Here is a 114,799-nt window from a genome sequence, read left to right as displayed (position 1 = left end):
CCCGTCGACGACGTACCGGCTGGTCGACGGGGTGCTGCGCAAACGGCTGCCGGCCGACGACCCGACACTGTTCGCTGCGGGACCGACGAAGTCCGACGAGCTCGAGGAGGTGTTTTACGCCACCGCCGACCAGATGAGCGTGGTGGCCGTGGAGCGCTTCGCGCGGGCATTGGCGCGCTATCGGGCCACCGGCGCTACGGCCGCGGTGTCCAGCGAGGACGAGCAGAAGCGCACGCTGCTCGATGTCGTGGGTGTGCGGGATCCGCGCGAGCTGGATGTGGACCGGCTGTGGGCGCCGCGGCGTATCCAGGGCCGCGAGTGGATGCGTTTCCCGATCGGCCTGGACGACAACGGCCAGGTGGTGGAGCTGGACCTCAAAGAGGGCAGCCAGCAGGGCATGGGGATGCACTCGCTGTTCATCGGCACCACCGGGGCCGGCAAGTCGGAGGGCATCATCACCGAGGTGACCTCGCTGGCGCTCACCCATTCGCCCGAGGTCGTCAACGTGGTGTTCTCCGACTTCAAGCTGAAGTCGGCCGCCGGTGTACTCGAACGCTTCCCGCATGTGGTGGCCAGCGTGAGCAACCTGGCCGATGAGCGGCACCTGGTGGGCCGCATGTATGAGGCCCTCGACGGCGAGTTGGACCGCCGCGGGCAGCTGTGTGCGGCGCTGGACGGTGTGCCGGACCTCAACGCCTACAACCAGCGCCGGTTGACCGACCCGTCGCTGCCGCCGGTGCCCGCCCTGTTCATCATCTGCGACGAGTACCAGGAGATGCTCGGCGACAAGGACTGGGGCCCGCAGTTCCAGAAACTGTTTTGGCGCATCGTGCGACTCGGCCGGGCCTACCACATGTTCTTGCAGCTTGTGGGCCAGACGGTGGACACCCAGAAGCTGCGCGAGATCCGCAAGCTGCTGGGCTTCACGATCGCCGCCCGCACCGGGCGGGAAGAGGACTCACGCGAGGCGATCGGCACCGCGGTGGCCGCGCACCTGCCCGAGAAGGGCGCCGAGGGCACCGCGTATCTGCGGGTGGCCCAGCGGCAGCCCCGCGAATACCGCTTCTTCTTCTCCTCTGCGCCCTACGTGCCGCCCAGCGAGGTCGAGGAAACGGTGGGCCCGGTGCGGGCCGGCACCTGGTTCAACCCGCGGCCATTCACCGTGGTCGAGGCCACCGACCCCGACGGCCGGCTGGCCGCCCCGCAGCGGCCAGAACCGGCGCGGGCACCCGCGGCCCGCATCGACAACCTGATGCGCCACGCGGCCGGCACCGACGACGCCCCCAAGGTGGTGGACGCGGTGATCGAATCACTGCAGGCCACCGGGGTGGGCCCGCCCCGGCAGTTGTGGTTGCCGCCGCTGGGGGTGCCGCCGCCGGCCGACGACCTGGTGGGCCGGCTGCGGGGCAAACCGTGGGACGTCGACTACGGCGACAACCCCGGTTTGGTGTTCCCCATCGCGCTGGAGGACCGGCCCCGTGAGCACCGGCAGGACGTCTTCTGCCTGGACCTGCTGTCGGATAACGCGATGATCGTGGCGGCCCCCAAGCGCGGCGCCACCAATGCGGTGATGACGATGGTAGCCACGGGTGCGCTGATGTATCGCCCCGAGCGGGTGCAGTTCTACTGCGTGGCCGCCAGCGGCCCACAGCTGGCCGCGGTGGGCGACTTGCCGCACGTGGCCACCGTGGTGCCGGTGTTCGACACCGAGGGTGTGAACCGTCTGCTGGCGACGGTGCAGGGCATCATCGACGAGCGCGAACGAACCTTCGCGTCCCGCGGGCTGGACATGATGACGGTGCGCCAGGCCAAGTTCGGGCCTCACCCCAGCGACATCGGTGTGGCCGGTGGCGACGTGGTGGTGGTCATCGACGGCTGGGCGAATTTCGCCGAGGCGATGCCCAAGCATGTGGACACGGTGATGAGCCTGATGCGGGCCCGCAACTACGGGGTGCGGGTGGTGGTCACCCACACCAGCCACCTGTCCGGGATGCGCACCGGGATGCGCGCCGAGACCGCCCAGAAACTGGAGCTGCGGCTGACCGACCCGCGCGAATCAGAGGTCGAGCGGGTCGACGGCGTCAACCGGGCCCGCGAGGTGCCCGACACGCCCGGGCGCGGGCTGAGCCCGACCGGGCACCATTTGATGATCGGGGTGCCCGAGCTGGCCAATCAGCCCTCGGGACGCGTCGAGGTCCGCGGCCTGGGCGCGGTGGTGCGCGCAGTGGCCGGCGTGGAAAAGGTCAGCGAGGTGCTGCGGCTGCCGGAGTCGGTGCCGATGGCCGAGGTGGCCGCTCTCGTCGACCCGCGGGTGCCGCGCGAGCGGGTGCCGTTCGGGCTGTCGGAAACCACGCTGGGCCCGGCGTTTGTGGACTTCGCCGAGCATCCGCATGTGGTGGCGGTGGGGCGCGCCCAGTCGGGGCGCACCAACTTCCTGCGGGTGATGATGCGCTCCATCATGTCGCGCTACAGCTCCGAGGAGGCCACGATCGTGCTGTTCGATCCGCGCCGCAAACTGGTGGGGGTCGTGCCCGAGGAGTGGCTGTCGCGCTACAGCTATGCGGCCGGGGACATGCGCAAGGTGGTCGACAGCCTGTGCCAGCTGCTCGAAGAGCGCCAGCCGCCGCCAGGAACCAGCCAGCAGGAAATGCTGACCCGCCGGTTCTGGACGGGCAGGCGGATCTTCCTGGTCATCGACGACATCACGTCGTGGCAGACCGCCGATTCGCCGTTGGTCAGGCTGGCGCCCTACGTGGAGCAGGCCGATCAGCTGGGGCTGCACATCGTGGCGGCCGCGGACATCCGCAACTGGAGCTTCCAGTCGAGTGGGCCCTCCGTGCTGGGCAGGACAGTCGGCTCGTTGCCGCCGGTGCTGATCCTGGACGGCCGCCGCGACAACGGGCCCATCATCAGCGGGGTGTACGCGGAGCCGCAGCGGCCCGGCAAGGCCATCTATGTCACCCCGACCAGCACCGAAGGAGTGCTGATCGGCTGGTCACCGCCGCCGAACGTGGGGGCGCCGAGCGCACCCCGGTAGGCTGGCGCAGCCTGTGGGCAGCCGCCGAAATTCGTGCGGCGAGCCCTCACGAACCGTGCTTACACTATCCGCACAGTTCTTCAATATTCAGGGGAAGGCAACGCGATGACTTTACCGATCGGGGTGAACCCGGCTCTGCTGGGTTTGTCGGCAGGGATCGAAACCGCGGGCGCGGGCACCATGGCCGGGGCGCTGGGGGCCGCCGCACCGACGATCACCGCGGTGTTGCCGATGGGCGCCGACGGCGCCTCGGCGGCCGCCGCAGCCGGGCTCAACGCCCGGGGAGCCGAGACGATAGCCATGATGACCGAGTTGACCACGATGCGGTCGCTGTTCGCCGACACCGTTGGCGTGAACGGCGTCAGCTATGCCGCGGTGGATGGCATCAACCAGGCGTTCCTGTCGATTTGAGCACCCTCTAGCCGATGACACTTTACGGGGATTCCGCCGCCAACCCCCCGGAGGTGAACTACTACACGCTCACCGCCGGTGATCACGCGGTGAGCGCGGCCGCCGCGGCGGCGGGCCATCAGGCGCTGGCCGACATGCTGACCAGCGAGATGGCGATGATGGGTGTGAACGCGGCATCGACCGCGGCGGGCGGCTGGCAGGGCATCGGCGGGGCGGCGATGGTGATGTCGGCCGCCCAATTCGTCGAGGTGATGGGCCTGGCGGTGGCGTGGCTGCAGGAGGCATCCATGACCGCCGGCGAGATCGTGGAGGCCTATCAGGCGGCGTTCGAAGGGATGGTTCCCGGGCCGGTATCCGACACCAACCGGGCCACGCAGTTCGCCTTGGTGCAGACCAACTTCATCGGGCAGAACACGCCCGCGATCGTCGCCCTGGACGGCGACTACTACGGTCACCACTGGCCGACGAACGCCTCGTGGATGGCCTCTTTCGAGGCGGTGGTCAGCGCTGCCCTGCCCGTGCTGGCAACTCCGGCGCCGTTCCTGCCGACGGCGTCGAATCCGGCCGCTCCGGCCGCCGGGGTTGGTGCCGCGGCCGCGCAGGCCGGCGCCAGCGCGGGAATGCAGGCCAGCACCCAGGCCATGACCCAAAGCGCCACTGCTGTCGGGCCCGCCAGCGAAGCGGCGGGCACACCCGCTTCCTCGGCGACCGAGATGACATCATTTCTGGGCCAGGGGATGTCGATGATCGGTGAGCTGCCGCAGGCGGCCGGGCAGATCCCGCAGACGCTGGGCCAATTGCCGCAGCTGGCCGGCTCGCTGCCGCAGATGGCCAGCGGGCTGCTGGGCCCGCTGCAGACCATGGGCGCCGGGCTCGGCGCCCAGAATGTCGCCGAGCCGGCAGCCGCGCTGTCCAGTGAGGCCGCGCTGGCATCGGCGGGCGCGGGAACCGGCGCCGGTGCCGGCGGCGGCGGTGCGGGGTTCGGCGGCGCCTCGCTGGCGTCGACCTTCACCCGGCCGGTGAGCAGCTTTTCCACCCCCGCTCAACCCAAACTGCCCGGCGGTTGGACCGGTGGCCCCACCGCACCCGAGCCGGTGGCTGCGGGCGCACAACCGTCGGGGATGGGCGGCGGCGGCCTGTACGGGGCGCCGGCCGCGATGGGTCGCGAAGGCGGGGCCAGTTCGGAAAAACCACCAACCCGGACGATGCAGATCACCGCACGCCCGGCCGTGGACAGGGGGGACAGGCAGCGAAATTAGTGCAATGGGGGGCCTGCGGTGGCCCATAGAATCAACGAATCGACCAACCCGACAATGAGGGGAGCATTCCAACAATGCTGGTAGGACAGAACACACTTCTCCAGACCGCCAACAATCTGGAGGACCTGATGCACCAGGCGGTCGACGTGCTCAACCGCTACTACAACCACTCGACGGAACTGCAGAGCGGCGGCCTGGAAGGCGGCGCCGGTCAGACCAACGTGGTGACTGCCGAGGAGATCCAGCACGCCCAGATGAAGATCCAGACCCGCTGGGGCCACGTGATCGATCTGGTGCGCAGCAACACCCACAACTACGGCCAGCAGGACGAGCACAACGCCGCATCGATCGCCGCTGTGGCCAGCGACCTGCGCTGGACCTGACATTCCCACCGACTACACCGCATAGAAGGAGACCACCATGGAAGACGGCATGCTCAAGTACCACCCCGGCATGATCGGCGACTACACCCACAGCCTGATGACCTACAGCTCCGAGCTGGACAACATCGCCAGCCAGGCGCAAAACATCCTGGCCGGGCTGCACGAATACTTCGACACCCAGCACGGCTCGACCGCGTACACGCAGGTGCAGCAGATGATCAACGACGGCATCCAAGAAGGCCGGGATGTCATCCAGCGCCACGGCAACGCCGTGGACACCTCGCTCGCCAACTTCGTCTCGCAAGACCACTCGGCGGGCAACTCGTTCATGAGCATCTAGCAGGGTCTCGTTACCGAAAAAGGGGGCCCAGCGCCAGGTTGGGTCCCCTTTTGCTGCAAACCCGACCATTAGAGAGATCGGCGAAATGGCATTGACGACCACCGTCGGCGGCGTGTGGGTGCTGCAGGCCCTGCTCGGGGTGGAAACCATGCCGGCCTCGCTGCGGCTCAAACCGTTTGTGCCCTCGGTACATGAGTCGCTGATGGTGCAAACCACCGCGGGGCGGCTGCCGCTGTCCCAGACCGCCGAATACGCCAGCTTGATGCAGGCCGGGGTGATCGATTCCAGCGGGCGCGTCGATGACGTGGTGCGCGACTGGATGACGGTGCTGGGCCGCCCGGAGCGGGAGGTCATGCTGGTCATCCGCCGGCCCGCCGACGTCGACGCGGCCGATGCCGCGCCGACGGTGACCGAGCGGGTGCTGGTGGTGTGCCGGCATCGGCGCTGGATGGCGATGGCCGCACGCGACGGAGACGAGATGGTGATCGACGCGGTAGGCGAGGCCGAAGACCCGCACAAGCAGATCGAGCTGATCTGTCAAACGCTGCTGCCGGCGCTCGGGGAGGCCCCGCCCGCCGACATCGAGGGCGTGAACCTGCCCGCCGACCTGGTGCAGTCGACGCTCGAGCGCGCCGTGCCGTTGGGCCGCGACGCCGTGGCGGCCGCACTGGGCCGGCTCGGCTTGGCTCCCCAACAGGCGCAGGTGCTGACCGCGGCCGCCCGCCTGGACGAGTCGGCGATGGCGGTGGTGGCCGTCGTCGACCACGGCATCAAACGTCACGTGCACCAGCGGGTGCTGACCGTCGCCGACACCGAATACGGGCGCATCAGCATCACCACCACGCCGGCGGCCGACGGCTCGAAGTGGATGAGCATCTGGCCGGCCTCGATCGGCGGTCTGCACGACGATCTGGCCGACCTGCTGGCTGTCCCGCGCGCCGCCTGACCGGCGACGACACCGCTACGATGAGCCGATATCGGGCCCGGGAAATTACTGCGGATTTAGCGCCGTCGGCGCCGGTAAGGTTACCGCCATGGCCCTGAACCTGACATCGCGGCTGCAAGTGACGGCGCACTATTTCTGGAACCGCCGCAACGCCGCCGCGCTGAGCCATCACGGGGTGCGACTGGAGTATGACCCCGAGCAACGCCGCAGCGCAGCCCTGATCCTGGGGATCGCCTTCACGCTGCTGGCGGTCGCGCTGATGTTCGTGCTGTCGTGGTTCAAACCGGCCGGGCAGGTGGGTCGGTCCAACATCTTGGCCGAACGGGCCACCGGAGCGATCTACGTGCTGGTCGACGGCCGGCTGCACCCGGCTCTGAATCTGACCAGCGCCCGGCTGATCACCGGGCAGGCCGCCAATCCAACCTTCGTGAAGGCGGGCGAGCTGTCCAAATACCCGCAGGGCCCCACGGTGGGCATCGTGGGCGCACCGGCGGCGATGCCGATCCGGACCGCCGACGCGTCGCAGTGGGCGCTGTGCGACACGGCCCCGGCCGCCACGCCGACGACCTCCGCGGCCGCCAAGCCGGTGGTGACCGCGATCGCCGGGCCGGTCACGATCGGGCAGCGCTCCGCGCCGCTGCGCATGCCGAATGCGATCCTGGCCCGCTACCGGGACAAAACGTATGTCGTGTGGGAGGGGCACCGCTCCGAAATCGACTTGTCGAACAAGGCGGTGGCCCTGGCTTTGGGTGTCGATCCGGATGCGCCCGCGCCGATCCCGCTGTCCCAGGCCCTCTTCGATGCGCTGCCGGCGACCGAGCCGATGACCAGCCCGGCGATCCCGTCGGCCGGTGAGCCGTCCCCGTGGGACATCGCGCCGGGCGTCGTGATCGGCTCGGTGCTGGCGGTGCACGGCCTGCAGCAGCCAGGGGCCGACACCCTATATGTCGTATTACCTGATGGGGTGCAACGCATTTCGCCGTTCGTGGCGTCGCTGGTGCGGGCATCGAACTCGTTCGGCGGGCTGGCGCCGGTGGTGGTGGCGCCCGACCGGTTGGCGAAAGTGCCTGTGGTGCAAAGCCTGCCGGTGTCGTACTACCCGGAAACCCGGCTTCACCTGGTGGACACCAAGGTCAACGGCACCACGTGTGTGGCCTGGTCGAAGGGTGCCACCGACCGGGCCGCGGAGATCACCGTCTTGTCGGGGCAGGGCCTGCCGATACCGGTCGGCTCCGAGGCGCAGTTGGTGCATCTGGTCAAAGACGTGCGCGGTGGAGAGACGGTGGAGGCCGATCAGGCGTTCATCGGCAAGGCGGCGACCAACCTGGTGATGACCACCAGCGCCGCTCCCGCCGCCGATAGCCGCGAGTCGATGTGGTGGATCTCCGACCAGGGTGTGCGCTACGGCATCGAGCTCGAAGAGGATTCGCTGCGCGCGTTGGGAATCTCGACCGCCAATGCGCGCCAGGCACCGTGGCCGCTGATCCGGGTGTTCGCGCCCGGGCCGGCGCTGAGCAAGCAGGCCGCGATGACCCAGCACGATACGCTCGCTCCAGTCACCGGCGCGGAAGCGCTGCCGACCCAGAGCGGCCACTAGCCGGTAGAGCAAGAAATCAAGGGTAGGAAATTGTGTACGGATATAGAGAATCGGCGCCGTTAGGATCAGGATCGTGACCGACCGGGAAAGCACCGGTACCCCGGGCCTCGGCCCCGAGCAGGACGGCGGCGACGCAGCCAAGCCGTCCCCGCCGTCCCCGATACCGATGCTGCGGGAACGCCAGCAACCCTCCGCCGGCCCGGCCGCGGGCCCGCACCCGGGCCAGGGCGGCGAAGCCAACGCGCACGACGCAAGCCAGGGCGGCGGCTCCGGCGCGCACCGCGCGCGCACGACAGGAGAGCTCAACCTGGCCGACTGGGCGGCCAAAATCATCGACACGGACGCGCCGGCGCCGTCGGGCGACACCGGCGGCGGCGAGGCGCGCCCCGCGACCGCCGACAACGCCCGGGCGGTGGTCAGCGACGAGACCACCCAGATCGTGCTGCCGCCGGGACCGCCGAAACCGCCTGCGGATCCGGAGCGGACGACCCCAACCCGGTCGCCGGCTGCAGATCCCGAGCGGACCACCCCGACCCGCTCACCCTCCGGTGAGCGCCGCCCGCCCTCGCCCGGTGACGAACCGGGCCGCCCACCCGGCATGCGGGGCGGCCCCGAGCAGCGTCCCGCGCCGCGGCGCGAAGATCAGCCGCCGTGGCGCGCAGGCCCGATGCCGGCTGCGCCGCACGCCGACCCCAATGGGTGGGCCAACCGTGACCGCCCACAGCCGCCCTCACCGGCACCGCCGCACTGGCCCACCAACGCCGATGCGCCGGCAGGGCCGCCCGAGCAGGGCCGCTGGGCGGTGCGCCCGCACGAGGCCGAACCGCCGCCCTGGGAGCCCGCGTCGGCCAGCTACTCCTATGTGGACCGGATCCGGCAAAGCGAGCTGGTGCCTACCCGCAAGCACCCGCCGCGGCGGGGCTGGCGGCGCGCGGTGTATCTGGGCACGTTCGGGCTGATCAATCTCGGGCTGTCCCCGGATGAGCGCCGCCTGGCCGAGCTGGAAGCCAAGATCCGCACGCTGCTGCGCGGCCACTACAAGATCGGGGTGCTGGGTAAGGGCGGTGTCGGCAAAACCACCGTGGCGGCCTGTGTCGGTTCGATCTTCGCCGAGCTTCGCCAAGACGACCGTGTGGTGGCCATCGACGCCGACACCGCGTTCGGCAAGCTGGCCAGCCGCATTGATCCGCATGCGGCCGGGTCGTACTGGGAACTTGCCGCCGATCAGCATCTGCACACGTTCGCCGATATGCGGTCCCGGGTGGGCAACAACGCCTCCGGACTGTTCGTGCTGGCCGGGGAGTCGGCGACCGCGCGCCGGCGCGTACTCGACCCGGCGATCTACCGGGAGGCCACGTCGCGGCTGGACAACCATTTCACGATCTCGATCATCGACTGCGGCACCGCGATCGACAACCCGGTCACGCTGGAGGTGCTCACCGATCTTGACGCGCTGATCGTGGTGTCCTCGCCGTGGGTGGACGGGGCGTCGGCGGCCGCGCAGACGATGGAGTGGCTGGGCAACAACGGCTACACGGCGCTGCTGCACCGAACTGTGGTGGTGCTCAACGACTCCGACGGTCACTCCGACAAGCGGACCCGCTCGGTGCTGGTCGACCAGTTCAGCAGCCGGGGCCAGGCGGTGGTCGAGTTGCCGTTCGATCCGCATCTGCGTCCGGGCGGGGTGATCGACATCGATCATGAGATCGGCCGGACCACCCGCCGGCGGCTGATCGAAATCGCCGCGGCGATCGCCGAGCACTTCGCGGCCACCACCGACGAAGAGTGGGAGCGCCGATGACGACGGTGCGCCGGGAAAGCCCTCCGCCCTCACCCACCCCTCCGGAAGCCCCACTGGTCCCGTCGTCGTGCCGGGTGTCGATCCTGGCCGGGGAGTCGCATCAGGTGGATCTGGTGCTGCCTGCGGCGGTGCCGCTTTCGGCGCTCACCGACGCCACTCGTGATGCGATCAACCGGGAACTGCGAGCCCGCGGCGAGGACGAATTACCGCCCGGCGTCTACGAATTCGCGCGGGTGGCCGGGATGACCGCGCTCGCCGACGACATGTCGTTGTCGGCGCAGGGGGTCGCCGACGCGGATCTGTTGGCCCTGGTGCCCGTCGGCGCCGCGCAACGCTACGGGCCCAACATCGAGAACGTCTCCACGGCGCTGGCGCGCTACGCCCAGGAGCACTTCCCGATGGTGTCCGCGCGCGACGCGGTGACGGTGGCCGCGGCGCTGACCGGGGCGGCGCTGGCGGTGGCCGCGCTGATCGTGTGGCGGATCCGGTGGGGCGCCGAAGCGGTGTGGGCGGTCCCGGCGGTGTTCGCCGGCGGGGCCGTGGTCCTGATCGTGGCTGCGATGCTGTGCGCCCGGGCGGGCGCGCAGCGCGTCGTGGTCGACGGTGCCGCCTGGGCGGGTGTGGGCGCCGCGGTGCTGCTGGGCGCCACCGCACCCTACGGCGCGCATCCCGGTGCGCCGCACGCGTTTTTGGCGTCGCTGGTGGCGATCGTGGGGGCCCTGATGCTGGCGCGCTTGACGGGCCGGCAGTGGACGGCGGCCGCCGCCGTGATCACCGCCGCCTGCGCCGGATTCGCGGCGGGCGCGGTGCGGATGTTTTTCGCCGTGCCCGGCCAGCGGATCGCCATCGTGATGCTGATCGCGGTGCTGGTGGCCGCGCGCGCCGCACCCACGATGGGCTTGTGGATGGCGAAGGTGCCGCGGCAAAGCTTCGGCTCGATCACCGGGCGCGACCTGTTCACCCGCGCCCCCGGCCAACCCGAGGACACGGTGTCCCCGGTGGAATCGGCCCCGCACGACATCACGCTGCGCGGCGAGCAGGTGGCCGAGGTGGCCCATCGATCCAACCGGGTGCTGACCGGAACACTGTTCGGGGTGGGAGCGGTGTGCCTGGCGTCCTCGATCCTGGCGATCAACCCCGGCGCCGGCTCGCAGTGGCCACCGATCGTGGTGGTCGCGGTGGTGGCGCTGGTGCTGGTGTTGCGGGCGCGCGCATTCCGCGACCGCCGCCACGCAATCACCGTGGTCGGCGCGGCGTCGCTGTCGATGATCGCGATCCCGGCCCACTACGGGCTGAGCGCGGCGCCTGGCGCGACCGTGGCCGCGCTGGTATCGGCGGCCGGGGTGCTGGCGGTTGCCGTGTCCGGGCTGATCGTCGGCGCCACGGTGCCCTCGCACTTCTTCTCACCGCCGGTGCGCCAAGTCGTCGAGTACCTCGAATACGTGCTGGCCGCCCTGGTGATCCCGTTCGCCGCGTGGGCGGTCGGGCTGCTGCACTACGTCAGGTACCACTGATGCGGGCGCGTCCCGCGCTGGCCGCACTCGCGGCGGCGGTCCTGCTGGCAGCCGACGTGATGGGCGCCCCGGCGGCGCTGGCGATCGCCCCGCCGGTCATCGACCCCGGGGCGCTGCCACCGGATGGGCCGCCCGGCCCCAGCGAGGAGATGAAGCAAACCCAGGCCTGCACTCCCCCCGTGGTGATCGGCGATCCCGACGTCACCCAGCCCGCGCCCGGCAACGCGATGCTCAATCTGGCGCAGGCCTGGCAATACTCCACCGGGGCGGGGGTGAAGGTGGCGCTGATCGACACCGGTGTCACCCCCAACCCGCGGTTTCCGGCGCTGTTCCCCGGCGGCGACTACGTGATGGGCTCACCCAACGGCGGGCTCACCGACTGCGAAAGCCACGGCACCATCGTGGCGTCGATCATCGGGGCGGCACCGTCGAACCCCGCCGACCGCCCGCCGCCCCGCCCAGTCGGTGCGCCATCGGTGCAGCCGCCGCCACCGCCGCCGGCGAATCCGGCCCCGACCTCGCCACCGCCGGCCCCGCCGCCGCCGTCGACGGTGACGGTCACCAAGCCCGCACCGCCACCGCCTGCGCCGCCCGAGGACGCCCCCTCCGCCGGACCCGGGGACGCCGGCGGCAAGCAACCACTGGTGCCGGGCCCCCCGGTCGGCGCCCCGGACGGGATCGTCGGGGTGGCCCCGGATGCCGCGCTGATCTCGATCCGCCAGTCCTCGCGGGCATTCGGGCCCGCCCACCCCGACCCCAATGACGCCGAATTGCACCGCAAGGCCGGCGACATCATGACCCTGGCCCGCGCCATTCGCCATGCCGCCGACCTGGGTGTGAAGGTGATCAACGTGTCGGTGGCGTCCTGCATCAACGCCGCCACCCCGGTCAACCAGGATGCGCTGGGCGCCGCGGTGCGCTACGCCGCGGTCGACAAGGACGTGCTGATCGTGGCCGCCGCCGGCAACAAAGGCGAGCAGTCCGAATGCGGCCAGAACCCCGCGTTCAACCCGCTCAACCCCGACGATCCGCGGGACTGGGCCGGGGTGCGCACGATCGTCACCCCGGCGTGGTTCTCCGACTACGTGCTGACCGTCGGCGCGGTGACCCCCGACGGCCAGCCGCTGCCGGACAGCATCAACGGGCCCTGGGTGAGTGTGGCCGCCCCCGGGTGGCGGATCATGGGCCTGTCCAGCACCGACGGGGCCGCCGTCAACGCGCTGCCCGACCACGACCCGGGGATGGGCGACGGCTTCTGGGGCACCAGCTTCGCCTCCGCCTACACCGCGGGAGTGGCGGCCTTGGTGCGGGCGAAATACCCGGATCTGACTGCGCACCAGGTGATCCGGCGGATCACCGCGACCGCGCACAACCCGGCGCGCGGTGTCGACAACCAGGTGGGCTACGGGGTGGTCGACCCGGTCGCCGCGCTCACCTACGATGTGAGCCCCGGTGATCCCAAACCGGTGGAGCACATCAACACCGCGCTGCATGCGCCCCCGCCGCCGCCGGGCCCGGACCTGCGGCCCCGCAATACCGCCCTGATCGGCGCCGCGGCGGTGGTACTGCTGGCCGGGATCATCGCGGCCGTCGTCGGGATACGCCGGAGAATCCAATGAAAGCCCGCACCGTCGGTGTGCGGCCGGCGCTGGGTCCGGTGGTGGGCGCCGAGCTGATCGCGCTGTGTGCGTTCCTGCTGTTTCCGCTGCGCCACGGCCGCTGGTGGGTGGCGGCGGCCATCACAGGGGTCGCGGTGGTGCTGCTGGTGGTGACCGTGTACCGGCGCAACGCGCTGGTGTGGGCGGCGACCGCGGTGCGCTGGCGTTCCGAGCGCCGCGAACCACCCGCGGTGGCCGCGGCGATCGACGTACCGCACGGCGACCTGGTGTGCGGGGTGCGCGCCGACGAATACGAAGCGATCACCATGATTTCGGTTGCCGGGCAACAGTATGCGCCGACGTTTTTGCGCGGGTCGACGGTGTCGCGCACCACGAATGTGTTGCCGCTGCACGTGCTGGTCGGTCTGCTTGATCAACCCGGCGCGCTGCGGCTGGCCGGCATCGACGTGGTGTCGTCGGGCTATCGGGTGCGCCGCGGCACCGGATACCCCCCGCTATACAGCACGCTGTTGGCCGACCGGCCCGCCGCCGGCCAGCGCAGCACCCGGCTGATCGTGCGTCTCGACATCACCGAGTCGGTGCCGGGCCTGAGGTATCGCACCTCGATCGGTTCGGCAGCCGCGGCGGCCACCGAGCGCATCGTCAATGCTCTTCTGCAGGAAGGCATCCGGGCCACTGCGCTGAGCGCCGCCGAGCTCGACAGCGCATTACAGGAGCTGAGCGCAGGGCTGGCCACCGCGCCCAGTCCGCCCGACCCGGAAAGCGACGGCGACAGCGATGCCGGTAGTCGCACCCGGGAACCGGTGGCGGTCAAGGCGCTCGGACGCGCGGGCACCAACGGCAGTCGGCGCAGCCCGGATGTCGGGTGGCGCACGATCAGCGCCTACCCGGGCTACTTGACGACATACTACTTCTCGCCGGAAGACATCAACACCGCGGCGCTCAACCAGATGTGGGCGCTGCGCAGCGACGAGATCGCACAAACCACAAGCATTTTCAAGCACCGCAACACCGAGCCTGACGGCGGGGGGCCGGTGATGGTGTCGGCCATCGTGCGCACCAACGACCCGCAGCCGCCGCCGCAGCCACCGACGCTGTATCTCAACCCGCTGCCCGGCGACCAGTACGCCGCCACGTTGCGGGCCGCACCCACCGCACGCCCGCGCCTGAAGCTGCCGCCCCGCCACCTGGACGACCCGGACGAGTTGCAGATCCCGATCGGACCCACCGGGATACTGGTCGGGGCCGCGCTGCGCGACGACCTGACCGCTGACCCCGAAATCCACCGCGACGACATGGTGATGTGGGCGTTGACCGACCCGCAGCGCGCCACCCGGATCGCGATGGACACGTCCGAGTTTTACGTGCGCCAGCTGCTGATCCGCGCTGCCGCGGTGGGAGAGCGCATCGCGATCTACTCCAACCAGCCGCGGCGCTGGATCTCGCTGGCGCAGCCCAACATCGCGGTGGTGGAACGCCGGCGCGGGCCGGAGTTCGTGCCGACGATCATCGTCAACGACCGTCCGGCCGCGCCACCATCGGCGGGCTTGTCGTCGACGGTGATCGCCTTGGGCGCCGCGGGCCGGGGAGGTCCGGCCCCCGATATCCGGTTCGTACAGACTTCGCGGTCCACCGTGCAGATCACCACTGCCACACGGCAATTGGATGTGGCGATCGTGGCGTTCCGCCAGGAGCAGGCCTGGACCGGCTGACGTCCGCCCCTGTCGCTGTGTCGCTGTCCGCTTCTCGTGCGCTCAGCGCGGTGTCCTGAGAGGGCTGCGTCTCGCAGGTTCACCGAAAAAGCGCCGCAACTCAATGTAAAACGTCACGGACACTCCACGGGGCATCACCCGATGGCGCCGGGCACAAATTCCGTGCGTAGCCCTGCTCAGAGCACCAGTAAACTCAAGACGAGAGGATCCACGACAACCGTAACGTTCCATAGACGGCCCTGTCATGGCCTCAGAGCAAGCGAATATGGGCGCAAGGGTTGCATGGCCGAATTTCATAAAAGACTCGAATACTGCCGGCCAGCTGGGTTGTTCGCCCGCCCGGCTCGACTGCGGCGTGCAAGTGCGGCGCCGGCAACACACGCCGTAGCCGCTATGGGGGTGGTGACTGCCGCCGCGGCACTCGCTGTCGTCTCGGTGGCCGTTGCTGACGCCAACCCACGGCAACCCCCGCCTCAATTTCCGAATATCGACGCGTATCCGGCCGTCAATCTCAGTGCCTACGAACATCGCGGCACCCATCCCGGCAACTCTGGCTGGTTCTTCAAGGCGCCCAACGGCATAACTTGCGCTGTCAGCATGCTCGACGACATCGGCGCAACCTGTTGGGGCGCGGCGGTTGGACCCCCGCCCCAATCGGAAGTCAACGCATCGTCGTTGCAACCCGGTAAATACAGCGCCAGCGACCCGGACTGGAATCCCGACGCGACGCTGTTGTCGGTCGGGACACGGCTTGACAACACCAACGGGGTCGCCTGTGCGGTGATTTCCGATGACTCCATTGCATGCCGGGTCGCCCCCAACAAGGGAATCGACCTGAGTCGACCAGAGAACAGCCGCTACGGCGTGCATGGCTTCGTCATACAGCCCGCGGGCAACTGGACTTTCTGAATTCTTCGAACGGCCAGACGATGCCTCAGGTTACTGAGTTGCGCCGCATGACCGATGATTTCGCCAGACACCGGCCGGGCCGGGTCAATGGCCATGAACAGGTCGGCGGTGTGCCGGTGTCATTCCGACTGAAGGCTCGTCGTGTTGTCGTTGCAGTGCTTGCCCGCGATAGCTGAGGCGTACTGGCGCTCACGAGATCGCACCGGTAGGAAGTCCCTTCGACTCACCGAGGATCACTGCTGCCACTCTTCGTGAGCCGCTGTTGCGTTCTGCACCCAGGTGGCGAGGTCAGCGTTATGGGGTAAGCAACCCGGCGCAGGAGTGCACTCGTTCAATGACGTCGTCGAACGTTGGCGGATCGGAACCGTAATAGAGATCCCGCATTGCGATGTCATGTTGCCTGCGTAGTTCTTCCGCAAACTCACCGTCCGACTAGAACGCCTCCGATTGTCAACGGCGGCTGAAAATTGACCCCTTTTCGACGGTTGAAAATTGACCCCCTTGGTGTTCATTCGTCGGTGGTTGATCCCGGGACTCGCCCGAGGTCGAGGTCTTTGATGCGGTAGGAGTCGCCTTTGAGGGCGATGACTTCGGCGTGGTGGACGAGTCGGTCGATCATGGCGGCGGCTACGACGTCGTCGCCGAATACTTCGCCCCAGCGGCCGAAGGGTTTGTTGGAGGTGACGATCAGGCTGGCTCGCTCGTAGCGGGAGGAGACCAGCTGGAAGAACAGGTTGGCTAGCAATCATGCACGAAACATTCCTAGCCAGAACATGCCTGGGGAGAGTGCTGAACTCTCAAGGGACATGACCGTTTTGTGAAAACGCTTGAGTACGTGGAGTTCAGCTCGACGGTGCTACATCGGAATTCAGCATGATCGCGCCGCAGAGCATCCGTGTTGAGCCGCCCATCGCGCGAAAACCCATAGCATGACAAGTTGAATCGAGATGTGCCGGTGCGCCACAGTTTCGATCCTCATTGCCGTGGCTGATCGCCGAAGTGCTCATCACTGGCGGCCCTGCTGGCGATGACCGCGGTGTAGATGGAAACGGCGATAATCGGCGATAGAGCTGGTATGCGCGGGTATTCACCCCCAGGACGTTCAGGGCTACGGCCTTTCCTTCGGCGAAGGCGGTGTCGAGCAGCGTCTGGATGACCTGCCCGCCGATGCCCCGTCCCTGGTGGTCGGGTGTGATCTCGATGAGCCCGATGAACAGTTCGGCGTCGCGGTGCTCGACGCTGAGCCGTCCGATATCGACCTTGTCGGCAACGATGATCTGCGTTTCATCGACTACCAGCCTGCCTTTGAGATACTCACGCTGGTACTCGTCGTCCCAACCCCAGACCTGGTCGACGTATGGACCAAACGATTGTTTGTGCAAGTCGAAAATGAACTCAAAATCAGCGGTGGTTGCCGCTCTGAACCCGATCATGTGCATGCCCTACAGTCGCCGTAGGTCGAGTGCCGTTGCAGCGGCGCCGGCTATCTCCGGTCGGCGAGCCGGTGAAGAACCGCCTTTTCATCACCTATTACCTATTCCACGCATGCCGCCACCGTGCATGCCCCGCCCCGCCGGCTCTGCCGCCGCGGCAGACCGTCGAGTGTATCGAGGTCATTCGCCACATCGAGGACAACTTCCGCCTCGTCACAGTCACGAAATACCTCTGGCGGGTGACGTTTGGCGGCAAAGTCAACGACACCCGGGACATCAACAAGGCCACCTGGTTACCTCAACGACTTCCTGGAACACCCAAGGCGCGTCGGAAGGGACGAGCCGCCGACAGAAAGGTAGTTCATGCAAGGCTGGTTCATTTTCGCCATCGTTCTATGGGTAGCGGCGCTGCTGTGTGCGGGTGTCGGTGTCGTTCTTCCCGCTCAGGGCTCACAGCGCATATCGGCGCGCCGAGGTGCGCTGTCGGTAGCGTTCGCGCTGTTCCTGTTTGGTGCGCTGTCCACCGTCATCGCTTGCTATGACCGGGTAGACACCCGCAACGTCGGCATTGTCACTCAGTTCGGCCGGCCGGTGGGGACACGGAGCGCGGGTATTGCGTGGCACGCACCGTGGCAGAAGATCAGCGAGCTGTCCGAAGCCATCCAACTGCAAGCCTTTGACGGCAACAGCTACAGCGACCACGGCAGCATGATCCAGGTGCGCCTGGCCAACAACAGCTCAGCCTACGTTGCGGAGAACCTGAACTGGCGGCTGCGTGAGGGGGCAGCGCCGCAACTGTTCCAGGACTACGGCGGAAGCAACACCGACGTGTTCAACGTGATCAAGGAAAACCTGGTGGACCGCCAGGCGCAGGTAGCTCTGTCCAAGGTGTTTGCCACCTTCGACCCCACCTTGCAGGCCCAGGGAGCCGACTTACCCAAGATGGCAGCGCAGGTAAAAAAGGACTTGCAAGACGCCGTGGGTCATGACATCGAGATCTTGGACGTCCGCATTCCGCGCATCTTCTACGACGATCCCACCCAACAGCGCATTGATGCCCACAACCAGAAGGTGCAGGAGACCAAGAACGCCGAGCAGGATGTGAAGACGGCGCAGCAGCGCAAAGCGGCCAACGACATCATCGCGCAATCGGTCAACAACGATCCGTTGGTCGTCGTCGCTCAATGCATCAATGAGCAGATCACCCGCGGTAAAGACCCCGCCGGCTGCTGGCCCATTGGCGGCACACCGCTGCTCAACCTGCCCAAGCCATAAGCGACATCGTTTTTTCTCGACACCGAGACGCTGGGGTGCGGTGCGCGAGTACGTGGATAACGATGTGCCGACGGCGTCAGAATGTGCGGCTGCCACTTGGGTCCAGCACAAACCCGTGGTCTCCCAAAACGCAAGTCGTCGTCGTGGCGGTGGCTGCGCAGGTTCCCGAATCGGGATAGGTTAACTTGCTGCCGGCGGGGAGAGGCTTGTATGCGTCGGGGCTGATCGGCAGTGGCTTGGTGGGGTCCTCCCACCCGTTGTAGGTCTCCATTTTTGCCAGGTCGATGTTGTCGAACTGTGCCGGGTTGGCGCTCATGGATGTTGCCACCACAACGAGATTGAACGCCGTTGCTGGCAGTGCGCCCCAGCACTCCGCCGTTTTGAACGGCGGATTGGCTCGCCCGGTGTAGGTGATCCGGCACCGGTAGCCGCCCGGCGTGAGGAACTGCGCCCCGTTCGTCGTCGGATAGTTGTAATAGGTCGTGTAGTCCTTGGGTTCAACGCTGTGATAACCGCTCAAATCCGGTACCGGGCTCGGCGCGGCCATCGCGGCCGGTATGCCAACGGCGCTGAACGGCACCACCGCAAGCGCGGCCAACCGCTTCATCTGCAGAAGCTTACTGCAACCTAAGCCGGGACCGACGCACGAAATTTAAGCTTCACGTGAGGCTTTCGCGGTCCACTGGTGGGGAGTAGTGAGATCGTTGCCAGCCCCAATACAACGCTGCGGGCGGTCACGGCCGGAGCCGGCCCGGCGCAGACCCAGGCTGGATGCGAAGGCACAAGCGCCGTGTACGTACCGGGGTCGGGAGACGCGATTCGCATTGCAGGGCCGGCTTATTCGGGGCAGGTCGCCCTGAAAGTGAACTCGCTGAACTTGGTAAAGTCATGGAGCTGTTTGATCTCTCCGGTCACGGTGTAAGTGCCGCCGGCTCTCACTAGTACTGGGGTCGGGGCTCCGCCGGTTGAGGTCGGTTCCCAGAAGTATCCGACGCCATCGGCTGTGAAGTCGAGGGTTTCCAGCTTGTCGCCTGCGGCGTCGACGATGACCTTCTCATCGGACGGCGTTTTTGCGGTTACGAGTACAGCGCCACCTAAACTGCCGCATCGCACGTCGTGCAGCGGGAAAGCTTTGCCGCCCAGCACCAGTGAGTTGTTTTGCGTCGCCGCGGCACCAGTTGGCGCGGTGGTCGGACGGGCCGAAACAGCCGTATTCGGCGGGGACCGGTGCTCGCATGCTGTGGTCGTAGTGGTGATGGCAAGAATCAACATCACCAGGCCGGCGTGGCCAGTCGGCGAAGATTTGGACATCGCTGGGAGCCTTCCTCTCCAAAACTATTTATCCGCAGGTGAATTGTTCGCCCACGTGTTTGGGATGTGTTGGTAGCGTGACGCATCCGTAGGCCGTCAGGGTGGTGGACATGGCGAGTCCGGAGTGGTGGGAGCGGCTCAGGCAGTACATACCGCTGGGGTCCGAGCGACATTGGTAGTCGCCGAAGCTGATGGTGTCGCCGTAGGGCAACGGCTTCCCGGCGCCGTCGTTGAACGGGCCGGGGTCTCCGTGGAAGCTGCCGACGGTGATCGAGGCGCCGTCGAAGGTCACCCAGTTGCCGATCCATTCTCCGGGCCGATCGGGTCGTTTCGGCGGGTTCTTCAGTGGCGGGAGGCAGACCAGCTCGGGGCTTGACGCAAGTTGGGTGATGCAGCCGGCTACCGCGTCGGGGTTATGGGGACCGGGTGAGCGGAATGCGACATCGGCGGGGTCATCCAGTGTCTCGGCAGTGCCGTGCAGGGCGACGGTGTGGAAATCGGCTGCGTTCACGGGTGTTCCGGCCTGAATCCAGGCGGCTAGCGCGGCGGGAGATGCGCCGGGACCTGGCGGGGGTGGTTGTGCAGGCGCGGGCGGCTGCGCGGGGACGGTCGACGACGGGGTCCTGAGCGTCGACGACGCTGATTCGGGAGAGTTTGCCGCGGGGTGTGGGGTTCGTGCGCAGGCCGCGGCAAGCAGGGTGGCCATCATCGCGGCGAACATTCGCATCTCGGAAGGATAAGGACTATCCGGTGTGCTGCGGAGCAGGAGTTTCACGCTCCCTGGGTCTCGGTTGCGCGCTGTACGTGCCGGCAGCCCGTCGGCCCGGTTGCTAATGGGGTCGGACCGCGGCGATGAAGCTATCCGGTTCAGCGAGACTGATGTAGAGGGCGCCGACGGGGCTGGCGAGCCAGTCGCCCCCGCCGGGTACCTTCTTCGGCTTGATGCGGCTGCCGAATGTGAGCTCCACGATGCCATCCCGTGAACCCCTGATCAGCCAACCGTCTTTGAACTGATGCACTCCCCAACCGGAAGGCCGCTCGGGAAGTACGCGCGCGGACTTGATTTCCGAGAGCGGAACATCAATAGCAAAGACCCGGCCGTGCTTGACGTGCAGTGTGCCGTCGGCAACCCGGATTGTCGTCCGCTTGGGTCCGATGCCTAACACGGTTGCCAGGGGCCGATAACTGCGGTCATATCGCATGGCGAAGTCCACGCAACATACTTGCACGTCCCGGCGCGGCGGGATGTGTCTTGATAGATCAATGGCGAGATCTAGCGGGCCGGCATGACCGACGAGGAGACGAGAGGCGGCTTGCACCGCACGTGCACCGATCGCAGTACGCACCGGAAAGCTGGGCGCCGCTTTGCCTGCTTTGACGCGCTGCGTCTGGAAACCTCCACGCGGACTGTGCTTTTCACGTCCGGACGGGGCGGCCCGATGTGTCTGTAAGGGTGTTGGCCGCACTGTTTCGACGTGCGGGTAGCCACGTTTCGGTCACTCGACGAGGTCGTCATCTGGCGGGCGGATACCGTCGTTGCTGACGGCGGGCAGCAGATGCGTGAAGGCGGGCAGTAGCTCTGTCGGGTCTCCCTGCCAGGGCAGGGCCAGCAGTTGCCGGAGACTGCGTCGTCCGCCGAAGGCGCGTAGCGCCTCGAAATCAGAGATACTGAGGGCGATTTGGCCTTGGGCGGTGTGCGGGTCGCCGAGCTGTACGGATCCGAGTGTGGGTGTGGTCAGCCGGAACGCCGGCATCCTGGCATGCCGGATGAATTGATCGCCCATCGTTGTCAAGAATCCCAAGGCGACCTCGAAGACGAGATCGCCTGTGCGGGAGCCTGGTTCGCTCAGCGCACCCCGGATGTCGTGCTCATGGCTGATGGCATCGAAGACAAGCTGGCATGCGGATCCTTCGGAGCCCAGAGCCAGCGTCGTTGACACGTCGTCGATGATCCGCCCCCACAGGTCGAGTAACTCGTCGATGCTGTGCCCGGCGAGGCGATCGACCTGCGCCTGTGTCCAGGAGTCGCCGGCCTTTCCTTCCATGTTGGAAGAAACGATGTCCTGTGCGATCCCGGCCAGGTGAGCAACTGTCTGGCGTATGGTCCAGGCGGGACAGGCCGGCACTGTCAGTTCGGCGACTTGCGCGCGGTCCCGAATCAGCGCGTCGACACGTCGGTAGACGAGGTGGTATGCCGCCGCGGCATCGCAGACGGGCAACAATCGGGGCAGTCGGGCGTGCCGCGCGTGGAGGTCGCCAGTTACCTGCCCGGTCGGTCGATGGTCTTGGTCCTGAGACAGCGGCGACCGACTGATGTGGGACCGAGGCGATCCCTCCTGGAATTCAGTGTTGGTCATCTCGATGGACCCCCCGCCCGTGACATCTCGACGTTTGTCGAACCCATGACCAGCGACCGTACACCAAAATTAAGAAAATTAAGAGTATCGTAAGTTTACACTAAGATGTGTCGCTGGGCCGAAGGTGGCTCACCGGGGACGGGGCGTGTCGACCAGGAACGGCCGCGACATGCGCCAACGAGGCCATTCGGCCCCGGGCCTGTTGGGCGACCAGACTTCAGCCTGATGGGGCGAGTATTGCCCGATGCGCAAATCGCGGGCGAGCTGCTCGATACGCCGTTCCGAGGCGGACCAGCCGCGTACCCGCTCGGTGTGGACCTTCTCCCCGTCGCGGGTGACGACCACCGTCCACGGAACCCCGCACAGTTTGGCGAGGAACCAAAACGGCCACGCCAGCACGAACGGTAGCCACAGCAGCATGCAGGTGACCCCGATGACGAAGGAGATGATGTCGTCGCCGAGTGCCCCGTAGTCAGGAGGGACATCGATGCTCCACCACTGTCGGGCAACTGCCCACTGCACACCATGCGCATCACGAAACTGCGTCACCGGCGCATCATAGTTTGGCGCTCACCGAGTCGCGCGCCAGGCGGGCTCCGCACAGCGGCAACGTGATTCGTCGTCCTCTGCCGCTCACGTACGGCCTGTCGGCCGCCACGATCCGGCGGGCACGACCTCGATCAGAACCCTGTCACCCCCTTGCCGGCATAACAATTTTTGTGCACACCGCACGCTTCGAGCGAACTTAGGGTTGACGCGTGAGCGCCGACGGGTACCGAAAGCCCGTGACCCCCTTCGGTGGCTGGGTGGTCGACGGCGACCGGATGGTGCCCCTGGAGACGGCACCACATATCGGGGGTTTCGCCCCGCCCGGCACCGGCAAGACCCGTAAGTGGTTATCGCAAGCAGCGGTGCTGTGGCCGGGACCGGCGTTCGTGTCGTCGAGTAAAGACGACTTGATGCAGATGGTGGCCGCCCACCGCTACGGGCCGGCAGCGCTGCTGGATCTGCGACCGATGGCCGCCCCGTATTACCCCAGCGACTTCCGGTCGTACCGATTTGATCCGACCGCGCTGATAGCGAGCTTAGCCGATGCGCAGGCGGTGGCGGAAACACTGCTGAGCACGTCGTCGGTCGCATTGTCGGGCAACGCGTTTCGCATCGGCGCGGACTCGGGCCCGTGGGATCAGCTGGCATTCGCACCGCTGACGTGTCTGCTGTTTGCGGCCAGCCCGCAGTGCACCGCGCTGGGCATCGAATGGACCCTGACAGCGGCCGAAGACGTCGACAAACCGCGCGGGTCTGACTTACAAGTCAGCACAACACCGTCATGGGCTTCGGCGGCGGCCTGGTGCGCTGATCCGCTGTTCGAGGCGCGGGTGCGCGGTGTCCTCGACATGGAACCCAAACAGCGGGATTCGGTGAAAATCACTGTGACCAAAGTGCTTACAGCCTGGCTTCGTACGTCAGTGCGGGACCGCGAGTTGCCGGTGTTGGATCTGTCGTTTCTGGACGAACGCGATGCCACGGTGTATCTGCTCACCCCGGCTGATGGCACCGTGGCGCCGCAGGCGATCACGCTGATGGATCAGATCATCAACCGCCAGCGATGCAAGATGGCCCAGTGGGAGGAAATGACCCGTATCGGGATGTTCCTCGACGAGGTGACCAACACGCCGCTGCCCCGGCTACCGCAGTATCTGGCAGAATCCCGCGGGCTAGGGGTGTCGATATGCTTTGCCGCCCAGGCCAGTTCGCAGCTCGACGCCGTGTATGGCCCGCTGCAGGGCAGGGCTATCCGTGATGTGGTGCCGGCGACACTGATCATGTACGGCTCGCATGAGAAGGAGCTGATGCAGTCGGCGGCGTTTTGGGCGGGGAAAACGACCCGCAGTCACCAGTCCTACAACCACAACGGCGACGACTTGGTGACTGGTCGCAGTTTCGGTGATGCGCTGGAACCCGCGGAACTGATGCCGCTCAATGATGAGCAGGCGCGGCTGGTTGTCCGCGGAACCCCGGGCCGGATGGTGAATCTGATGGATTGGACCGATTTCGTCAGGTACCTGGAGGAGCTGCGGGCGGTGCGGCGCCTGTAGAGGTTATCGGTGGGCCTGTAACACTATTGGCCACATGGCGACACTGACCAGCAGGCAAGGCCTCGGGTCAGCGAATTGAGGACCTGCGCCATCCATGTTGCATTCGGAGCATTCCCATCGACCCATGTCCTCTGGTCTGGCCGGCCAAGCAAGCTGCAGGCAGCGCACAAGGTTGGGGTGCGTGGCGGCAACTCGGCCCCGGTTTTCACAGACATCGGCAGTTGTCATGCGAGACCGCGGGTGCAGTTCACAGAAATCTGCCGCGGACTGCTGACAACCCGGGGCTGTCTTTGCTATGAAAAGGAGGCCGTGGTCTGTTTTTCAGACTTCAGGGGCGGCCATCCATCACGGCCCCTGTGCGCTGCCTGATCGGGAGAGCGCGATGACCCCTGTGCTTGAGAGATTCCATTCAGTGGTTGCGTCAGGTGCTGGCCGGAGTTTGCCGTTCAGGGATCCGCACAGCATGCTGCGGGCCACGAGCGAGCGCTGCGGCGCGGCAGTGATCGTCCGCGTCGGCGGTGAGGTGGATGCCTGCAATGAAGATGCCTGGAGCAACTTGTTGATCAAGATGGCTGCGGCCGCGGTAGCACCCGGACCGTTCGTAGTCGACGTGGGCAACGTCGGTTTTATGGGATGCGCTGCGTTTGTCGTGCTGGCCCACGAGGCTCGGCGGTGCCGGCGTCGGGGCGTGAATATGTGCTTGGTCACCAACCAGCCGATCGTGGCCCGAGTGGTTGCCGCCGGTGGGCTGCGCCCGCTGCTGTCGGTGCATCCGACGGTTGAGGCGGCGCTGTCGGCGAGCAATGCGGAACAATTTGCTCGATGAAGCGTTCGCGGCGGGAAGTGGGAGCGCTGACCCGGCACCAGCAAGCCGAGTCGACCGACTTCTCGCCTTCGCCGAGGCGGTTTCAGCGACCAACCGTCCCTGAAACCAATAGCATGCTACGAACATTCGCAGGGGAGTACCGGGACACTCGACGTGCCCTGGTGTCCCTCTGAGATCTAGAGGATTACGCCATATGGCCGTGCAGCTGATGCCGCAGTTCGAGAATGTGCAGGCGCATTACGACCTCTCCGACGATTTCTTTCGGCTGTTTCTCGACCCCACCCAAACTTACAGCTGCGCCTACTTCGAGCGCGACGACATGACCCTGCAACAAGCCCAGCTGGCCAAGATCGACCTGGCGCTGGGAAAGTTGGGTCTGCAGCCGGGGATGACGCTGCTGGACATCGGTTGTGGCTGGGGCGCCGCCATGAAACGGGCGATCGAACACTACGACGTCAATGTTGTCGGTCTGACGTTGTCGAAGAACCAGGCCGCCCACGTGCAGACCATGTTCGACGAAATGGACACCGCCTGCAGCAAGCGGGTGCTGCTGACGGGGTGGGAAGAGTTCCGCGAGCCCGTTGACCGCATCGTATCGATCGGGGCGTTCGAGCACTTCGGTATCGAGCGCTACCCCGCCTTCTTCAAAATGGCGTATGAAGCGCTGCCCGCCGACGGGGTGATGCTGCTGCACACCATCGTCCGTCCCACGTTTAAGGCATTGCGGCAGCGGGGCCTGAGGTTGACCCATGAACTGGTCCACTTCTGCCAATTCATCCTGGCCGAGGTCTTCCCCGGTGGGTATCTCCCGCCGACTCCGATGGTCGAAGACCGCGCCACCGAAGCAGGCTTTACGGTCGCCCGTATCCAGTCACTGCAGCCCCACTACGCGCGGACACTGGACAGCTGGGCGGCCAACCTGCAAGCCAACATGCGCCAGGCCCTCTCGATCCAATCGCAAGGCGTCTACGACCGCTACATGACATATCTGACCGGCTGCGCTCAGCTGTTCCGCGACGGATATACCGACGTCTGCCAATTGACGCTGCAGAAGTAACGCACCCCGAGGCGACGAGCGGCACATTACGGTGTTGAATCAAATCTCCGGCGTGCCGCTCTTCCGAACGCCTGCCGGTCAAACACACGGGGCGCCAACAGATTCCAACAATTTTTGATCGGCGATTGTCGTCAGCCATTAATGTGCACACAGCACGGCTTGGGATCTTCAGCAGGTACACGTCGGAGCATGGAAAAGGCTCGCTCCGTAGGTCGATGGCATGACAATGACCGCATCTGCCTGTCGGGGCGACGCTGGAAAAATATGCCGCACTAGGGCATTGGGCCGTAGCATCGAGACATGACGAGCCAGAGGCGGCGGTTATCTCCGGATGAGCGGCGCTCGGAGTTGCTGGCGCTGGGGTCGCAGGCCTTTGCGGAGCGACCCTATGAGGATGTCCATGTCGAGGAGATCGCCGAACGCGCGGGCGTCTCGCGGGCCCTGATGTACCACTACTTCCCCGACAAGCGGGCCTTCTTCGCCGCCGTCGTCAAAAACGAGGCCGAGCAGCTTTACGCGGCCACCGAGAATCCGCCCGACCCCGGAGGCACGCTGTTCCAGCGGGTGCGCGCCGGGGTGCTGGCGTATGTGGACTACCACAAGAACCATCCCTATGCGGCCTGGGCGGTGTATGTGCGGGCCGGCCGCTATGACCCTGTTCTGGTCGAAATCGACGACGAGGCCAAGAGCCGCCAGATGCAGCGGATCATGGGCGCGGCCAGCGCGTTGGTGCCCGGAGGAATGAGCAACGGATTCGCCCCGGCGGTCGAGCGCGACCTGCGGGCGGCGGTGTTCGGCTGGTTGTCGTTCACCTTCGAGATGTGCCGGCAGCGCATCATGGACCCCACCATCGACGCGAACTATCTCGGCGACACCTGCGCGCATGCGCTGCTGGACGCGATCGGCCGGGTGCCCGACATTCCCACCGAACTGGCCGCAGCGGTCTCGCCGGAACGACGCTGACATCGGTACCGGACTTACCCTCGGATTACTTGCGCAATGTGGTGAAGCTTCGGCCATATGCCGCCGAGATCTAGTGCAGATCAATGGATCTCAGCTATCCGGAGCGTTATTACCCATAAGTATGCGGTCGCTCAATGGTCAGCTCCGATGCATCGAAAGGCAGAAGTTCCGGTCGTTCGCACTGACACCCAGAACCGGGCATTGGCAGCGTCTTAACCGCGCGCCGCGCACCCGACATCCGGTCGAAAAGTAAGCAGGAGCGGTTATCGGCTTATGTGGTGCATGAGTTGACGTAGGCCGTACACAGCGGGGCCACCATGTCCGCGAGCAGCTGGTCATCGTTGATCGTCGGCCAGTCGACGGCCGGCGGCGTCGTCGACCACATCGCCACCTCCACTACGGTGCTGTTGCGCAGATCTGAGACCAAGTATTCGTGGGCGACAAGCGGCGCGGCTCCATTCGCCGTGAGCACTGCGGTCAGCGACTGGCCGGGATGTCCGGGGACGTTCTGCTCGGTGATGCGGGAGACCGACACCCCGGGCGCGGTGAAGGAGCAGTTGGTGCGCAGCAGCGATGTGGCGGAATCCATGACGGCAGAGGCCCGCTGTCCCGCGACCCAGGTATCGCCGCGCCAGTGCAGGATCTGAACTTGCAGCTGCCACTGACCCGGCGGGTTGGGCAGGACGATTCGAGCAGCGAGTGCGCTGTCGCGTTCGTCATCGGCCGTCGGTGGGGCGGCGCACATTTCGTCCGCTTTGAATCGGGGGCTGGAGACCGGTTCGGATAAGGGTGCCAGCGTGGGCCAGGCATAGTCCTTGTAGAGCGGGAGCGCAGCTGCCTCGATCCACGCGGAATCGGGAATCTGGTTGCACGCCGGTGGACAGTTGCCCTGCGGTGGCCGGTTCGGCGGAGGTGCCGGCCAGGCGAAGGTGCTCACCGCCGGAGTGCGGCCAGCGGGTGAAGCGAGGGACGACGACGGTATCGCCGAACTTGGCGTCGTCGATGTGCTGCCGGTGGGGGAGCGGTGCAGGGCGGTCCATGTCGTTGCCGCCGCAGCGACGGCGACGATCGCGCCGGCCGCTGCCGGGATCAGCCATCGGCGTCGCGATCGAGCTGGTTGCCCTGACGATGGGGAAGTGAATGTGGAGGACCGCGGCGTACCGGTTGTCGTGGCGCGCACCGTGTTTTTGACTGCGGATCTTGAGGGCAGTGCGGGGCCTTGGCCGGCTAGGGCGCGGGCGAAGTCCGTGCACCGGTCAAAGCGGTCAGCGGGCGCCTTGGACAGTGCTTTTGCCAAGGCCGCGTCGAGGTCGACCAGATCGGGGCGATGCTGCGACACCGACGGTGGGGCCGTGTTGAGGTGGTGGCTGATCACCACCGCGGTGTTGGAGTGGGAAAACAACGGTGATCCGGTCAGCAGCTGGTAGGCGGTAGCCGCCAGCGCGTATTGGTCGGCGCGGCCGTCGATCTCGCCGCCCATCAACTGTTCGGGCGGCGTGTAGGCGACGGTGCCCACGGTCGCGTTGGTCGCGGTCAGTCCGCTGATGTCATCGCTGCGACGGGCGATCCCAAAATCGCCCAGCAAGATGCGGCGGTCGTCCTCATCGCCGGGATTGGTCACCATGATGTTGGCGGGCTTGACATCTCGATGTAGCAGCCCATTGCGGTGTGAATAGTCAAGGGCATCGGCCACCGCCGAGACGATCTCGACCACCAAGTCGACCGGCATACCCGTCGGGTGGCGCCGGGCCAGCAGCCGGCCGGCGTCCATGCCGTCGATGTAGTCCATGGCGATCCAAAGCTGACCGTCGAACTCGCCACGGTCGTTGACCCGAACGATGTTCGGGTGCCACAGCGAGGCTGCGAGGTCGGCCTCCCGCAGAAAGCGATCACGGTAGGCGGCGTCCTGGGAAACCTGCGTCGGAAGGATCTTCAGCGCGTCCTTGCGCGGCAGGCGGGGGTGCTCGGCGAGATAGACCTCTCCCATCCCGCCCGAGCCAAGGAGTCGCAGCACGGTATAGCCGGCGAACGAGCTTCCCGGTGACATCGCCATGGCGTGCATGCTATGTGGCCGGATGCTGTCGGCCACCGCAAAGCGTCAAACGCAGTCCTCTTGTGAGGCTCGCCAAGGCGGTCGCCACCTCACCGCGACGCAAGTTCGCGGCCAATTGCCGGCGCCAAGGCAAACTGGCCGACTCTGCCAGGTATACGGAACCTGAACCGGCTCAGCAGGTCACGACGATCTCGCCCCGCCGGTTGCGGCATTACCGCGCTCTGTACGTGGTGTGCAAGAGTTCAAGCCATGCGCGGGCATACCACACTTGCATCCATTCCGCCGCGGCGCCGGCGGCGGTGGCCGATAGCGGCAGCAATGGCGGTGGCCACCGCCGTGGTCGCGGCCGCGCTTCTGATCGTGTGGCGCAACCACGATGACGACGCCGGCGCACGCGGTGCCTGGCAGCCGCCGGCGCAGACGTTTCTGGCGGCGTCAATGCGCGTGCAACCCGTTCCGGGTTGGCGAACGAGCGTCGTCGACCTTGGCCTGCCCTCGGCACTCGGTTCCCCCGAACAGAGCAGGATCGTCACCGATGACGACCCTTTCCATTCGAGCCCGTTTGTGGGAAATCTCGGCGATGACGCATACTTCGTGGCCGCCACTCGCGGCGCCCCGGACCCACGCTGGTGGCTGGTCGGTATCAACGTGCGCGATGGCCGACGCCTCTTTCCCGCAGTGGAACTGACTACCGAAAAACGGCCGCCCAAGTGTTATCTCAACGGGCCCGAAGCCGTGCTGTGCGTCCACGATTTCGAGGCAGTCACCGCATGGGTTGTCGACGCGCACACCGGTCGGGTGTCCTACAGAGGGCCCACTGATCTTCGCACCTACCCGGCGAAGCTGGGGGTCCACCAGGTCGGCATCTACGCCATCGCCCTGACCGAGAACGAAGGCGTTTACGGCGTGGGTCCGAAAGCCGACACCACGTGGTTCGTTCCCGGCGCTGGACATGTCGACAACTTGTACCCGCCGTCACACGACACCGCACCCCCTGCGCTCGCCACACAGGTCACTGGCGGCAGAGGCTCCGATGCCAGGGTGGTTTTCTCGCTCAGCGACGGCAGGGTGATCACACCGGAGTTGGACGAAAACGCCGAGCTGCAGAAGACCATCGTGTACCCGGGTGGCTTCGCTGCAGAGATCGCTGACCGTCAGGACCGTTCGGTGCTGACGCGGGTTCAGTTCTTCGACGATGCCGGCAAGCGGACCAGCCGCAAGAGTATTCATGGGGATCTGCCCAACATCGAGACGCTGGACCTGCCGGTCATAGAGGCGCTCAAGGACTGGGCCGTCTACACCCCTGACGGTGGCAGGCTGCTGAAACTCACCGGCGAGCGACCGGTGGAAACGCGCCTGATCGGAACCAAGTTCTTCTTCGCACAGATCGGAGGCATCATGGGTCCACACTGGCAGCAATACGATCTGCGAACCGGTGCACAGGGCAAGACGTGTGACTACGACTTGGGTTACGGGTACTACCTCGGCACCGACGGCACTGTGGCCGTGGCGGACTTCGGTAACCCCAACGTCGGGCGGCTGACGAAGGCATACGACCTCTCCGGCTGCGAAACCCTGTGGACGGCCGCGTCACCGGTCGGCTCATTTCACGATCTGTGGCGGATCAACACCACACTGGTGCAGTTATCCGACGACGCAACCGAACTGGCCTCGTTAGTGGCGCCGCACTAATCGTGCGGGGACCCCAGCCGGATGGTGAAATCTGATCGACCGACCGAGTCAGGTCAACTACCTCGACCATCCGGGCCGGGCACGGCGATGTGTAGGTTGCGCTTTCAGGCGGGCGTAATTCGGATCCCCGTCATGAAGAGCCGCAGGGTCAGTCGATGGTGAACGTGCCTGTCATGCTTGAGATTTCGCCTCTAAGCGGGCATGCAGCCCTGCGATGATCGTGTCGACGCCGTAGGAGAAGAAATCGCGCCCTCGAAGCCGCTCCAGGTGCGGCACCAGGCGGCCGACGGTGTCCTCGAGGTCCTCGGGACGCTGCTCCTGATCCGGCAGCTCGTCGGCGTGCAGCACTACCTGGTAGCGACCGAACAAGTACGTGTGGATCATCGCGTACGACAAAAAGACGTCGGGACCTTCGAATCCGGCCGACTGCAAAATGTCGAAGATGCCGTTCATGAGACGGCGATCTGTGGAAAGCATCCGCTGCAAAAGAATCTCTGCGATGCCGGGGTGCTTGCGCAACTGGGCATCGATCGCCGCGACCACTCTGCGGAGTCGCTCCTCCCATGAGCCGGCATCCGGATCGGGCAGCGGAACCTCCGCGAGCATCTTCTTGGCGACGAGGTTCAGCAGCTGCTGCTTGTCTTCGACGTACCAGTAGGCCGCCATGGCGGAACGTCCGAGTTCGCGGGACAGTCTGCGCATCGACAGCGCCTCGAGGCCCTCATTGCGGATGACGGCGAGGGCGGCGCTGACGATCTGGTCCTCGGTGAGGACAGGGGGCTTGCCTCGCTTGTCGTTTGTTCGCGAGGCACCCTTAGTGCGGCCAGCAGGCACGTACCGACTCCGCCCGTATTGATCCTTTAGGTCGGCTCATTTTACAGCGGAAGGTTGGCTGACTGCCGCGATCGATACGGAAGCGTTCGACGACGCGATGCTGTGGCATGCTGAGCGCCGTTGGCCGTGGTACCGAAGGTGGTCGCTGTGACACGTGCGGAAATGCCCGACGACGTACGGGAAGCCCACGCTCATTGCGGCCTCAATCGCGGCGAGCTCACGCAGAGTTCAGTGTGTGGCTGCTTTCACTGTTGCTCCATCTTCGGGCCAACGCAGATCAGGGACTGGATCGATCCCGCGCCAGAAATGGCGAAAGCGACCGGTACACAAGGACGGACCGCGCGCTGTCCCAGGTGCGGCATCGACAGCGTCATCGGCGATCGTTCGGGCTACCCGATTACGCCGGATTTCCTGGCGAAGATGAGAACCTACTGGTTCTAAGACCATGCCGGCCGAGGTCCGGCTCCCGATTGAGGCGACATGTCACCGACGGCGCCGGTGCACGTCGATCCTGCCCGGGCCCGTTGACCCCGCGACAGCCAATCTGATAGGCATGACCTTACAGCGTAAGGGCGGTTACCCGCGGCTTTGTGGACAAGCGCCGCTGGCCCGACGGGTTTCAATCCGGTGCCGGCGAGCCAGTAACGCCGTGGCAGTCGGCTCGGTCATCGCATCGGGATAGTTCGCAGGAGGTTTCGTCGCATGGATGACATCGAGCTGCGCACCCGCGTGGGTGTCGCCGACCTCATGGCGACCTATCAGTACCTGGCCGACAGCGGCAAGACGCGCGAGCTGTCGCAATTGTTCGTTCCCGACGGGGTTTTGGTGACCAACACCGAGGAGCTGATCGGGCCCGAAGCGATCCTGGACTTCTTCGCCCGCACCGCGGCGACGTTCACCTCTGCGGGATTCCTGCCGGCCCGGCATCATCTGAGCTCGGTGTATATCGAGCCGCGTGCGGATGCCAGTGCGAGTACCTATGCCTGCTTCCAGTTCATCGGCGTGGCCGGCCTGGACCACTGGGGCACCTACCGCGACGAAGTCGTCAGCACCGACGCTGGTTGGCGCTTCGCCCGCCGCAAAGTCAAGGTCGAGGGCCACGTTCGCAACTCGCCGGTGGCCGGTCTGCTCGGAGGTCCCGCACCGACGAAAGAGGGCGTCCGATGACGGCCACCGAGGAAGGGCAACGTGCGGGTACGACTACCCGGCTCACGGGCCGGGTCGCCGTGGTCACCGGTGCGGGCCAGGGCTTAGGCAAGGCGATTGCGGCCGCGCTCGCCGACGAAGGCGCAGCCGTGGCCCTACTCGGCCGAACCCGACAGAAAGTCGTCGATGCTTGCAGCGAACTGCTCGATAAGGGCCAGCGGGCGCTGGCGATCGGGTGCGACGTTGCCGACCGGGCGGCCGTCGAAAACGCGGTGGCCGAAACACTCACAGATTTCGGTCAGATCGACATCGTGATCAACAACGCACAGGGCGGCTCACAAAATGTGCCCATGGCCGCCGGCGCACCGACGATCGACCTCGGCGACGATGATGTCCTCGACTACTTCCGCAGCGGCCCGCTGGGCACCCTGCATGTGATGCAGGCCGCCTTCGACGCGCTGCGTGAATCCGACCATGCAGTAGTCATCAATTTCGGTTCAGCCATTGGTGTTCGGGGCGGCGCCCGGATGGCCGCTTATGCGATGGCCAAGGAGGCGATCGGCGGCCTGACCAAGTCGGCCGCTATCGAGTGGGGCAAGCACGGTATCCGCGTCAATCAAGTGTGTCCTAACGGGATGTCGCCGGCCTCGGAGGCATACCGCGACGAGGACCCGGCACGCTGGGAACGGATCGCGCGCGAAATCCCCCTGGGCCGCTTCGGAGACCCCTATGAGGACATCGGGCGTGCGATCGTCGCCTTGGTCAGCGACGACCTGAAGTTCCTGACCGGAGCGACCATCATGATCGACGGCGGCCAGGTGCTGCTTCGGTAGATCTGCGCGGCACGCCGAGGTGCGATCCGGTGCGAGCAGGTCGGGGAGCGTGTTCACGATGGATGCCGCGGCGGATTCAATTCGGGAGCACAAGACACTGGCCTACCTCCAACCTTACAGTGTAAGGTAGGGTGACCTGCGAGGAGATATGCAGATCGTCCGGCGCTCAGCGTGAACGAGCAGAAGTGGGGTGCTCTGGTGCAACCATGATCGATGTCGGCGTGTATTTCGACCTGCGGAACCCCGCCCAATGGCGGCAAAACCCGTCGCGGCTTTACGGTTTCACGATCGAGGCCTGCCAGGAGGCCGAACGGCTCGGCGCCTCGTCGGCGTGGTTCTCCGAACACCACTTGTTCGACGATGACTACTTGACCAGCCCGCTGACGATGGCCGCCGCGGTGGCGGCACGCACGCAGCGCATGCGCCTGGGGACGGCGATCCTCATCGCGCCGTTGCGGCCGGCCGCGGAGATCGCCGAGCAGAGCGTGGTGGTGGATCTGGTTTCCGACGGCCGCCTGGACCTGGGAATCGGTACCGGCTACCGCGTGCCGGAGTTCGAGCTGTTCGGTGCATCGCTGAAGGCGCGCTACCGGCAGACCGACGACACCGCGCGGCGCCTTCGTGACCTGTTCGGGCCCGGCGGGGTGCGACCACGCCCGGTACAGGATCCGATGCCGATCTGGCTTGGCTACCAGGGCCCGCAAGGTGCGCGCCGGGCCGGGTTGCTGGGGGAGCGGCTGCTGTCGGCCGACGCCGCGCTCTGGGAGCCGTACTCGCGAGGGCTGGCCGAGGCCGGTCACCCGGTCGCGGGCGGGATGATGGCCGGCGGATTTCAGGGCTGGGCCACCGACGACCCCGAACGCGACTGGCCGCTGGTCTCCGAACACCTTGCCCACCAGCTGAACTCATACCGCCGCCACATGGTCGAGGGTACGGATGCTCCGGTGCCCAAACCCGTTGACGTCGATCGGCTCATCAGCTCGCCACGGCCGGGGCCGCTCGGCTCGTTCAGCTACGGCACGCCCGAGCACGTCGCCGAGCAAGTCCGCGCCCATACCGCCGGCGCACCGGTGAGCACAGTGTTTTTGTGGGCATCCATCGGCGGGATGCCCGACGACGCGGTGATGCGCAACATCCACACGATCTGCATCCGGCTGGCGCCGCTGCTGCGGGCCGGCTCGGCCACGGATCGTGAAACGCCAAGTACCCCAATGCAAGTGAAGTAAAGGACACATCATGGCACTGATCCCGGACACCGTGGGCACGTTGCCCTACAAGCTGCTCGACTTCGATCAGCACTCCTATGAGGCGCAGGACTGTTTCACCCGTTACATGCCCAAGGACAAGCTCGACACCGCGGTGCGCCCGATCGTGCTGCCCAGCGGCCATAAGGCGCTGCTGGCCAACGAGCGCATCGTTACCGCGTTTGAGAAGGAGCATGATCTCGACAAGGCCTATGTGCCGGGCTCGTTGGCCGAGATGCTCAAGAAGCGATCCTCGGGTGACCCTGCCGACGCCGATCGATTCTTCGAACCTTTGCAGCCCGAATACCTCGACAAGGATGCCCGGCTCAAGCAGCTGGAGGAGCAGCAGATCGAAAAGACCATCATGTATCCGGGCGGGTGGGCGTTGTTCGCCGAGGAGTTCCTCGACGGCATCGATGCGCTGTATGACAATCTCGAGGCGTTCAACCGCTGGATCGCCGAGGACTGGGGGTTCAGCTACCAGGACACCATTTATGCCCCGGCGATGCTGTCGTTGCGCGACCTGGACCGCTCGGTCGCCGAACTCGATCGTGTGTTGGCCGCCGGCGCCAAATTCATCTACCTACCGGCCGGCCCCGCCTATGGACGCAGCCCCGGTGATCCGTACTTCGATCCGTTCTGGGCGCGCATCAACGAGGCCAGGGCGGTGGTGTGCTATCACATCACGGAATTCTATTATCAGCGCAGCGTGGCTCCCGATTGGGGCTGGAAGATCGGCCCACCATTCCAGTTCTCGGCGTGGCAGTGGCAAAACAGCTACGGTGAACGGCCGATCACCGAAACCTTGTCCGCGCTGATCTTCGACAATCTGTTCGGCCGCTACCCGAACATCCGGGTGTTGGTCAGCGAATTCGGCGCGTCGTGGATACCGCATTTCATCCGGCACATGGACAAAAGCCGCGGCATGGCCCGGCTCGGGCCATGGCTGGGCGGGCCGCTCAAAGAGCGCCCCAGCGCTATCTTCAAACAGCATGTGCGGGTGGTGCCCTATCCCGAAGATGACACCGTGGCACTCGCCGAACAACTCGGCGGCACCGAGGCGCTGGTGATGGGCTCGGACTGGCCGCACGCCGAGGGTCTGCGCGAACCCGCCGAAATGTATTTGCGCGTGGAGGGACTCGGCGACGAGCGGCGCCGCCACTTCTGCCGCGACAACGGCCTGGAACTGTTGAAGAGCTGACGTTGAGCAGCGAGTTCGACGGCGCGGTGGCGCTGGTGACGGCCGCGGCTGGCCTTGGTATCGGTCAGGCGGTCGCTCGGCGCCTGGCGCACGGCGGAGCGCGCGTGGTGGTCACCGACATTCACGAACGGCGCGCCCGCGACGTGACCAAGGCGATGGGCGTGGACTACCCCGGCGCCGAGATCGTCGGCTGCCCGATGGACGCCGGTGATCGCGGCGCGATTGACGCCGTGGTTGATCGGGTGCTCGAAAAGTTCGGCGCGGTAGACATTCTCGTCAACAACGCCGCGGTCAACGTCCTGGGATCCATCTTCGACTACGAGCCGGCCGACTGGGACCGGGTGATGGACGTCAACATCAACGGGCCGTGGTATCTGGCCCGCCGGGTGCTGCCGTCCATGCGCGAGCACGGTCGGGGCGTCGTCATCAACATCGGCAGTTATGCCCCCGATGTCGGCGGCGCCGGGATGGAAACGCCCTACGCGGTCAGCAAGGGCGCTCTGAACACGTTGACGCGCTGCCTGGCACATGAGGGCGGGCCCTACGGGATCCGGGCCAACACCGTCAGCATGGGCATGGTCGAGGGCACCAAGTTCATGATGGATCACCCCGAGCTGCGGCAGCGCCACGACTCGCTGGGCCCGCTGGGCTCCCTGCCGGACAAGAACGAAATCGCCGAACTGGTAGCCTTTCTCGCTTCAGCGCGGGCGGCTCACATCACCGGCGAGATCGTCAATGTGTCCGGCGGCGCCTACATGCGCAACTGAAAGCCTGCCGGCACAATCACCGGAATAGCGCTCCGCGGCCACGGACATCACGGCCGGATTCGCGGGCTCGTTCACCGTTGATCGACATCAGCCGGCCCCACGCCGCTCCGTTAGCGTAACTATCACATTGGGTAAGTTCCACTAACATCTGCTATTGACTTGGCTGCGTCGCGGTCCGTAGCATCAAACACCATCGGTGCAGCGCCGGAGTGGTCGGCGGTAATGCATGGAGGTGGTTGAATGCGGTTGTTCCGGGGTTTGTTTGGCCGCGATGATCAGCACAGGCGGCGGGAGGCGAGGCGCCGAATGTCTCCCCGCGGGTTGGCGTTACCAACTCGGTCCGCATGAGTGCCGCGCGAACGGAGCAAGCAGTGACGAACACGATTTCACAGTCGCCGATCGATCCGTCCGAGCGCGAGTTCGGGCCCAGCGGGATCTCGCTGTCAACCTATCGGTTCCCGACCGGGTGGTTCATCGTGGGCTTCGCCTCCGATCTGAAGGTCGGCGAGGTCAAGCGAGCACACTACTTCGGCGAAGAACTGGTGCTCTTTCGCACCGAGTCCGGCCAGGTGCACGTGCTCGACGCGTACTGTCAGCACCTCGGTGCGAACATGGGCGTCGGCGGCACCGTGGAGGGCGAGAACATCGTCTGCCCCTGGCACGGTTGGCGCTGGCGCGGCGATGGAACTAACGCGCTGATCCCGTACAGCAAGATCGGCTGCAAGCAGAACGTGCGGGTCAAGACCTATCCGGTCGCCGAGTGGTACGGGTTCATCCTGGTCTGGCATGAGCGCCACGGGCGGGCGCCGTACTGGCAACCGCCGGTGCTGCCCGAATTGGAGACCGGCGAGTACTACCCGCTGCATCCGCACAGCCGGATGCTCAACCGGGTCAAGGTGCACCCGCAGATGATTATCGAAAACGCCGCCGACCCGTACCACGTGCAGTACGTGCACAAGGCCGCCAACCCCGCGAACACCGCGTCGTTCGAGGTGGCCGGTTACCACTTGCACGCCACCGTCAACGCCCACTTCGGTGGCGGCCGGGCGCAGACCTGGCTGACTCCCAATGGACCGGTGGACGCCAAGATTATCTACGACAATTACTCGCTCGGGCTGGGCGTGGTCCGATTTCCGAGCGACTTGGTGGCCACCATTCAGGTCACCGGGCAGACCCCGGTCGACGAGGACTACACCGACTACTTCTACACCCAGGCGTCGGTTCGCGAGCCCGGCGACACCGGCGAGGTGCCCACTGGACGCGCCGCGAGATTCCTTGCGCTGCAACAGGAAGTCATCAAACAGGACTTCTTCACCTGGGAGAACATGAAGTACTTGGAGAAGCCCAACCTGGCGCCCGAGGAGGCGCGCGACTATGCGGCGCTTCGCCGCTGGGCGCACCGCTTCTACCCCGGTCGTGAGCCGTCGCCCGACGATTTCGGATACACCGCCGACGGTGCGCCCGATCCCGGCGCGGCCGGCGCGTGATGGCCGCCGTTACGCAATGGTCGCCGCACGCTGATCCGGGTGGCCCGTCGGCGTTCGGCGTCGATGAATTCGGTGTCCCGACGATCCTGGACCGCCGGGCCGCACAGTTTCCGGACCGGACGATGATGATAATCGCCGACACGGCAGTGACTTTCGCGCAGATGCGCGAGCGGTCCCGGGCGGCGGCCAGCGCATTGCTCGAGGCGGGCGTGCGGCGCGGCGACACCGTGGCGCTGTTTATGCCGACCCGCCCGGAGTGGGTGTACTTCTGGCTGGGCGCCGCACACATCGGGGCGGTGAGCGCCGCGGTCAACATCGCCAACAAAGGTGACTTCTTGTCGCATGCGCTGCGGCTGGCCCGCGCGAAGGTGCTGATCACCGACGCCGATCTGCGGCCGCGAGTCGCCGAGGTCGCCGCCACAGTGGACACGTTGAGCTCGGTGCTGGTCTGCGACCAGTTACTCGCCGCAGCATCGCCCGACGTCCCCGATCTCGCGCGCGGTCGCCCCGATGAGGTCGGGGCCCTGTTCTTCACCTCCGGGACCACCGGCCCGTCGAAAGCTGTGGCCACCACGTGGCATTACCTGTTCTCGGTGGCGGCAGCGGCGGTCGCGGCGTGGGAGTTTCGCCCCGGTGAGGTGCTGTGGTCGGCGATGCCGCTGTTTCACCTAAGCGCTGCACCGCTGATACTGGCCCCGATGCTGGCGGGCGCCACCACCGTTCTTCGGTCGTCGTTTCACCCCGGCCAGGTGCTGGATGACATACGTGACTGTGGCGCAGCGGGTTTCGTCGGCGTGGGGGCGATGGTGAGAATGCTGTGCAACCAGCCGGCCGATCCACGCGATCGCGACAACCCGTTGCGGTTCATCTCGGCGGCGCCGATCGCGGCTGAGGTGTACCGGCGCATCGAACAGCGGTACGCGGTCCGGATCGTCACGATGTACGGGATGACCGAGGCCTTTCCGATCGCCTGCAAGAGTGTGTCCGAGGACGGCGTGCCGGGCACGTCGGGCCGGATCAATCCCGCTTTCGAGGTACGCATCGTCGACGACAATGACAAGCCGCTGCCCGCCGGTTCGGCCGGCGAAATCACCTGCCGGGCAAGGCGACCACACATGATGAGCGAGGGGTATGCGACACCCCCCGGTGACGGTCCGCAGCTGCGCATCCAGCCGCACCCGGACTGGTTTCACACCGGCGACATGGGGTCACTGGAGGAGGACGGCAACCTGACCTATGTCGACCGGGTGAAGGACTCGCTGCGCCGCCGGGGGGAGAACGTGTCGTCGGTCGAGGTCGAAACGACTGTGATGGCTCACCCCGCAGTGCTCGAGGCCGCCGCGGTCGGCATACCCAGCGACCTCGGCGAGGACGACATCCTGCTGGTCGTTGCGCCGCGGCCAGGCGCCGCGCTGGACTACACCGAACTGCTCGATTTCTGCGCGGCACGCATGCCCTACTTCTGCGTGCCGCGATATGTGGAAATCGTTGACGGGCTGCCGAAGAACGCGATCGGGCGGGTCCGCAAGGATCTGCTGCGCAGCCGGGGACTGAGCGACACGGCCTGGGACCGCGAAGCGCACGGCTACATCCTGAGTCGGTGAGGAGAACCGCATGACCCTGACCTACCAACAGCAGTGGGTACTCGACGCAGTCGCGGCCCGGGCAGCGATCCTGGACTTAACCGCCCGGCACAACCGGTGCTACAGCGCCGGGGATCTGCCCGGCTGGCTTTCCACCTTCCGCCATGCCGGCGCCTCGTATGTGTGCGGCTCGCAAACGTTCACCGACCTGCGGGCGGCGTTCGACGGCGGCGACGGCAAGCGGCTGATCACCACCGACCATGAAATCTGCGTCGACGGTGTCGAAGCCACCCAGCGCTGTGTGGCGTTGCTGATCAGTGGCGCTCGGCTGCAGGCCACCGGAATCTACGACGACCGCCTGATTTATGAGCGCGGCGGTTGGTACTTCGCCGCGCGGGAGTTGGCCTGGGACCTCGTGCCACGCGAGGCCGCGGTGCTGGCATAGCTAAACCACCCGAGCCGAAATCGAGGGCGTCGCCACACGATTGCGGCTAATCGGCGCGGCGTCGCCTCCCGCTCGGCTTCCAGGTCGCCAACGAAATACTCGACAAATCCAGGCTGTCGGTGAGATCCATCTGGCCCGACCCGACGCGGCCAAGAAACTCCTTCATCACGTCATCGGGATCGCGGTCCAGCTCGTAGATCGCAAGGTAGCGGTGCGCCGGAGCAGGCAACTGCGCCGGCGCCTCATCACCCTCGGGAAGCTTCATCGGGGCCAACTCGTAACGCTGCGCGGCAACCACACCCGGGACGGCGAGCACATCGCCGAGGTGGCGCGAGTCGTACCACTCGTTGAAGGCGTCGTCTTGTCCCTCAACGGCGTTGGTGAAAACCAACATCAAGCTGTCAGCCATCGGGGAACCACCTTCCCTCGAGTAAGTGCCACTATCACTATATCGGGGCGTGTTTGAATGTCAACGCCGCTACGTTTTCGTGATCGCCGCACAGATGCAGCAGCGCTGTTTTCCTAACTCATCGATTCCATTGGCGTTTGTCTACGGTGTAGAGGTAGGGCAGCACGAACATCGGCGATAGGTAGAACAGGTTGAAAAGCCACCACCCCATGCCGAACTGAGAGTTGGCCATACGCACCGGAAAATCCAAGCTCATCGCCATGGTGTAGCCCACCCACAGAAACAGATACAGCCAGGCCGAGACTTTCATAAAGTGCAGGCCCCAGGTCTTCATCTGCAGGAAGGCCCAGGCGCTCACGGTGCGCATCGGCATCAAGATGAAGACAGCCAGCAGCTGCCACATCTTCTCGGAATGGTTCTCGACGCCGCCCAGCGCGCCGCGGTTGTAATTCAGATAGAACGCGCCGTCGAAGAATCGTCCGTAACCGGTGATGAAGGTGCGGCCGACCACGGTGTTGTGCGCAAAGGTGTCCAGCGACCACGGCAGGAAGTTGATCATCCCGTCGATCATGCAGAACGCACCGATAACGGTCGCCGCCCAGGGACGCACATTGGTGCCGGCCTTGACCGACCGCCACAGCTTGACCAGACCGATGATAAGAGGAATTGTGCCCAGTGGGCCGATTATCATTGTGCCGCAAAGCAAGACGCCCGCGGCCAGCCAGCCGTCTGCCGGCTCGACCCAGCGTGATTTCTTTTCGGGCCCGGTCAACGACGACGGCTCCGTCGGCGCCGTCGACGCTGATTCAGGCGTCGTTGGTGATGAATGCTTTACGACCATCCGAACCTCACTAGTATCGCCGGGAACATCGTCGTGCACTCGATGATCAAACCTGCCAGCAGGAAAAAGCAGATATAAGTCAAGATTCGATGCAGTAGTGAGACGCCCTTTCCGATCTCGGCGTTCGCTGACGCCGGAGCCTGCTCAGCCGGGACGAACCGACTTCCCAGGAACCACCACGCAGCCAGGATGGCGATGTCTGCGACGATCATGCCGACGAGCCGCACAACGTCATGCATGATTACCTCCTACCGGTAGTGAAATACCTGGAACGCTTGAACGGTCAGGATGGTGGCTGCCCACACCCCAGCCAGAATGAAAAAGCCGATCACTGCGGCCATTCGCGAGTTCATAAATTGCCCTCCTTTCATGCGGCGTTGCGTTGGTTAGGCGCTTTGTGTCTGCTCGCAAATGGTCTGCCGTTGCCGCGATTCGGCGATTTCCTGCTTCAGCCCGGTCAGCAAGATGTCGAGTGCTAGCGCGAAGGTGTCGACGTCGGTCTTGTTGCGTGCCCGGCCCCGCACCGCGACTCGCGACCCCAGCCACAAGTAGGTGACAGCCCGATACACCAGATACGCCTCATCGGCCGTAAGGCCTTGGCTGGTAAGGGCAGCGATCCCCTGGCGACGAAGCTCGTTGGCTGTGGGCGAAGTAGGCGAATGGGCGATGATGATCTCGTCTAACCCCGGGTACTGATCGACTAATGCCTGCAACCCCAGCACCTGAGCTCTCAACGCCAACCAGCCATCGCCGGCATCCGGCGACATCGGCGGTGCCTGGCTCAAAATCTTTTCCACGACGAGGGCGACTAGCGCCTCGCGACCGGCGACGTGCTTGTACAGCGCGCCGACCGACACCTGCAGCTTGTCGCTAACCGCGCGCATCGTCAGGTCGGCCATCCGCCGGCGCGCGATCTCCAGCGCAGCCTCGACGATCGACTGTTCGTCGAGACGCTCGGTACGGACCCGCGGCCGACCAACCATACGCCGTATAGTAAACAGCGTTCATCATGATGGTCAAGTCACTTCTGCCTTTCTTTCCTTGGTCACGCCGGCTGATCTATGCCGCGGCGTCCAGTCGGCTCGAATACCAACGGGCGTGACAGCTGGGCCAGCCGCGGCTCAGCCGCAGCAGCGGTTGGCCGAGTGGATAATCGTCGGCCCTTCCACGAGACGAGCGCCAGAAATGTTGGCGGGCATCTGCTGGGGGAGAGGCTTCGGAACTTTCCGGTAGGAATCAGTACGGGGCGTCCAGCTCGGTAAACATTGGAAAATGCCGCACATTCGTCGTCAGCAGGTCGGCATCGATGACGATCGCAGTCGCGGCGATCAAGTAGTCGACGGCACCGATACCGCTATGGCTCTTTCGGTACCGACGGGCGAGTTGTCCCCCGACACGGGCAATGTCTTCGGTCACGTTGGCCCATTGCAGGGCCGAGCAGAACTCCTCAAGCGCACGGACCTCCTTGTCTCGGGTACCCGCAAGGAGCTCGAATCGGACCAATTCGCTGGCCGCTAGGTCTTCGCCGTCGTCAACCAGCGACGCGAGCAACTCGACAGCAGCAGGCTCGCCCCGCAGGTGATCCACAGCGATAGTGGTGTCAATGAGCTTCATGCCAGACCGAGTTGGCTTAGCCGCTCGTTAAGGTCGCCGCGAACGGCGTCGACGTAATCAGCACCAGTGAAGCTCCGCCCGCGCCAGGAGCCGGCGCTGCGCTTCAGCGCGGCGGTCCGGTCATCTTTGTTGCGGCTTCCGTACGTGATGCGAATTGCCCGACGAATCAGTTCTGACCTGGATGCGCCACTTGCCTTTGTGGCGCGATCTAGGAGTTCGATCTCCTCATCATTCAGCGTGATTTGCGTCCGCACTACATCATCTTACATCTGATGATGTATGCGGTCGATCGGCCGATCTGCGGTGGTGCACGACACCGTCGGGGGCACGGACGGCGGGTGTTACCGGGCTGCGAGAATCAGATCAGCGGCGTGCCAGGCCATCGCCATCACCGGGCCGTTGAGGTTGCCCGAGACCATCGTTGGCATCACCGAGCAGTCCATCACGCGCAGGTTGTCGACGCCGCGCACCCTCAATGACGAGTCGACGACATCATCGTCGGCCGGTCCCATCGCGCATGTGCCTACCGCGTGATAGCCGCAATAGCCCAAGTCCAGCCCGGCGTCGATGACGGCGTCGGCGCTCGTGACATCGGGCCCGGGGCTGACCTCGCGCTCCAGATACTGCGAAATCGGTGCCTGGCTGAACAATTGGCGCATCGTGTTGAACAGTGCGACACCGGTGTCTCGATCATGCTGGGTGGCAAAGAAGTTCGGCTCGATGTCGGCGGGCGCCGCCGGGTCCGTCGAGATAATCGTGAGATAGCCCTCGCTGTCGGGACGCAGCACGTACCCGATCGCCTGGATGCCCGGCTCCCGCTCCAATCCGAGTTCCTTGCCGGCTTCGTACGGTGCGGCCGAAAACGGCGCCATCAAAATCTGTGCGTCGGGGCGGGACTGATCCGGTGAGGACTTGAAGAAGCCGATCACGTCGTAGGCCGCCGTCGACAGCGGACCCTTATGTGTCAGCAGGTATTTGGCGGCAGTGATCGCCTGTCGTGCCGGTGTGGCGAGCAGCCGGTTGTACCCGATGTTGCGGTTCAGCCGAAACTGCAGGGCAAAGCAATGGTGCTCGCGCATGCGCCGCCCGACGTTGGGGCTGTCGACGATGGTGTCGATGCCCAGGTTGCGCAGCAGCGAGCGTTCACCGATGCCGGAGAGCTGCAGCAGCTTCGGCGTTGCCAGACTGCCCAGACAAAGAATGGTTTCCCGGCCCGCGGCGTAGGTGATGTGCCGCTGCTTTGCGGTCGATGCTTCAACCCCGACCGCTTTATCACCTTCGAACAGAACACGATTGACGGTGGTATTCACCGCGATCGTGAGGTTTTCGCGTCGGCGGGCAGGGCGCAGGAACGCCCGCGATGCGCTTACCCGCCGACCGTTTTTGATGGTGCGGGCCGCGGGGCCGATCCGCTCGCTGTCGTCGCCGTTAGCGTCGTCGGTGATTGACCAGCCCAGCTTGGCGCCGGACTCGATCAGCTGGTCGCAGGGCTCCATGAGGTCGGTCCCGATCGAGATGTCCAGCGGCCCGCCGGCACCGCGCATGTCGTTGGCGCCGAGCTGATGGTTCTCGATACGCCGGAAGATCGGCAGCATGGTGTCCCAGCCCCACCCCGGGTTGCCCCGCTGCACCAGTGCGTCGTAATCGGCGGCGCTGCCGCGGTTGTAGACCATTCCGTTGATGGAGCTCGACCCGCCGAGCGTTCGACCGCGCGCCCACTGCTCCACGCGGGCCGACGGCCCGATCGGCCGGACCGGATATTGCCAGGCCAGTTTGGGATTGGTCAAAAGCTTGCCGAATCCCTTCGGCACGTGGATCAGCGGATTGGTGTCTTTAGGACCGGCCTCGATGAGCAGCACCCGGTTGCGGGAATCCTCCGATAGCCGGTTGGCCAGTACGCAGCCGGCCGAGCCGGCGCCGACGACGATGTAGTCGAAGTCGCTCATTTGGCCGGGCTGGCGATGGTCTTGATGCGCAGGTAATCCCGGAAGCCGGCGACGCCGTGCTCGACCCCGACGCCGCTGATGCCCCAGCCGCTAAACGGCGCATCCGGGCCCAGATAGAACGAGTTGTTGATGTTGACCGTGCCGGCCCGCAGCCGATTGGCCACCCGCCAGGCGCGCTCCTCGTCGCGGGATTGCACGTAGGCCGACAGGCCGTACCGAGTGTTGTTGGCGACCCGCACCGCCTCGTCGTCGTCGCCCTGGTAGCGAATCACCGAGAGCACCGGGCCGAACACCTCGTTCTGGGCGATCTCGGAGTTTTCGTCGACGTCGGCGACCACGGTCGGCTCATACCAGAACCCCTTGCCGCCGCGGTCGCCGCGCTTGCCGCCGCACAGCACCCGGGCGCCCGCCTGCTTGGCACGATCGACCATGCCTTCGATGCGCTCGAGCTGCTCGGCGCGGATGATCGGGCCCACCACGGTGGTCGGCTCGGTCGGGTCACCCCACGGCAGGTTGCTGACCATCGTCTGAAGCCGTTGCAATACCTCGTCGTAGATGTCGGCGTGCACGATCATGCGGGTGGCCAGCGCGCAGCCCTGCCCGCTGCTGGACATGCACATGCCCACCCCGAGGGCACACGCCATGTCGAGGTCGGCGTCGGGCAGCAACAAATTGGCCGACTTTCCGCCCAGTTCGAGCACGACATGGCGGATGCCGTTGGCGGCGCGCTCCATGATGCGCTGGCCGACCCCGGGCGAGCCGGTGAAGTGGAACATGTCGACCCGCGGATCGCCGGTGAGCGCGTCGCCGGCGATCGCCTTGTCCGCCGAGCTGATCATGTTCACCACACCGGGCGGTACATCGGTCTGGCTGATGACCTGCGCCATCTTCGCACCCGTCAGCGGAGTGTCCGGAGCGCTTTTGAGCACCACCGTGTTACCCGTGGCCATCGAGTGGGTGACCTTCCAGATCGCCGTCATAAACGGGGCATTCCACGGCGTGATGGCGCCGACGACGCCGTAGGGCTCATAGCGGATGCGCCGGTCGCTGTTCATCCCGAGGATTGTGTGGGAGCCGATGTCTTCCTCCCAGGGGAAGGAGGTGGTCAGCTCATTCCAGAAGTCCATCCCGTCGATCATCACGTCGACGTGAGTGGGCAGCACCGAGCCGGCTATGCCCGCCTCGGCGGTGACCAGCGTGCGGAAAGCCTCGGCCTCGTTGCGCAGCGCCGCCTGAAGCTGCTCGAGGCAATGGCGGCGAAACTTGTGGTCGGTGCCCCACGCCGTCTCGTCGGCGGCCCGGCGGGCGGCCGTCACCGCGTCGTAGACGTCCTCCGGGCCGGCGTCGGCGGCGGTGGCCACGACGGACTCGTCGGCCGGGTTGATGACCTCGTAGCGTTCGCCCGACTTGGCCTCCCGGAACTCGCCGTCGATGAAGAGCCGGCCTTCATAAGAGGTCTCGGTCATTTGGTGGCCTTTCACTATCCGTGCGGGCAGGGCTGATTGGCGTCCCAAGCTTTATCCTTTACACTGTAACGTTATGTCGAGCGCAGCACAACAGCCCGGCGCCACTCTGGGACAGATGCTGGCGCACGTCCATCGCTCCGACCCCAACTCACCGATGTATGCGCCGGCATCTGCGACGGGCGTGCTGCTGTGTCACGGTTGCCGCGACCTGAATCGGTGCCGGATGGGGCTGCAGCGCGAGACGCTGCGCTCCGACGGTGTCGTCGTCAGTGAGCTGATGTGCCCCCCCGACAGCGAGGGCGGGCCCAATGTGGCGCACGGCGGGTGGACCGCAGGCATGCTCGACGAGCTGGTCGGGCACACGATGATGCTGCGCGGCGAATTCGCCGTCACCGGCACGCTGGAGGTGGTTTTCCACAAGCCGATGCCGATCGAGTTACCGCTGATCGCCACCGCGCAGATCGAGCGCCGGGAAGGCCGCAAGGCATTCGTGTCGGCCCGGATCGAATTAGCCAGCAGCCGAGCACTTCTCGCGTCAGCGAAGGCGATCATGGTCCTGCGCCCGGCGAATCACTTTGAGCGCCACGAACAATGGCTGCAAACCCAGGTGAACCATGAACCACAGTGACGCCGCGATGGTCTGCGCCAGACTACGTGAGGAGAAGTAATGGGATTGCTCGACGGCAGGGTGGCGTTCGTCACCGGTGCGGCCCGCGGCCAGGGCCGCAGCCACGCGCTGCGCCTAGCCGGGGAAGGCGCCTCGGTCATTGCGATCGACATCGCCGACGCGGTGTCGACACACAACACCTACCCGCCGGCGACCGACGCCAACCTCAAGGAGACCGCCGGGCTGCTCGAGCACGCGGGCCGGCCGTTCGTCGTCGAGACCGCCGACGTCCGCGACCTCGCCACGCTGGAGCGGATCCTCGGCGATGCGGTGGGCCGGCTGGGTGGCCGCCTCGATGTCGTGGTGGCCAACGCCGGCATCTGCAATTGGGGCCGGTTCTGGGAGATGTCCGAGGAGCAGTGGCTGACACTGGTCGACGTCAACCTGTCCGGGGTGTGGCGCACGATGAAGGCCGCGGTGCCGCACATGATTTCGGCCGGCAACGGGGGATCGATCATCACCGTCAGCTCGGTCGCCGGGATCAAGTCGTTGCCCGGGCAGGCGCACTACAGCGCGGCCAAGCACGGTGTGGTGGGTCTGACCAACAGCGCGGCGATCGAGCTCGGCGAATACGGCATCCGTGTCAACTCGATCCACCCGTGGGGGGTGGCGACACCGATGGGCGAAGACCCGTACACCGCAACGATGCTCACCGAGCATCCCAGCTACATCATGTCGTTCGGCAACATGCTGCCCTCGCTGACGATGGCCGATCCGGGCGACATCTCCGACGCCGTGGTGTGGCTGGCCTCGGACCTGTCACGCACCGTCACCGGCACCCAGCTCACCCTGGACACCGGAGCCACGAAGGTCTAGGGGTGTCCATGACGATGAGTGACGACGAACTGGTCGAACACTTTCCCGGCCAGCCGATCACGCACGACAACGCCGAGCATTACCGTGGCCGGCTGCGCCGCCAGCTGCTGATGAACCGGTGCCAGAGCTGCGGTCACTGGCACGCCCCACCCCGGCCGCTGTGCCCGCAGTGCTGGTCGTTCGACGTCACCGCGACGCCGGTGCGCGGGGAGGGAACGATCTTCCTGGCGATCTTCCTGCATCAGGGACCGCCGACGCCCGGCGTCGACTACACGGTGCCGTACCCGGTGGTGACCGTGGAGCTCGACGAGCAGCCTGGTCTGCGGTTCACCTCCACGGTGATCGGCGCCGGCAACGCCAACATCCGCATCGGCAAACGCGTACGGCTCGGGTGGATCGAGCGCGCGGGCGCCCCGCTGCCGGTCTTCGAACTAAGCGATGTGGCGCCGTGAGCGACCTGACGCGCAACACGATGAAAAACCGGGTGGCGATCTGCGCGGCGGCCACCACGGGGTTCGTCGCGAAGAACACTGCCCGCAGCCAGACATCGCTGGCCGCGCAGGCCGGCATCGACGCCGTGCGGGCCTGCGGCTTGACCAAGAACGACATCGACGGGCTATGCGGCAGTTGGCCTTCGGCGCATGAGTTGCAGTCCGCGCTGGGCCTTCCCCGCCTGACCTGGTCGGGCAACCCCATGATTCCGCTGGTCGACCACATCGCCACGGCCGCCGCGGCGGTGCACGCGGGCTTGTGTGAAACGGTGCTCGTCTACCACGCGGCCTACCGCGCGGCCTGGAACACCGGCTCAGCGCTCAAAGACCCGTTTCGCCGCATCGCGACCCCCGGGCTCAACGACCCCAAGCCGGGCCCGGAAACCATGGCGGCGGCAGTCGGGTACGCCGGTTGGGCATCGCGCTATCTCTACGAATATGGGGCCACCCGTGAGGATTTCGGCATCGTCGCGCTCAATGCACGCGCCAACGCTGCCCGCAACCCGCACGCCGCCATGCGGGCACCGCTGACGATGGACGATTACCTCAACGCACGGATGATTCGCGAGCCGCTGTGTCTCTACGATATGGATGTCGCCGTCGACGGAGCAGATGCGTTCATCCTCACCACCGCCGAACGTGCCCGGGACCTGGCGCTGCCGCCGGTGCTCATCCACGCCGCGGTACTGGGCCAGGTGGCGCCCAACGAGGAGGATCAGACCGCGGGCTTGCGCGCCAACGGCCAGCAAGTCGTCATCGACACGCTAAAAGCCAAGAGCGACTTCTGGATCGGCGATGTCGATGTGTACTTTCCCTACGACGGTTTCACCCCGATCGCGTTGAACTGGATTGAGAACGCGGGCTGGTGCAAACCGGGCGAGGGCGGCGCGTTTCTTGGCGATCATTGGGACGCCGCGGCGGGCCGGGTGCTCATCGACGGCAGAGTTGCAGTCAATCCGCACGGCGGATCGCTGTCGGAGGGAGCCACCCAGGCGTCCGGGCACATTCGCGAGGCGGTGCACCAACTGCAGGGACTGGCTGGGGAGCGCCAGGTGCCCGATGCGCAGCGTGCGCTGATCACCGCGGGGGGATTCTTCTTCAACGCCCAGGGCCTCACCTTGGTGGCGGGGTGAAAGCCGCTCCGCGGATACGTCTGCAGGTCGTGGGCGGACGCAAATGAGGTTCTCGCCTGCAGATCACGCTCATCGCTATGCAGGGCCGAACCGCATTCCTAGGGTTGAGCCTTGCAGTCATCCGCAGAAAAGGATTCAGATGTCAATGAACATCTCCGGCGAAAGACAGGCCGACGTCGCACCCGGTCATGAACCGCCTCGACGTAACCATTTCGGGGCAATGACAATGGAATCCGACATCTGCAGCACGTGCACGGAGTCGCTCCACAGCGTGCAGGCCTTTGTGGAACGGCGCTCGACAGACACCGAGGTGCGCCGGTGGATGGTCGCCGGCGGAGCCGGCGACCCGGACCTGTGGGCCGAGATGGCTGGCCGGTTCGGCCTGCAGGGTCTGCTCATTCCGGAGAAATACGGCGGTAGTGGCTGGGGATTCGGCCTGGTGACCCGTATGCTCGAGCAAACCGGCGCAGCGCTGCTGGTGGCCCCCTACCTGTCGTGCGTGTTGTCGGCCGGTGCGCTGATGTTGTCCGACGACGACGCGTTGAAGTCCGAATACCTTCCCGGTATCGCCTCCGCGGAATGGTTCGGTGCGCTGGCCCTGGCCGAAGTGCCCGGCCGATGCGACGCCGAGTCGGTTAGCGCATATGCCGATGTGGACGCCGATGGTTACCGGGTGAGCGGGGTCAAGTCACAGGTGATCGATGGCCAATACGCCGACTTCTATGTCGTCTCGGCGCGCAGCGGCGACGACACACGGCTGTTCATCATCGACTTCGACGCGCCCGGCATCACCGTGCGGCCACTCAAACCGCTCGATCAGACACGGCCGCTGGCACAGCTGGAGTTCCACCGAACCCCGGCACGCCCGCTGTCCGACGATCCGCACGCGGTCGACCATCTACAGGCGATATGTGGAATTGCGTTGGCGGCAGAGCAAGTCGGCGGAGCCCGGCGTTGCTTCGACATGGCGGTCGAGGCGGTGAAAACCCGAGCCGGGACCGCCCCACCGGGTGGCGATTCGCAGGCGATCAAACGTAAATGCGCCGATACGTTGCTCGCCGTCGAGTCGGCCCGCTTCGCCGTCTACCACGGGGCTCAGATGCTCGATGAGCACAGCGGAAACCTCTGTGCGGCAAGCGCTATGGCGCAGGTCCAGTGCTCACGGGTGTACCTGGATATAGCGGCGGAAAATATGCAGATACAGCGCGACGATGGCTCGGCCCGGATGTATCGGGCGGAGTTGCACTTCAACCGGGCCAAAAGTTCTGAGATGCTCTTCGGCGAACCGGCTGTCCATCGCGAGCGGCTGGCGGCTCTGGTGGGTATCTGACGCCGACGTACTGCCGATAGCCGGACCCCACCAGCAAGCAACACGGCGGATCGTTCACGGTCGCGGCTCGCGTGGTAAACCCAGGACGCGTTCGGCCAAAATATTGCGCTGGACTTCTGACGTACCACCGCCAATGCGCAGCCCGAACGATTCGAGATAGTCCTCGATCTTGGTGATGTCGGTCAGCACGGCGAACTTGTGCACCGCGTGATTCAGCTCGGTGGCAACAAGTTTGAGCGCACTGCCCGCCGGACCCGGTTGGCCGCCGTGCTGCTGCTCAGAGACACTCTTGTACAACAATGCCCGCACCGCGAAGACGTCATCGGCAAGTTCTTGCAGTCGATGCATCAGGACCGGGCGCGCAGAGTAGGTCTCGGCAAGCTCTGCCACCACCCGCTGCAACCCGATGATCATGGCGGCGAACGCGGTGCTGCGCTCGAACAACAGCGTCGCGGTGGCCACCTTCCAGCCCTCACCCACACCGCCGAGCACATCGGTCAGCGGAATCCGCGCGTCTTGGAAGAAGACCTCGCAGAACTCGGGTCTGCCGGTGATGGCGGTAATGGGCCGCACGGTGATTCCCGGCGTGCGCATATCGGCGATCAGATACGTCAGACCGCCGTGGCGATCCGCCGGATCGGTGCGGACCAACAATTCGCACACATCGGCGTGCTGGGCGCGGGTGTTCCAGATCTTTTGACCGTTGACGACGAGGTAGCCGTCATCGACGACACCCCGCGTCGTTATCGACGCCAGGTCCGAGCCGGCGCCCGGTTCGGAGAAGCACTGCGCAACAAGAAGATCGCCGCCGAGGATGCCCGGCAGCCACCGGCGGCACTGCTGCTCGGTGCCATGGGCGATGATGGTCGGTCCGGCATGCGAGAGCCCGACGAAGAACGGTTCACCGCCGCGGCCCCCGGCACGCTGGTGCTCTTCGTGGAAGATCATTTGGCGAGCCGGCGACGCACCTTGGCCGCCGTACTGCACAGGCCATGCGATGCCGGCCAGACCCGCTTGCGCCAAGCGCTTCTGCCACTGACGCTGCGCGGCAAGGTATTCGGCGTCGACATCGGCGCCAACGCAGCTCAGCGGCGGCAGTTCGGGTGCCGGGTTCGCGGCAAACCAACGGCGCAAGTGCTCACGGAACTCGCTGTCGCTGAAGTCGTTCAGCGCCACGGTGTCAGACGCGATCATGGTTGCGGACTGCCCACGAGTCGTGCGATCTCGTCGCGGTTGACCTTGCCCGAGTCGTGGCGCGGTATCGCGTCCACGAACACGACGCGCCGCGGTAGTTCGTAGGCGGCCAGCCGGTCGCGCAGAGCCCGCCGGATCGCGTCGGCGTCGGCCGTTGCGTCCCTTTGTAGTACCACGGCGGCGACGGGAACCTCGCCCAACCGTTCGTCGGGTACCCCGGCGACAGCGGAGTCGGCAACTCCGGGCAGATCGTTGAGCGCCGCCTCGACTTGGGCCGGATAGACGTTGAATCCGCCGCACACCACCATGTCTCGCACCCGGCCCACCACGAAGAGAAAACCGCTGTCGTCGAGCCGCCCGAGATCCCCGGTGCGCAACCACTTTCCGGGATCGGCGGGCCGGCCGCCGGTGTCGAGGTAGCCAGACATCGCCGAGGCAGCACGCGCCGCGATCTCGCCCACTTCGCCGGTTGGCACCGGCGTGCCGTCCGGGCCGAGAATGGCGACCTGGACTCCCGGGGCAATACGGCCCACGGTACCGGCCGGCCGCTCGAACGCGATGGCACCGGCGAACTCCGTTTGCCCGTAATTGCGCAGCACCGGAACGTGGTATTTGGCCTCGAACGCGATACGTGTCGCTTCGGGAATGGCCGCCGTGCCGACCGTGACGCTGTCCACGCCGGGCAGCTGCGCTTCGCCATCGGCCTGAGCCAATTCCCACACCATCGCCGGTGTCAAACCCAGCACGCCGAGCCGGTAGCGCTGAGCAAGGTCGAAAACCCGCTCAGCGGAGAACTTCTCGACCAGCAGCGCCGGCTTGCCGAGCCACCACGCGGTCAGCACACCGAGAAAGCCACCCATGTGGGCGATCGGAACCAGCACGATCCGCGGCCCCCGCGCGGGCTCACGCGGGGCACGACCATCCTCGGAAAGACCGTTACCCCGGGCGATACCGGCGACGCTGCCGCGCAGCGCCGAAAACGCCAGCGACGCCCCCTTCGGGGTGCCGGTGGTGCCCGAGGTGAACATCACCACCGCCTCACCGGCGGGAGCAAACTCCCGGACGCCGGTGTCCACGACGTCTACCTTCAGGCCCTCGCCGGCGAGCGGGGTCAGGCGGGCGGCGGCTGCGGTGGCGATGAGGCGGCGGCGTACCTCGGGCTCGGGCACCATCGTGCTCGCCGCGACGATCGAGCAGCCGGCGCGCCACGCTGCGTGAATCGCCACCACGGAAGCCGCGTTGTTCGCCAGCCGGGCCAGCACCCGGGTGCCGGGCACGAGTTGCGCTGCTACCTGCTCGCTGGCCTGCGCCAGCCGGCCGAAGCTGTATTCGGCCCCATCGACGATCAGCGCCGTGCTCGCGGGTGCGGCCACCGACAGGCGGGTCAAAAGATCGTCCACACCCGTCTTGCCCGACACCGACGCCACGCCCACGCTTGCCTCCCTGGAATCGACTGGCACTGAAAACCGTACGAGCCGCAAAAGCGTTTGGACACTGCAGCGAGCGCCGCGAAGCGAAAGCCGAATTTTCGCAAAACAGTTAGCCAGGTGGCCGCCGGCATGTGATCTTGAGTAGTAAATGTGCAGCTAAGGCAAGGACCCGGATGAGCAGCGATGTCACACATGCTCGGCTGGAGCTGGCCGGTGCTGCGGGGTCGTTGTGTGCAGATCGGTGGGTCGCCGGCGGCGACCGCGGCGCACTGCTGATGCTGCACGGCGGCGGCCAAACGCGACACTCGTGGAACCGTGCTGCACGATCACTGGCGGCCGAGGATTGGCAGGTGTTCACCGTCGATGCCCGCGGCCACGGGCAAAGCGCGTGGGCGCCCGACGGCGACTACAGCATCGATGGCTTCGTTGCCGACTTCTTACTGATCACCGAGCAGGTGCAGCGACTTACCCGCACGCCGATCCCACCAGTCGTGGTGGGGGCTTCACTGGGTGGCATCACCGCGCTCTTGGGCCAGGGCGAACGAGGAGGCGCCGCCCGCGCGTTGGTGCTCGTCGACATCGCGCCGCGGATCGAAATGGCCGGCGCCCAACGGGTCGGCGCCTTCATGCGATCGGCGCCGTCGGGTTTTGCCTCCCTGGAGGAAGTGGCCGACGCCGTTGCGGCCTATCAGCCGCATCGCAGAAGACCGGCTAACACCGACAATCTGCGGCGCAACGTGCGTTACGGGGAGGACGGCCGCCTGTACTGGCACTGGGATCCGCAATTCTTGCGCCTGGGCGACGAGGCGAACGATGCGCCACTGCGTCACCAGCGCCTGATAGCGGCCGCTCGCCGCATCGACGTGCCCACCCTGCTCGTGCGCGGGGCGATGTCGGACATTGTCAGCGACGACGGCGTTGACGAGCTCCTGGAGCTGATCCCGGCGGCGAGGGTCGTCGACGTCGCCGGAGCCGCCCACATGGTGGCCGGCGACGACAACGCGGTCTTCGTCGACCAGATGACCGACTTCCTGCTGGGCCTGCCAGCCGGCAACGAGGCGAACAATTCGTAGCGAGAACGGCATTTGCTGCCAAACCGCCACCTAGATGTTGCGTCGGCGCGCTGCGAACGAGTTCTCTAAAAGCACCTGATGCCGCTCTCACGATGAGGACGCCGACGTGAACTTCGCAATGGACGACGACGCGCTTGGCCTTGTCGACTCCATTGCCGATTTCTTCGAGCGGCGCGGTGATGCCCGGGCTATCGCCGAAGCTGCGGCGACTTCGACGACAGCCGATCGCCGACGCTGGGCCGCCTTGTGTGAGATGGGATTACCCGTCCTGCGTCTCGCAGGGCCCGACGGTATCGGCGCCGGGCTGCTGGAGGCCACCGCGGTCGCCGAGAAAATCGGCGCCGTTCTGCTGCCCGAACCTGCGGTTGCCGCCGTAGTCCTTGCTGATGCCTGGAGCTCTCACCCGCAAGCAGCGCAGCTTCTCGACGATCTGTGCAGCGGTGCCCGCATCGTCGCGTTGTGCGGGTTCGACACCGTCGAGCTGTCCGGCGCCGGTGAGGTCAGCGGGCAGGCGACGGTTCCCGACGACGGTGTCACCGATGCCGTCGCACTGCCGGCTCGAGACCTTGACACCGCCGAGTCGGCAATCGTCGTCATCGACCGAGCCGGGCTTGGCCCGCCGATCGACCGAACGGTCGTGGATCCCAGCCGACCCACCGCGGTGATCAACCTGGGCGCTGTGAAGCCGCTCGACGTGTTGCGGCTCAGCAACCCATCCGCAGACCGGATCCGCCGTGAACTGACAGTGCTGACCGTCGCCGAGCTGGTGGGCGGCATGCACAAAGTGCTCGCCGACACCCTCGACTACGTCAAGACGCGCGAGCAGTTCGGCCGCGCCATCGGCAGTTTCCAAGCCGTCAAGCACAAGCTGGCCGACATGTATGCGGCAACCGAGCAGGCACGAGCGGCCGTGCAGTTCGCCGCCCTGCAGTGCGCGAACCCGGATGGTGAAGCGTCGGCGGCGGTGGCCTCGGCCGCGCGATGGGTGCCGCGCTCTGCGATCAAGCTGTTCGAGGACGCGATTCACCTGCACGGCGCGATGGGGTATTCCTGGGAGATCAGCGTGCACCTGCACCTGCGCCGCGCACTGGCCACCCGCGCACTGGTAAATAACGCCGAAGCCATTTCCTTGCACTGTGTTTCGGCTACCTCAGGGGCGGCGTGATGTCGTCGGTGTTCCGGGAACGAGTCCGGGCCTTCCTGCGGGCCAACGATCCCGGTCCTGCCCCGAAAGACCCGACAGAGCGACTTGGCTGGCAGCGCCGATGGGCGGCGTTGCTCGTGGATGAGGGATTCGCGGCGCCGTCATGGCCCAGTCGGTGGGGTGGCATGGATCTGCCGCTGGCCGAGCAGGTGATCTATCACGAGGAGTTCGCCAAGGTGCGCCGGCCCGGCCACCCGGGCCCGGGCATCTTCGTGGTCGGGCCGACCATCATCAAGCACGGCACCGACGAACAACGCCAACAGTTCCTGCGCCCCGGCTTGCGTGGCGACATCATCTGGGTGCAAGGCTTTTCCGAGCCGGAGGCGGGTTCGGACCTACCCAGTTTGCGCACCCGCGCCGAGCGGGACGGCGCCGACTACATCGTGTCCGGACAGAAGATCTGGACCACCAACGCCCGCAACGCCGATTGGCTGTTTGCCTTGGTGCGGACCGGTCCACGGGAGTCGCGCCAGCACGGGATCAGCTACCTGTTGATCGACATGGCGTCACCGGGTGTCACGGTGCGCCCGCTGCGAGACATGACTGGCGGCTCGTCGTTCTGCGAAATCTTCCTCGACGAGGTGCGTGTCCCCGTCTCCAACAGGGTGGGCGAAGAGAACGAGGGCTGGAAGATCGCTCGCACGAGTATGGGTCACGAACGCTCCACGGCCGGTGTGGCACAAGGGATGCGCTATCGCCGGATCGTCGACGAATTGCACACCTTGGCCGCGGAGCTGGGCCGCACCAACGATCCGCGAGTGCGACAGCTACTGGCCTCGATCGAGATCGATGTGCGCCTGATCATCCTGAACAACACCCGCACGCTGAGCACGGTGCTGGCCGGCTCGGACCCCGGACCGGTGTCCTCGATCGGGCGGCTGATGTTAGCGGAGTTCGAAAAGCGGCTCCACGAACTGGCGGTCGACCTCATCGGCGCGCCCGCAGTCCTCGCGCCCGATGATTCCCATGCGGTGCAGCGCGGCCGGTGGGTCACCGGGTGGCTGGCGACCCGGGCCTCCACCATCGGCGCCGGAACCGCCGAAATCCAGCGCAATACGATCGCCGAACAGGTCCTCGGGTTGCCACGCGACGACCTCGCCGGCGCCAGCCCCTGACCCGGTCACCAACCCATAACCGCGACCACCATCCTGACGACGAGGAGCGCTCATGACCCAGACGGCCAACAGCGACACCGAAGACCGCTTCCGGGAAGCGACGGCCGCCGAAATCGACGACGCCGATATCGCCAAAGACCGTGCCGCGCTGCGTGTGTGGGCGGCATCTGGTAGCCAGGAGCTGCTTTCCACCGCCACGCCCGAAGCCATTCGCAACTTCGCCAACGGATACGGCGACGACAACCCGCTCTACACCGATCCCGGCTACGGCCAAACCACCCGATGGGGCGGCCAGATCGCCCCACAGATCATGGCCGCCGTGCTCAACGCCCCGCTGCGCGGCGACAAGCTGCCCAAGGAGCTGCGCGGCGGAAGCTACCGCGGAATCCACGCCTTCGTCTCCGGGGGCACCTGGGAGTGGTACCGCCCCATCTACAGCGGCGACACTCTCTACAGCTTCTCCGGGCTGGAATCGGTGGAGGAAAAACCCTCGGAGTTCGCCGGGCGCTCACTGATCCGGGTGCTGCGCGACGTCAAGCTCAACCAGCACGGCGAAGTCGTCGGCGTGTATCGCACCCTGGTCATCTACACCGAACGCAAAAAGGCCCGTGAACGAGGCAAATACAGCACGATCGAAGACCCGTCCTACTCCAAGGCCGACATCGCGGCGCTCGACGAGATCTACGCCGCCGAGAAGGTTCGCGGTGCCGAGCCCCGCTATTGGGAAGACGTGGTGGTCGGCGAGGACATGGGCACCATGGCCAAGGGCCCGCTCACCACGACCGACATCATCGTCTTCCACGCGGGCGGCTACGGCTTCGTGCCGTATGGGCTAAAGACAGGACGACTGGCCTGGAAGAACCGTCAGCGGATCGCCCCCTTCTACATCGACAACGCCTACGGCGTGCCCGATGTTGCTCAGCGTGTGCACTGGGATTCCGAGTGGGCCAAGGCAATCGGCAATCCCCGCGCGTACGACTATGGGGTACTGCGGGAATGCTGGATCCACCATTTCCTCACCGACTGGATGGGCGACTCCGCGTTCGTGGTGCGCCAACACGACGAGATCCGCAAGTTCAACTACGAAGGCGACATTCAGTACCTGACCGGCAAAGTCGACGGCAAACGCCGGGAGGACGGCATGATGCTGGTCGACCTCGCGGTAGAGGTGCGCAACCAGCGTGGCGAGACCACCGCGCAAGCCGACGCCACGATCAGCCTGCCCAGCCGCGAACATGGTGCGGCGCTGCTGCCCCAAGTCCCCTGCGATCTGCAACGCGACGCCCTGCGCATCTTCGAGCGGCACGGCGAACTGCTCAAGGACACCAAAAATGACTGACCCCGCACCCACCGCAGACGCCGGGATCGTAGCGGTGCTTACCGGTTCGGTGCTGACGCTGACCCTCAACCGGCCTGATAAGGCAAATGCGTTGCGCCAACAGGACTGTGTGGCTCTGCGCGAGAAGGTCGAAGCCGTCGACGGTGGCGGCGAGGTGCGGGCAATACTCATCCGCGCCGAAGGCGCCAACTTCTGCGCGGGAGCCGATCTGGTTGCCGCCAACGAGGATAACGGCAAGCCCCGCACCGGGCATCTGACCCGCGGCCTGGCTGCCGGAGCGCACGGCCTCATCTCCGCAGTGTGGAATTGCCCGGTGCCCACCGTCGCCGCGGTGCAGGGCAAAGCCATCGGGCTGGGACTGCACCTGGCGGTGGTCTGTGATTTCGTGGTTGCGTGCAGCAATGCCACCTTTGTCGAACTGTTTTGCAAGCGGGGCTTTTCCGTCGACAGCGGTGGGTCGTTTCTGCTGCCCCGGCTGGTCGGCCTGCGTCGTGCCCGCCAGATGCTGTTACGCGGAACACCGCTGGACGCGGCCACCGCCGCGCAGTGGGGATTGATCGACGACGTAGTCACACCGGATTCTGTCGAGCGCGCGGCCAGCGCCCTTGCGGCCGAATTGGCGGCCGGCCCAACGTATTCGCTCGGGCACACCAAGGTGCTACTGAACAACCCGGCGGTCGGTGGACTGGATGTGGCGTTGTCGCAGGAGGTGAAATCGGTGGAGGCCACCGTGCGCAGCGCTGATTTCAAGGAGGGCCTGCGGGCGTTCGCGCAGCGACGCGAACCGGTTTTCAGCGGCAGCTGACCGCATGGAGAAACAATGACTTTCACCCTCACCGAAGAACAACACGAGCTGGCCAGTTCGGTCGCGGCGTTCCTGGAAAAGCGTTCCCCCGAAACCGAAGTGCGCCGGTTGATGGAGCAGGGCGGCGCAGCGGATCCGGCGGTATGGTCGCAGCTGGCCGGACAACTGGGACTGACCGGCCTCATCGTTGGCGAGGAGTACGGCGGCGCTGGATCCGGCTTCCTCGACTTCGCCTTGGTGGCCGAGCGCACCGGTGCCGCCCTGCTGGTGGCGCCGCTGCTCTCGACGGTCGCCGCGGCCGGCGCGATCATGCTTTCCTGCGATGAACAGCTCAAATCGGACTACCTGCCCGCGCTGGCCGGCGGTGAACGGATCGGCACGCTGGCCCTGGCCGAGGCTTCCGCCAGCTGGGACCCCGCCACGGCCCAAGCCAGTGCCGAACCAGCAGCCGGCGGGCAGGTGCGACTGACGGGGACCAAGATGTATGTCGTCGACGGCCAGCACGCCGACATCTTCGTCGTGTCGGCGCGCTCCCCGCTCGGGTCCATCGGTCTGTACGTGGTCGACGCGAACCGCCCCGAGGTGACCGTTACGGCCCTGAGCACGCTGGATCTGACCCGGCCGCAGGCGCGCGTCGAGTTTGACGCCGCGCCGGCGCGCCCGTTGAGCGACGAGGCCGACGCCGCCGCCGTGGCCGAGCGGGCCGTGGCCACCGCCGCGATCATGCTGGCCGCCGAGCAGGTCGGCGGGGCGCAAAAATGCCTGGACATGGCCGTCGAGTACGCGAAGGTCCGGGTGCAGTTCGGCCGGCCGATCGGCAGTTTCCAGGCGATCAAACACAAGTGCGCCGACATGCTGCTCGACGTGGAATCGGCCCGTTCGGCGGCCTACTGGGCGGCCGGCGTGCTCGATGACGACAGCGACAACCCGTTGATCGCCGCGGCGGTGGCCAAGGCGCACTGCTCGGCGGCCTACACCAGGGTGGCGGGGGAGAACATCCAGATCCACGGCGGTATCGGATTCACCTGGGAGCATCCGGCCCATCTGTATTTCAAGCGCGCCAAGACATCCGAAATCATCTTCGGTGACCCGGCCTGGCAGCGGGAACGGTTGGCCGAGCTGGTCGGGATCTGATCAGCGCAGGCCGATCGCGCGGCTGATAAACGGCAGCACAATGTGTTCGATCTCCGCCCTGGGGGTGGCGCCGCCGAGGGTGGCCTGATCGGCCGTCATGCTCGATACCAGAAAGAAGATGGCCCGGGCATCGGCGACCGGGTCGTCGGACTGCAGCTCGCCACGAGCCCGCCCCTCGGTGATGGCCTCCACCAGGGGGGCCATCATGCGTTCGATGCACCGGTCGATCGCTTCTGGATACTCCGGTAGAAGTTCACGCCAGTGCGAGGCGAACAGCGACGACGGCTTGGCCAGGTCCTCGCGGTAAGCCATGTCGATAATCGCCGCCACGAAGGCACGAACCTTGTCCGAAGGAGTGTCGGCAGCGGCAGTCTGCCGGCGTAAACCGACCGCGGCGCCGCCCAGTTCGACTTCGAGCAACGCCAGCAAAAGGTCGCTTTTCTTTTCGAAGTGCCGATAAAAGCTGCGCGTCGACAGGCCCGCTTGCCGCAGCACGCTTTCGACTTTGAACCCCCACCAGCCGCTGCGCTGGAGCACCTGCATAGCCGCGTTCAACAATTTGTTGCGCTCGGACTCGGCTTTCTGTGCGTGCTCCGGGCCGTTCCCGGATCGCGGCTCAGAGCCGATCGCCGACGCCATCGTGCTCCTCCAATCTGGCCAATCCCGGCTCTCAGGGTAGTCGCCGTCACACCAAGAACACGCCTGATGCCGCCGACGTCGGCCCAGACCCCGGCGATCGGCGGCGCACAATCGGGCCCACGATCGGAAGTGTCGTTTTCAGCAAGGTCACTGGCTGAACCTCCAATACCGCCGATACCGTAACCGCAAAGGCCGTAGCGGCGCCGACCACGACGATTCTGGAGTTGATCTGGTGGCCCTCGACATCAAGTGGCGGCGGAAGCTGACACTGCCCGCCATCTGTGCGCCCATGTTCCTGGTGAGCGGCCCCGAACTGGTCGCTGCGGCATGCAAGGCCGGCATCGTCGGCGCCTTACCGCGCCAAAATGCCCGCAACATCGACGTATTCGAGACCTGGTTGCGGGCGATCCGCAGCGACCTCGACGCCTACACCGAAGCGCATCCCGCTGCCCGCGTCGGACCGATCGCGGTCAACCTGGCCACCAACTTCGGCGCCGGCGAGTTAGCGGCCAACCTGGCGCTGTGTGCGCGCTACGGCGTCGAGATCATCATCTCGGCCCAGGGCAACCCCGCGGAACTGGCGCGGCGGGTGCATGACTGGGGCGGTGTCATATTCCACGACGTCACCACGATGCGATTCGCCGAGAAAGCCATCGCGGCAGGAGTCGACGGACTGACCTGCATCGGCGCCGGCGGCGGCGGGCACTCGGGGACGATCAGCCATCTCGTGCTGATCCCCAAGATCCGCAGCATCTTCGACGGTGTCATCGTGCTGGCCGGCGCGGTGTCCGACGGTGCGGCGATCCGGGCGGCGGAGATCCTCGGCGCCGACTTGTCTTATCTGGGAACACGATTCATCGCCACTCAGGAATCCCGTGCGCACGATGAGTACAAGGCGATGCTTGTGCGTGGATCGTCGGCGGATTTGATGTACACCCCCGCCATCGCCGGGGTGGCGGCTAACTGGATGACCGAGTCGATGCTGGCGGTGGGTCTGGACCCGGCCAATCTTCCCGAACCGGGCGCCAAGATGAGCTACTCGCACTTGCCCGACGGCGTGAAACCGTGGAAGAACCTCTGGTCGGCGGGGCAGGGCATCGACCTCATCGACGACGTTCCCCCGGTGGCCGAACTCGTCAGGCGGCTTCGCCGCGAATACGTGGAGGCATGCGAAACCCCCGACATGGCCGACGCGGCGCGAATCGTCGACGAAGTTCTACAGGCCTGAGTTTGCCTACCGGGGCCAGGATCACAGCCGATGCATTTGCCGGAAAGCAGCGTCCGAATCGAAGGCGGTGGGCGCGCCGTGGTGTTACCCGACATTCTCGGGGTGCTGGATTGGCACGGCGGCGCCGGTGTCGCGCTGGAGGACGCGCAGCGATCGGTGGGCTACCCCGATCTGGGGGCGTCGGTTCGATCGCTCGCCGCTGCGCTCGCACTTCACGGGATCTCGCCGGGCGATCGGGTGGCGATCATGGTGTCGAACTCCGCCGCAGCGGTGGAGCTCTACCTTGCCTGCGCATTGATCGGTGCGATCTGGGTCGGCATCAATCCGGCTGCGCCGCAAGCCGAACGCGATCGTCAGTTGGCGCTCGTGACACCAACCTTGATCGTCACCGACACCGCATCGTCGTCGCCACTGGGTGGCCGCACGGTCGAGTTGGCGGCGCTGTTCGCGGACCGGGCCCACTCCTATGACGCAGCGCCCCCTGAGCCGGAAACAGCCTGCGCGATCGGCTTTTCGAGCGGGACCACCGGTACCCCGAAAGCTCTGGTGCACAGCCGCGCCGGGGTGTCGCTGATCGCGGCCACCCTGGCCAGGGTTCAACTGCGGGCGGACGATCGGGTGGGGGTCATCCTGCCGATGAGCATTCACAACCTGATGGCAGTGGGGGCCCTGCCGGCGTTGTTCGCCGGCGCGACATGTGTGGCGGTGACACGCATGAATGCCGCCGGAGTGGCCGCGGCATGCCGTGAGCGCCGGCTGACCATGGTCAACGCGCTCGTTCCTGCCACGATCTATGACCTGGTGCACGACAACACGATTGCGCCGGAGGCGCTGGCGTCGCTGCGGGTCGCGGGAACCGGCGCCGCCGGGCTTTCCGAGGACCTGCGGTCGGCGTTCGAGGCGAAGTTCGGTGTGCGGGTGATCGGCACCTACGGAATGACCGAAGCGCCGGGGGTCGTCTGCATCGAAGACCCCGCCCTGCCGCACATTCCTGGCGGTTGCGGCAAAGCGTTGCCCCACTTGGCAGTCCGTGCATACGACGAACAGTACGTGCGGCTGCCGGCGGGGCAGGAAGGCGAACTGGTGGTCTGTGCGGCTGATAGCGGCGCCTGGGCCGGAATATATCGCCCGGCCCTCGGCACATGGACCGAGCGGGGGCTCATACCCCGAGGACGCGACGAAAAGTGCTTCCGCACCGGCGATTACGGCTGGGTGGACGCCGACGGCACCGTCCACGTCAGCGGGCGCACAGCCGACGTCATTGTCCGTGGCGGAGTCAACATCAACGCAGCAGAGCTGGAAAGTGTCCTCGGTCAGCTGCCGGGTGTGCGCGACATCGCGGTGATCGGTGAGCCCGATGCGCGGCTAGGGCAGCGGATCGTCGCATTCGTCGAACCGGTTTCCGGCGCAACCGTGGATGCCGCACAGCTGCGCGAGCGCGCTCGTCATGTGCTGTCTCACAACAAGGTGCCGGATGAGTTCGTCGGCGCTGTGCTGCCGCGCAACGCGATGGGCAAAGTTGCCCGCACACAGCTAAGACGCCCCACACCGCGCCGAACTGACCTGCGGCGCAGGTAAAGCGCAGCTCGATCCTTGGCGCGGTGAGATTCCGCTTTTCAGCCCTGGCGCATATCCGGCATTGAAGCGAGATCGCTCCAGCTCCTAGCATCGGAGCGTCTTCGGTAGGGAGTGCTCGTGAAACGCGTTGAACAGGTCCGCGCGGTCGTCGATCCCATCGGGCCGCGGTGATGGCGCAACTTGGCGATAAGGTTGCGGTGATCACCGGTGCCGGCACGGGTTTGGGGGCGGCCACCGCGAAGCTCTTCGCACGCGAAGGTGCCGCAGTCACACTGGTTGGCCGGCGGGCGGAAAAGCTCGAGGAGGTGGCCGCTGTCGTCGACTCCGAGGGCGGGCGGTCGCTGGTCGTGGCTGGCGATGTCGCGCGGCCCGAGACCGCAACACGCGCCGCCGAGGAGTCGGTACAGGTCTTCGGCGGCATCGACATTTTGGTCAATAACGCCGGGCTGCATGCGACGCCATATCCGTTGCATGAGACGCCCTTCGACGAGTGGGACCGTTTTCTGGCCGTCGATCTCACCGGCCCGTTCCTGTTCACCAGGGCTGTGCTGCCGTCGATGATGGAGCGCCGCGACGGGGCCATCGTGAATATCGGCTCGATGGTGGCGTTGGTCGGTTTCAAGGGCAGCAGCGCCTATGCGGCGGCCAAGGGCGGGCTGGTGTCGATGACCCGGACGATCGCCGTGGACTACGCGCCGTACGGTATACGGGCCAACTGCGTGTGCCCGGGCGGGATGCAGCCCGTCGAGTACGGCAACCTCACCGACGATCAGCTGGCGCAATTGCACCAGGCCGTGCAACTGTCCGGCGGCCCGCTGCTGAGCCGGCCGGCCAACGTCGCGGAGGTCGCGCAGTTTCTGCTGACGGTCGTGGGGCCCAACGGCCGATCGCTCACCGGTGCGGTCATCCCGTTCGACAGTGGCTTTACGGCGAAGTGACGGCGCTAGTCCGCCCAGCGGAACGGGGTTTGCGTTTCGGGGCAGCAGAAAGACTGCAAAGGCTGCTGCACGGGGAGAAGGATGGTTCACCGTGAACAGTACGACCTTCCTGCGCTGGTTCGGTGTTACTCGGGCGGCTTTGGGGCTGTGGCTGGCTGTTGCGCCGCACAAGCCCGGCGAATTATGGTTCGGTAGCGCGCAGCATCCGGCATCCACTTCGGCGCTGCTGCGCAGCGTGGGTGGTCGTGACATCGGGCTGGGTCTGGGGTTGGCAGCCGATCCGCAGCCCGGTTCGGCGTGGCTGCGTGCGGGCATCCTCGCCGATATCGTCGACGCGGTTGCGGCGGTGCTGAGTCGTGACCGCGTTCCCACACGGAACTTGTTGACCGGGCTGGTCGGGGCCGCGCTGTACGCGGTCCTCGGTGCGATGGTCGCGGTCCGCGGACTGACAAGCAGTCGGTGATCGGCGCACCATGACCGATATGGACGAAAAAGCGGTCCTCCCCGGGAAGCTGGAGGAAATTGATGCGTCGTTCCTGACGGCTGCATTGAGCGCCCGATATCCAGGCACACGCGTTGGTGGGGTGACGCTCGCCGATCTCCGCCAAGGTTCGGCGAGTAGTCTGCGGCTGCGTCTCGACTTCGCCGACAATCCCCATGGCTTGCCGCAATTGATGTATATGAAAGGCGATTTCATCGACCACGACTTCACGTCTGCGGCTGCATTCGCGGCCGAAGCTCACTATTTCCACCATCTGGCGGACAAGCTTTCCGACGCGGTGAGGCAACCACGCGCGTACTTCGCCGGTGTCGACGAACAGGGTCAGGCGATCGTCCTTCTCGAGGATCTGGGTCTTCGCGGTGTTCGGTTCGGCGACTGCGAGCAGCCGCTGGACGTCGACACGGTCGCCGACGGAGTGCGGCAGCTGGCCGCCATCCAGGGCCGGTTCTGGCGGGGTCACGGGCTGGAGCGGTTCGACTGGATCAGCGACGTGACCTCCGTGGCTGCGCTGATGCAATTCTTGGTGCAGCCGGATCATTTCGACGACTACATCAACCGCGAGCGGGCCCGCTTCTTGAGCGGGCCACTGCGTGACCGACAGCGGATCGAGGCGGCGCTGCAGGCGATGTTCGAATCCGATCGGGCGCTGCCGACGGCCTTCGTGCATGGTGATGCCCACTTAGGCAACACTTTTCGGGACCCGGCCGGCAAGCTCGGCTTCTGCGACTTTCAGGCGATGGGCCGAGGACCCTACATCTGGGATGTCACCTATTTCATGACCGGGGCCATGAATCCCAAGGAGCGCAGCAGGTTCGAACGCGACCTGCTGTCGCTGTACCTCGACGAGCTTCGCCGAAACGGCGCCGACGAGATCCCAACCCTGCAGGATGCGTTCCTTGCCCATCGCGCCACATGATGCACGGCTACCTCAACATCCTCACGCCTGTGGAGATGCAGCCGGATCGGTTCGCGGTGTCCATGGGTGCCCGGTTCACCTCGGCGATGGAAGAGCTGGATACACTGGGCAGCTTCGATTGATGGGGAACGTGATAGTGCCGATTTCGCAACGCGCGACGCCGAGCGCCCATTACAGCACGACGGTCAGCACCGTCGAATGGGGTGGCGGCAAAACACCCACACCGGCGGCCTCGATGTCGGCGGGGGTCAGAGGCGATCGGATGCCGTCGTCGAGCTGAGCGGTGCCTGCGGGCCCGAACAGCGCGATTCCGGACGGTCGGGCCCGTTGGTCATGGCGTAGCTGGTGGCGAATGCCATCGAAGCGGTGGGCACGGAACGCGGTTGCCCAGCGGCGGGACAGGTCGTAGGGAATCACCGTCGCCAGTTCGGTGGTCACCCCGTAGCGACCGGCAGCCTGGCGGGTCGTAGCCGCCAAACGTGCCTGGCGATCGGGTGGAAAGACCTGGCGCAGTTCCCGGTCTGCCACCCAGGCCGTGGAGACCGGTCCCAGGCGGGTGGCCTCCCGGATGGCCGCGAAAGCGTCAGTAGCGAGGTAGCAGGTGCCTTCGGGCGGGTGAAGATCGAACCGTCCGGATCCGTCGGCCGAGAACCACCACGTGCCGTGCCCGGAGCGGCACACCCGCAGAAGTTGCTTTGGTGGCGCGCTGGCCGGGAAACCGGTGAGATCACCCGGCTCGCCCAGGGTGCGTGCCGGAGTCACGCGCTAAGGGACCGTGCCGCAGAGCGAGCCACCGTCCGAACTCTCTCTCGTTCACCGCGAGCCAAGGCGTCAAGCGGCGGCTCTCCGAGGTCGGGGTCCGGGGTGCGGAGCCACGCCGCCAGAGTCCACCCGTCCACCGACGACTCGGGGAACAACGAGAACACCTCGGCGAGCCCATCGACGAGCTGGTCACCGGCGAATTGCCACAGGGGATACAGGTGCTCGCCGTCAGCGGTGACGGTCCGCAACAGGCGGCGCCGGGCCGCCTTGGCGGCGACGGCCTGACGACTGATACCCAGCCGGGCCTGGACCCCGTCGCTGCGAAGGAACGGGCCGACGAGTTCGTCCCACGGTGACGCCTCGGGTGCCGTGGCGTACACGGCGCGCTCGGCGAAGGATCGGGGGTCGCCCAGCACGACGTTGGCACTGCGCCCGGCGCGTTCGTGCGAGGCCACAACGCGCGTGAGTGCCCGCTTGAACTCCTGGGTCGCCTGCGACACGAACTCCCGGTCATCGTCCTTCAACGCGGCGGTCACCGTGCGGCTCCTTTCGTCAATACCGTCAATAGTATGGTCTTGGCGTCAATACCGTCAACACCCCCTAACCGCCCTGTCCGTCGCCAAGATCTGAGCGCCGCCGCAAAGCCGACATGAGCTAGCGATGGCATGTCGCGTACGCGCCTTCGTGCGAGACCCGTGCGACGCAAATACATAGAGACCACCGGGGGCTGATCGAGATCGCGGCTACGGCTGGCGAAGCAGCTGACAACCCGCGCCGAGATCTGCGACCCCAAGGGCGTCTGACTGTCTCGCGCCCGGTTATGAGCCGGGCAGCAAGTCGTCGCTGAGCCTTTGACCGGGCGTGAAGGTGGCCGGCACGTTGACCCATCCGTTGATGATGCCAATGCTCGGATAGCGCACCGCCGCATCATGATCGACCTGATAGTCAGGCATGCGCGCCAACACGCGGCGCACCATCGTGGTCAGCTCAATGCGAGCGATGTGTGAACCGAGGCAGCGATGGATGCCAATGCCGAATGTCGTGTGCCGGTTGGGAAATCGATCGAGGATCACTTCGTCCGGACGCTCGAACACGGTGTCATCCTGATTTGCCGACGCCCAACTGAGTAGCACCCGGTCGTTGGGCTGCAGTTGGGCATTGTGAATGCTCACCGGTTTGGTGACGGTGCGAGCCAATCCCTGCTGCGGAGTGAAGTAGCGCAAGAACTCCTCACATGCCTGGGGAATCATGGCCGGGTTGTCGATCAACCGCCGGCGTGCGTCCGGGTGATCGGCAAGGTATATCAGCGCATTGGCGGTGACCGCAGTGGTGGTGTCAAAACCGCCTGCCATGACCAGGTTCACCATCGAGAGCACCATTTCATCGGAGATGGGCTCCCCGTCGATCTCGGCGGTGACCAGGGTGTCGATCAGGCCGTCGTTCCCCGGTTTAGCGCGGCGCTCCACGATGATTCCGTAGACGCGTCCCACCGCTTCCATGAATCGTGTAAGGACGGACTCCTGCTGTTCGGGTGGGGTGTAGATGATTTCATGCTGAACATCGGCGTAGTCGCGCCAATCTTCGACAGGCAGGCCGAGGAACTCGCAGGTGAACAGCGAAGGAACCGGATTGGCCAGATCGAGCACGATGTCGAAGGATCCGTTTTCGATCACCTGGTCCAAGCAGATGTCGACCCACCGGGTGACCCGCGGCTCCCAGGCCTTGCTGGCCGCCGGGGAGAAGAACGGGTTGAGCAGCCTGCGATAAGGCAGGTAGTCCGGGGGATCCATCTCGATGGGAAACATCGGCACCGGGGACGGCGGAATTGTGACACCGAGCGGACTGACTCCGTTCACGCTGTGCCCCGAGGCGAAGACCTCGTCGTTTTTCGCCGCGGCGACCACGTCGTCGTAGCGGGTGATCACCCAAAAGCCGCCGTGCGCATCGGTATGCGCGACCGGACATTGTGCGCGAAGGGCGGCATTGATTGACCGGGAGTTCTCCGCGTAGTCACCGGAGTGGTGGTCGAAGGCGGTTAGTTTGCATTCGTCGAAGGTCGTCATCGGTGCCTCTCTGTGTGCACGTCAGGGCTTGTTGACATTGCCGGCGTCGACTGGCAATTGGACACCGGTGATGTAGCGCGCATCATCGGAGATCAAAAACAGCACGGTCTTGGAGACCTCTTCGGGAGTGAGAACAGCCACGGGTGCATACGGCTGATCGGCGGGAGCATCGAGGTCGGGCAACACGTTTGCGGCGCCTTGAATGAAAAGCGGTTGTGCTGCTGCGACTTCAGCCACACTCGGGTCGCCGCCCATCGCCGAGGCTACACCTGTGGGATGAATGGTGTTGACCCGAATACGGTGTGGTGCAAGCTCGTTAGCGAACGCTTTCATCAGGCCGACGATGCCGTGTTTGGCGGCTACGTAATGAGCGTAGGGGACTTGGCCGCGTATTCCCGCCGCTGAGCTCGTGATCACGATAGAGCCGCCGCCCGCCTGGATGAGATGGGGCGCGGTGGCCTGAATCGTGTTCCACACGCCCTTGAGGTTGGTGTCGATGACCAAGTCGTAGATCTCCGACGTGATGCCCAGGGAGCCTTCCGGGTGAAAGGTGATGACACCCGCGTTCGCGCACACGGCATCAATGCGGTCGAACTCTTTGACCGCCTGTGCCGCAGCATCTTTGAGGGCATCGCCATCGCGGACGTCGGCGATGACGGTCAGGCAGCGACGACCGGTGTTCTCGACCAGCTTGCGTGTCTCATCCAAATCGGCTTCGGTGGCGTATGCGTAGCGCACGCGATCACTGAGCTGACGGCACACATCAACGGCGACGATGTCGGCGCCTTCCCGAGCCAGCTGCACGGCGTGTGCCCGGCCCTGACCCACACCCGCACCGGTGATGAAGACGACCTTGTCTTGAACCTTACCCATTGTGGCCTCTGCCTTCTGCCAATGCCGTTCGTTTGCAATACCGTTCGCTGACACTCACTGCAGGCCGATGTAGACGTTTTTGGTGCGCTGGAACTCGCGCAGCCCCCAGATGCCGCCCTCACGACCAAAGCCGCTTTGCTTCACGCCCCCGAACGGAGCGCCCGAGGGCACGATCGGGAATCCATTGACCGCCACGCCACCGGCGTCGAGAGCGGCCGCCAACACGTGCGCGCGGCGCAGATCGCGGGTGTGGACATACGCCGCGAGCCCATAGGGGGTGTCGTTGGCCAGTTGCACCGCCTCGTCGTCGGAGCCGAACCGCAAGATGCTCAGGACGGGGCCGAAAATCTCTTTCTGGGCCAGGTCGCTGGCGGGATCGACATCACCGAAGACGGTGGGGCAGTAGAAGTAACCGCTGCCCAGCCCGGATGGCCGGGCACCACCGCCCAGCAATGTCCCGGATCCGTCGCGAACGGCGGAATCGACGGCGGCGCTTACCCGCTCGAGTTGCGCGGCGGTGGCCAGCGGGCCCATCACGGTCGTCGGCTCCCAGGGATCGCCAACCGTGAGCAGCTGCGCACCGGCCGTCACCCGCGACACCACGTCGTCGTAGATGTCGTTGTGGACAAGCAGACGAGTCGGCAGCATGCAGCCCTGGCCCGACAACGTGACCAGACCGGCGCCGATGGCCATCGCCACCGCGGCATCCAGGTCCGCGTCGGGGAACACGATGTTCGCGGATTTGCCGCCCAGCTCCAGGGTCACCGGGGTGAGCGCTTGGGCGGCCGCCGTCAGTACCTTGCGCGCGGTCTCGCCGCCGCCGGTGAAGGTGATCTTGTCGACGCCGGGGTGTGCGCACAGCGCAGCGCCGGCCTCACCGGTGCCGGGGATGACGTTGAAGACACCGGGCGGCAGCCCGGCATCCGCGGCGATCTCGGCGAACCGCAGCGCGGTGAAGGGAGCGTTCTCCGGCGGCTTGAGCACCACACAGTTGCCCGCAGCCAGAGCCGGCGCGACCTTCATCCCGATCGAGACCAGCGGCCCATTCCACGGGATGATTGCGCCGATCACACCCAGCGGCTCGTCCCTGACGTAATCGAAGGCGTCGCCGGCGGGTACCGGAACGACATCACCGCCGCACTTGCCGATCCAGCCGGCGTAGTAGGTGAACCAGTCGGCGGCCAGGTGGGCGGCTGTACCGGCCAGTGCGTTGGGCATGCCCATCTCGCGGGTGGCGATGGCGGCCAGGCGTTCTTGGTCGGCGAGCACCTTGCGCGCGATCTCCAGCAGGATGTCGCGGCGGCGATTCAGGTCGAGGTCGCGCCAGGCGGGAAAAGCGGTGCGGGCCGCAGCGACCGCGGCGTCGACGTCGGCGGCGCCCGCCAGCGGAACGTCCGCCTGAACGTTTCCGGTGGCGGGGTCATGGTGCTCATAGCTTCCGCCACTACCGGAGGTGAGCTCCTGCGGACCGATGATGAGCCGGGGAGTGGGAAGGCTGTCCGGCACAGTAGCTTGCACGTTCCCGTCCGATCCGTTGACCGTTGCTCTATTCGACGAGACATCAGGATTGCCCCGTTCTCGAGGTGTGACCCAGGCCATCATCGGCAGAAATCAGTCTCGACGGCAACGGCCGCGGTGAAAGCGGCGTTTGCGTGGCCGATCGCCTCGCAGAAGCCCATTCGCTCCTACATTGACAGGCAACGATGCGCCGGCGAATGGAGGTGTGCGGGTGAGCGGTCCCCTGGAAGGGATCCGAGTGGTCGACTGCTCGCGGGGAATAGCGGGGCCTCGCGCCACCGGTCTGCTGGCGGACTACGGCGCCGAGGTCTGGTGGGTGGAACCGCCGGGGGGTGACCCATTTCGCGATGTGCTCGCTACCGAGTACGCGGTGTTCAATCGCGGCAAGCGCAGCGTGCAGTGCGACCTGAGAACCGGCGCCGGGCGCGACGCGCTGTTCGAGCTGCTGTCGGGCGCCGATGCCTTCGTCACCAGCTGGCGTCCCGGCGTGGCCGAGCGGCTGGGGGTTGGGTGGGACCGGATGCACGAGGCCTTCCCGCAGCTGGTGTACACCTCGATTTCCGGCTTCGGTGAAGACGGCACCCTGGCCGATGTCCCCGGCCATGAGGCGATCATTCATTCCTACGTCGGGGTGACCGCCGAGCAGCGGGGCATGCGGCCGCCGCCGATTTATCAGGGCCTGCCCTTTGCCAGCATCGGTGCGGCGTATCTGGCCGTAATCGGTTCTCTTGCCGCGCTTTACCGGCGGACCCGTGACAACAGGGGCCGACACGTGCAGACGTCACTGGTGGATGGCGCGCTGAGCTATCTGGCGCTGTATTGGGGCGACGCCGACAACGCCGGATCAGCTCCGCCGATCGTGCCGGGCACCGTAAGGATTGTGTCGCAATCGTTCCGCTGCGCAGACGATGAATACCTTGGTGTGCACACCGGGGCAGTCGGCGCATTCGGCCGCCTCATCCGAGAACTCGGATTGGACAACAAGATTCGGGTCTCGCAGGACGGCTCGGATATGGGACGGCCGCTCAGCGAGGAAGAGCGCACGGTCGTGCTCGAGGAGATTCCGGCCATCTTCGAGTCCCAGCCCAGGGATGTGTGGCTCAAGCGGCTGCTGGACGCCGACGTGTGCGCGATACCGGAACTGCACCCGGGAGAAATCTTCGACGCACCGCAGGTCCGGCACAACGAGATGGTGGTCCGGCTCAACGACCCGGTGCTCGGGCCGCTGGAGCAGGTGGCACCGGCCATCCGCTTCAACGGGCTGCGCCTTGATGGTCCGGTCTGCGCTGCGCCGCTGGCCGGCCAGCACGACGGCCAGTGCCCGCCCGCGCATTCCGATCACGTGCCCACGCCGGCAGCCGGCGGCGCTGGCGATGACACGCCGCTGCTGCAGGGTTTGCGGGTGCTCGACGCGGGGGCCTATTACGCCGGCCCCTACAGTTCGCGGCTTCTCGCCGACCTCGGCGCCGACGTCATCAAGCTCGAGACGACGCTGGGCGATCAATTGCGCGGAATCCAGCGGCCGTTTCGATCGGCATCGGCGGGCAAGCGGGCAATCTCACTGAATCTGAAGGACCCTGAGCTGCATGCGGCGCGAGACGCACTGATCAAGTGGGCCGACGGTGTCCTTCACAACATGCGTCCCGGCGCGGCCGAGCGGGTCGGCCTGGGCTACGACCGGGTGCACGAACTCAATCCGGACGCCGTCTACCTCTACGCGCCCGGGTGGGGAAGTGCGGGCCCCGATGCGATGCGGCAATCATTCGCGCCGTTGATGTCGGGCTACGTCGGAATCGGCTACGAAGTGGGCGGTCAATTCAATCCGCCGATGTGGCCGCTGGGCAATGAAGATCCCGGCAACGGCCTGACTGGCGCGGTGGGCATCCTGATGGCCCTGTTGCACCAAGCCCGTGGCGGCACCGGCTGTTACGTGGAGAACCCCCAATTGAACGCAACAATGAGCCACGCGGCTCACATCGTTCGCCGGCCAGACGGAACGGTCCTCGGGGCCCAGCGACTGGACCCCCTGCAGACCGGGATCGGCCCGCTGGACCGGCTCTACGAAACCCGCGACGGCTGGGTCTGCGTGACGGCGCTCAGCGACGCGGAGATCGAGCGACTGCAGGCAGCCCTCGGCATCGAGATCCTGGGCGATCCGCGCTTTGCGACCCACGATCTGCGGATGCAGAACAGCTACGAGCTGGCTGACCTGCTTTCCGAGTTGTTCCTCAAGCGCGACAGCGAGGACTGGGTGCGGCTGCTGCGCTCGGCGGCGGTGGCGGTGATGATTCCCAAGACCCGCAGCAACAATGAAGCGTTTCACCGTGATCCGATCAATCAGGCAATCGGGCGGGTGGCGCAGGTGCCGGATGGTGATGGCCGCTTTGTCCGGGAAGCCGCGGTCATGGTGCGGGTCAGCGGCGCGGCGACCGCGCCGCACCGCCTTGCACCGGAACTCGGCGCCGACACCGAGGCAGTTCTGCGTGAGCATGGCTACGGCCCGCAGAAGATCGCCGAACTGCGCGAGCGCGGCTCAATCAGGTAGTCGAACTGCCGGACGCGCCGGCGTCAGGAGATGCCATGGGCAAGGAAAATCGCGTCGTCCGTGTCGACGTCGCCGATCACGTCGCGACCGTCACGCTGGATCGCCCGCCGGTCAACGCCGTCGATGCCGCAACGCTGCTCGAGATCCGCGACGCGTTCCGCTCGTTGGATGACCGGCGTGAGGTGCGGGCGGCGATCTTCACCGCTGCCGGCGATCGGGCGTTCATGGGCGGCGCCGATCTCGATTCGGTCGCCGACCGGCGCGATGCCGCCGCAGCATCCCCGGTCTTGCAGACCGACCCCGGCCGTGTTGTGCGCGAGGCGATGTGGGCGATCACTGACTGTGCGGTACCCGTGATCGGCGCAATCAACGGCGCGGCCATCGGGGCCGGTGTCGCGTTCGCCGCCTGTTGCGACATCTTGGTCGCGGCCGAATCGGCCTCGTTCGGCACGCTGGAAATCAACGTGGGCCTCCTCGGCGCGAGCGCACACCTGTCGCAACTTGTCGGGCGCCACAAAGCACGTGAGATGTTCTTCCTCGGCGAAAAAGTGCCCGCCGCAGAGCTTTACCGGCTCGGCGCGATCCGTGCGGTGGTTCCGCGCGACAAGCTGTTGGACGTCGCGGGCGAGATCGCCGCCGCGCTCGCCGAGAAGAGCCCCATCGCCCTGCGGCTCGCCAAGGAATCGATGAACCGTGTCGAGAACATGCCCTTGAAAGATGCCTACCGCACCGAACAGGACTACACGGCCCGATTGCTCGGCTACGAGGACAGCGCCGAGGCCCGCCGAGCCTATCTGGAAAAGCGCCCGCCCCAGTGGAAGTGGCGCTGAGGGTCAGGCGGCCGATCTCTCGAGGATGTGGACCCCGCAAGCCGAACCCAGCCCGATCACATGAGCCAGCCCGACCCTGGCGTTCTCGATCTGGCGGTCGCCGGCCTCGCCGCGAAGGTGGTGGCAGATCTCCCAGATGTTGGCGATCCCGGTGGCCGCGATGGGGTGGCCCTTGGACTGCAGCCCGCCCGAGACGTTCACCGGTGTGGAGCCGTCGCGCCAGGTGGCGCCCGAGTTGAAGAAGTCGGCCGCGCCGCCCTCTTCGCACAGCATCAGGTTGTCGTAGTGCACCAGTTCGGCGGTGGCAAAGCAGTCGTGCAGCTCGACCAGATCCAGATCGCCCGGGCCGACGCCGGCCTGCTCGTAGGCGCTCACCGCGGCCTTGCGGGTCAAAGTGTTGACGTTCGGCAGGACCTGACAGCCCTCCTCGTAGGGGTCGGTGGTCAGCACCGACGCCGACACCTTGACCGCGCGCCGGCGTTGGGCCAGCGAAAGCGATTTCAACGTCTCACCGTTGCAGACGATCGCGGCCGCCGCGCCGTCACAGTTGGCCGAGCACATCGGCCGGGTGTTGGGGTAGGCGATCATGACGTCGTTCATGATCTGTTCGAGCGTGAAGCGCTTCTGGTAGGCCGCCAGCGGGTTCAGGGTCGAATGGGCATGGTTTTTCTCGCTGATCCTGGCGAATAGCTCGAAGCTGGTGCCGCCGTACTTGTGGCCGTACTCGGTGCCGATCTAGGCGAACACGCCGGGCATGGACTCGGTGCCGATCCGCCCGTCGACCGGTGCGATCGCGCCATAGCGGCCCGTCGGCGTCCAGACATCGGTGTCGTCCTTTTTCGTGCCGGCCGCGCCGAGTAGCCCGGCGCCGGAAAGCTTTTCGACGCCGACCGCCATGCCGTAGTCGACCTCACCGGCCTTGACGGCCATGATGGCGGTGCGCAGCGCGGTGGCCCCGGTGGCGCAGGCGTTGGCCACGTTATACACCGGGATGCCGGTCTGGCCGATCTGCTTCTGAAGCTGCTGACCGAGCCCGGCACTGGCATTCATCAGGTTGCCGGCCGCCAGCACACCGATGTCGGCCATGGTCACGCCGGCGTCACAGAGCGCGCCCATCGCGGCCTCGGCGGCCAGGTCAACGGTGTCGCGATCGGGATGCTTGCCGAACTTGGTCATCGTGATCCCCAGGATCCAGATATCGTCGCCGGCGCTCATCGTCACTGCTCCTTTGTGATCGGGGCGTGGTTGGTCATGCGGCGGGCTCGAAGCCGAAGCCGATCGCCTCGGTGCCCTGCGAGTCGGTGCCGATCGGGTAGATGGCCAGCCGCACCTTCATCCCGTCGCGGACGTGCTCGGGATCCGGGTTGACGTTGATGAGGTTGGCCCGGACCTGGGTGCTGTCGCAGTCGATCACGGCGGCGACGTAGGGGGTGGGGATGCCGGGCGCGGCGAAGGTGACGATCGTGAACGCCCGCACGGTGCCCTCGGTCGCGACCGGGACCGTCTTGAACTCGGTTGTGAAGCAGCGTGCGCAGGCGTTGCGCCGGTCGAAAAATCGGGCACCGCAGTTGGTGCATTCCTGCGCGACCAGGTGCGGTTCGCCGTCGTCGAGCACCAGATAGTCGACCAGTGGAATCTGCCCGGCCATGACAACCTCCGTTGTGTGTGTAGTCGACGCTAGCGAACGCACGCACGGCAGCATCAGGTGGCCGGCCCCGCGACCACGCCGGCCCCGCGCAGGGCGGCGATCGCCTTGCGATCCAGTCCGATCTCGGTGAGTATCTCGTCGGTTTGCTCGCCCAAAGCCGGTGCGTGGCACCGAATGTCGGTCGATCGCCGACCGTTGACCAGCGCCGGAAGAGTGACGTGGGTGAACGGGCCGGCAACCGGATGCGTGGTGTCGATGAACGCTCCCCGCGCGCTCAACTGGGGATCGCTGCGAAGTTCGTTGTGCTGCAGGGCCGGGCCGATCGCCAGATCATGCTCGGCTGCGAGAGTGACCCACTCGGCTTGGGTGCGCGTCTCGATGACCTTCTGGATCTCGCGGCGCAAAGTCTGGTCGGCATCGGCGGCGACTGCGAAATCTACTGGGCCGCTACCGGATTCTGCGATGAGGTCCTCGCGGTTGGCGAGCCTGCAGAAATTCGCCCAAAATGCCGGCTCGATGCAGCAGAACAGCACGAACTTGTTGTCGGAAGTGCGGTAGAACTGGTACTTCGCGCTTGCCGTCCCGTCGGGGCTGACCGGGTCGGGCAGTGAGCGCCGGTCGGCGATCCGATCATCGTTGAGTTGGTAAGTCGCCGCGATCCACGCCGAGGAGATGACCGCCTCGGATGCGGCGACGTCGATGTAGCAGCCTTCACCGCTGCGCTCCCGTTGGAACAGCGCGGCGGCGACATGCAGCGCGGCGAACGTGGCGCCCGCCGAGGTGCCTTCCCCGCCGGAGGCGATTCCGTTGAACGGCTGCGGCCCGCGGTACGGCCGCACGAATCCCGCGTCGTCCATCTCCACCAACGTGGCGCCGGCCGCGGCGTTCATCATCTGTCCGTGAGTGGGGATCGTCGCATACGGCCCGGTCGCGCCGTATCCGGTGTACTGGCAGTAAACGATCTCGGGGCGACGTGCCCGTTGCTGCTGGTATCCGACGCCCAGCTTGCTCATCGCGTCTGCGGAGTTGCCGTCGACGAAGACGTCAGCACTCGCCAGCAGCCGCCAAAACACGTCTCTGCCTTGTTCGTTTCGCAGGTCCAGCGCGATGCTGCGCTTGTTTTTGTTGACCTGCAGGTGTGCGGGGCTGTTGTGCGGGGTGACTTGGCCGAGGAAGTCGCGCAGATAGTCTCCGCGGAACGGGCTTTCGATCTTGACGACGTCGGCGCCCAGATCACCCAGCAGGGCCCCTAAGGTGTCGCCGTTGAACAGCTGGGCCGACTCGAGCACCTTGATTCCGCTGAGCAATCCCACCTAAGGGCCTAATCGTTTAGTAGGGATGGATTGCTGGTCGTGGTGGCGACCAGGGTCTGTTTCCTGGTTGGTCTGCTGTCAGGTGATGCCTGGTTTGTCCCGACGCTCGACGTCTAGAGAAAGAACGGCGCGCCTGGCGGCAGATCACCTCCGGTGGTGGTGGGATGCCGTTGCCCGAGCCCACCGCAGGGTTGACCTCCCGACTGTGTTTCCCGAGCCTTGAGCTCTTCGATAGAACGAGGTCCTGCGGTGAGCTGGAGTCACGGACGGCTAGTGAGATGACGGACCTAAGAGTCCCGCGATTAGGGCGCCGCGTGAGTCCACCGGTGACGGCATAACCATCGATCGAAGGAGTGATGACACCTTGGGCTTGTTTTGTGGAATTGATTGGGCCACTGAACATCACGATGTCGCCGTCATCGACGACGACGGGCGTGTGGTGGCCCGCGGACGGGTCAGCAATGATGCGGCCGGGTTCGCGGCTCTGTTGACGCTGCTGGCTGAGGCCGGTGACAGCGCCGCGCATCCAATCCCGGTGGGGATCGAAACCGATCGCGGACTGTGGGTGGCCGCGCTGCGCGAAACCGGCCGGGTGATCTACCCGATCAACCCACTGGCGGCCTCGCGGTACCGGGCACGGCATGCAGTGTCGGGGGCCAAATCCGATGCCACCGATGCGGTGCTGCTGGCCAATATCGTGCGCACCGATGCCGCCGCGCACCGACCGCTGCCCGCCGACACCGAGCTGGCCCAAGCCATCCGGGTGCTCGCCCGCGCCCAGCAAGATGCGGTTTGGGCGCGTCAGCAGATCGGCAACCAGATCCGCGACCTGCTCAAAGACTTCTACCCGGCCGCCATCGCCGCGTTCGCCGGGCTGCCCGAGGGTGGACTGGCCCGCGCCGACGCCCGCACCATCTTGGCCGCTGCGCCGACCCCAACGCAGGCGGCGACGCTGACTCCCGCCCGGCTGCGCCGACTGCTGACCAAAGCTGGCCGCCGACGCCATCTCGACCGCGATATCGAGCGGTTGCGCGCCGTGTTCACCGACACCTACCTGCACCAACCGCCGGCCGTGGAAAACGCGATGGGCATCCAACTGGCGGCGTTGTTGCGCCAACTCGAGGCCGCCTGCACCGCGGCCGACGAGCTGGCCGAGGCGGCGATCGCCCATTTTGAGCAACACCCGGACGCCAAGATCATCACCAGCTTCCCCGGCCTGGGGATGTTGGCCGGCGCCCGGGTGCTCGCCGAGATCGGCGATGACCGAACCCGCTTCGCTGAGGCCCGCGGACTCAAAGCCTTCGCCGGATCCGCCCCCATCACCCGCGCCAGCGGCAAGAAAACCGTTGTCCTGCACCGCCACATCAAGAACCGGCGACTGGCCGCCGTCGGCCCGATCTGGGCACTGGGATCGCTGCGCGCCTCGCCGGGCGCGCGTCGCCACTACGATGCCCGCCGCGCCGCCGGAGACTGGAACCACCAAGCCCAACGGCACCTGTTCAACAAGTTTCTCGGCCAACTCCACCACTGCCTGCAGACCGGCCGGCTCTACAACGAACACCTGGCGTTTCCACCTCCTCTCTCGCTCGTGGCTTGACTCTTAACTTCGTGAGATGTCTTTCTCGTTGATTTGGTGAAGAGTTAGAGCACAAACTCGCGGTCGCGCATGTGCTCGGGAATGCGGGGGTCACGTTCGTGGATATCCCGGGCCGGAAGACCCACTTCGGAAATGACCGGAAGGTATGCGTCCGGGTCGACGCCCCAGTTCCACCGGCGGACCTCGGCGGCCGAGCGCCGCCCCGACATCGCGCGCACGAACTCGAAGCGGTCGGCGACCACACACGAAATAGCATGTCCGACACCCACGATCGTCCCCCACTGCTCGACCGTCACCCGCAGCGGCGGCAGAGCCGCCGTCGCCACCCGATCAGAGAACCGCCCGGACAGTTCATCCAGCGCTACCTTGATGGCGACGTCGTCGCGCGCGCCCGGTGCGTCCAGCGCGGTGCGCAAGTCGTGTTCGCTCATCGCCGCGTCAGTGATCAAGACCGACGCCAGCTGCGGGTCCGAACCGATGTGTCCGTGAAGCTTGTCGGCCACCTTCTCCCACTCTGTGAGCAACTCGCCCGGCGTGGCGTCCCACGGGGCGCCGTTGGCCGACGGCAGGGTGAACGGCCCGCGCCGCACGCCGGCACGGTGATCCGTTGCTTCCGTCGCGGTGCCGATCAAATGAGCCAGCACATCGCGGATCGTGGTGCCCGGCACAGTCGGAACGACCACACCGCCGGCGTCGCCGGGCAAACGACGGACAAGCTCGATGATGCGCCCGCCCGTCTCAGCCCAGATCGCCGGTAGGTCTCGCGCCCCTGCCGGCGTGGTGTCCGAGCGCATAGCCTTCCCTCCTGCGACCGCCGCAGTGCGCACGAGCCGATAGCCAACCCGAACGTCGGACCGTGATGCGATTGAGCGCCGCTCGGCCCCGGTCGCGCGCGCACCGCAGCCGGTGGGACGTACCTGGAGCGTATTGCGCGATCCCGCGACCCGGAAGGACGCGCGAGCCTTCCGGGCGCAAATGGCGTTCCGGTCAGCGCGGCTCATTTCGCAGCGCAGCGGTGCAATCATGGCCCCAGGCGTGATCGCGGTTACACCAGTACAGAAGAGGTGAGGGCCTGTGTTTACCTTGTTCAGCGTCGACGACCACATCGTCGAACCGGCCCATGTGTGGACCGACCGGGTGCCGGCGAAGTTCAAGGACCGGGCTCCCCACGTCGTCGAGGTGGATGGCCGGCAGCTGTGGGAGTGGGACGGCGGCCGCGAACTCACCATGGGACTGAACGCGGTAGCCGGAAAACCGCGCGAGGAATGGGGCATGGAGCCGGCACGGTTCGAGGACATGATCCCCGGCTGCTACAACCCCGAAGAGCGCCGCAAGGATCTGCTGTCCAACGGCATCTTCGCGTCGGTCTCGTTCCCGTCGCTGCCCGGCTTCGGCGGTCGCAAGTTCGCGACCTTCGACGACAAGGAACTCGCCCTGGCATGCGTGCGGGCATGGAACGACTACATGCTCGAAGAATGGTGCGGCACCGGCCCCGACGTGTTCGTGCCGATGCACATCCTGCCCGTGTGGGACATCGACCTGGCCGTCAAGGAGCACGAGCGGTGCGTCGGGCTGGGCAGCAAGGCCATCTGCTTCATCGAAGACCCTCATGCTGTGGGCCTGCCCAATTTCCACGGCGGCTATTGGGAGCCGCTGTTTGCCGCCGCCCAGTCGGACCAGACTCCGATCTGCATGCACATCGGATCCGGCGGGGCTGCGGTGTCGCTGGAGGGTGTCAATCCGATGACCGAGATCGCTGCCGCCTTCGCCTATGCGGCGCGCTCATCGGTGAACTTGATGGTCAGCCCGCTGCTGCGTAAGTACCCCGACGCCAAGGTGGTCTGGTCCGAGGGAGGCATCGGCTGGATCCCCGCCGCTATCGAGCGTGCCGACCGGCAGTGGGAGCGGCACCAATATTGGTCGCATGTGGAGAACGCCCAGATCAAGCCGTCCGATGTCGCGAAGCGCAGCATGTATTTCTGCATGATCGAGGAGCCGATCGGCATCAAGTACCGGCATGATTTCCGGGTCGACCGGATCCTGTGGGAGTCGGACTATCCGCACGCCGACACCCCGTTCCCCAAGACTCAGCTGTCGGCCAAGGAAGTCTTCGACGGGATTCCGCGTGACGAGGTCGAGCTCATCACGCACAAGAACGCCGAAGAGCTGTTCCACTTCCCGATCTCGCAGGAGCTTGTCGCCGCCTACAGCGGATCTGCTGTCTAAGCGTTGGCGACCCGGCTGGTTTTCGTTCACGGCGGGCTGCACACCGGTGGCTGCTGGGCGGACACGATTGATGTCATCGCTGCGCTTCGGCCCGATATCGAGACGCTGGTCGTCGACCTTCCGGGAAGACGCTCTGTGCCAGGCGATCTCGCTTATCTCACTATCGATGACTGCGTTTGCGGTGTGACGCAGCAGATTACCGGGCACATCCCTGGCGATGGGCCGCTGGTGCTGGTGGGTCATTCCCTCGCCGGCGTGATCCTGTCCGGGGTAGTGAACCGGCTCGGAATCGACCGGGTGCCACATGTCATCTTTGTGGCGTGCTGTGTGCCGGCCGACGGCGAATGTGTGTTGGATACCTTGCCATTCGGTTTGAAACGTGTCGTGCGGCACCTGGTCAACAGGGCACCGGTGATCGACAGGATCCCGCCCGGACTCGTGCGTTACTGCTTCAGTAACTGCGCCACTTCCGGACACCGCGCGAAGATCAAGCAAGGTATCGTGCCGGAAAGTTCCGCGCTATTGACCCAGGCGCAGGTCGGGGGCTTCCCCGGCTCAATGCGCACGAGCTGGATCGTGACCCGGAGAGATCGCGCCCTACCTGAGGCGAAACAGCGGGCTTTCATCCAAAACCTGGGCGGCGTGGATGATCTCGTGTGTATCGACGCGGGCCACGAAGTCATGATCACCCATCCGTGGGAGCTCGCGAGCGCGCTTATCGCACTTACCGGTTAACTGAGCTGATCGCCCCGCCGTCGGCGAGAGCGGACACCGATGAATCTGTATTGTGAAGGCATGAAGGCGATCACGATCACGATCCCCGAAGAGCTCGATGCACTGGCCACCGCCGAGGCCCGCCGCCGCGGTATTTCCAAGTCCGAGCTCATCTGCATGGGTCTCGACGCCGTGCTTTCGCCACCCTCGAGTCGGACGCGGATGACCTTTGGCGGTCTCTTTCGCGTTTCGGGTCGGACGGGATTTCAGCGCAACCAGGTGAGATCGACGACGTCGTGTACTGCCGGTGAAGTTCGCCGACAGGGGTTGGTGGGTAGCGTGGGCGCTGCCGGGAGGATGCCCGGCAAGTCAGCGCGCTGAAGGTGCTGGGGTATCAGCTAAGGCGGATGGCGAATAGTACTGTGGTCCAAGCTGTTTGAGCTGCCACAGCGGCACATGATTCGTATGCGCACCCCCACCGTAGTTCTGTACTCATAAAGCAGCTGCGCATGTCGATGTGTGTGTGACCAACTGACTTGCGCATGCGTCGGGATCATCCACTCTTGGGCACGTTTCACTGGGCAACCCAGTTCGCCGAGTCGGCGAACTGGCTTGAAATCTGTGTACCGGTAGTTTGCTCGGGGACTATGCTCGATTCACGTGCAGGAGGCCTGCGCGGTCGCTGGCGCGACGAGCATCGATCAGAAATGGACAGCGATCCCTTCCGAACGCAGCGCGACGTCGGCCCCGCCGTCGTCTCGCAGTTGAATGCGGCCGGATTCGCTGACGCCGAGGAAATCGGGCGCGGCGGCTTCGGGATCGTCTACCGGTGCACACAGGCCGCGCTGGATCGGGTCGTGGCGGTCAAGGTGTTGATCACTGAGCTCGATGAGCATCGGGAACGCTTCTTGCGTGAGCAGCGGGCCATGGGCCGGCTCACCGGACACCCGAACATCGTCGGCGTGCTGCAGGTCGGTCAGACCACCGGTGGATATCCCTATCTCGTCATGCAGTACCACCGCCAGGGGTCGCTTGAGGCGCGGATCAGCCGGCTGGGCCTGCTGCCGGTCGAGGAGGTGCTGCGAATCGGTGTGAAGATAGCCGGGGCGCTGGAGTCGGCGCACCGGCTGGACATCCTGCATCGCGACGTCAAACCCGCCAACATCCTGCTGACCGACTATGGCCAGCCGGCGCTTTCCGACTTCGGAATCGCGCATATCACAGGCGGTTTCACGACGGCTGCCGGCACCTTCACCGGGTCGCCGGCGTTCACTGCACCGGAGATCCTGTCCGGCGAGCCGCCCAGCCAGGCCTCCGACACTTACAGCCTGGGTGCCACCTTGTTCGCCGCGCTGACCGGGCATGCCGCCTACGAGCGCAAGTCCGGTGAGCAGATGGTCGCGCAATTCCTGCGCATCGCCACCGAGCCGGTGCCGGATCTGCGCGACATCGGCATCCCGGAAGCCGTTTCGGCGGTGATCGAGAAGGCAATGGCACGCGACCCCGCCGCCCGCCCATCAGCCGCAGCGCTGGGCGAGGAACTGCAACGCATTCAGGCGGGGCACGGCCTGCCCGTCGACGACCTCGCGCTGCGCCGACGCCACCGGTCCGGCCGACTGCAACCCCACGGCGCCACTCGCACCCTGCCCGGGACACTTCCGCTGGAGCTGACCAGCTTCATCGGTCGGCGCGCCGAACTGCACGAGGTCCAACGAATGCTGTCGGAGTCGCGGCTGGTGACGTTGACGGGAATCGGCGGTGTGGGCAAGACGCGGCTGGCGCTGCGGGCGGCCAGTGAGGCGGCGGCCGATTTCGCGGACGGCGTGCGGTTGGTCGAATTGGGCGATCTGCGTGATCCCTCGCTGGTGGTCGACGTCGTCGCCGGGGGCCTGGGCTTGCGCGACGAATCCGGCAGATCGTTGCGCGACGTACTGGTCGAATTCCTCTGTCCGCGCAAGCTCCTGCTGATCCTCGACAACTGCGAGCAGGTGGTCGGTGAGGCCGCCGAGCTCGCCGAGACGCTGCTGCAGGCCTGCCCCGATCTGAAGATCCTGGCGACCAGCCGCGAGCGCCTCGGCATCGGTGGCGAAGCGGTAGTGGTGCTGTCTCCGCTGTCGGTTCCCGCCACCGACCGCGAACCGCGACGCGGACAGCCCGGTTACGACGCGGTTGCACTGTTCGCCGAGCGCGCCGCGGCAGCGGTGCCGGGGTTCGCCCTCACCGGCGACAACGAAAAAACCGTGGCCCGCATCTGTTCCCGGCTCGAGGGCCTGCCGCTGGCGATCGAGTTGGCCGCCGCACGGTTGCGCGCGATGTCGCCCGAACAGATCCTGGAGCGGCTCGGCGACCGCTACACACTGTTGACCCAGGGCAGCCGCGCCGCACCGGCCCGCCAACAGGCCCTTGCATGGAGCATCGGCTGGAGTTACGACCTGTGCTCCCCTTCCGAACAGCGGCTGTGGGCGCGGCTGTCGATATTCGCCGGAAGCTTCGAACTCGAAGCGGCCGAACATGTTTGCAACGGCGAGCTGTCGCCGCAGGAGCTGGTCGAGCTGCTGACCGCGCTGGTGGACAAGTCGATCCTGATTCGTGCCGAATCGCCGGGCGGGGTGCGGTTCAAGCTACTCGATACGCTGCGCGAGTACGGCCGGGAAAAGATCAGGCAGGCGGGCGATTACCGGCAGCTGCGCGGCCGCCATCTGGGCTGGTATCGACGGCTCGTGGCCGACGCAGCCGATGAGTGGTTCAGCTCGCGCCAGCTTCGCTGGCTGGCCCGCCTCGAGCCCGAATCGCACAACCTGCGTGAAGCGATGGAGTTTGCGCTGTCGGAGTCCCCCGAGATCGCGCTGGAGATGGTCGCCAACCTCTACCTGTATGCGGTTGCGCGCGGGTTCCTCAGCGAAATGCACCGCTGGCTGGACCGGGCGCTGGGCGCAACGCCGTCCGAGCCGAGCGTCGAACGGATCCGCGCTCTCTACGCCGCCGCGATGATCGCCGGGCTGCAGGGCGATCTTGCCGCCGAATCGGCGTGGGCAGCCGAGGCCGGCACACTGGCCGAGCAGACGACCGACCCGCCGGCACGCGCCATGGCGGCCACCGCCGAAGGCTTCGCGGCGCTGATGCGCGGCGACGCCGATGACGCCCTGGCCCGCTTTGAATCCGCCGTCGAAGCCGACGACAACCCCACCGTGCGGGTTGGCGCGATGATGCTGGTGGGCTGGGCGCTGGAATCCCGCGGCGACATCGGACGCGCCCTGATCTGGCAGGAAAAGGCGCTCGCGGCCGCCGAATCGGCTCAAGAGGTCGTGTTTCGCTCGTATGCGTTGTGGTCGATCGGGGTCGGCTGGTGGCGGCACGGCAAGACCGAACGCGCCGAAGAGCTTCTGCGCGAGTGTCTTCGGCTCACCCAGCAGATTGACGATCCGCGCACGGCTGCGGCGTGTCTGGAGACGCTGGCATGGATTGCGCGGGCCAACAGTGATCCGCGTCGCGCCGCGGTGCTGATGGGCGCCGCGGCGAAATTGGGCAACTGGATCGGTGTGTCGCCGGCGGTGCTGCCGGACCTTGCTGTCTTTCACGATGAATGCGAACAGCGGGCTCGCGAGACACTCGGGGACGAAGAGTTCGGCGCAGCCACTCGGGAAGGTGCCGCAATGGGTTTCGACCAAGCCGTGGCCTGTGCACTGCGCGGTGGGTCTTGACCCGCCGGGGCGATCAAGGTGTGGTCGCCGATTTGGCCTTGGCGGCGGCCACCGCCCGGCTGTGTTCCGGCGAATGCATACTCGCCAGCTCGCCGGCGAAGGCCCGCTCGAAGGCCTGCGGCAGCTGGGCTTCCAGGTAGGCATTCAGTGCGCGTTTGGTGTCGCGCAGTGCGCGGGACGGTATCTTCGTCAGCCGCGCCGCAAGGCTCATCGCCTCGCTCATCAGATCATCGGCTGCCACGACCCGGATCGCGAGCCCGAACCGCACTGCCTGCTGCGCCGAAATCCGCTCGCCGAGAAAGAGATACTCCTTCGCGCGGGATAACCCGATCAGCGCCGGCCACACCATGCCGCCGTCGCCGGGAACCAATCCCATGCGCAGGTGAGGATCGGCCAGAAAGCCGGTGTCGGCCATCAACACCAAATCCGATAGCAGGGCCAGACTGCAGCCCAGACCGACCGCCGGGCCGTTGACCGCGGCGATGACCGGCAATGGGCAGCGCACCATCCCGGTTACCATCGCGCGGCCCTCGTCGATGGTCCGGGCGCGCAGCTCGGCATCGTCGATGTTTTCCTGCATGTAGTCGAAGTCGCCGCCCGCGCTGAAGGCCGAACCCTGTCCGGTCAACACCACCACTTGGGCATCGGCGTCGGCGGTGAGGTGGTCCCACACTCGGGCCAGCGCTTGATGCATCGCGCGGTTGACCCCATTGAGGTCCGCGGGCCGGTTCAGCGTCACCACCCGGATGGGTCCGTCGGCGGTGACGACAAGTTCGGGCGGCAGCCCGTACATCAGTGCCCCGTGCTTTCACCGCGCGCGGTGGCAACGTCGGGTGCTGCTGCGCGGATCTTCGATGCCCTCATCTCGGGATCGGTGTTCGCATAACCGATCTCATGCAGCTCGCTGCGCATGTGCACTCCACGGGTATCCGGCCTCAGTTGGGTAGGCCGCATGCGAGCACACTACCATCCGGAACTTTACATGTATAGTTACGGGCATGCGGTCGGGCGTCAGCGTCCGAGTCAGCGAGAACGACGGCGGCGAGGAGGCGGTAGATAGTGATCCAACAAGGCCGACAGCGCGCTGTCGAAGGAGTCCGGTGCGCGCAGCTTGGTCACATAGTCGCGGATCTCGTCGTCGGCGTGCGGCGCGGCACTCAACTGAAAGTTCGGGCTTTCCTCGACGAGCAGCCGGCCCAGCACCAGCTGGTGCACCGCCGCGTACGCCACGCGGGCGGCGTCACGATCCAGTCCGGCCCTTTCGAACTGATGAATGCAGAACAGCACGATCTTGCGCGCGTTGGGAAGTAGCTTGCTGGTCAACAGGACTGCGCTGAGACCGGGAACGGTGCGCAGCGCATCCATCGCGGCCGTTACGATGTCGGTGAAGAGTTCGCGCCAATCGCCGGAGTTCGGGTCGGGCAGCTCGATCTGGCCGAGCAGCTCGTCGCCGACCATCCGCAGCAGCTCGTCTTTGTCCTCGACGTGGTGGTAGAGCGCCATGGCCGACACTCCCAGCCGGGCGGCGACCGAGCGCATGGTGACACCCTCGACACCGAGTTCGTCGATCATCTCGGCGACGGTCGAGGTGATAAGCGTCCGGCCCAGCGGGGCCCGCTCTTTCACCGCTTTCTTGGTAGCCACGCCCACTGACTATACGCGTACAGCAGAGGAGGATTGTGACCGCAGCACCGCAGCGAGAACCTGATCCGCGCCGCATTGATCTGTTGTTGCAGCGCTGCCGACTGGAGGTGGACAGCGGTGCGCTGCCCTCGGCGCAGGTGGCTCTCAATGTCGGCGGTGTGCAATATGCCGCGGAAACTTTCGGTGCGGCCGACCCGTCGACACGCTATGTGCTGCAGTCGGCCGGCCGGCCCGTGGTTGCCGGGGTGTTGTGGAAACTGATGTCCGACGGTCTGCTCGACATCGGCCGCACGGTCGCCTCCTACATTCCCGAATTCGGCACTCGGGGTAAAGACGTCGTCACGGTTGAGCAGGTGGTCACTCACGTAGGCGGCTTTCCGCTTGCGCCGCTGGGGTATCCGCACATGCTCGATCGCGCCGAGCGGCTCAGGGCGTTTTCGAAGTGGCGGTTGACCTATCAGCCCGGCACCAGGCTGCAATTCCATCTGACCTCGGCGGCCTGGGTCATCGCTGAACTGTGCGAGCGGCTCACCGGCCGGCCGATCGCGACGTATCTGCGCGAAACCCTGACCGGACCACTGGGTTTGGACAGCATCGAAATCGGTCCGCCGGTCGAGCGGCAACACGACGTCGCGTCGTTCGTGCGGACCGATGACGATGACTGCGAGGTAAACCCCTGGGGCCCCTGGTATCTGGCGCGCCCGGAGATCCTGGCGGCCGGGGAGCCGAGCCACTCCATGGTTGCCACCGCCGCCGATCTCGCCGCCTGGTATCAGGCTCTGATGACATCGCCGCTGTGGCGGCGAGAGGTCATCGAGGATGCCCTGCGGGTGCGGGTCACCCTGCCGGTCACCGGGGAGCGCGGCGGAACACCCAGTGTGCCGGGCAACGTCGCGCTGTTCGTCGTGGTGGCCGGCGACGACGGAACGTCGCGGGCCTTCCTGCCGACCGCCACCGGCCCGCAGACCTTTGGGCATGGCGGGGCGCCGTGCCAGATCGGCTTCGCCGACCCCGAGACCGGGCTCTCGTTCGCCTTTCTCACCAACGGTTATCCGACGACGGGCTATGAGCGTTCACGCCGCGGGCTGAACCGGATCATCAACATCGCGAATCTGGCCGCGGACTGCTTCGGCTGACCTGCTCGGTATTGTCACTCGCGCCTATACATGTATAGTGGCCACGATGGTGGCGCCCGAGACCTGCCGCATCGTCGACGCGTTCGAGGATGCGCTGACCGCGTCGGCCGATCGGCTGACGCAACTGAGGGCGCCCGGCGGCGACCTCGGCGCCGAGCTGGCCAATTCGCGGCAGCTGATGAACTGGCTCTTCGATGGCGGCTGGGTGCGATGGGGCTGGCCGCCCGAAGTGGGCGGATTGGGCGGCTCATCGCTCATCCGCTGCCAGATCCTCGAGCGACTCGCCTTGCACGGCTACGACATTCCGCATCATCTGCAGGTCCTCGAGGTTGTCGGGCCCGCGGTCATCAACCACGCCCCGCAGCTGGCGCCAGCCGTGCTGCCTGCCGCACTGCGCGGTGATGAACTGTGGTGCCAGGGCTTTTCCGAACCCGAGGCGGGTAGCGACCTTGCCGCGCTGCGCACCCGGGCGACGGTGCGCGACGACGGCCGATTCGTGATCAACGGCCAGAAGGTCTGGACCTCCTACGGAGCGCACGCCGATCGGATGGTGTTGTTGGCCCGCACCGGCCCGGTCAGCGACCGCCATCGCGGACTGGTGATGCTGCTCTTCGACCTGGATTCCCCGGGTGTCGAGCGGCGTCCGATCGCCCTGGCGGGCGGGCGCGAGGAGCTCGCCGAATTCTTCTTCACCGATGTCGTCGTCGACGCCGACCGGCTGATCGGTGACGTCGGCGCCGGTTGGTCGGTCGCGATGGACCTGCTGCAGTACGAGCGCGGCACCTACGCCTGGCTGCGGATGGCGATCTGCGCCAGCCGCCTGCAGAAGCTGCTGCGCACCACGGACGTAAACCCCTGGGACACCGCAACATATCCACTGGCAGGCGCGGCCGTCGGGCAGGCATATCTGAGCCTTGCCGCCCTGCGCGCACGCACGTCATCCACGCTGGGCCGGCTGGCGGCACAGGAAACCGTCGGCGAACAGACCAGCGTCGACAAACTGCTGTTGTCCACCGCCGAGCAGGACGTGCTGGATGCGTCGATGGCGCTGCTGGGCACCGATGTGCTCATCGGAGATGGGCCCGAGGCGCAGCGGTGGCGCGACGAATGGTGGTACTCACGTGCCGCGTCGATCTACGGCGGCGCCCGCGAAATCCAGCACAGCATCATCGCCGACCGTGTCCTGAAGCTGCCCAGGGAGACCACCGTTGGACGTTGACACCCAGCTCCTGCTCAGGGAATCGATCCACGAGCTGCTGGCCCGCGACAACGGGGACCTCGTGGCCGGGCTGGCGCAACTGGGCTGGCGCGATGTCGTGCGCGATGATCCGGTCGCCGCGGTCGATCTGCTCTTCACCGAGCAGGGTAAGGCCGGGCGAGCGTCGGCCGCGCTGGACACCGTCCTCATCGACGCCGCCGGCGGTGATCTGTGCGAGCCGGAGCCGGGCCATCGCCCACCGGCGGTGCTTCATCCGCTGGGCGCAGCGACGTGCATCAGCAGCATGGACGGCCGGTTACTGATCGACGGCGTCACACTGACGGATCCGGCCAGCGCCGCGGGCTGCGTGGTCGCCGCCGACGACGCCGCCTCGACGGTCTTCCTGCTGGCACCGGACCGGCTGGCAACGGCCGCCGGCGCCGTCGGAGGTTTCGATCCCGCATCGGCGCTGTACCGGGTCCGCGTCGATGTCTCGATCGCTGAAACCGAAGCGCGCAAATGTGATTGGACCGGCGCGGTCACCGCGGGCCGTCGCGCCCTGGCGGCGGAACTGGCCGGGAACGCCTCGGCGATGCTGGGCATCGCGGTCGAGCACGTTCGGCAGCGAACACAGTTCGGGCGCCCCATCGGCGTCAACCAAACACCGCGGCACCGTCTCGCGCAGTGCCATACCCAGCTGGCGGGCGCGCGCGAACTCATCGACGTCGCGTGCAAAACCGGAACATGGTGGGACGCGTGGGTGGCCAAGACCTACGCCGGCTGCGCCTGGGATGCGACCAGCCGCGCATGCCTGCAAGTCTGCGGGGCCATCGGACTGACCTGCGAGCATCGCTTGGGCCGCTACGTCAAGCGGGCAACCATTCTCGATGCGCTTTACGGAAGCTGGCGGATGTCCCTGCAGCACATCGGCACCACGCTGCTCGAGACAGAACGCATTCCGGCCGGGCCGCCGCTATGACCGATGCCGCCGCCCACGCGGTATTCGAGATCGTCGGGGAGCACATCGCCCGCATCACGATCAATCGCCCGCATCGGCTGGGCGCCTATACCCCGCGGATGTGTGCGGAGATCCTGGAGGGCCTGCGGCGGGTGCGCCTGGATGACGCGATCCGGGTGCTCATCCTGACCGGTTCGGGCCGCGGCTTTTGTTCCGGCGGGGACCTTTCACCCGACGCGGGATTCGACGAGGCCCTCGGCCATCAGCTCGGCCGTGCGCGCGAACTGCGGGAGGATTCCCACGCTGTTGTCACCGCACTGCACCGGCTCGACAAACCGGTCATCTGCGCGGTCAACGGGCTCGCGGTCAACGGCGGTTTGGCGTTCGCGCTCTCCTGCGACATCAGGATCGTCGCGGCCGGCGCCCGGCTCGGGGACACCAGCGCCAGGGCCGGCTTGTTGCCCGATGAAGGTGGCGCGTGGCTCTATCCGCGAATCATGGGCTATGACAGGGCTTTCCGGATGGTGGCGTTCTCGGAGATCTATGACGCCGACACCGCGCAGGCACTCGGGTTGGCGACCGAGGTGGTCGCCGACGCCGAGCTGGCCTCGCGCGCGGTGGATCTCGCCGAAAAGCTTGCCGCCGGGCCGCCGTTGGCGCTTCGCGCGGTGAAGTTCATGATGCGCCGCGCTTTGGAGAACACGCTGGAGACCTCGCTGGGTGACGCCGAGCAGGCGGTGCTGTGGGTAGGGCCCAGCGCCGACGCGCAGGAGGGCAAGGAAGCGTTCCTGGAGCGGCGTCCGCCGAAGTTCACCGGCCGCTGAAACCTCGCCGCGCGCCCGGGCCCAGCTACCGTACGTGTATAGTTTACATGTATACTAGGTGTGTCCCGGCGGTCGGACGGCTCTGGAAGGACGTACTGTCATGGCGCTCATCGAGAACACGGTCGGTGAACTTCCCTACCAGCTCACCGATTTCGATCAGCACTCGTATGAGGCGGAGGATTGCTTCACCCGCTACATGCCCAGCTCCAAGCTGGACACGGCGGTGCGCCCGATCATCGCGCCGTCGGGCCGCAAGGTGCTGCTGGCCAACGACCGGATCGTGACCGCGCTGGAAAACGATCTCGACCAGGCCTACGTGCCCGGGTCGCTGGCCGAGATGCTGCGCCGGCGCGCCTCCGGGCAGGCCGCCGACGCCGAGCGGTTCTACGAACCGATGCAGGCCGAATACCTCGACCGCCAGGCGCGGCTCAAGCAGCTCGACGAGCAGCAGATCGAGCGCACGATCATGTACCCGGGCGGCTGGGCGCTGATGGCCGAGGAATACCTGAACGGCATCGACCCGCTCTACGACAACCTCGAGGCCTTCAACAAGTGGATCGACGAAGACTGGGGCTTCAACTTCAGCAACCGCATCTACGCACCGGCGATGCTGTCGATGCGCGACCTGAACCGTGCCTGTACCGAACTCGATCGGGTCCTCGAGGCGGGCGCCCGCTTCATCACGCTACCGGCCGGGCCCGCGTACGGGCGTTCGCCGGGTGACCCCTATTTCGACCCGTTCTGGGCGCGCATCAACGACGCACATGCCGTGGTCTGCTACCACATCGCCGAATTCCACTACCAGGAAAACGTTGCCTCGCAATGGGGCTGGGGCCTGCGTCCGCCATTCCAGTTCTCGGCGTGGCAATGGCAAAACACCTACGGCGAGCGGCCGATCACCGACACGCTCTCGGCGCTGATCTTCGACAACCTCTTCGGCAGGTTCCCCAACATCACGGTCCTGGTCAGCGAGTTCGGCGCGGAGTGGGTGCCCCATTTCCTGCGGCACATGGACAAGAGCCGGGGAATGGGCCGACTCGGCCCCTGGCTGGGAGGCCCACTCGCCGAACGGCCCAGCACCATCTTCAAAAACAATGTCCGGGTCGTTCCCTACCCGGAGGACGACACCGCCGAATTGATCGAACGACTCGGAACCGACAACACCTTGCTGATGGGCTCGGACTGGCCGCACGCCGAGGGGCTGCGCGAGCCGGCCGAGTTCTACTACCGGCTCGACGGCCTGGGCGAGACCACTCGGCGCAAGTTCCTGCGCGACAACGGCATGAAGCTCACCGGCAGCCTCGGCTGATCACCTCAGGACCAACCATGCCCGGCGATCCGGTCACGGTCCTGGAGGCGTTCCGGCGCACCGCGGCGAGGCACCCCGACCGGCCGACGCTGATCTACTTCGACACCGTGTTGCGCGCACGCGATGTCGACCGCGCCAGTGACGCGCTGGCAGCCGCCCTGGCGGACAACGGATTTGTCGCCGGCGACCGCATCGCGCTGTATTTGCAAAACATGCCGCAGTACGTCCTCGGGCTGCTTGCGGCCTGGAAGCTGGGCGGCATCGCCGTCCCGATCAACCCGATGCTCACCCCGGCCGAAGTCGCTAAGCTGCTCGATGACGCCACGCCCACCGTCTTGCTCGCACTTGACGAGCTGCACACGCCGGCGCTGGCCGAGGTGCTGACGGCCAGCTCGGTGCGGGAGGTGATCACCACCAGCGCACTGGATTGGCTTGCCGCAGCGGGTCATCCGGGGTTGCCCCGATCACGACTGCCGACACCGCCGGGAGCCGAGGAGCTCCGCCGGCTCATCGCCGGACACGACGGCCGGGTGCCGCCACCCGCATCGCCTGCGCTCGACGACTTCGCCGTGATCACCTACACGTCAGGCACGACCGGGGCGCCCAAGGGCGCGATGAACACCCACCGCAACATCGCCACCGGAGGGCGCTGCTACCGCGAGTGGTTCGACCTGAGCGCCGACGAAGTGGTACTCGGCGTGGCGCCGCTGTTTCACGTCACCGGGCTGAGCGGCCACATCGCGTGTGCATTGGTGTGCGGCGCGCCGCTGGTGTTGTCGTACCGCTTCGACACCGCCGCGGTGATCGACATGATCCGCCGGCACCGAGCGACTTTCACCGTCGGCGCGATCACGGTGTTCATCGCGCTGGCCAACGCTGCGGCGTCCACGCCAGGAGATTTGGCGACGCTGAGGAAAATCGCTTCGGGCGGGTCACCGGTCGCGGCAGCGACCGTCGAACGCTTCGAGCGGCGATTCGGCGTCTACATCCACAACGTTTACGGAATGACCGAAACCACCTCGCCGGTGTTGGCGGTCCCGTTGGGTAAGCGGGCCCCGACTGGCGCCGAAACCGAAGCCCTGTCCGTCGGGCGGCCGATGCCGGGCACCCGGATCGCGGTGCTCGACGACACCGGTGCGCCGTTGCCCGCCGGGCAGATCGGTGAAATCGCGGTCGCCGGCCCGCAGGTCGTTCCCGGATACTGGCGCAGCCCTGAGGAGACCGCGGCCGCGTTCCGCGGCGGCTGGCTGCGGACCGGCGACGTGGGCTACGCCGACGACGACGGCTGGTACTACCTGGTCGACAGGAAGAAAGACATGATCGTGGCCAGCGGCTACAAGGTATGGCCACGCGAGGTCGAAGACGTGCTCTACACCCACGAGGCCGTGCTCGAAGCCGCGGTCATCGGCGTGCCGCACCCGTACCGGGGCGAAACCGTCAAGGCGTATGTGTCGTTGCGCCAAGGCCATTCGGTGTCACCGGACGAGCTGATCGGGCACTGCCGTGCCCAGCTGGCCGCCTACAAGTACCCGCGCGAAGTGGAAATCGTTGACGCGATCCCGAAGACCGCGACCGGCAAGATCCTGCGGCGAAACTTCCGCGACGACCTGTCGCGGGCGCCGCGGCGCCGCGGTCACGCGTGACTACTGCGGCATACTCGCCCATGGCGCCGCCCCGCTACCACCCGCGCCCCCGTCTGGCACAGACAGCGAGACCTGCGTATACACCTTGTTCACGCGTGGCGTGTAAATAAAGTGTATGAGCCGGGTCCGTATGAACCTCGAGATCGAGGACACTTACGTCCAGATGATCATGGACCGCTACGGTATTCGGACCAAGACCGAGGGGGTCGACCTCGCGCTGCGCCACCTTGCGGGCCAACCCATGACGCGCGATGAGGCCTTGGCAATGCGAGGCGCCAAGGCCATCGGCGACGTTCCGGCGGAGACCCACACCGACATTTGATCCTCGTTGACCCGTCGGCGCGGGTCGAGATCCTGGTACTGCCGACCATGTCCGAAGCATGGAACATGTTGGTGCAGTACCTCATTGGGCTTGGTCCTGCCGCGTGGAATAGGGGCGCGCTCTCAGCTGGGCCAGGAACGGATCGCGTATCGCAACTGTCGTGGGGTCTATATAGCCATATGTACGTAATTGTGGACGTGCATATTGATGGTGTTCACAGGCGTTCTAGGAGCTGAGCGGGTGTGATCGCTGGCGGTTCGAGTCCGGCCCGCAGCAGATCATCATCGCCGGTGACGATCACCGCGTCAGCTGCTTCGGCGAGGGCGACCAGGTAGTCGTCGTTTGGGTCCCGCACTCCTATCTTGGGTGGTCCGGGGTCGTCGCGCAGGTCGGCATGGTCGCCGAGGCTTTCGACGAAGGCGATCGCGTCGGCGACGTTGATCCAGCGTCGGAATTTCGGTCGGATCAGGACGGCTGCGAGTTCGTCGAGCAGGTGCTGGGTCACCACCGCGGTGATCGCGTTGTCCGCTATGGCTTGCACGACCCGCGCGGGGGTGCCATACGGGTTGATCACAGCCGAGATCCATACGTTGGGGTCGATGACGACCCGCAGTGGTTGGTCCAGGCCTCAGCCCGCCTGGCGCGGGGTGCGCTTTGCGCGTACTGCAGCCAGCTCTTTGGCAGCGAGTCGCGTGGCTTCCTTCTCGCTGGGGGCCTCCTCGGGGCTGATGCCAGCCCAGATCCGCTCCAGGGTCCCGGCGAATCCCAGGTGCCGCCTCAAGGCGTCCTCGAATACCTCATATTCGCGCTTACCCGACCGGGCAGCGGCTACCTTCGCCGCGCGAAGCAGCGCTTCGTCGATATAGACAGTGGTCTTCTTTCGTGCCATTCCACCATTTTGACAGAAAAACGGCTTTCATGTCAGCGGGCAGGTCCCCGGCGCATGGGCCGACTTCGGCGACCCCACTCGGCCGTCTCCGGGTAACCGGCCCCGCGCACTATGAACGCCGACATCTCGGCAAGCAGTCCGTCCTCAGGAGCCTGGATTTCCGGCACTGGTGGACCCGCGATGAAGTCGTGCGGGCCGCCGGTGATGCTCAGGCGTTCCGCCATCCCCACGTCGGACTCCTTTCCACCCACTTGATGCAGCTTCGGATGATCGATAGGCCGTCCCTCTACGTCGTGATCCATCGCCCGTCTGCCGCTGACGATGTCCGTAAACTGGAACGCCTTGGGGCTAAAGCTAATTGGAGTGCCGTCGTCTGCGATTGCCTGCGACGGGTAACAAGGATGCTATCGGGCCTCCGGCTAATAGGTAATATAATTAGATATGTGGTCTTCGACGACAGGATTTGACCGGTTCAGGGGGCCTGCGCCAGGAGCGCCGCAGGAACACGGCCTGGCGTACCTGCGGGCGGCCGACTCAATCGATCTGCGCGAAGAGACTGTTGGCGCGGCGCTGGCACGAGTAAGCCGCGACTTCGGGGACCACCGTGCGCTGGTGTGGCTCACCGATTCCGGTATGGGATCGATGACGTGGGCCCAGCTGCATGTCCGCGCCCGCGCGGCCGGCGCGATGATGCTCGATCTCAATCCGCGCCGGGGGCGGGTCGCAATTGCGGCACCCAACAGCGTGGAGTGGATCGTGGCGATGTTCGGTTGTGCGATGGCCAGAATGCCTGTGGTACCGATCAGCCCCACGGTGACGGAGAGCGAAGCCTGCCACATGCTGTCTCAGGCGCACGCGACGCTGATACTGGCAGCGACGCGCGTCGGCGATTGCGCGGTCTACCCGACGATGTGTGAGGTCGCCCGGCAGCTGCCATGGCGGCCCGCTGTCTGCGAGATCACCGGGCTGAACAAATCGCCGAAACAGCCTGCAGCAGATCTGGTTTCAGCCGATGCCGCCGCGGAGTTCCTGATCCAACACACCTCGGGCACGACCGGCTTGCCGAAGGCGGCGGTCTTGTCGCATCGCGCGGCTCTGGGTTGTGCGCAGGTGTGGGGCGAGGCGATCGGATTGCAGACGGGCGAAACATGGCTCAATCCGCTGCCACTGCACCATGTCGGCGGATCGGTCAGCGGCGTGCTCAGCGCGTTGTCGGTCGCCGGGACCTACGTCGTCATCGAGCGATTCAGCGCACAGACCGTGCTGCGCGCACTGCGCATCGCCCGGCCGGCGGCGGTGGGCCTGGTGCCCACCATGATCGTCGACTTGCTGGCGATGCCGGGCGTCTCACCGGAAGACTTTTCCTCGGTACGCATCGTCGCCGGCGGCGCGTCGGCAGTTGATCCCGGTCTGATCGAGGACATGGAACACCGCCTGGCAGTCACCTGCCTGGTCGGTTACGGGCAAAGCGAGGCACCGGCGATGGCCGCCAGCAGACCATCTGATCCCACCGCGATACGGACGCAAACCCTCGGGCATTGCCTGCCGGGGCGCGACTACTACCTGTGCGATCGCGACGGCAAAGTGGTGCCCACCGGCTCCGTCGGTGAACTGTGCGTCCGCGGTCCGTTGACCATGTCGGGCTACCTGCGATGCGATGGATCGATCGACCCGGCGGCCGATGACGCGGGCTGGCTGCATACCGGCGATCTGTGCTCGATGGACGACCACGGCGTGCTGAGGTTTCGGGGCAGGGTTCGTGAGGTCATTATTCGCGGCGGTGAAAACATCTACCCCGCAGAGGTGGAGCAGGTCTTGGCTGCGCACCCGTCGGTGGCCGAAGCCGCCGTATTCGGTGTGCCGGACACCCGGCTCGGGGAGCGGGTCGTTGCCGCCGTGCGACCCGCGGCCGGCCGGGTTGACCCGCGGAACCTTGCCGCCTTCGCATCGGCGCGGCTCAGTCGACACAAACGACCCACGGAGTGGATCGTGACGACAACGCTGCCGCGGACCAGCAGCGGCAAGGTGCAAAAGCATGTGCTGCGCAAGGCCTACGAAGACGGCGCGTTCCGCACCGAGCGCGGCGAATGATCCGGCCCCGGCAGCGCTAATCAGCTAAATAATAGACCTTTCTAAAGGATGGTGGTATACATCACCGTACGGTGTAATGTCACCGCGTCGGACAGCGAGGAACGATGGCGCAATCGACCCGATACGACCCGCGGATCTCGGGCCTGTCGCAGCGCGTCAAGACCATGGCACAGCCGCAAACCGTGTATCACGACAAGGCCGGACAAGTGCGGGCGGAATACCTCGACGGCGCGCTTCACCTGTACCGCCACCACGACATCCTGCAGATCAACCGGCATCCCGCCGTGCTCGGAAACGGGGGCAGGGGTGGAAGCTTCGGCCACGACGCGCGGTTGATTCCGCTGGAGATCGACGGCGAGGACCACAGAAAGTGGCGGCGCCTGCTCGATCCGATGTTCGCTCCCAAGCAAGTTGCACGCCTGGAGAGCCAGGTGCGCCAGCTGGCACGCGATCTGATCGACGACTTCGCGCCCGCCGGCAAAGCCGAACTGTACCGGGATTTCTGCACACCACTGCCCTGCATGACATTCCTGCGCCTTGTCGGTGCGCCGGTGGAGGACATGGACTTCTTCCTGGAATTCAAGGAAGGCGTCGTTCATCCCAAGGGCGAAACGACCGCGGAGATCGACGCCAATATGGCCGCGGCCGGCGGCAAACTCATGGAATACTTCGTCGGGTTTCTCGCCGAGAAGCGCAAGCACGCCGATGAGCATGACGACGTCATCGCCAATCTCATGAAGTCCGAGATCGACGGGCAGCCGCTGGCAGAGTTCGACCTTGTCAACATCCTGTTCCTGCTGATGTTCGCGGGGCTCGACACGGTCACCTCGTCGATGTCGTGCATCTTCGCGTGGCTGGGTCAGCATCCGCGCGAACGCAGACGACTCGCCGGGGACATGTCGCTGATCCCGGCGGCCGTGGAGGAACTATTGCGCTACGAGTCACCGGTTCCCTCCGGCATGCGCTACCCCGAAGAAGACATCGACCTCGGGGATGGCCTCGTGGTTCCCGCCGGTGTGGAAGTCAACGCATTCTGGGCAGCGGCCAACGTCGATCCCACGTTCTACGATGACCCGTTGACCGTGAAACTCGATCGCGGCCGCAAGGACCACATGGTGTTCGCCAGCGGCACCCACCGTTGCCTGGGCTCCCATCTGGCCCGGCTGGAATTGCGCCTTGCCGTCGAGGAACTGCTCAAGCGCATACCCGACTACGCCATCGACGAGGGGGCGCTGAGCTACGACAACTGCGCGGTGCGCGCCGTCGAGAACCTCTGGATCGCCTTCCCCGCCAGCAGCGCCCGCAGTAGTTAATTCGTTAGAACATTGCCTCGGCGGCGCAGGCATGATACAAATCACCTTACACTGTAAGGTGACTCGGGACGGCGAGGACGATGGATCAAGGCGAGCGGTACGACCCGCGGCTGTCGGAGTGGGTGCAAGCTCTCAAAAGCGAGGCGCATCCGCAACGCCACTACCACGACAAGGCGCGAGACGTCCGTGCCGAGCGGGCGCCCGATGGCGTGGTGTGGCTGTATCGGCACGACGACATCTTGGCGATCAATCGTCACCCCGCGGTGCTCGGCACCGGCGGTCGGGGCGGCAGCTTCGGCAATGACAATCCGCTGATCCCGCTGGAGATCGACGGTGAAGACCACAAGAAATGGCGCCGTCTGCTCGACCCCTTGTTCGCACCGAAACGGGTTGCTTTACTTGAGGATTCGGTCCGCCAATTGGCGAGGGAGCTGATCGACGGTTTCCTGCCCCGCGGTGAGGCGGAACTCTATAACGATTTCTGTGTGCCGCTGCCGTGTTTGACCTTTCTTCGTCTCGTCGGCGCGCCGGTCGCCGACTTGGACTTCTTCATCGAGTTCAAAGACGGCGTCATCCATCCCGCGGGCGAGACGATGGAAGAGACGCAGGCCAATATGGTGGTGGCGGCCACCAAGATCTACGAGTACTTCGTCGGTTTCCTCGCTGAAAAGCGCAAGACCGCCCAGCACGAAGACGACGTCATTGCGACCCTCATCAAATCCGAGGTCGACGGTGAGCCGATGCCGGATCTGACACTGGTCAACATCCTGTTCTTGCTGATGTTCGCCGGCCTGGACACGGTGACGTCGTCGATGTCATGCGCGTTCGCGTGGCTGGGCCAACATCCCGCCGAACGCGACCGCCTGGTGAGCGATCGGTCACTGGTCCCGGCGGCGGTCGAAGAAATCATGCGTTATGAGTCGCCGGTCCCGGCCGGCTTCCGGTACGCCGTCGAGGACATCGACCTCGGGGACGGCCTGGTGATCAAGGCCGGCGAAGCGATTCACGCGAGCTGGGCGGCGGCCAATGTCGACCCCACTTTCTACGAGGATCCGCTGACGGTGGATTTCGACCGCGGCCGCAAAGATCACATGGTGTTCGCCAGTGGCACGCACCGCTGCCTCGGGTCGCACCTGGCACGGCTGGAAATGCGGCTCGCTTTGGAGGAGCTGCTCGACCGAATCCCGAATTACACTGTGGGCGACGAGGACTCGCTGGTCTACGACAACGTTGCCGTGCGGATGGTGAAGCGGCTGCCGATCACCTTCCCGGTGCCCGCGGTCGCCGGCAGTTGATCACCGCAGATATCGCCGTCGATGTGACGGCGGCCTGCGCGCTGGAGCGGTCGCTGCGTGTGGTGGCGACACTGTTCCTCCCGCCGCCGCAAAACCTGGCCAGCGGCCAGCCGGTGGTATTCGCCGTGCCCGGCGGTGGATACTCGCGCGGCTATTACGACATGCACTTCGCCGGGCATGCCGGCTACTCCCAGGCCGAACATCATGTCGAGCGCGGCCTGGTGTTTGTGGCGATCGACCACCTGAGCGTCGGGCAGAGCAGCCCCGATGTTGCCGAATCGGTACGCATCGAAGACATCGCCGCCGCAAACGATTTCGCGGTGAAAGTCGTCATCGAGCGGTTGCGCAGCGGCACGGCGGTGGCGGGATATCCCGGCGTTGATGTGGGCGCCCGGATCGGTATCGGCCAGTCCATGGGCGGTGGGGTATCTGTCATCATGGCCGCTCGTCACCACACCTACGACGCGGTCGCCGTGCTGGGCTACAGCGCCATTCACACTGTGCTGCCAATGCCCAAGCACGACGAAACGGTCCGTACCTCTGAATTTTTCGATTATTCACGAACCACCGCCCCCGACGAGCTGTCCCTCGCCGAGGCCTCGGCTCACGTCCCCGAATTCCTCTACCCGTTCTTCTGGGAGGACGTGCCCGCCGACATCGTCGAGGCCGACACCTGCGGCGGGTATCCGATCCGTACCAGCGCCCCACCGTTCGGCAGCGCGACGCTGCCCACCTGCGCGGTCGCGATGCTCTCACCGGGCTACATCAAGGCCGAGGCCGCCGAGCTCGATGTGCCCGTCTTCATCGGGTTCGGTGAACGCGACACAGCACCGGAACCGCGCCGTGAGCCCACCGCCTACCCGCATTCGACGGACATCACGCTATTCATCTGCGAGCGTATGGCGCACATGCACAACTTCGCGTCGACCCGAGGCCAACTCTGGAACCGGCTTGCGAAGTGGTGCCATTCGGTCGGCTGAAAGTGGCCGATCGGCCATACTGATACAACTGCCGGTGAGGCCGGCAAGGTACGGGTTCTACCTATCGAGCAGGTCAACGACGACCGCATCCCGGTCGAAATTATCTCGCAGCGAGGCAATGCCGTGGTGATGCGTGCCGACGACCACTCCGCCTGGGTGGAGACGGCATACCTCTTCAGGTCACCGGCCAGTGCACGTCGTCTACTGGAAGTTGAGGACGCGTTCCAACGCGGAGATCTTCTCAAGCCGGATCTCGATCACGGCGAACAAATCCCCATGGCATGCTCTTCCCTTGGCGCTTAGTCCACCGCCGGCTATTTCCGTTGCGCACGAAATGTCGCCGGCACGGCGCGGTATTCGGCGGTGTCGTGTGACTGGCTTTCTGCCGCGAAGCCGAATCCCAGCGCGGTGACGGCGGACTGGCGCAGGTGCTGATTGAGGACGAATTTCGTGTCCTGCACCGCTTGCCAGGGCAACGCAGCAAGCCGCTGGGCGAACGCGACCGATTCGGGCATCAGCGAGCCAGGCGTCACCACCCTGTTCGCCATCCCGATTTCGACGGCCACGTGCGGCGGCACCCGGTCGCCGGTCAGCAAGTACTCCTTGGCGCGCAACAGGCCGGTGTTCAACGGCCAGGTCACTTGGCCCCCGTCGCCGGCAACCAGCGCAACGGTCACGTGCGGGTCGGACAGATAAGACTTCTCCGACATGAAGACCATGTCGCAGGCCGACACCAGCGTGCACCCCAGACCGACGGCAGGACCGTTGACCGCCACCACCACCGGCAGGTGCACGTTGATCAGGTCCTCGAATAGTTGGCGCCCGATCCGCAGCGTCGCCCGGCGGACCTCCAGGTCGTCAGCCAACAATTCGAACTGTTCGATGTCACCACCGGCGCTGAACGCGCGGCCGGCTCCGGTCAGCACAATCGCGCGGGCAGTGCGATCCCGCCCGACATCTCGCAATGCGCCAACCAAGGCGTGGTGCATATCGTCATCGAACGCGTTCATAGTGTCGGGGCGGTTCAGGGTCACGATGCGAACGGGCCCATCCTCCTCGATCAACACGGTCTCGAATGTCGTCCCGGCGGCCTCGCTCATGGCGCCTCCTAACTGTTTAATCAGTTTATATATTACACTGTATAGTCAGCGCGCCGGCCGTCATCGAGCGCGTGGTGTTATCGCGCTAGAGCTGACCTACGCGGCGATGCCAACGGCCTGAATGGAGAGTGTGAGAACCGTGGTGCACCACAGAATTCTCGTCACCGGAGCCACCGGCACGCAGGGCGGCGCCGTTACCGCGGCACTACAACGCGCCGGACTCGACATCGTGGTTCTGGTGCGGCGGGGCGGCGCGCAGCGAGTTCGAGCACTTGCCAACGGGGACACCGCGATAGCGGAGGGCGACTTCGACGACGTCGAGTCACTCACGTCGGCCTGCTCAGGGTGCACCGGCGTTTTTCCGTCCAGCCCGCGCCGCTGGCTGACGCCGACTCCGAACGCCGGCAGGCCGGCAATCTCATCCGCGCTGCCAAAGCCGCCGGGGTGCAACACTTCGTGCACACGTCCGTGTCGGGTACGGGCTGGCGGAAACGCTACCCGCACGTCGACGCGGGAGTGATGGCCAACTATTGGAACAGCAAGGAAGATGTCGAGGCGATGGTTCGCGATGCGCGCTTCCCGGTGTTCACGATCCTGAAGCCAGCGTTCATGATGGAAAATTTCATCGCGCCCAAGGTGGACTGGATGTTTCCGCATCTGCGAAGCGGTGAACTACTCATCGGCACAAACCCGGACACGGTCGTGGCCCTGATCGCGGCGGCGGATATCGGTCTGGCGACCGTTGCGGCGCTGGGCAGCCCTCAGCGCTTCAACGCTGCCGAGATTGAGCTTGCCGGCGACGCGTGCACGGTGGCCGATATCGCATCAGTGATCGCAGACGCGGCGGGCCGGCGGGTGAGCCCATCGTGTGTGTCGGCGCAGGAGGTCCACGCTCGGCTGGGCGAGAAGTCTTGGTCAGCGACACAAGAGTGGCTCGGTCCGGTGTGATATCCCGCCCGCCCGAAAGACGCTGAAGTGTACGGCCTTACCCTGACCACCTTCACCCGGTGGGCCAATCAGCACCACACCGAACTGAAAGCCGCCACCACGCCGAAAGCTTGAAGTCAGACCAACGCTATGGGGAAACCCATCGAACGACCTCGATTGGAGTAATCAGGTGACTCACCCCCTCGACCTCACCGGCCATGTCACGCTTGTCACTGGCGGGAATTCAGGCGTTGGATTCGGCATGGCCGAGGGGCTGGCTCGCGCCGGGGCCGATGTTTGCATTTGGGGGCGCAACGCCGAAAGGAGCCAGGCAGCCGCCGAACGACTGGCTGAACACGGCCATCGGGTTGCGGCACACGAGGTCGACATCAGTGATGAGGACGCGGTAGTGAACGGGATGACCCGCGTCGTCGGTGAATTCGGGCGGTTGGATTCATGTTTCGCCAACGCCGCCCTCGCCAATGCGATGACGAATCCGCGTTTCCTCGATTCGACCCTGCAGCAATGGCGTGCCCTCATGCGGATCGACCTCGACGGCAGCTACCTCACAGCACGCGAGGCTGCCCGGCACATGGTCGATCTCGGTAACGGTGGCAGCATCGTGCTGACCTCAAGTATCGCCGCAATTTTCGGTGCGCCGCGTGAACAGGCGTACGCGGCGGCCAAGGCAGGTCTGCTCGGGTTGACTCGGTCGCTGGCTGTCGAGTTCGGCCGCTACGGAATCCGGGCCAACGCGCTTTTGCCCGGGTGGACCCGTTCGGGCGTATTCGACCAGTGGCTCGAGAATCCGGCGATCAGCGAGAAGATCTTGCCCAGGATTCCGCTGAAAAGGTGGGGTGCGCCCGACGACTGGGCCGGAATCGCAATCTATCTCGCCAGTCCCGCGTCGTCATTTCATACCGGCGACTGTATGCGCATAGACGGCGGCTACGGCATCTTCTGACGGGCGGGCCCCAGCGACGCCGTTCAGCGCGTCCCTGCTCCGGGACCCGTCTTCTGCGCCGCAGTCAGCACTTCGCGACCAACGATTGTCTGCTGGATCTCGGCCACACCTTGAGCGACGTCGAAGAACACCGCCTCGCGATACAGCCGCTCCACGACCATGTCACGGGTCAGACCGTATGCACCGCATACGTGCATTGCGGCGGTGGCGGCTTCCCGGGCAGCCCGGCTGGCGGTGAGCCGCGCCGAGGCAGCCTCGCCCGGTATCGATGCGCCCTGATCGAGCAAATCAGCGCAGGACAAGACCAATGCCTCGGCCGCCAGAACTTGAGCGGCCGCATTACCGAGTAGCGCCTGGATCGTCGGGAATCGCCGCGCAATCGGCGAGCCGCGGTGCTCGCGCGTCAGTCCGTAGTTCGCCGCTTCACTGAGTGCCCGCTGCGCGATACCGACGCAGATCGCAGCTGCACGTACCTTGCCGAATGCCTCCCCGCTCAACATGATTTCGAAACCTGCGTCTGGTGCTCCGACAGCAGCGGTCTGCGGAATCCGAACTCCGTCGAGGCGCACAGGCCGTGCTTCGGTGCCGCCCATCGAGAGGACCTCACTCGGGGAGCCGACCGACCACCCCGAAGCCGATGTGTCAACGAGGAAGGCGCCCAAAGTGGTGTCCGAGGTGCGGGCGAAGACGAGCGCAATCTCGGCCTGCTCGGCATAGGAGATGAATTGCTTGTCGCCCGTCAGTACCCAGCCGGCGCCGTCGCGCGCTGCGCGGGTGGTGATCTGGCGGGGGTCGGAGCCAGTGGCGGGCTCGGTGAATGCCCACGCGCCGATCGCCGCGCCGGCAACCAATCGCGGCACGACAGCGGCCACGTGATGGCTGCTACCGTGCGCGATGAGCGCCGCGGCCACTTGGATGGACGTGCCGGGATACAGCGCTGCGACGGCGCAATGCTGAGCCAACTCCGCCGAGGCGACGGCGTAGGCGCGGATGGTGCCGCCGTCGCCGCCGAACCTTTCCGGAAATGACAGTCGGGTCAGCCCGAGATCGCATACTGCCTTCCAGAGATCCCAGGAGAACTGCTGCGTCCGGTCGACTTGCTCGGCGAGCGGGCGCACCCTGGTCAGCGCCTGCGCGGTGATCGACTGGCGCAGACTTTCCAAGTCTGCTTCGACGGCAAGCCTCATCACGAGCAAGACTCCGCCAACAACGGCAAGGAGATCATATAAGTCGTTATATCATTTACCTTTACTATGCACCGTTGCGGGCGTCGGTAGCCTGCACCAGGCCGATGTGCGCGTCGGCGGCCCTCACCGTGAAAACGTTTGTCACCGAGCCAGTTCAGCGACCGGATGCGTTGGAATCACGTTGTGCCGACGCCGCCGCTGTTTGCGCCACCGGGATATCCGCCGCCGCCGAACTTGTCATCAAGCGCGTCATAATCGACCCGGCCCTCGACCGTCGGCAGGGCATCGACGAATTCCACGGACTTCGGCTTCTTATAGGAGGCGATACGCGCGCGGCAATGCTCGATCAGCTCGGCCTCGGTGGCGCTCTGGTTGTCTTCGAGCACCACAATCGCCTTCACCGATTGGGTGTAGCGCGGATCGGGGACACCGATCACCGCGGCCTGCTTCACGGCGGGATGGCTGCTCAGGCACGACTCCACTTCGGGTGGATAGATGTTCTCCGCGGCGGACTTGATCATCCGGGTCAATGTGCCGAGAAACGTGATGGTGCCGTCGGTTTCGCGGCGCCCGGCGTCGGTGGTGTGCCACCAGCCGTCGCGCATCCTGGCGGCGTTGACCTCCGGCCGGTTCCAGTAGCCCAGGTGCACGGTGTCGCCGCGGACCATGATCTCCCCGGTCGACCCGTCGGGCACCTCCACACCGTCGGGGTCGACGATCCGCACCTGGCACAACGACCCTGGTCGGCCCGAGTTGCCGATTCCCTTGCCGCCGTAGCCGTTCAGGACCGACAGGCCGGTGACTTCGGTCTGGCCGAACCCCCCGCTGTCGCTGCCCCAGCGGGTGGTATCGGGCGGCAACGCGTCACCCCACAACGGCGCGAAAGCACCGGGACGAAGTGACGAGATATCAAGGCCGAAAGTGGTATTGAGCTCCTTCATCTTCATGATGGTGGGCGGCATCAAAAATGCCGATGTCACCCGTTCGGCCGCGATGAGCCTTAGCAGCTCCTCCTCGTCGACCCGCCTGATGTAGACGTTCGTGCCGCCCATCACGAACACCGGCAGCGAGTCGAACTGGAAGTTACCGATGTGAAACAGCGGGCCGGAATTGACGAAAATGCAGTTCTCGTCGGCGTTGGTGATCTTGCCCGTCTGAAGGGCCATCGCGATCAGGTTGCGGTGCGAGAGCATCGATCCCGCGGGCCGGCCCGAGTGCGCCGCGGTGTAGATGACAAGCAGGGCGTCGTGCGCATCCACATCCGCGCACACCGGTTCGGGGCTCGCGGCGGCCACCAGGTCGTCGTAGCAGCCGGGTTCGTCGCTGTCGTGCCGGATCCACGACGCGTTCGACGAGACCAGGTCGCGGGCGCTGCGCACCCGCTCGCCGATCTCTTCGTCCTGCCAGACGATCACCTTCGGGTCGAAGTCATCGATGACGAACGCGATCTCTTCGCCGGACTGGCGCCAGTTGGCCGGACAAATCATTGCCCCCAGACGTGCGCAAGCCAACATGAGCTCGAGAAACCGCGACGAGGTCTGGGCCAGCCACAACACCCGCTCTCCCTTGGCTACGCCGCGCTGTGCCAGCATGCGGGCCGCGGCATTGACCCGGTCATCCAACTGCGGCCAGGTGTAGCGCTTGGCGCCGTCGATGACGGCCAGTCGGTCCGGGTAGCGGCGGCGATGCTCGCTACAGATATCGGACAACGTGACATCGGGCATGGCGCTCCTCCCAACAGGCACAATCAGTCAAACCTATACCGATGTGTCGGCCATCACGTTACAGTGTAAGGTAGAGCGGCAGCGCAGGACCTCGCGGGGAGCAGATGACAGTAGACGTAAGCGTGCACGCAGACCAGGCCAGCCCTAAGAAGGCGGTCGACCATGAGCGCCGGTTCCTGGAACCGGAGATCGAGACGGCCAGCCGGGAACAGATCACGGCGCTTCAGCAGAAGCGCATCCTCGAGCTGGTGCGCTACGCCTGGGAGCGCTCAGCCTTCTATCGGGAGCTGTGGTCGGGCGCCGGGGTGAAGCCCGAAGACATCGGCTGCCTCGACGATTTCACCCGCAAGATCCCCACCTTCAGCAAGGACGACATCAAGGCGTACCGGGAGCGCACCGGCGACCCCTTCGGGGGGTTGCTGTGCGTCGACATCTCGGAGCTGACCTCGATCACGTCGACGTCGGGCACGACCGGCATGCCCGAGCTGATACCCGAGATCTGGACGGTCGCCCCGCCGCTGCCCACCCACTATGCGCGCAACTTTTGGGAGATCGGACTTCGCCCGGGCAACAAGGTCCTGATGCCGCCGGGATCGTTCCGCAACTACTTCGACGATTTCCTTCACATGATGGGCCTGATCCCCATTTACCTCGACAGCTGGATCGGCCAGGGCGAGCAGGTGCTGCAAGCCATCGAGCAATATCAGGTGGACTTTGTGCAGCTGTTCCTGCCGATGGTGCTGGAGTTCGAAAAGCTCGAAAACCGTTACGACATCAAGGCGATGCTGTCCTCGCTCAAGGGCGCCGCGTTCGCCGGGATGCCGCTGGGGAAGATGCTCACGGAGAAGGTTCGCGACCAGTGGGGCGTCGACCTGTACACCTATACCAGCGCCGGGGACACCGGGACCGCCTGGGAGGGACGCGAGCACGACGGCTACGTGCTGTGGGAGGACACGGTGCTGGCCGAAACACTCGACACGATCACCGGGGCGCCGGTAGGCGATCGTGAGCTCGGTGAGCTCGTTGCCACCGATCTGGACAACTGGGCGGCCCCCTACATCCGGTTCCGTTCCGGCGACGTCGTGCGGATCACCCGGGAGCCGGCGCCCTGCGGGCGCACGCATGCGCGAATGTGGGTGCTGGGCCGCAGCGGCGACGAGATGTTGGTCGCCGCCAAACCGGTGATGCTGTCGGAGGTTTGGCAGCTGGTGGAATCGGTTCCGGAGTTGGGCGACGGGATCTTTCAGGTAGTGCGATACGCCGATGAGATGGAACGGCTGCGGGTACGGGCCGGTTATCCGCCGGAGCGCACCGGTGACCTCGATGAGCTGCGCCGGCGGGCCACCGGTGTGCTGGAAGCGGGACTGGACGTGCCGGTGGATGTGGAGCTGTGCCCGATCGACGACCTGCTGGCGACAGCATCGAGTGTTGCCAAGTTCTCGCGGGTGGTGAAGGCATGAGTCGGGCCACGATGACGGCGGCGGCCCAAGCGCTTCCGCGTTCGCCGATCGTCGGGATCGGCCGGCTCCGTGTCGACCAGGAATACCGCGACTTCGAGATCGGGTGGGATGAATTCGGACGCGACGTGGACTGGGCGGACGCGTTGCTGCGCTCGGCCGGGCTTGGTCCCGGCGACCTGGTGCTGATCACGATCAGTCAGCACGAGGGTCCGTGGACCAGTCCGGTGGTGCGCGCGCTGCGCCGAATCGGCGCCATTTTCATGCCGGCAGAAGTGTGGAGTTTCGATGCCCGGCGCACGTCGATGTTCCTGCAGCGACTGCCGGTCAAAGCGATCTTCGGGCTTGGCGGCGAGACGCTGAGCGCCCTGGAATCCGCTGAGCCACCGATCGCTGAACTGCTGTCCGGGGTCGAGATCGTGTGGGCGCGCCCCGATGCGGTGAGCCGGCTCGCCGGCGTTGCGCCCCAAGTGCTTCCGTTCGTGATGTTGGGACCGGCGCTGGCACTGGGGGTTCCCGGGCGGGCGGGTGTCGTCGTGAACGCCGCCGAATGGGTAGTCGACAGTGCCGACGGCGAGCTGGTGGTGTCCAGCGCACGTGAGCGGGCAACAGCATTCGACCGCGTACCTACCGGCATCCGCGGATCGGTGGGATCAGGGGGCGACGGGGCGACCACGATCGAGCTGCAGACCGCAGTGTGAGCGCGTGATCGGACGAACCGGGGAATCCGCACCGGCGCCCGGGGCCGCGCTGGTGATCAGAAGCCCAGGCCCTTGCCGACGATGTCGAGCATGATCTCGTTGGTGCCGCCGTAGATGCGCTGAACCCGCGAATCGCGCCACAGCCGCGCGATCTCGTACTCGTTGATGTAGCCGTAGCCGCCGTGTAATTGCAGGCAACGGTCCATGATTCGCCACTGCGTCTCGGTGGCCCACCATTTGGCGCCGGCGGCCTCGTCGGCGGTCAGCTCACCGGAATTGACCGCCATAATGCAGCGGTCGACGTAGGTTTGCATCACGTCGATTTCGGTGTGCATCTGGGCCAGCGCATGACGGTTGACCTGAAATGTGCCGATCGGCTGTCCGAAAGCGTTGCGGTCGTGGGCGTATCGGGTGGTGAGCTCGACAGCTCGCCGCGCCTGCGCGACCGCGTGGATGGCGATGCCCAGCCGTTCGGCCGGCAGGTTACGCATCAGGTAGTAAAAGCCCTGGTTTTCCTCACCGAGCCGGTTGGACACCGGAACCCGGACATCCTCGAAGTGCAGTTCTGCTGTGTCAGCCGACTTTTGGCCGATCTTGTCGAGTTTGCGGCCGCGGGTGAAGCCGGACATGCCCGCCTCGACGACGAGCAGGCTGATGCCCTTGTGCGGCTTCTCGGCGTCGGGATCGGTGCGGCACGCGACGATCACCAGGTCGGCCAGCAATCCGTTGGAGATGAACGTTTTCGCGCCGTTCACCACGTATTCGTCGCCGTCGCGCTTGGCGGTCGTCTTGAGCCGGGCCAAATCTGAGCCGATGCCGGGCTCCGACATCGCGATCGCGGTGATCAGCTCACCCGATACGAAACCCGGTAACCAGCGCTGCTTTTGCTCATCGGTGGTCAGGTCGCGGAAATACCCGGACGTGATGTCGTTTTGCACGCCCAGCCCGAGGCCCACACTTCCGGTCAGCCAGAATTCCTCGTTGAGGATCGCGTTGAACCGGAAGTCGATGATCGCGGCGCCGCCGTACTTCTCGGGCATCTCCCACCCGAGCAGACCGAGTTTGCCCGCTTCGATCCACGCGTCACGATCGGAGTAACCACGGGCCTCCCACTCGTCGGCGCGGGGGACGCAGATGGTTTCGAAGAATGATCTGGCCGTGGCGCGGAACTCGTCGTGCTCCGGCTCGAAGATCTCACGCTTCATGATGCTCCGGGGGGGTTTGAACAATTAGATAACTCTTTATACTATACGGCGTGGTTGGTTCGAAACGGGTGGCCCTGGTCACCGGCGGCACCCGCGGAATCGGGGCGGCCATCTGCGCACGGCTCGCGGCGGCCGGCGCCACGGTGATCGCCGCCTATCGGGAAGATGACGCCGCTGCCAAGGATTTTCACGATCACACGGGCGCCGAGACGGTCAAAGCCGACATCAGTGATCCGGCCGCGTGCGCCGCTCTCGTCGATCGGCTCATCGGCAAGCACGCACGGCTCGACCTGCTCGTCAACAACGCCGGCCTGCTCATCGAGCGGCCCAGCACGCAGACGGCGCAAAGCGACTGGGACCGTACCGTGGCGGTCAATCTGTCGGCGGCGTTCCACCTGTGCCGGGCAGCCATACCGGTGATGCGCCAACACAATTTCGGCCGGATCGTGAATATCAGCTCGGTCACCGCAGTGATGGGCAGTCCGACGGAAGCCGCCTACGGCGCCGCCAAGGCCGGATTGCACGGCCTGACCCGCTCTCTGGCACGAGAGACAGCACGCGACGGTATCACTGTCAACTGCGTCGTGCCGGGGGTGTTCGAAACAGACATGACTGCGTCGATGCCGCAGCGCACGCAAGCGGCGATCCTGCGCATGATCCCCGTGGGCCGCCGCGGCGATCCCGACGAACTGGCGCACGCAGTCGCCTTCCTGCTCGACGACGAGGCCGGCTACATCACCGGCTCGATCCTGACCGTCGACGGCGGATTGTCCATGGGTGGATGAGAGGAAAAAAATGGCCGACCTTCTCAGCTCACTGGAGGACAAAGTCCTCACCCTCACGATCAACCGGCCACAGTCACACAACACCGTGACCTACAACGTGCTCGACGGCCTGCTGGATGCCTTCGCTGAGGCTGACGCAAACCCGTGCGTGCGCGTCATCATCGTCACCGGCGCCGGGGAGGCTTTCTCATACGGTACCGACTTGAGCACCGGCGGTGGCGGATTCGACACGGACGCAGCTGGTTTCAAGCCATTACGGGGCGGGCACCGCGATACCGGCGGCGAGCTGGCGCTGCGGATCTTCAACTCGACCAAACCGGTAATCGCCGCGGTCAACGGCACGGCCGTGGGCATCGGCGTGACGATGATCTTGCCGATGGATATCCGCGTCGCCGCGGACTCGGCGCGATTCGCGCTGCCCTTCGCCCGCCGGGGCATCGTCGCGGAATCCTGTGCCAGTTGGTTTCTTCCCCGCATCGTCGGCATCGCCACCGCCGTCGACTGGGCGGTGACCGGCAGGCGCTTCGACGCGCAGGAAGCGCTGGCCCGCGGTCTGGTCAGCGAGCTGCGACCGGCCGACCAGGTGCTGGCCCGCGCTCAACAACTCGCCGCCGAGATCGCCGCGCAGACCTCTGCGGTGTCGGTCGCGCTGACCCGACAGATGCTGTGGCGCCAGCTCGGTTCGCCGCATCCGATGAGCGCCAACAGGCTTGAGTCCCAGGCATTGCTGGCCCTGGGCGCAATGGCCGACGCCAAGGAAGGGGTAGCAGCGTTCAAACAGAAACGGCCGCCATCGTTCGCGCTGAACGTACCGGGCGACCTGCCCGACTTCTATCCCTGGTTCGGCGAGGAGCCGTTTGATGAGCGCTGAAGATCACCGCATCGACGCCCGTCGACTCAGCAAGCTACTCGGCGTGGCGGTCGCCGCCGTCGAGGTGCTTGACGAAACCTCCGGCTCGGCCAACCGGCTGCGGCTCCGCCTGCAATACGAACACGACGGCCATGGCCTGCCCGAGCGGATGTTCGCCAAACGCAACCTCGCCGACTTCAACTTCCCCCCCGAGATGTACACCACCGAGGTACGTATCTATCGGGATGTGCTGCCGCATACGAAGATCGAGCAGCCGGCCGTTTATGTAATCGAGGCCTCCGATGATGACGCCGAGTTCACCATCCTCATGGAGGACCTGAGCGCGAGGCCCGACACCAGGGTCGGGTCCGTCCTGGATCCGACCACCCCGGATGAAGTGGACGGGCTGCTAGAGACGCTGTCGGTGCTGCATGCGACGTGGTGGGGCGGCGACCGCTTGTCACGAGAACTGCCCTGGCTCACCACACCGACGAGCAATCCACAAATGCAGTTCTGGGCCCGGGTCGGGCCCCGATTGACACGACGCCACCTGCAGCGCGGGCATCGGGCCGAACTGGTCGACGAGAGCCGCTGGCCCCAAGACCGGTGGTGGCCGGCGTTTGACCGGCTGGTGGCCGCCAACGAATCCGGCCCGCACGCGCTGCTGCACGGCGATGTGCACGCCAGCAACGTCTACTACCGCGACAACCGGCCCGGCGGCCTGCTGGACTGGCAACTCGCGCTGCGCGGCTGCTGGGCGCTCGACGTCACCTACCTGCTCATCACCGCGCTCAGCCCGGCTGATCGGCGCACACACGAAACCGACTTGCTGCGTGGCTATCTCGATCGTCTCGTAGCCGCCGACGTGGCCTCGCCGACGTTCGATGAGGCCTGGCTGCGGTACCGCCAGAACGTGCTCTACGGGGTGCTGATGTGGCTCATCACGCCCGACGGTGTGCACACCGACGAAGCACAACGGTGCTTCCTGCAGCGCTGCCTGACCGCCGCCGAAGATCTCGAGACAATGCGGGCGCTGTAGCGCTCAGCCCGCGCCGCGACCAGCGCCGCAAAAGCGCGCTGTCGCGCCCGCGGCGGCTCATTCGTTCAAACCGTGGCATGCGCTGGTTATTCACGGGTCACTGCCGGCTCCGGCTTGTATGTGTGGCGGCGGGGACGTGATCCGTTGGCAGGCAGCGCTTCCCCCCAGGCGAACCAGACATCGGGCTCGCGGGCATCGCCGACCCGGCGCCACCGGCCCTCAACCTGGGGATTGGGAATCGGCCCCAGGTCGGGCATCCTGCCACGCGGGTCGGGAAGAAACTCGTACTCGACATCGCCCATACTGAAGCGCGCCCCCGTCGGCCAGTAATTGTCGTCGTCGAATGTCACTTCGCCGTCGACGTCCGTGGTGCAGCGCACCGCACCGTTCTCATCGGTCAGGATGGCGAACCCAAAACGCTTGTTGCCCAACATGAAATGGCCGGCATCGATAGAGCCGTCCTTGTAGCAGGTAGCCCAGGTGTACCACAGATGCTCCAAACCGCCCTCGATGAGCGGGTCAAGCGTTCGATACACCTCACCGCCCTCATACATGTGGACCTGGTCGAAACCCATGAGCCCGCGGCACGCCCTGCCGAATATCGACCCGTCAAGGCGGTAGATGGTCGACAGATACGCCATGCTTGCGCGGGGATCGGGAACATACCACTGCATGCCCGGCTTGATCAGCGTCCCGCACAGTTCGAAGGTGCCCTCCTCCACCCACTGGCAGCTCTCGTTGGCCCAGCGGGCGCGGAACGGTGCACCCTCGACGCCGGGGTTGCTGCGCCATTCGATCGTGTCGCGGTCAAACAGCTCGCGGATCGGATCGACATGCGGCGCGGAGTTCCGGCCGCACGGATGCATACGTAGCTCGCCGGCTCCGCCGATGGTGCTCTGAACGACGAGCCTGCGCCGGCTGGTAGGCTGCCCGTTGTGCGGGATGCGGCGCATGATCGTGTGCAGGTCGCCCTGGTCGTCGCGCAATGTGCCCCACAGGTACAGCGCCTCGGGCGGCATGCCGAAAAGCGGCTCATCGGAATGCATCGACGCCGCATCGGGCGCAAACGGACCCACGAGTGCCTTACCTTCGAAGTCGCCCCGCCGAGGCAAGGGTTGTGCATCGGGTCGTTGCGCAGACACCATCGGGCCCCAAATCCCTCGGATTACAGTTAAATGATTGACCTATACATCGTACAATGCCTCGGGGATCAACGGGAAGTGCGACAGACGAGGGTTCGGCCGCCTGGTCCACCGCGAAACCCGATGCTGGGGCGCCTACGTCGGTGTGCAGGGACGCTGCGGGTGAGGCGCTCGAAATTTTCAAGGAGAGAACGGGGTTCGGCCGTCCAATTGGAGACTCCCGGGTGCTGAAAGGCTCGGAAACCTAGGTGACCGCCCTTCTCCGAAACCGCTCACGATGCCGCTTGGTCCCGCCCGAAGACCTTTACGCTGACGGCGATTCGTCGCATAACCGGCGTTGGTCGGCGACGGTGATGTCAAAAAATCTCCGTCCGCCCTTCTGTC

General features: G+C 65.8%; 109 protein-coding genes and 3 pseudogenes (2 of these 112 only partly in view). 71 read left to right on the top strand and 41 right to left on the bottom strand.

The genetic code is table 11. The annotated features are described in order from the left end of the window. The 12 genes from eccCa to G6N47_RS25955 form a co-directional block, all read left to right on the top strand. Positions 1–3,037, top strand: partial view of a type VII secretion protein EccCa gene (eccCa, locus tag G6N47_RS26010; RefSeq protein WP_083134618.1) — the 3' portion only. Its footprint begins 1,124 nt before the window's first position; 3,037 of the gene's 4,161 nt are visible here — the last part of the coding sequence; its start codon lies off the left edge, out of view; its stop codon occupies positions 3,035–3,037. Between the two features lie 105 nt (positions 3,038–3,142). Continuing rightward, a complete protein-coding gene (locus tag G6N47_RS26005) occupies positions 3,143–3,448 on the top strand; it encodes a PE domain-containing protein (RefSeq protein ID WP_083134617.1) in 306 nt (101 codons plus the stop codon). A gap of 14 nt (positions 3,449–3,462) precedes the next feature. Beyond that, on the top strand, positions 3,463–4,707 hold the full coding sequence (locus G6N47_RS26000) for a PPE domain-containing protein (protein ID WP_083134616.1): 1,245 nt from the start codon (positions 3,463–3,465) through the stop codon (positions 4,705–4,707). Between the two features lie 74 nt (positions 4,708–4,781). After that, entirely contained in the window at positions 4,782–5,090 is a 309-nt protein-coding gene (locus G6N47_RS25995) for a hypothetical protein (protein ID WP_083134615.1), read from the top strand. Positions 5,091–5,127: 37 nt separating this feature from the next. Further along, positions 5,128–5,430: a hypothetical protein gene (locus tag G6N47_RS25990; RefSeq protein WP_083134614.1), complete on the top strand. Its 303-nt coding sequence runs from the start codon at positions 5,128–5,130 to the stop codon at positions 5,428–5,430. Positions 5,431–5,515: 85 nt separating this feature from the next. Beyond that, entirely contained in the window at positions 5,516–6,376 is an 861-nt protein-coding gene (locus tag G6N47_RS25985; RefSeq protein WP_083134613.1) for an ESX secretion-associated protein EspG, read from the top strand. Between the two features lie 88 nt (positions 6,377–6,464). Beyond that, entirely contained in the window at positions 6,465–7,973 is a 1,509-nt protein-coding gene (gene eccB / locus G6N47_RS25980) for a type VII secretion protein EccB (RefSeq protein ID WP_083134612.1), read from the top strand. Positions 7,974–8,046: 73 nt separating this feature from the next. After that, positions 8,047–9,774, top strand: coding sequence for a MinD/ParA family ATP-binding protein (locus G6N47_RS25975; protein ID WP_232080416.1), 1,728 nt, complete (start codon positions 8,047–8,049; stop codon positions 9,772–9,774). Then, positions 9,771–11,288 carry a type VII secretion integral membrane protein EccD gene (gene eccD / locus G6N47_RS25970; protein ID WP_083134646.1) on the top strand — a complete coding sequence of 506 codons (1,518 nt, stop codon included), beginning with the start codon at positions 9,771–9,773 and terminating at the stop codon, positions 11,286–11,288. The genes G6N47_RS25975 and eccD overlap by 4 nt, the downstream gene beginning before the upstream one ends. Further along, entirely contained in the window at positions 11,288–12,907 is a 1,620-nt protein-coding gene (gene mycP / locus G6N47_RS25965) for a type VII secretion-associated serine protease mycosin (RefSeq protein WP_163659876.1), read from the top strand. Before eccD ends, mycP begins: the two co-directional genes overlap by 1 nt. Further along, positions 12,904–14,619, top strand: a complete 1,716-nt coding sequence (eccE, locus tag G6N47_RS25960) for a type VII secretion protein EccE (RefSeq protein WP_083134329.1) — start codon at positions 12,904–12,906, stop codon at positions 14,617–14,619. The genes mycP and eccE overlap by 4 nt, the downstream gene beginning before the upstream one ends. Before the next feature lie 393 nt (positions 14,620–15,012). After that, the gene (locus tag G6N47_RS25955; protein ID WP_083134328.1) at positions 15,013–15,528 is read left to right on the top strand and encodes a hypothetical protein; all 516 of its coding nucleotides are present in this window, start codon (positions 15,013–15,015) and stop codon (positions 15,526–15,528) included. Between the two features lie 508 nt (positions 15,529–16,036). Here the strand turns inward: G6N47_RS25955 and G6N47_RS25950 are convergent. Continuing rightward, positions 16,037–16,267 (bottom strand): annotated as a pseudogene (locus G6N47_RS25950) (ATP-binding protein); the annotation flags it as partial. A gap of 103 nt (positions 16,268–16,370) precedes the next feature. Continuing rightward, positions 16,371–16,961: a GNAT family N-acetyltransferase gene (locus tag G6N47_RS25945; RefSeq protein ID WP_163659874.1), complete on the bottom strand. Its 591-nt coding sequence runs from the start codon at positions 16,959–16,961 to the stop codon at positions 16,371–16,373. 363 nt (positions 16,962–17,324) lie between these two features. On the opposite strand from G6N47_RS25945, the gene G6N47_RS25940 reads away from it, so the two are divergent. Continuing rightward, complete coding sequence (locus tag G6N47_RS25940; RefSeq protein WP_083134326.1) at positions 17,325–18,236, top strand: SPFH domain-containing protein; 912 nt, start codon at positions 17,325–17,327, stop codon at positions 18,234–18,236. 76 nt (positions 18,237–18,312) lie between these two features. Here G6N47_RS25940 and G6N47_RS25935 read toward each other — a convergent pair whose 3' ends face one another. The 6 genes from G6N47_RS25935 to G6N47_RS25910 form a co-directional block, all read right to left on the bottom strand. Beyond that, positions 18,313–18,843 carry a hypothetical protein gene (locus tag G6N47_RS25935; protein WP_083134325.1) on the bottom strand — a complete coding sequence of 177 codons (531 nt, stop codon included), beginning with the start codon at positions 18,841–18,843 and terminating at the stop codon, positions 18,313–18,315. Between the two features lie 230 nt (positions 18,844–19,073). Further along, on the bottom strand, positions 19,074–19,547 hold the full coding sequence (locus tag G6N47_RS25930) for a lipoprotein LpqH (protein WP_139799714.1): 474 nt from the start codon (positions 19,545–19,547) through the stop codon (positions 19,074–19,076). 28 nt (positions 19,548–19,575) lie between these two features. Next, entirely contained in the window at positions 19,576–20,274 is a 699-nt protein-coding gene (locus tag G6N47_RS25925; RefSeq protein ID WP_139799713.1) for a hypothetical protein, read from the bottom strand. Positions 20,275–20,377: 103 nt separating this feature from the next. Beyond that, positions 20,378–20,761 (bottom strand): hypothetical protein, encoded by a 384-nt coding sequence (locus G6N47_RS25920; protein ID WP_083134322.1) that lies wholly within the window; start codon positions 20,759–20,761, stop codon positions 20,378–20,380. A 282-nt stretch (positions 20,762–21,043) separates the two neighbouring features. Then, positions 21,044–21,904: a maleylpyruvate isomerase N-terminal domain-containing protein gene (locus G6N47_RS25915; RefSeq protein WP_083134321.1), complete on the bottom strand. Its 861-nt coding sequence runs from the start codon at positions 21,902–21,904 to the stop codon at positions 21,044–21,046. A 129-nt stretch (positions 21,905–22,033) separates the two neighbouring features. Next, positions 22,034–22,453: a hypothetical protein gene (locus G6N47_RS25910; protein WP_179966474.1), complete on the bottom strand. Its 420-nt coding sequence runs from the start codon at positions 22,451–22,453 to the stop codon at positions 22,034–22,036. A gap of 209 nt (positions 22,454–22,662) precedes the next feature. Between G6N47_RS25910 and G6N47_RS25905 the strand changes: the two genes are divergently transcribed. The 4 genes from G6N47_RS25905 to G6N47_RS25890 all read left to right on the top strand — a co-directional run bounded on the left by G6N47_RS25905 (position 22,663) and on the right by G6N47_RS25890 (position 26,849). After that, positions 22,663–24,003 (top strand): type IV secretory system conjugative DNA transfer family protein, encoded by a 1,341-nt coding sequence (locus G6N47_RS25905; protein ID WP_139799712.1) that lies wholly within the window; start codon positions 22,663–22,665, stop codon positions 24,001–24,003. A 463-nt stretch (positions 24,004–24,466) separates the two neighbouring features. After that, positions 24,467–24,829: an anti-sigma factor antagonist gene (locus G6N47_RS25900; RefSeq protein ID WP_163659870.1), complete on the top strand. Its 363-nt coding sequence runs from the start codon at positions 24,467–24,469 to the stop codon at positions 24,827–24,829. Positions 24,830–25,022: 193 nt separating this feature from the next. Further along, on the top strand, positions 25,023–25,886 hold the full coding sequence (locus G6N47_RS25895; protein ID WP_083134319.1) for a cyclopropane mycolic acid synthase family methyltransferase: 864 nt from the start codon (positions 25,023–25,025) through the stop codon (positions 25,884–25,886). Positions 25,887–26,186: 300 nt separating this feature from the next. After that, positions 26,187–26,849: a TetR/AcrR family transcriptional regulator gene (locus G6N47_RS25890; protein ID WP_083134318.1), complete on the top strand. Its 663-nt coding sequence runs from the start codon at positions 26,187–26,189 to the stop codon at positions 26,847–26,849. A gap of 271 nt (positions 26,850–27,120) precedes the next feature. Here the strand turns inward: G6N47_RS25890 and G6N47_RS30420 are convergent, their stop codons facing one another. Then, positions 27,121–28,902, bottom strand: coding sequence for a serine/threonine-protein kinase (locus G6N47_RS30420; RefSeq protein WP_083134335.1), 1,782 nt, complete (start codon positions 28,900–28,902; stop codon positions 27,121–27,123). Positions 28,903–29,220: 318 nt separating this feature from the next. Here G6N47_RS30420 and G6N47_RS25880 point away from each other — a divergent pair, with 318 nt between their 5' ends. Continuing rightward, positions 29,221–30,594: a hypothetical protein gene (locus G6N47_RS25880; RefSeq protein WP_083134317.1), complete on the top strand. Its 1,374-nt coding sequence runs from the start codon at positions 29,221–29,223 to the stop codon at positions 30,592–30,594. A gap of 171 nt (positions 30,595–30,765) precedes the next feature. Here G6N47_RS25880 and G6N47_RS25875 read toward each other — a convergent pair whose 3' ends face one another. Beyond that, positions 30,766–31,428: a TetR/AcrR family transcriptional regulator gene (locus G6N47_RS25875; protein ID WP_083134316.1), complete on the bottom strand. Its 663-nt coding sequence runs from the start codon at positions 31,426–31,428 to the stop codon at positions 30,766–30,768. A gap of 147 nt (positions 31,429–31,575) precedes the next feature. On the opposite strand from G6N47_RS25875, the gene G6N47_RS29915 reads away from it, so the two are divergent. From G6N47_RS29915 to G6N47_RS25835, 9 genes are all read left to right on the top strand, one after another. Continuing rightward, the gene (locus G6N47_RS29915) at positions 31,576–31,869 is read left to right on the top strand and encodes a cytoplasmic protein (RefSeq protein WP_211281516.1); all 294 of its coding nucleotides are present in this window, start codon (positions 31,576–31,578) and stop codon (positions 31,867–31,869) included. 261 nt (positions 31,870–32,130) lie between these two features. After that, a complete protein-coding gene (locus tag G6N47_RS25870) occupies positions 32,131–32,595 on the top strand; it encodes a nuclear transport factor 2 family protein (protein ID WP_083134315.1) in 465 nt (154 codons plus the stop codon). Continuing rightward, positions 32,592–33,407, top strand: coding sequence for an SDR family NAD(P)-dependent oxidoreductase (locus tag G6N47_RS25865; RefSeq protein WP_083134314.1), 816 nt, complete (start codon positions 32,592–32,594; stop codon positions 33,405–33,407). Before G6N47_RS25870 ends, G6N47_RS25865 begins: the two co-directional genes overlap by 4 nt. A gap of 209 nt (positions 33,408–33,616) precedes the next feature. Next, positions 33,617–34,633: an LLM class flavin-dependent oxidoreductase gene (locus tag G6N47_RS25860; RefSeq protein ID WP_083134333.1), complete on the top strand. Its 1,017-nt coding sequence runs from the start codon at positions 33,617–33,619 to the stop codon at positions 34,631–34,633. Positions 34,634–34,643: 10 nt separating this feature from the next. Then, positions 34,644–35,852 (top strand): amidohydrolase family protein, encoded by a 1,209-nt coding sequence (locus G6N47_RS25855; RefSeq protein ID WP_083134313.1) that lies wholly within the window; start codon positions 34,644–34,646, stop codon positions 35,850–35,852. A gap of 2 nt (positions 35,853–35,854) precedes the next feature. After that, on the top strand, positions 35,855–36,619 hold the full coding sequence (locus tag G6N47_RS25850; RefSeq protein ID WP_232080415.1) for an SDR family NAD(P)-dependent oxidoreductase: 765 nt from the start codon (positions 35,855–35,857) through the stop codon (positions 36,617–36,619). Between the two features lie 344 nt (positions 36,620–36,963). Continuing rightward, positions 36,964–38,106 (top strand): aromatic ring-hydroxylating oxygenase subunit alpha, encoded by a 1,143-nt coding sequence (locus tag G6N47_RS25845; protein ID WP_083134312.1) that lies wholly within the window; start codon positions 36,964–36,966, stop codon positions 38,104–38,106. Then, positions 38,106–39,710 (top strand): AMP-binding protein, encoded by a 1,605-nt coding sequence (locus G6N47_RS25840; RefSeq protein WP_083134311.1) that lies wholly within the window; start codon positions 38,106–38,108, stop codon positions 39,708–39,710. The genes G6N47_RS25845 and G6N47_RS25840 overlap by 1 nt, the downstream gene beginning before the upstream one ends. 10 nt (positions 39,711–39,720) lie before the next feature. After that, the gene (locus G6N47_RS25835) at positions 39,721–40,134 is read left to right on the top strand and encodes a nuclear transport factor 2 family protein (protein WP_083134310.1); all 414 of its coding nucleotides are present in this window, start codon (positions 39,721–39,723) and stop codon (positions 40,132–40,134) included. A 46-nt stretch (positions 40,135–40,180) separates the two neighbouring features. Here the strand turns inward: G6N47_RS25835 and G6N47_RS25830 are convergent, their stop codons facing one another. The 8 genes from G6N47_RS25830 to G6N47_RS25795 form a co-directional block, all read right to left on the bottom strand. Further along, entirely contained in the window at positions 40,181–40,543 is a 363-nt protein-coding gene (locus G6N47_RS25830) for a DUF4286 family protein (protein WP_083134309.1), read from the bottom strand. A gap of 118 nt (positions 40,544–40,661) precedes the next feature. After that, a complete protein-coding gene (locus G6N47_RS25825) occupies positions 40,662–41,315 on the bottom strand; it encodes a hypothetical protein (protein ID WP_083134308.1) in 654 nt (217 codons plus the stop codon). A gap of 59 nt (positions 41,316–41,374) precedes the next feature. Continuing rightward, positions 41,375–41,623 (bottom strand): hypothetical protein, encoded by a 249-nt coding sequence (locus tag G6N47_RS25820; RefSeq protein WP_083134307.1) that lies wholly within the window; start codon positions 41,621–41,623, stop codon positions 41,375–41,377. Positions 41,624–41,770: 147 nt separating this feature from the next. Next, the gene (locus tag G6N47_RS25815) at positions 41,771–42,367 is read right to left on the bottom strand and encodes a TetR/AcrR family transcriptional regulator (RefSeq protein WP_083134306.1); all 597 of its coding nucleotides are present in this window, start codon (positions 42,365–42,367) and stop codon (positions 41,771–41,773) included. A 253-nt stretch (positions 42,368–42,620) separates the two neighbouring features. Continuing rightward, a complete protein-coding gene (locus tag G6N47_RS25810; protein WP_083134305.1) occupies positions 42,621–42,998 on the bottom strand; it encodes a type II toxin-antitoxin system VapC family toxin in 378 nt (125 codons plus the stop codon). Next, positions 42,995–43,252: a ribbon-helix-helix domain-containing protein gene (locus G6N47_RS25805; protein ID WP_083134304.1), complete on the bottom strand. Its 258-nt coding sequence runs from the start codon at positions 43,250–43,252 to the stop codon at positions 42,995–42,997. The genes G6N47_RS25810 and G6N47_RS25805 overlap by 4 nt, the downstream gene beginning before the upstream one ends. Positions 43,253–43,339: 87 nt before the next feature. Continuing rightward, on the bottom strand, positions 43,340–44,944 hold the full coding sequence (locus tag G6N47_RS25800) for a GMC family oxidoreductase (protein ID WP_083134303.1): 1,605 nt from the start codon (positions 44,942–44,944) through the stop codon (positions 43,340–43,342). Beyond that, a complete protein-coding gene (locus G6N47_RS25795) occupies positions 44,941–46,410 on the bottom strand; it encodes an aldehyde dehydrogenase family protein (protein WP_083134302.1) in 1,470 nt (489 codons plus the stop codon). The genes G6N47_RS25800 and G6N47_RS25795 overlap by 4 nt, the downstream gene beginning before the upstream one ends. Positions 46,411–46,483: 73 nt before the next feature. Between G6N47_RS25795 and G6N47_RS25790 the strand changes: the two genes are divergently transcribed. The 5 genes from G6N47_RS25790 (at position 46,484) to G6N47_RS25770 (ending at position 50,847) form a co-directional block, all read left to right on the top strand. Next, complete coding sequence (locus G6N47_RS25790; protein WP_232080414.1) at positions 46,484–47,038, top strand: PaaI family thioesterase; 555 nt, start codon at positions 46,484–46,486, stop codon at positions 47,036–47,038. 39 nt (positions 47,039–47,077) lie between these two features. Then, entirely contained in the window at positions 47,078–47,893 is an 816-nt protein-coding gene (locus tag G6N47_RS25785) for a mycofactocin-coupled SDR family oxidoreductase (protein WP_083134301.1), read from the top strand. Between the two features lie 14 nt (positions 47,894–47,907). Then, positions 47,908–48,345: a Zn-ribbon domain-containing OB-fold protein gene (locus tag G6N47_RS25780; protein WP_232080413.1), complete on the top strand. Its 438-nt coding sequence runs from the start codon at positions 47,908–47,910 to the stop codon at positions 48,343–48,345. After that, the gene (locus G6N47_RS25775; protein WP_232080412.1) at positions 48,342–49,517 is read left to right on the top strand and encodes a thiolase family protein; all 1,176 of its coding nucleotides are present in this window, start codon (positions 48,342–48,344) and stop codon (positions 49,515–49,517) included. Before G6N47_RS25780 ends, G6N47_RS25775 begins: the two co-directional genes overlap by 4 nt. A gap of 271 nt (positions 49,518–49,788) precedes the next feature. Beyond that, positions 49,789–50,847, top strand: coding sequence for an acyl-CoA dehydrogenase family protein (locus tag G6N47_RS25770; RefSeq protein ID WP_232080411.1), 1,059 nt, complete (start codon positions 49,789–49,791; stop codon positions 50,845–50,847). A 54-nt stretch (positions 50,848–50,901) separates the two neighbouring features. Here the strand turns inward: G6N47_RS25770 and G6N47_RS25765 are convergent, their stop codons facing one another. Further along, positions 50,902–52,041, bottom strand: a complete 1,140-nt coding sequence (locus G6N47_RS25765) for an acyl-CoA dehydrogenase family protein (RefSeq protein WP_083134298.1) — start codon at positions 52,039–52,041, stop codon at positions 50,902–50,904. Continuing rightward, positions 52,038–53,474 carry a class I adenylate-forming enzyme family protein gene (locus tag G6N47_RS25760; RefSeq protein WP_083134297.1) on the bottom strand — a complete coding sequence of 479 codons (1,437 nt, stop codon included), beginning with the start codon at positions 53,472–53,474 and terminating at the stop codon, positions 52,038–52,040. The genes G6N47_RS25765 and G6N47_RS25760 overlap by 4 nt, the downstream gene beginning before the upstream one ends. A 170-nt stretch (positions 53,475–53,644) precedes the next feature. Here G6N47_RS25760 and G6N47_RS25755 point away from each other — a divergent pair, with 170 nt between their 5' ends. From G6N47_RS25755 to G6N47_RS25730, 6 genes are all read left to right on the top strand, one after another. Next, entirely contained in the window at positions 53,645–54,544 is a 900-nt protein-coding gene (locus G6N47_RS25755) for an alpha/beta fold hydrolase (protein WP_083134296.1), read from the top strand. Between the two features lie 106 nt (positions 54,545–54,650). Further along, the gene (locus G6N47_RS25750; RefSeq protein WP_083134295.1) at positions 54,651–55,709 is read left to right on the top strand and encodes an acyl-CoA dehydrogenase; all 1,059 of its coding nucleotides are present in this window, start codon (positions 54,651–54,653) and stop codon (positions 55,707–55,709) included. After that, positions 55,709–56,863, top strand: coding sequence for an acyl-CoA dehydrogenase family protein (locus G6N47_RS25745; RefSeq protein ID WP_083134294.1), 1,155 nt, complete (start codon positions 55,709–55,711; stop codon positions 56,861–56,863). The genes G6N47_RS25750 and G6N47_RS25745 overlap by 1 nt, the downstream gene beginning before the upstream one ends. A 52-nt stretch (positions 56,864–56,915) precedes the next feature. Continuing rightward, positions 56,916–58,202 carry an FAS1-like dehydratase domain-containing protein gene (locus G6N47_RS25740; RefSeq protein WP_083134293.1) on the top strand — a complete coding sequence of 429 codons (1,287 nt, stop codon included), beginning with the start codon at positions 56,916–56,918 and terminating at the stop codon, positions 58,200–58,202. Further along, entirely contained in the window at positions 58,195–59,007 is an 813-nt protein-coding gene (locus G6N47_RS25735; protein WP_083134292.1) for an enoyl-CoA hydratase/isomerase family protein, read from the top strand. Before G6N47_RS25740 ends, G6N47_RS25735 begins: the two co-directional genes overlap by 8 nt. Positions 59,008–59,022: 15 nt before the next feature. Further along, on the top strand, positions 59,023–60,141 hold the full coding sequence (locus G6N47_RS25730; RefSeq protein WP_083134291.1) for an acyl-CoA dehydrogenase family protein: 1,119 nt from the start codon (positions 59,023–59,025) through the stop codon (positions 60,139–60,141). Here G6N47_RS25730 and G6N47_RS25725 read toward each other — a convergent pair whose 3' ends face one another. Beyond that, positions 60,142–60,780: a TetR/AcrR family transcriptional regulator gene (locus G6N47_RS25725; RefSeq protein WP_083134290.1), complete on the bottom strand. Its 639-nt coding sequence runs from the start codon at positions 60,778–60,780 to the stop codon at positions 60,142–60,144. A gap of 232 nt (positions 60,781–61,012) precedes the next feature. On the opposite strand from G6N47_RS25725, the gene G6N47_RS25720 reads away from it, so the two are divergent. The 6 genes from G6N47_RS25720 (at position 61,013) to G6N47_RS30100 (ending at position 66,064) form a co-directional block, all read left to right on the top strand. Then, positions 61,013–62,008: an NAD(P)H-dependent flavin oxidoreductase gene (locus G6N47_RS25720; protein ID WP_083134289.1), complete on the top strand. Its 996-nt coding sequence runs from the start codon at positions 61,013–61,015 to the stop codon at positions 62,006–62,008. A 30-nt stretch (positions 62,009–62,038) separates the two neighbouring features. Next, complete coding sequence (locus tag G6N47_RS25715; protein WP_083134288.1) at positions 62,039–63,586, top strand: class I adenylate-forming enzyme family protein; 1,548 nt, start codon at positions 62,039–62,041, stop codon at positions 63,584–63,586. 170 nt (positions 63,587–63,756) lie between these two features. Then, entirely contained in the window at positions 63,757–64,524 is a 768-nt protein-coding gene (locus tag G6N47_RS25710) for an SDR family NAD(P)-dependent oxidoreductase (protein WP_083134287.1), read from the top strand. Positions 64,525–64,615: 91 nt separating this feature from the next. Further along, positions 64,616–64,987, top strand: coding sequence for a hypothetical protein (locus G6N47_RS25705; protein ID WP_139799711.1), 372 nt, complete (start codon positions 64,616–64,618; stop codon positions 64,985–64,987). Positions 64,988–65,006: 19 nt separating this feature from the next. Further along, positions 65,007–65,942: a phosphotransferase gene (locus tag G6N47_RS25700; protein WP_163659868.1), complete on the top strand. Its 936-nt coding sequence runs from the start codon at positions 65,007–65,009 to the stop codon at positions 65,940–65,942. Then, a complete protein-coding gene (locus tag G6N47_RS30100) occupies positions 65,939–66,064 on the top strand; it encodes a hypothetical protein (RefSeq protein ID WP_264007132.1) in 126 nt (41 codons plus the stop codon). Before G6N47_RS25700 ends, G6N47_RS30100 begins: the two co-directional genes overlap by 4 nt. Before the next feature lie 49 nt (positions 66,065–66,113). On the opposite strand, the gene G6N47_RS25695 is transcribed toward G6N47_RS30100, so the two are convergent. The 5 genes from G6N47_RS25695 to G6N47_RS25675 form a co-directional block, all read right to left on the bottom strand. Beyond that, positions 66,114–66,704 (bottom strand): RES domain-containing protein, encoded by a 591-nt coding sequence (locus G6N47_RS25695; RefSeq protein WP_083134284.1) that lies wholly within the window; start codon positions 66,702–66,704, stop codon positions 66,114–66,116. Next, complete coding sequence (locus tag G6N47_RS25690; protein WP_083134283.1) at positions 66,701–67,240, bottom strand: hypothetical protein; 540 nt, start codon at positions 67,238–67,240, stop codon at positions 66,701–66,703. Before G6N47_RS25690 ends, G6N47_RS25695 begins: the two co-directional genes overlap by 4 nt. 282 nt (positions 67,241–67,522) lie before the next feature. Then, on the bottom strand, positions 67,523–68,767 hold the full coding sequence (locus G6N47_RS25685; protein ID WP_083134282.1) for a cytochrome P450: 1,245 nt from the start codon (positions 68,765–68,767) through the stop codon (positions 67,523–67,525). Between the two features lie 21 nt (positions 68,768–68,788). Further along, positions 68,789–69,640 (bottom strand): mycofactocin-coupled SDR family oxidoreductase, encoded by an 852-nt coding sequence (locus G6N47_RS25680; protein ID WP_083134281.1) that lies wholly within the window; start codon positions 69,638–69,640, stop codon positions 68,789–68,791. A gap of 54 nt (positions 69,641–69,694) precedes the next feature. After that, positions 69,695–71,158, bottom strand: coding sequence for an aldehyde dehydrogenase family protein (locus G6N47_RS25675; protein WP_083134280.1), 1,464 nt, complete (start codon positions 71,156–71,158; stop codon positions 69,695–69,697). 211 nt (positions 71,159–71,369) lie between these two features. On the opposite strand from G6N47_RS25675, the gene G6N47_RS25670 reads away from it, so the two are divergent. Beyond that, on the top strand, positions 71,370–73,703 hold the full coding sequence (locus G6N47_RS25670; protein ID WP_083134279.1) for a CaiB/BaiF CoA transferase family protein: 2,334 nt from the start codon (positions 71,370–71,372) through the stop codon (positions 73,701–73,703). 35 nt (positions 73,704–73,738) lie between these two features. Next, on the top strand, positions 73,739–74,533 hold the full coding sequence (locus tag G6N47_RS25665; protein WP_083134278.1) for an enoyl-CoA hydratase-related protein: 795 nt from the start codon (positions 73,739–73,741) through the stop codon (positions 74,531–74,533). Between the two features lie 3 nt (positions 74,534–74,536). On the opposite strand, the pseudogene G6N47_RS25660 reads toward G6N47_RS25665, so the two are convergent. From G6N47_RS25660 to G6N47_RS25650, 3 genes and pseudogenes are all read right to left on the bottom strand, one after another. Further along, positions 74,537–75,748: pseudogene (locus tag G6N47_RS25660) on the bottom strand (thiolase family protein). 34 nt (positions 75,749–75,782) lie between these two features. Continuing rightward, positions 75,783–76,181 carry a Zn-ribbon domain-containing OB-fold protein gene (locus tag G6N47_RS25655; protein WP_083134277.1) on the bottom strand — a complete coding sequence of 133 codons (399 nt, stop codon included), beginning with the start codon at positions 76,179–76,181 and terminating at the stop codon, positions 75,783–75,785. 53 nt (positions 76,182–76,234) lie between these two features. Then, positions 76,235–77,494, bottom strand: coding sequence for a CaiB/BaiF CoA transferase family protein (locus G6N47_RS25650; RefSeq protein ID WP_083134276.1), 1,260 nt, complete (start codon positions 77,492–77,494; stop codon positions 76,235–76,237). Between the two features lie 364 nt (positions 77,495–77,858). On the opposite strand from G6N47_RS25650, the gene G6N47_RS25645 reads away from it, so the two are divergent. After that, complete coding sequence (locus G6N47_RS25645; RefSeq protein WP_163659576.1) at positions 77,859–79,091, top strand: IS110 family RNA-guided transposase; 1,233 nt, start codon at positions 77,859–77,861, stop codon at positions 79,089–79,091. A 44-nt stretch (positions 79,092–79,135) separates the two neighbouring features. Here the strand turns inward: G6N47_RS25645 and G6N47_RS25640 are convergent, their stop codons facing one another. Then, positions 79,136–79,885, bottom strand: a complete 750-nt coding sequence (locus tag G6N47_RS25640; protein ID WP_083130863.1) for a maleylpyruvate isomerase mycothiol-dependent enzyme family protein — start codon at positions 79,883–79,885, stop codon at positions 79,136–79,138. 280 nt (positions 79,886–80,165) lie between these two features. Here G6N47_RS25640 and G6N47_RS25635 point away from each other — a divergent pair, with 280 nt between their 5' ends. The 4 genes from G6N47_RS25635 (at position 80,166) to G6N47_RS25620 (ending at position 85,732) form a co-directional block, all read left to right on the top strand. Beyond that, positions 80,166–81,317: an amidohydrolase family protein gene (locus G6N47_RS25635; RefSeq protein WP_083130862.1), complete on the top strand. Its 1,152-nt coding sequence runs from the start codon at positions 80,166–80,168 to the stop codon at positions 81,315–81,317. A 3-nt stretch (positions 81,318–81,320) separates the two neighbouring features. After that, positions 81,321–82,052, top strand: a complete 732-nt coding sequence (locus tag G6N47_RS25630) for an alpha/beta hydrolase (protein ID WP_083130861.1) — start codon at positions 81,321–81,323, stop codon at positions 82,050–82,052. Positions 82,053–82,112: 60 nt separating this feature from the next. Beyond that, a complete protein-coding gene (locus G6N47_RS25625; RefSeq protein WP_083130860.1) occupies positions 82,113–82,412 on the top strand; it encodes a ribbon-helix-helix domain-containing protein in 300 nt (99 codons plus the stop codon). A 326-nt stretch (positions 82,413–82,738) separates the two neighbouring features. Beyond that, positions 82,739–85,732, top strand: coding sequence for a protein kinase domain-containing protein (locus G6N47_RS25620; protein WP_083130859.1), 2,994 nt, complete (start codon positions 82,739–82,741; stop codon positions 85,730–85,732). A 13-nt stretch (positions 85,733–85,745) separates the two neighbouring features. Here the strand turns inward: G6N47_RS25620 and G6N47_RS25615 are convergent, their stop codons facing one another. Continuing rightward, positions 85,746–86,525 (bottom strand): enoyl-CoA hydratase/isomerase family protein, encoded by a 780-nt coding sequence (locus G6N47_RS25615; RefSeq protein ID WP_083130858.1) that lies wholly within the window; start codon positions 86,523–86,525, stop codon positions 85,746–85,748. A 230-nt stretch (positions 86,526–86,755) separates the two neighbouring features. Further along, positions 86,756–87,376 carry a TetR/AcrR family transcriptional regulator gene (locus G6N47_RS25610; RefSeq protein ID WP_083130857.1) on the bottom strand — a complete coding sequence of 207 codons (621 nt, stop codon included), beginning with the start codon at positions 87,374–87,376 and terminating at the stop codon, positions 86,756–86,758. A 35-nt stretch (positions 87,377–87,411) separates the two neighbouring features. Between G6N47_RS25610 and G6N47_RS25605 the strand changes: the two genes are divergently transcribed. From G6N47_RS25605 to G6N47_RS25575, 7 genes are all read left to right on the top strand, one after another. Next, a complete protein-coding gene (locus G6N47_RS25605) occupies positions 87,412–88,512 on the top strand; it encodes a serine hydrolase domain-containing protein (protein ID WP_083130856.1) in 1,101 nt (366 codons plus the stop codon). A 46-nt stretch (positions 88,513–88,558) separates the two neighbouring features. Then, positions 88,559–89,731, top strand: coding sequence for an acyl-CoA dehydrogenase family protein (locus G6N47_RS25600; protein ID WP_083130915.1), 1,173 nt, complete (start codon positions 88,559–88,561; stop codon positions 89,729–89,731). After that, a complete protein-coding gene (locus G6N47_RS25595) occupies positions 89,721–90,689 on the top strand; it encodes an acyl-CoA dehydrogenase family protein (RefSeq protein WP_083130855.1) in 969 nt (322 codons plus the stop codon). The genes G6N47_RS25600 and G6N47_RS25595 overlap by 11 nt, the downstream gene beginning before the upstream one ends. Continuing rightward, positions 90,686–91,492, top strand: a complete 807-nt coding sequence (locus tag G6N47_RS25590) for an enoyl-CoA hydratase/isomerase family protein (RefSeq protein WP_083130854.1) — start codon at positions 90,686–90,688, stop codon at positions 91,490–91,492. Before G6N47_RS25595 ends, G6N47_RS25590 begins: the two co-directional genes overlap by 4 nt. Before the next feature lie 100 nt (positions 91,493–91,592). Further along, positions 91,593–92,801, top strand: coding sequence for an amidohydrolase family protein (locus G6N47_RS25585; protein WP_083130853.1), 1,209 nt, complete (start codon positions 91,593–91,595; stop codon positions 92,799–92,801). Positions 92,802–92,818: 17 nt separating this feature from the next. Continuing rightward, positions 92,819–94,444 carry an AMP-binding protein gene (locus G6N47_RS25580; protein ID WP_083130852.1) on the top strand — a complete coding sequence of 542 codons (1,626 nt, stop codon included), beginning with the start codon at positions 92,819–92,821 and terminating at the stop codon, positions 94,442–94,444. A 115-nt stretch (positions 94,445–94,559) separates the two neighbouring features. Next, entirely contained in the window at positions 94,560–94,766 is a 207-nt protein-coding gene (locus G6N47_RS25575) for a type II toxin-antitoxin system VapB family antitoxin (RefSeq protein WP_083130851.1), read from the top strand. 214 nt (positions 94,767–94,980) lie between these two features. On the opposite strand, the gene G6N47_RS25570 is transcribed toward G6N47_RS25575, so the two are convergent. Genes G6N47_RS25570 through G6N47_RS29910 form a run of 3 tightly spaced genes read right to left on the bottom strand, consistent with a single transcriptional unit; the run spans position 94,981 to position 95,906 of the window. Continuing rightward, positions 94,981–95,367 (bottom strand): putative toxin-antitoxin system toxin component, PIN family, encoded by a 387-nt coding sequence (locus tag G6N47_RS25570; RefSeq protein WP_264007046.1) that lies wholly within the window; start codon positions 95,365–95,367, stop codon positions 94,981–94,983. 27 nt (positions 95,368–95,394) lie between these two features. Beyond that, entirely contained in the window at positions 95,395–95,655 is a 261-nt protein-coding gene (locus G6N47_RS25565) for a hypothetical protein (protein ID WP_083130849.1), read from the bottom strand. Between the two features lie 32 nt (positions 95,656–95,687). Next, entirely contained in the window at positions 95,688–95,906 is a 219-nt protein-coding gene (locus G6N47_RS29910) for a hypothetical protein (RefSeq protein ID WP_139799401.1), read from the bottom strand. Between G6N47_RS29910 and G6N47_RS30415 the strand changes: the two genes are divergently transcribed. The 6 genes from G6N47_RS30415 (at position 95,844) to G6N47_RS29905 (ending at position 101,637) form a co-directional block, all read left to right on the top strand. Next, positions 95,844–96,122, top strand: a complete 279-nt coding sequence (locus tag G6N47_RS30415) for a hypothetical protein (RefSeq protein WP_372517472.1) — start codon at positions 95,844–95,846, stop codon at positions 96,120–96,122. The genes G6N47_RS29910 and G6N47_RS30415 overlap by 63 nt on opposite strands. Then, a complete protein-coding gene (locus G6N47_RS25555) occupies positions 96,097–97,746 on the top strand; it encodes a class I adenylate-forming enzyme family protein (RefSeq protein ID WP_232080410.1) in 1,650 nt (549 codons plus the stop codon). The genes G6N47_RS30415 and G6N47_RS25555 overlap by 26 nt, the downstream gene beginning before the upstream one ends. 104 nt (positions 97,747–97,850) lie before the next feature. Beyond that, positions 97,851–99,059 (top strand): cytochrome P450, encoded by a 1,209-nt coding sequence (locus G6N47_RS25550; RefSeq protein ID WP_083130847.1) that lies wholly within the window; start codon positions 97,851–97,853, stop codon positions 99,057–99,059. An 80-nt stretch (positions 99,060–99,139) separates the two neighbouring features. Beyond that, positions 99,140–100,354 carry a cytochrome P450 gene (locus tag G6N47_RS25545; protein ID WP_083130846.1) on the top strand — a complete coding sequence of 405 codons (1,215 nt, stop codon included), beginning with the start codon at positions 99,140–99,142 and terminating at the stop codon, positions 100,352–100,354. After that, the gene (locus tag G6N47_RS25540) at positions 100,351–101,334 is read left to right on the top strand and encodes an alpha/beta hydrolase family protein (RefSeq protein WP_083130845.1); all 984 of its coding nucleotides are present in this window, start codon (positions 100,351–100,353) and stop codon (positions 101,332–101,334) included. Before G6N47_RS25545 ends, G6N47_RS25540 begins: the two co-directional genes overlap by 4 nt. Positions 101,335–101,343: 9 nt before the next feature. Continuing rightward, positions 101,344–101,637: a type II toxin-antitoxin system Phd/YefM family antitoxin gene (locus G6N47_RS29905; protein ID WP_083130844.1), complete on the top strand. Its 294-nt coding sequence runs from the start codon at positions 101,344–101,346 to the stop codon at positions 101,635–101,637. A gap of 11 nt (positions 101,638–101,648) precedes the next feature. Here the strand turns inward: G6N47_RS29905 and G6N47_RS25535 are convergent, their stop codons facing one another. Next, on the bottom strand, positions 101,649–102,434 hold the full coding sequence (locus tag G6N47_RS25535) for an enoyl-CoA hydratase/isomerase family protein (RefSeq protein WP_083130843.1): 786 nt from the start codon (positions 102,432–102,434) through the stop codon (positions 101,649–101,651). Positions 102,435–102,555: 121 nt separating this feature from the next. Here G6N47_RS25535 and G6N47_RS29900 point away from each other — a divergent pair. Then, positions 102,556–103,382 (top strand): annotated as a pseudogene (locus G6N47_RS29900) (NmrA family NAD(P)-binding protein). Between the two features lie 169 nt (positions 103,383–103,551). Next, a complete protein-coding gene (locus tag G6N47_RS25520) occupies positions 103,552–104,325 on the top strand; it encodes an SDR family NAD(P)-dependent oxidoreductase (protein WP_083130840.1) in 774 nt (257 codons plus the stop codon). A gap of 23 nt (positions 104,326–104,348) precedes the next feature. Here G6N47_RS25520 and G6N47_RS25515 read toward each other — a convergent pair whose 3' ends face one another. Together G6N47_RS25515 and G6N47_RS25510 are read right to left on the bottom strand one after the other, a co-directional pair. Next, on the bottom strand, positions 104,349–105,512 hold the full coding sequence (locus G6N47_RS25515; RefSeq protein WP_083130839.1) for an acyl-CoA dehydrogenase family protein: 1,164 nt from the start codon (positions 105,510–105,512) through the stop codon (positions 104,349–104,351). Between the two features lie 176 nt (positions 105,513–105,688). Next, on the bottom strand, positions 105,689–107,236 hold the full coding sequence (locus tag G6N47_RS25510; protein WP_083130838.1) for an AMP-binding protein: 1,548 nt from the start codon (positions 107,234–107,236) through the stop codon (positions 105,689–105,691). Positions 107,237–107,340: 104 nt separating this feature from the next. Between G6N47_RS25510 and G6N47_RS25505 the strand changes: the two genes are divergently transcribed. Continuing rightward, the gene (locus tag G6N47_RS25505) at positions 107,341–108,696 is read left to right on the top strand and encodes a phenylacetate--CoA ligase family protein (RefSeq protein WP_232080409.1); all 1,356 of its coding nucleotides are present in this window, start codon (positions 107,341–107,343) and stop codon (positions 108,694–108,696) included. Then, positions 108,693–109,394: a hypothetical protein gene (locus tag G6N47_RS25500; RefSeq protein WP_232080408.1), complete on the top strand. Its 702-nt coding sequence runs from the start codon at positions 108,693–108,695 to the stop codon at positions 109,392–109,394. Before G6N47_RS25505 ends, G6N47_RS25500 begins: the two co-directional genes overlap by 4 nt. 56 nt (positions 109,395–109,450) lie before the next feature. Here G6N47_RS25500 and G6N47_RS25495 read toward each other — a convergent pair whose 3' ends face one another. Beyond that, positions 109,451–110,599, bottom strand: a complete 1,149-nt coding sequence (locus G6N47_RS25495; RefSeq protein WP_083130836.1) for an acyl-CoA dehydrogenase family protein — start codon at positions 110,597–110,599, stop codon at positions 109,451–109,453. 50 nt (positions 110,600–110,649) lie between these two features. On the opposite strand from G6N47_RS25495, the gene G6N47_RS25490 reads away from it, so the two are divergent. The 3 genes from G6N47_RS25490 to G6N47_RS25480 are packed head-to-tail and all read left to right on the top strand — an operon-like array spanning position 110,650 to position 113,273. Further along, on the top strand, positions 110,650–111,384 hold the full coding sequence (locus G6N47_RS25490) for an SDR family oxidoreductase (RefSeq protein ID WP_083130835.1): 735 nt from the start codon (positions 110,650–110,652) through the stop codon (positions 111,382–111,384). Between the two features lie 10 nt (positions 111,385–111,394). Further along, complete coding sequence (locus tag G6N47_RS25485; protein WP_083130834.1) at positions 111,395–112,255, top strand: enoyl-CoA hydratase-related protein; 861 nt, start codon at positions 111,395–111,397, stop codon at positions 112,253–112,255. After that, on the top strand, positions 112,245–113,273 hold the full coding sequence (locus tag G6N47_RS25480) for an aminoglycoside phosphotransferase family protein (RefSeq protein WP_083130833.1): 1,029 nt from the start codon (positions 112,245–112,247) through the stop codon (positions 113,271–113,273). Before G6N47_RS25485 ends, G6N47_RS25480 begins: the two co-directional genes overlap by 11 nt. 86 nt (positions 113,274–113,359) lie before the next feature. Here G6N47_RS25480 and G6N47_RS25475 read toward each other — a convergent pair whose 3' ends face one another. Further along, on the bottom strand, positions 113,360–114,349 hold the full coding sequence (locus G6N47_RS25475; protein ID WP_211281500.1) for a hypothetical protein: 990 nt from the start codon (positions 114,347–114,349) through the stop codon (positions 113,360–113,362). A gap of 422 nt (positions 114,350–114,771) precedes the next feature. Continuing rightward, positions 114,772–114,799, bottom strand: partial view of a hypothetical protein gene (locus G6N47_RS25470; RefSeq protein WP_083130832.1) — the end only. 488 nt of this gene lie beyond the right edge of the window; 28 of the gene's 516 nt are visible here — the last part of the coding sequence; its start codon lies off the right edge, out of view; its stop codon occupies positions 114,772–114,774.

The organism is Mycobacterium branderi, from assembly GCF_010728725.1.
Lineage (GTDB): Bacteria > Actinomycetota > Actinomycetes > Mycobacteriales > Mycobacteriaceae > Mycobacterium > Mycobacterium branderi.
Note: the sequence above shows the minus strand (reverse complement) of the source record. Positions and strands in the feature narration are given on the sequence as shown.

Bases quoted from the DNA above. Each gene is read 5' to 3' on its own strand.
- G6N47_RS25725 (WP_083134290.1), bottom strand. From the start codon at position 60,780: ATGGCGTCGGCGATCGGCTCTGAGCCGCGATCCGGGAACGGCCCGGAG.
- G6N47_RS25730 (WP_083134291.1), top strand. From the start codon at position 59,023: ATGACTTTCACCCTCACCGAAGAACAACACGAGCTGGCCAGTTCGGTC.
- G6N47_RS25810 (WP_083134305.1), bottom strand. From the start codon at position 42,998: ATGAAGCTCATTGACACCACTATCGCTGTGGATCACCTGCGGGGCGAG.
- G6N47_RS25590 (WP_083130854.1), top strand. From the start codon at position 90,686: ATGACCGATGCCGCCGCCCACGCGGTATTCGAGATCGTCGGGGAGCAC.
- G6N47_RS25585 (WP_083130853.1), top strand. From the start codon at position 91,593: ATGGCGCTCATCGAGAACACGGTCGGTGAACTTCCCTACCAGCTCACC.
- G6N47_RS25945 (WP_163659874.1), bottom strand. From the start codon at position 16,961: ATGATCGGGTTCAGAGCGGCAACCACCGCTGATTTTGAGTTCATTTTC.
- G6N47_RS25795 (WP_083134302.1), bottom strand. From the start codon at position 46,410: ATGACCGAGACCTCTTATGAAGGCCGGCTCTTCATCGACGGCGAGTTC.
- G6N47_RS25790 (WP_232080414.1), top strand. From the start codon at position 46,484: ATGTCGAGCGCAGCACAACAGCCCGGCGCCACTCTGGGACAGATGCTG.
- G6N47_RS25995 (WP_083134615.1), top strand. From the start codon at position 4,782: ATGCTGGTAGGACAGAACACACTTCTCCAGACCGCCAACAATCTGGAG.
- G6N47_RS26005 (WP_083134617.1), top strand. From the start codon at position 3,143: ATGACTTTACCGATCGGGGTGAACCCGGCTCTGCTGGGTTTGTCGGCA.
- G6N47_RS25680 (WP_083134281.1), bottom strand. From the start codon at position 69,640: ATGGGTAAGGTTCAAGACAAGGTCGTCTTCATCACCGGTGCGGGTGTG.
- G6N47_RS25735 (WP_083134292.1), top strand. From the start codon at position 58,195: ATGACTGACCCCGCACCCACCGCAGACGCCGGGATCGTAGCGGTGCTT.
- G6N47_RS25480 (WP_083130833.1), top strand. From the start codon at position 112,245: ATGAGCGCTGAAGATCACCGCATCGACGCCCGTCGACTCAGCAAGCTA.
- G6N47_RS25935 (WP_083134325.1), bottom strand. From the start codon at position 18,843: ATGAAGCGGTTGGCCGCGCTTGCGGTGGTGCCGTTCAGCGCCGTTGGC.
- G6N47_RS25855 (WP_083134313.1), top strand. From the start codon at position 34,644: ATGGCACTGATCCCGGACACCGTGGGCACGTTGCCCTACAAGCTGCTC.
- G6N47_RS25575 (WP_083130851.1), top strand. From the start codon at position 94,560: ATGAGCCGGGTCCGTATGAACCTCGAGATCGAGGACACTTACGTCCAG.
- G6N47_RS25765 (WP_083134298.1), bottom strand. From the start codon at position 52,041: ATGATCGCGTCTGACACCGTGGCGCTGAACGACTTCAGCGACAGCGAG.
- G6N47_RS25565 (WP_083130849.1), bottom strand. From the start codon at position 95,655: ATGGCACGAAAGAAGACCACTGTCTATATCGACGAAGCGCTGCTTCGC.
- G6N47_RS25830 (WP_083134309.1), bottom strand. From the start codon at position 40,543: ATGGCTGACAGCTTGATGTTGGTTTTCACCAACGCCGTTGAGGGACAA.
- G6N47_RS25625 (WP_083130860.1), top strand. From the start codon at position 82,113: ATGAAGGCGATCACGATCACGATCCCCGAAGAGCTCGATGCACTGGCC.
- G6N47_RS25755 (WP_083134296.1), top strand. From the start codon at position 53,645: ATGAGCAGCGATGTCACACATGCTCGGCTGGAGCTGGCCGGTGCTGCG.
- G6N47_RS25550 (WP_083130847.1), top strand. From the start codon at position 97,851: ATGGCGCAATCGACCCGATACGACCCGCGGATCTCGGGCCTGTCGCAG.
- G6N47_RS25700 (WP_163659868.1), top strand. From the start codon at position 65,007: ATGGACGAAAAAGCGGTCCTCCCCGGGAAGCTGGAGGAAATTGATGCG.
- G6N47_RS26000 (WP_083134616.1), top strand. From the start codon at position 3,463: ATGACACTTTACGGGGATTCCGCCGCCAACCCCCCGGAGGTGAACTAC.
- G6N47_RS25880 (WP_083134317.1), top strand. From the start codon at position 29,221: ATGGCGGTGGCCACCGCCGTGGTCGCGGCCGCGCTTCTGATCGTGTGG.
- G6N47_RS25900 (WP_163659870.1), top strand. From the start codon at position 24,467: ATGCTGCGGGCCACGAGCGAGCGCTGCGGCGCGGCAGTGATCGTCCGC.
- G6N47_RS25925 (WP_139799713.1), bottom strand. From the start codon at position 20,274: ATGCGAATGTTCGCCGCGATGATGGCCACCCTGCTTGCCGCGGCCTGC.
- G6N47_RS25785 (WP_083134301.1), top strand. From the start codon at position 47,078: ATGGGATTGCTCGACGGCAGGGTGGCGTTCGTCACCGGTGCGGCCCGC.
- G6N47_RS25800 (WP_083134303.1), bottom strand. From the start codon at position 44,944: ATGAGCGACTTCGACTACATCGTCGTCGGCGCCGGCTCGGCCGGCTGC.
- G6N47_RS25915 (WP_083134321.1), bottom strand. From the start codon at position 21,904: ATGACCAACACTGAATTCCAGGAGGGATCGCCTCGGTCCCACATCAGT.
- G6N47_RS25990 (WP_083134614.1), top strand. From the start codon at position 5,128: ATGGAAGACGGCATGCTCAAGTACCACCCCGGCATGATCGGCGACTAC.
- G6N47_RS30420 (WP_083134335.1), bottom strand. From the start codon at position 28,902: ATGGCGATGTCACCGGGAAGCTCGTTCGCCGGCTATACCGTGCTGCGA.
- G6N47_RS25615 (WP_083130858.1), bottom strand. From the start codon at position 86,525: ATGTACGGGCTGCCGCCCGAACTTGTCGTCACCGCCGACGGACCCATC.
- G6N47_RS30100 (WP_264007132.1), top strand. From the start codon at position 65,939: ATGATGCACGGCTACCTCAACATCCTCACGCCTGTGGAGATGCAGCCG.
- G6N47_RS25600 (WP_083130915.1), top strand. From the start codon at position 88,559: ATGGTGGCGCCCGAGACCTGCCGCATCGTCGACGCGTTCGAGGATGCG.
- G6N47_RS25890 (WP_083134318.1), top strand. From the start codon at position 26,187: ATGACGAGCCAGAGGCGGCGGTTATCTCCGGATGAGCGGCGCTCGGAG.
- G6N47_RS25580 (WP_083130852.1), top strand. From the start codon at position 92,819: ATGCCCGGCGATCCGGTCACGGTCCTGGAGGCGTTCCGGCGCACCGCG.
- G6N47_RS25985 (WP_083134613.1), top strand. From the start codon at position 5,516: ATGGCATTGACGACCACCGTCGGCGGCGTGTGGGTGCTGCAGGCCCTG.
- G6N47_RS25845 (WP_083134312.1), top strand. From the start codon at position 36,964: ATGAGTGCCGCGCGAACGGAGCAAGCAGTGACGAACACGATTTCACAG.
- G6N47_RS25510 (WP_083130838.1), bottom strand. From the start codon at position 107,236: ATGCCCGATGTCACGTTGTCCGATATCTGTAGCGAGCATCGCCGCCGC.
- G6N47_RS25940 (WP_083134326.1), top strand. From the start codon at position 17,325: ATGCAAGGCTGGTTCATTTTCGCCATCGTTCTATGGGTAGCGGCGCTG.
- eccE (WP_083134329.1), top strand. From the start codon at position 12,904: ATGAAAGCCCGCACCGTCGGTGTGCGGCCGGCGCTGGGTCCGGTGGTG.
- G6N47_RS25500 (WP_232080408.1), top strand. From the start codon at position 108,693: ATGAGTCGGGCCACGATGACGGCGGCGGCCCAAGCGCTTCCGCGTTCG.
- G6N47_RS25655 (WP_083134277.1), bottom strand. From the start codon at position 76,181: ATGGCCGGGCAGATTCCACTGGTCGACTATCTGGTGCTCGACGACGGC.
- G6N47_RS25535 (WP_083130843.1), bottom strand. From the start codon at position 102,434: ATGAGCGAGGCCGCCGGGACGACATTCGAGACCGTGTTGATCGAGGAG.
- G6N47_RS25495 (WP_083130836.1), bottom strand. From the start codon at position 110,599: ATGAAGCGTGAGATCTTCGAGCCGGAGCACGACGAGTTCCGCGCCACG.
- G6N47_RS25685 (WP_083134282.1), bottom strand. From the start codon at position 68,767: ATGACGACCTTCGACGAATGCAAACTAACCGCCTTCGACCACCACTCC.
- G6N47_RS25815 (WP_083134306.1), bottom strand. From the start codon at position 42,367: ATGGTTGGTCGGCCGCGGGTCCGTACCGAGCGTCTCGACGAACAGTCG.
- G6N47_RS25895 (WP_083134319.1), top strand. From the start codon at position 25,023: ATGGCCGTGCAGCTGATGCCGCAGTTCGAGAATGTGCAGGCGCATTAC.
- G6N47_RS25555 (WP_232080410.1), top strand. From the start codon at position 96,097: ATGTGGTCTTCGACGACAGGATTTGACCGGTTCAGGGGGCCTGCGCCA.
- eccD (WP_083134646.1), top strand. From the start codon at position 9,771: ATGACGACGGTGCGCCGGGAAAGCCCTCCGCCCTCACCCACCCCTCCG.
- G6N47_RS25715 (WP_083134288.1), top strand. From the start codon at position 62,039: ATGCATTTGCCGGAAAGCAGCGTCCGAATCGAAGGCGGTGGGCGCGCC.
- G6N47_RS25740 (WP_083134293.1), top strand. From the start codon at position 56,916: ATGACCCAGACGGCCAACAGCGACACCGAAGACCGCTTCCGGGAAGCG.
- G6N47_RS25745 (WP_083134294.1), top strand. From the start codon at position 55,709: ATGTCGTCGGTGTTCCGGGAACGAGTCCGGGCCTTCCTGCGGGCCAAC.
- G6N47_RS25870 (WP_083134315.1), top strand. From the start codon at position 32,131: ATGGATGACATCGAGCTGCGCACCCGCGTGGGTGTCGCCGACCTCATG.
- G6N47_RS25820 (WP_083134307.1), bottom strand. From the start codon at position 41,623: ATGCATGACGTTGTGCGGCTCGTCGGCATGATCGTCGCAGACATCGCC.
- G6N47_RS25620 (WP_083130859.1), top strand. From the start codon at position 82,739: ATGGACAGCGATCCCTTCCGAACGCAGCGCGACGTCGGCCCCGCCGTC.
- G6N47_RS25835 (WP_083134310.1), top strand. From the start codon at position 39,721: ATGACCCTGACCTACCAACAGCAGTGGGTACTCGACGCAGTCGCGGCC.
- G6N47_RS25640 (WP_083130863.1), bottom strand. From the start codon at position 79,885: ATGCGCTCGGACACCACGCCGGCAGGGGCGCGAGACCTACCGGCGATC.
- G6N47_RS25665 (WP_083134278.1), top strand. From the start codon at position 73,739: ATGGGCAAGGAAAATCGCGTCGTCCGTGTCGACGTCGCCGATCACGTC.
- G6N47_RS25505 (WP_232080409.1), top strand. From the start codon at position 107,341: ATGACAGTAGACGTAAGCGTGCACGCAGACCAGGCCAGCCCTAAGAAG.
- G6N47_RS25485 (WP_083130834.1), top strand. From the start codon at position 111,395: ATGGCCGACCTTCTCAGCTCACTGGAGGACAAAGTCCTCACCCTCACG.
- eccB (WP_083134612.1), top strand. From the start codon at position 6,465: ATGGCCCTGAACCTGACATCGCGGCTGCAAGTGACGGCGCACTATTTC.
- G6N47_RS25545 (WP_083130846.1), top strand. From the start codon at position 99,140: ATGGATCAAGGCGAGCGGTACGACCCGCGGCTGTCGGAGTGGGTGCAA.
- G6N47_RS25865 (WP_083134314.1), top strand. From the start codon at position 32,592: ATGACGGCCACCGAGGAAGGGCAACGTGCGGGTACGACTACCCGGCTC.
- G6N47_RS25840 (WP_083134311.1), top strand. From the start codon at position 38,106: ATGGCCGCCGTTACGCAATGGTCGCCGCACGCTGATCCGGGTGGCCCG.
- G6N47_RS25515 (WP_083130839.1), bottom strand. From the start codon at position 105,512: ATGAGGCTTGCCGTCGAAGCAGACTTGGAAAGTCTGCGCCAGTCGATC.
- G6N47_RS25955 (WP_083134328.1), top strand. From the start codon at position 15,013: ATGGGGGTGGTGACTGCCGCCGCGGCACTCGCTGTCGTCTCGGTGGCC.
- G6N47_RS25710 (WP_083134287.1), top strand. From the start codon at position 63,757: ATGGCGCAACTTGGCGATAAGGTTGCGGTGATCACCGGTGCCGGCACG.
- G6N47_RS25930 (WP_139799714.1), bottom strand. From the start codon at position 19,547: ATGTCCAAATCTTCGCCGACTGGCCACGCCGGCCTGGTGATGTTGATT.
- mycP (WP_163659876.1), top strand. From the start codon at position 11,288: ATGCGGGCGCGTCCCGCGCTGGCCGCACTCGCGGCGGCGGTCCTGCTG.
- G6N47_RS25780 (WP_232080413.1), top strand. From the start codon at position 47,908: ATGAGTGACGACGAACTGGTCGAACACTTTCCCGGCCAGCCGATCACG.